The following is a 115,343-nucleotide window of genomic DNA, read 5'->3' as shown; positions in this document are numbered from 1 at the left end:
GCGTCCAGGATCGCAAACGACTCGTCGCGGTCGGCCGTCCAGCCGAAGACGTTGCCGCCGAGGGCGACGGGGGAGACGGAGAGCGTCCCGCCGAGCGCGCGACGGGCGGGGGAGAGCTGCGTGGTCAAGGTGATTCCCTTCCGCGGCCTCCGCGATGTCGGTGGCCGCACCTACAATCAACGAGTCATGACGCTACTGCCACCTGTCTTCGATCCCTCTGAAAACGACCTCCTCGACGGACTCAATCCGCAACAGAAGGAAGCCGTCACCTATCGCGGCCCCGCGCTGCTCATCGTGGCGGGCGCGGGCTCCGGCAAGACGCGGGTGCTCACCCACCGCATCGCCGGTCTCATCGCCTCCCGCGAGGCCTGGCCGAGCCAGATCCTCGCGATCACCTTCACCAACAAGGCCGCCGCCGAGATGCGCGAGCGCATCCAGCACATCGTGGGCGGTGCAGCGGATGGCATGTGGATCTCCACGTTCCACTCCGCCTGCGTGCGCATCCTGCGCCGAGAGGCCGACAAGTTCGGCTTCACGACGAGCTTCACGATCTACGACTCGGCCGACTCGAAGGCCCTCATCAAGCGCATCGTGAAGGCCCTCGAGGCCGACGTGCTCGGCTTCACCGTCTCGAGCGTGCAGTCGCGCATCTCGAAGCTGAAGAACGAGCTCACCGACGTCGACGGCTTCGCCCGTCAGGCCAATATGAGCGACCCGCGCGACGCGATGTTCCTCGACATCTACCGGCAGTACACCCAGTCGCTGCGTCGCGCCAACGCCTTCGACTTCGACGACCTCATCTCGCAGACGGTGTGGATGCTGCGCGCCTTCCCCGACGTCGCGGCCCAGTACCAGCGCCGGTTCCGCCACGTGCTGGTCGACGAGTACCAAGACACGAACCACGCCCAGTACTCGCTCATCCGGGAGCTCACGCGCTCGGTGGAGCCGCAGCACGTGCCGCACGACACCCGCATGGAACTCGACGCGAACGGCGGCATCCCTGGGGCCTCGCTCACGGTCGTCGGCGACTCCGACCAGTCGATCTACGCCTTCCGCGGCGCGGACATCCGCAACATCAGCGAGTTCGAGCGCGACTTCTCCGACGCGAAGGTGGTGCTGCTCGAGCAGAACTACCGCTCGACGCAGAATATCCTCTCGGCCGCCAACGCGGTCATCCGCAACAACTTCGACCGCGTCGACAAGAAGCTCTGGTCCGACGGAGGCGAGGGTGCGAAGATCGTCGGCTTCACTGGCTTCTCCGCCCACGACGAGGCCCAGTTCGTCGCGGATGAGATCCACAAGCTCCGCGACGCCGGCCAGAGCTACAACGACATGGCCGTCTTCTACCGCACCAACGCGCAGACGCGCGCGCTCGAGGAGATCTTCATCCGCTCCGCCGTGCCCTACCGCCTCGTCGGCGGCACGAAGTTCTACGAGCGCGCCGAGATCAAGGACCTCATCGCGTACCTGACGGCCCTCGTCAACCCGGCCGACGAGATGTCAACGAGGCGCATCCTGAACTCCCCGAAGCGGTCGATCGGGCCGGCGACGGAGACCGCGATCTGGGACTTCGCGAACCGGTACGACATCACGTTCCGCGACGCCATGCGCCGCGCGGGCGAGCTCGGACTGGGGCCGAAGGTCACGGGCGCGATCGCGCAGCTCGCCAAGCTGCTCGACGACGCGACCGCCGGCCTCGACATCGACGCGCCGACCGGACGCAAGACGGTGAGCCAGACGCTGAAGACCATCGTCAAGGGCACCGGCTACCTCGAGAAGCTCCTGCAGACGGGGAACCCCCAAGACGAAGCCAGGGCCGAGAACGTCGAGGAGCTCATCTCGGTGGCCGCCGAGTTCGACAAGAACAACGCGGGTGGCTCCGTCATCGACTTCCTCACCGACGTCGCGCTCGTCGCGGCTGCCGATGACCTCATCGACGAATCCGGGGCCGTCGTGCTCATGACGCTCCATACCGCGAAGGGGCTCGAGTACGACTCGGTCTTCATCACGGGAGTCGAGGAGGAGCTGCTGCCCCACCGCATCGCCGCAGACGAGCCAGGCGGTCCCGCCGAGGAGCGACGCCTCTTCTACGTCGGCATCACTCGTGCGCGCAAGCGACTGCACCTGTCCCTCGCCATGATGCGCTCGCAGTTCGGCGAGACGGCAGCCGCGCTGCCGAGCCGCTACCTGCAGGAGATTCCGTCCGAGCTCATCGAATGGAGGGTCTCGCCGGGCTCCGCCGCTGGCAGGGGCGGATACGAGCAGCGATCGGTGACCTCCGCCCGCAAGCCGCTCGGCAGCGAGGGCTACGGGACAGCGGGCGGCTACGGGCGCAGCGCCGCCGACGCCGGCAGCGCGGGCTTCTCCAGCGCCGTGCGGTTCCGCGACTCCGACGCGGGCCGCGAGACCGCGCCCAAGGCCAAGCCGAAGCAGAAGTGGATCAACGAGGTCACGGGACAGATGCGCGACAACAGCGGCATGGAGCTCGTCGCCGGTGACCGCATCACGCACGTCGATTTCGGTGAGGGCACCGTGCGCGCGATCCTCGGCAGCGAGGCGAAGCGAATCGCTGAGGTCGACTTCGACAGCGCCGGCCGCAAGAAGCTGCTCGTGAAACTCGCTCCGATCGAGAAGCTGGGCAACTGAGGCCCCCGCTGGCACTAGGCTGGACGACGGACGTGTTTTGCCGGGCGGCGGGCACACACTGCCTGCCGGCGATGCGGTCCGCTCTGCAAATTCTGAAGGCTCGAGCGCGAGAATCCGAAGGCTCGGGCGAACGAACGCGACGACGCGTCGCGGATGGGATGAAACGTGGATCTCTTTGAGTACCAGGCGCGAGATGTATTCGACGCCCACGGTGTTCCAGTTCTCCAGGGACTCGTGGCCTACACGCCCGAGGAGGCGAAGGCCGCAGCCGAGAAGATCGGCGGCGTCACCGTCGTCAAGGCACAGGTCAAGGTCGGAGGCCGCGGCAAGGCTGGCGGCGTCAAGCTCGCCAAGACCCCAGACGAGGCGTTCACCGCAGCCGAGGCCATCCTGGGCCTCGACATCAAGGGCCACATCGTCGAGAAGGTCATGATCGCGCAGGGCGCGGACATCGACCAGGAGTTCTACTTCTCCGTGCTCCTCGACCGCGCCAACCGCTCGTACCTCGCCATGGCGAGCGTCGAGGGTGGCATGGAGATCGAGCAGCTCGCCGTCGAGAAGCCAGAAGCGCTCGCACGCGTGGCCGTCGACCCGATCCGTGGCATCGACGCAGCCAAGGCCGAGGAGATCGCGCGCGCCGCGAACTTCCCGGAAGAGCTCGTCGCCAAGGTCGCCGACGTCTTCGTCAAGCTCTACGAGGTGTACAACCAGGAAGACGCGACGCTCGTCGAGGTCAACCCGCTTGTCCTCACCAAGGGCGGCGACATCGTCGCTCTCGACGGCAAGGTCACGATCGACGAGAACGCCGAGTTCCGTCACGCCGACCACGTCGCACTCGCTGAGGCAGCAGGCGGACTCGACCCGCTCGAGGTCAAGGCGAAGGCCCACGACCTCAACTACGTGAAGCTCGACGGCTCCGTCGGCATCATCGGAAACGGCGCTGGCCTCGTCATGTCGACGCTCGACGTCGTCGCTGGCGCAGGCGAGAAGCACGGCGGACAGAAGCCCGCCAACTTCCTCGACATCGGAGGCGGAGCATCCGCTGAGGTCATGGCCGCCGGTCTCGACGTCATCCTCGGCGACGAGCAGGTCAAGTCGGTCTTCGTGAACGTCTTCGGCGGCATCACCTCCTGCGACGCCGTCGCCAACGGCATCGTCGGCGCGCTCAACACGCTCGGCGACTCGGCTACGAAGCAGATCGTCGTCCGGATCGACGGCAACAACGTCGAAGAGGGTCGTCGCATCCTCGCCGAGGCGAACCACCCCCTCGTGACCGTCGTCGCCACCATGGACGAGGCAGCCGACAAGGCCGCCGAACTCGCCGCCCGCGCCTGAGTCGCCCGAAGAAAAGCAGAGAAGGAACAACAATGTCGATCTTCCTCGACGAGAACTCCAAGATCATCGTTCAGGGCATCACCGGCTCTGAGGGCTCGAAGCACGCGACGCGCATGCTCGAGGCCGGCTCCAACATCGTCGGAGGCACCAACCCCCGCAAGGCCGGGCAGACGCTCGAGCTCGCGGGCAAGGAACTCCCGATCTTCGGCACCGTGAAGGAGGCCATCGAGGCCACCGGCGCGAACGTCACCGTCATCTTCGTGCCGCCGGCCTTCGCCAAGGACGCCATCATCGAAGCTATCGACGCCGAGATCCCGCTTGCCGTCGCGATCACCGAGGGCATCCCGGTCAAGGACTCCTCCGAAGCCTGGTCGCACGCGCAGAGCGTCGGCAAGACGCGCCTCATCGGCCCGAACTGCCCAGGCATCATCTCCCCGGAGAAGTCGCTCGCCGGCATCACGCCCGCGAACATCACGGGCGCCGGCCCCATCGGCCTCGTCTCCAAGTCGGGCACGCTCACGTACCAGATGATGTACGAGCTCCGCGACCTCGGCATCTCGACCGCGATCGGCATCGGCGGCGACCCCGTCATCGGCACGACGCACATCGACGCCCTCGAGGCGTTCGAGGCCGACCCCGACACGAAGGCGATCGTCATGATCGGCGAGATCGGCGGAGACGCCGAAGAGCGTGCCGCCGAGTACATCAAGGCGCACGTGACGAAGCCCGTCGTGGGCTACGTCGCCGGCTTCACCGCCCCTGAAGGCAAGACCATGGGACACGCGGGCGCGATCGTCACCGGGTCCGCTGGCACCGCGCAGGCCAAGAAGGAGGCCCTCGAGGCTGCAGGCGTGCGCGTCGGCACGACGCCCACCGAGACCGCCAACCTCCTCCGCGAGGTCTACGCAGCGCTCTAGCGAGCAGCCGCAGAGCACGGCTCTGCACACGACGAAGTGGGCTGCAGCCCCGTGGAGACACGGGCTGCAGCCCATTCGTCTCACCGCCGCGATGATCCCCCTCTCGCGGCGAGCACTTGAACCTGGCACCGCCGAGCGGTCGCCGTACCGAGATCTGAGACAGGATGCCCGTGACTCGACCCGAGTCGGCCCCAGCACGACCGAACGGTCACCCCGGCGCGCAGTCGGGCTCGAAGCCCGGAGGGCGTCCCGCGGCCCACTCCGGTGGTCACCCGGGCGGTCGCCCTGGCGGCCATCCGGCTGCCGCCGTGCCGCTCGACGCGCGCGTCGTCGGTGCGACCCCGAGGGGGAGGATCGCGGCGCCCCTGGCACTCGGCTGGCTGCAGGCTCTGGCTCTGGCGGGAGTCCTGCTGCTCGTCGGAGGAGCACTCGACGGCATCCTCGCGGGGGAGGCGCCGGACGCGAGCAGCGTCATCCTCATGGGCGCGCTGGTCGTGGCGGCCGCCGCTGCCGCCTCGGTCTCCACGGTCCTGGTCCAGCGCAGCAAGAACTCGACCGAACGCGCGCTGCGCCGGCTTCTCGTCGGCCAGCTCTTCGCCGTCGGGCCGCTGGCCCTTGGCCGGGAACGCACGGGCTCCCTCGTCAGCACGGCCACCGCCTCGATCGACCGGGCATCCGCCTATCGGGCTGGATTCCTCGGGCCGATCATCGCCTCGCTGACGACGCCGCTCCTCGTGCTGGCGGTCATCGCCGTCGCCATCGACCCGCTCACCGCTGGCCTCCTGCTGCTGCTCGTGCCGCTCATCCCGCTCATCATCATCGGGGTCCAGCGCGCGTTCCGGTCCTCGACGGGCGCATACAGGCGAAGCGCGGGTCAGCTCTCGGCGGCTTTCCTCAGCGCCATCCAAGGCCTCACGACCCTGACCCTGAACCGTGCCGCCTCGCGGACGGGTGAGGAGCTGCGCGAGCGAGGCGAGCAGAACAGGCGCCGGGTCATGCGGCTGCTCGCCGGCAACCAGGTCCTCATCCTCGCGGTCGACGCCGTCTTCTCGCTCGCCATGATCACGGGCGCGGCTGGCCTTGCCGTCTGGCGACTCGAGGACGGAGCCATCACGCCGGGTCAGGCCGCAGCCCTGGTGCTGCTCTCGACCCTGCTGACGGGGCCCGTCGACATCGTCGGCCAGTTCTTCTACATCGGCATGACGGGACGCAACGCGGAGCGGGAGCTGAGCGCCGCGATCGCCGCCCGGCCCGTGCCCGACAGTGCGACACCGGCTCCCGCAAGACAAGGTCGGGAGGCTGCGCTCGAGCTGCGCGGCGTCACCGCCGGCTACGAGCGAGGGCAAGCGGTGCTTTCGGACTACTCGCTGCGCATCGAGCCTGGGGAGCGGGTCGTCATCACCGGTCCGAGCGGTTCGGGCAAGTCGACGCTCCTGACCCTGGCCCAAGGGCTGCTCGCACCTCGCGAGGGGACCGTGCTGGTCGGGGGCGAGCCGGCCGGCAGCTCGCCGGCGCGTGCCGCGCTCGCCGTCGTCGAGCAGACCACGTTCCTCTTCACCGGCACGATCGCAGACAACCTCAGGGTGGCGAAGCCCAACGCCAGCGACGACGAGCTGTGGGCAGCCCTCGCCTCGGCGGAACTCAGCGAAGACCTCGAGCGCTCCCCGGACGGCCTCGCGACGCAGGTCGGCGAGAGCGGCCTCTCGATCTCGGGCGGGCAGGCGCAGCGCGTCGCCATCGCGCGGGCGTTCCTGCGCGACGCGAGCGTGCTGATCCTCGATGAGCCGACCGCCCAGGTCGATCTGCGCTCCGAGCGCCTCATCACGCGTGCGCTCGCGAAGCTGGCGGAGGGGCGAACGGTGGTCATGGTCTCGCACCGGCCGACCAGCATCCTGGCCGCCGACAGGGTTGTCACCCTCGAGGCGACAGCGCCGAGTCGCTCGGCGGACGCCGACGGTTCCCGCTCGGAGCCGCCGCAGCACCCTGGCCACCCACACGGAAGGGGAGCGCGACGATGACCGCCGCATCCACCGCGCTCGACACGCGCCGGCCCACCAGGCCGCAGCTCGTCGCTTGGCTGCTCCGCCAGACGGCGCCGCTGCTCTGGCCGCTGGCCCTCGCCACCGTGCTGCGGATCGTCGGCCAGCTCGCTGGCATCGCCATCCTGGTCGTCGCGATGCTCGGCGTCTCGGGGACGCTGCCGCTCGCTGGCACGATCTGGACGATGGTCGCGCTCGCGCTCGGCAAGGCAGTTCTTCGCTACCTCGAGCAGTTCAGCGGCCACTTCGTGGCCTTTGCTGCCCTCGCGCGTCTCAGGAACCTGTTCTACGCCAGGCTCGCGCCGCAGGCTCCCGCCGCGACCGAGGGCGCGGGCAGCGGCGAGCTGAGCGAACGCGGCACGCGTGACATCGACCGAGTCGAGGTGTTCTTCGCGCACACGGCACCGCCGGCGATCTCGGCCGTGGCGGTCCCCGTTGCCTCGCTGATCTGGCTCGGCACCACCCAGGGCGCAGCGCTGGCCCTCGCCATCGCTCCGTTCGTCGCCGTGGTCGTGCTGGCCATCCCCCTGATCGGGGGCCGAGCAGGCTGGCGCGCCTCGCAGGAGACCGTCGCGGCGAAGGGCGTCGTCGCCCAGCACGTCAGCGACTCCGTCCAGGGCGTGCGGGAAGTGCTCGCCTTCGAGCACGCCGAGGCTCGCCTCGCGGACATGGATGCGCGCGGCGAGTCGGGGGCTCGCGCGTCCACGTTCGCCTCCCGCGTCGCCGCGCTCCGCGGTGGACTCGTCGTGCTGCTCCAGTGGGGCTCCGTTGTCGCGGTGCTGCTCGTCGGTGGAGCCGGCATCGTGACCGGGGGCCTCGGCTACGGGCAGCTGCTCGTCGCGCTCGCGGTCGCGGTCGGGCTCTTCGTGCCGACCCGTGCCGTCGAGAGCTTCGTGACCGACCTCAACGCGTCGTTCGCGAGCGCTGCTCGCCTCTACGAGGTCATCGAGCGGGCGCCCCTCGTGACGGATGCGCTCGCCGACGATGCGCCCACAGCCCAGCAGACTCGAACCGACCTCGATGAAGTCCAGCCGCTTCCGGTTGCGCTCGCCTTCGAGGGCGTGACGTTCACGTATCCCGGCACGCGCGGCTCGACCTCGGCTGCACCGCGGACGGTGCTCGATCGGGTGTCCTTCGAGCTGCGCGCGGGCGAGCACCTCACTGTGGTGGGGCCGTCCGGCAGCGGCAAGTCGACGATCGCGTCGCTCGCCCTCCGCTTCTGGGACCCGGACCTCGGGTCGGTGTCGCTGGCCGGCAGCCGTCCCGGCGCTCCGCAACCCCTGCAGCGCATCCCGCTCGACGAGCTGCGCACCCGGATCGCACTCGTGCCGCAGCGTCCGTACCTGAGTGACGGCACGGTGGGGCAGAACGTGGCGCTCGCCCGACCGGATGCGAGTGACGAGGAGATCTTCCTGGCGCTGCGCGTCGCCGCCCTCGACGAGTGGGTGCGCGAGCAGCCGAAGGGGCTTGGCACTCCGGTGCGGGAGCGCGGCGGTGGCCTGTCTGGCGGGCAGCGTCAGCGAGTCGCGATCGCGCGCGCCGTGCTGGCGAACCCGGAGGTGCTTGTGCTCGACGAGGCGACGAGCGCGCTCGACGGTGCTACTGAGCGCACCGTCCGCGCACGCCTCGCGGAGTGGGTCGGGCAGCGCAGCATCCTCGAGATCAGCCACCGGCTCGACGCGCTCGACGACACCGATCGGGTCATCGTGCTCGACGCAGGTCGGGTCGTGGAGGAGGGGGCGCCTGACGGCCTCCGTGTCGCGGGAGGCCCGTTCCAGCAGCTCCTGGAGCGCTGACCTCCACGCCGCCGCCGCAAGGGGCGGGAAGCACCTGCTTGCTGTCAGCGCGAGGGCGCGGGCCGTCGACCTCGGCGGTCAGTCGGAACGGCCCGTGTCCGTTCGGCCCGTGTTCGTGCCACCGTGCTGGCGCAGCTCGAGCTCGACGAACGCGCCGATCATTGCGCGATAGCTCGCTTCGACGACCGCGGGGGAGCTCCCACCCTGTTCCGCCAGGGCCCGCACTTTCGCGATGACCTGCTCGACGCGCGCTGGAGCGCGCACCGCGCCAGCGTCCTGACCGCGTTTGGCGACCGCCGCGCGCTCGACCCAGCGCTGCCGCTCGCCGATGAGCTCCACGATTCGGGCGTCGAGCGCATCGATGGCGCGTCGGATGTCTGTCATCTCGTGCGGGCCTGTTGATCCAGTCATTCCGGCAGGTTAGCGGCTATCGTCGGGGTGCTATGCCTCGCCCGATCACGTACCTGTACTCGGCCGTCGACGCGCTCGTCGCGGCTGCGGTCGGCCTCGGCGTTCCGCTGATCGCCGTCGTCGCGGTGCAGCTGGCGACGACGGGCTTCGGCAGCGACTTCGCCGCTGGCTTCGAGTATGCGGCGGCCATCTGGGCGCTCTCGCTCGGTGGCTTCGTGGGGGCGGTGCTCGACCCGAGCTCGGGACTTCTGCCTGCCGGGAGCGAGGCGGTGACCTTCACACTGCGGGTCATGCCCTTGGGCCTCACGCTCATCACGGTGTGGCTGGCTCACGTGACCGGGGTTCGCGTGCGTGCAGCCTCCGATCTCATCTGGCCCGGCCTCCTTCTCACCGGGGCGGTGTTCGGCGCCGCCGCCGCCGGGGTCTCGCTCGCGGCGAGCGGCCGTGGCCTGGACATCGGGGTCTGGCAGACCGCCATCGTGGGTACGGTCGTCTTCCTGGGCGCCGCGTTCGTCGGGGCGCGCGGATGGCAGGTCGCACCGTTCGGCTCGGTCCTCTCGAACCTCGAGGAGCGCACACGGGCGTCCGTGTCCCAGGGGCTGCGAGCGGCCGGCCTGATGGTCACCGGCATCCTCGGTGCTGGGGCGGTGCTGCTGCTCATCGCGGTCCTTCTGGGGCTCGCAAGCATCCTGGCGCTCTTCCAGTCACTCCCGCTCGATGTGACGAGCGCGATCGTGGTGGGTCTCAGCCAGCTGGTGATCGCCGTGAACGGCATCGTCTGGTCGGCGGCGTGGATGCTCGGCTCGGGGTTCGCGATCGGCACCGGTTCGCAGGTCACCCCCGTCGAGACGCTGGTGGGTCCCATGCCCGTCCTCCCGCTTCTCGGCGCTATCCCGGCCTCTCCGCCGGTGCTCGCCGTCTCGATCATCGCCGTCCCCGTGCTGGTCGGGCTCGCTGCGATGGTGGGGGTGCGGATGCACGCCCCGGCCGGTGCAGCCCGTGGCGTGTGGGCTCGCGTCTCGGTCGCGGTGGCGGCCGCGGCGCTCGCAGCCATCGCGATCGGGGTCCTCGCCCTTGCTGCTGGCGGCTCGGCTGGCCCCGGTCGCCTCGCGGAGATCGGTCCCTTTCCCTTGCTCACCGGCGCGAGCGCGTTCGGCACGCTTGTCCTCGGCGCCCTCGTCGGGGCGCTCGTGCCGCTCTCTGCTGAGCAGCTCGAGAACGACGACGAGATCGACGAAGACGAAGTCGACACCGAGGAAGCCGGCAAGGGCGACCGTGACGGACGAGGGAAGCGCAGCCGCGCATCCACTGGAACGCCCGTTTCGACTCCGACGGGACGTGACCAGCGGAGCAGGCCGCAGCCACGCGACAAGGAGAGCACGCCACCGGCGCGCGCAAGCGCTCCTGCCTCCAAGAGCCGCTCTCGACGTGATGGCACTGACGAGCGCACCTGGGTCGCGGATGCCGTCTCGAAGCGCTTCGAGGATCCGGGTGAGGTCGAGAAGAAGCCCGGAACCGCGCTCGAGGTGCGCTCCGACGATCAGCCGGCGGAGCGGCAGACGTCCGAGATCCGCCGGGCGAAGCGGCTCAAGGTCGAGAACCCGCGCTACGACGACGAGCCGGACATCTACGCCGACATCGACCTCGACGACTGAGCGGGTCCGACCCGGGAGCCCCGACCGTGCGCAGCGATTAGACTGACCCGGTGCTCAAGGTAGTCGTCCTCATCTCCGGCGCGGGTTCGAACCTGCAGGCGCTGCTCGAGACACTCCGGACCTCCGCCGATTCCGCGTCGCCCATCGGCGCCGAGATCGTGGCGATCGGAGCCGACCGGCCTGCAGCAGGCCTCGCGCTCGCGCAGGACTTCGGCATCCCGTCGTTCGTGGTGCGACCGAAGGACTTCGCCGACCGGGCGGCCTGGGGCGCAGAGCTGCTCGCGCAGATCCAGAGCTTCGAGCCGGACCTCACGCTGCTCTCCGGCTTCATGCGGCTCGTGCCGCCCGCCATGGTGGATGCGCTGGCCCCGCGTCTCCTGAACACCCACCCCGCGTACCTGCCCGAGTTCCCAGGCGCCCACGCCGTGCGCGACGCGCTCGAAGCCGGCGTGTCAGAGACGGGCGCCTCCATCATCATCGTCGACAACGGCGTCGACACCGGTCCGATCGTCGATCGCGTCCGCATCCCCGTACTCCCCGGTGACACCGAGGAGCTGCTCCACGGCCGCATCAAGGTCGCGGAGCGCCGTCTGCTGGAAGACACCGTCAGAGGCGTGGCCTCCGGCGAAATCGCACTCGAGGAAAGAGCCAACGCATGAGCACTCCCGCTTCACACGAATCGCTGACCACCCTCGAGCGGATCGAGCCCAAGCGCGCGCTCGTGTCCGTGAGCGACAAGAGCGGCCTGCTCGAGCTTGCTGCGGGACTGAAGGCAGCCGGGGTCGAGATCGTCTCCACCGGCTCGACCGCGAAGACCATCCGCGAGGCGGGCTTCGACGTCACGGATGTGCAGCAGGTGACCGGGTTCCCGGAGTCGCTGGATGGTCGCGTCAAGACGCTGCACCCCGGCGTGCACGCCGGGATCCTCGCCGACCGGCGGATCGCCGACCACCTCCGCCAGCTCGAGGAGCTCGGCATCGAGCCGTTCGAGCTCATCGTCGTGAACCTCTACCCCTTCGTCGAGACGGTCGCCTCCGGGGCGGATGCTCCGGCCATCATCGAGCAGATCGACATCGGCGGCCCCGCACTCGTGCGCGCCTCCGCAAAGAACTTCGCGAACGCCACGATCGTCACGTCTCCGAGCGACTACACCAGGGTTCTCGACGAGATCTCTGGCGGAGGTGTGACGCTGTCGACGCGTCGCGCACTCGCCGCCGCCGCGTTCCAGCACACGTCGAGCTACGACCAGGCCGTCGGCGCGTGGTTCGCTTCGCACATCCTGGAGGTCGAATCCGCAGGAACCGCGGAGCCCGCAGCTGGCTCGGCGTCCGACGCGCTCCCCGGCTCCTTCACGATCAAGGGAAGCCAGCTCGCAGTCCTTCGCTACGGCGAGAACTCGCACCAGGTCGCGGCCGTGTACGGGCGCGCCGACGGCCGGGGCATCGCGCAGGCCGAGCAGCTCCACGGCAAGGAGATGTCGTACAACAACTACGTCGACGCCGACGCGGCCCTCCGCGCGGCGTTCGACCACACCTCGCCGGCGGTCGCCATCATCAAGCACGCCAACCCCTGCGGCATCGCGATCGCGCCTGAAGGTCTCGCGCCGGCCGAGGCCATCGCCGAGGCCCACCGTCGTGCGCACGCCTGCGACCCGGTCAGCGCCTACGGCGGGGTCGTCGCCGCCAACCGCGAGGTCTCGCTCGAGATGGCGCAGACGCTCGCAAAGATCTTCACCGAAGTCGTCATCGCGCCGAGCTTCGCCCCAGAGGCGCTCGAGGTGCTGCGAGCGAAGAAGAACGTCCGCCTCCTCCAGCTTCCCGCGAACCCGACTCAAGAGGAGCGCGAGGTCCGCCAGATCTCCGGCGGGTTCCTCGTCCAGAGCGCAGACCGCTTCGAGCCGAACGTGTCGCTCATCGAGAGCTGGACTCTCGTATCCGGGGCCCCCGCCACCGGGCAGACCGTCGAGGACCTCGAGTTCGCGTGGCGAGCCTGCCGCGCCGTGAAGTCAAACGCGATCCTCCTCGCCGCTGACGGAGCCTCCGTCGGGGTCGGCATGGGGCAGGTCAACCGCGTCGACTCCTGCCACCTCGCCGTCTCGCGGGCGGGGGAGCGGGCCGCAGGGTCCGTCGCCGCGTCCGACGCGTTCTTCCCGTTCGCCGACGGCCTCGAAGTGCTGCTCGAGGCCGGCGTGAGCGCCGTCGTGCAGCCGGGCGGATCCATCCGCGACGAGGAAGTCATCGCGGCCGCCGAGAAGGCGGGCGTGACGATGTACTTCACGGGTGAGCGCCACTTCTTCCACTGATCCGCGCTGATCCGCGCGACCCGCGCGATCTGACCGCGCCCGCAATCGAGACCCACGAGAGCAGCAATTGAGCACCAAGAACTCCCAACCCGTCACCCGCGTCAGCGAGCTCGACGGCGGAACGCGCTTCAACGCGGCGCTCGTCGCGGCGATGGGCGTCGCGTTGGCGACACTCCTCACCTCGCTCGTCGTCATGAACGAGCGAGACCTCACGGGAGTCATCTCGCCGCTCACGACGCTCACCGACACGTTCGACTTCTACTCGCTGCCGGTGCTCCTCCTGCTGATCCTCGTCACGCTCGTCGGCTGGCTCGGGTGGCTCCGCAACTGGTGGATCGCCGCGATCGCCGGGTTCGTGCTCGCGCTCATCGCAGGAACGGTCGGCTACGTCGTCCGGCTCGCGACAGGCGGCGCTGAGTTCACCGGCGAGACGTGGTCCGCGATCTTCACGGAGTTTTTCGGGCTCAACTTCGTGTTCCTCGTCTCCGGCACCGTGTTCACGGCACTCATCGGGCCGACGCTGTTCCGCCGGCAGGTCGCCGAGATGCTCCGGGAGGTGTCGTCTCGCGTCGCGCACGCGGGGGAGCTCCGTCGGTTCGCGGAGTCGAACAGCAAGCTGGCGCTCGTGCGCATCCCCGCCGCGAACCCGCAGGATGCCCAGGTCACCTTCCAGGAGCGCGTGAGCGTCGATCGCAATCGCGCCAACGAGCAGTGGGAGTCGTACGTCGCGCTGCTGGACGAGCACGGCTGGGAGACCCGCGAGGTGCCAGCGGCTGAGACCATGCCGGACTCGGTCTTCACCGAGGACCAGGTCATCGTGCTCGGCCAGGTGGCGATCCTGGGTCGCAGCGGGGCGTCTTCCCGCCGCGCCGAGCTGCCTGGCGTTCGCGCTGCGCTCGCCGAGACCGAGTTCGTCACGATGGAGATCGAGGCCCCGGCGACCCTCGACGGGGGCGACGTGCTCCTCGCGGGCGACACCGTCTACGTCGGCGCGTCCACGCGCACGAACGCCGAGGGCATCCGCGCCCTGCGCGAGATCGCACTCGATCTCGGCTACCGCGTCGTCGCGGTGCCCATCACCGGGGCGCTGCACCTGAAGACGGTCGCGACCGCCCTGCCAGATGGCACCGTCCTCGCCTGGACTCCCGCGCTCGAGCAGCCCTCGCTGTTCGGCGGCTACATCGAGGCACCCGAGCTGCTCGGTGCGAGCATCCTGCCGCTGGATGCGGACACCGTGCTCGTCTCGGCTGCCGCACCGGCGACCGCGAAGCTCGTCAAGCGCCTCGGCTACAACGTCGTCACCCTCGACATCTCGGAGTTCGAGAAGCTCGAGGGCGGGGTCACCTGCCTGTCGGCTCGCGCCTACTAGACGCGACCGCATCCCCGGCTCCACCACGATCGCTGCCCGGCGTTTCACCCCCTCGCGGGATCGCGAGAGGGTGAAACGCCGGGCAGCGATTTGGGTCGAACGGCTTTACAGCGAGCCGGTTCCGTGCTGACTGAGCTCCCGCTCGCCGATCGTCTCTCCGTACTGGGTCTCGCCGGTGACGACGAACCCGAGGCTGCGGAAGAAGTCGCCAGGCCCGAGGTCGCCCTCTTCCCAGATGGTGGTCACCTTGTCGAAACCGCGACGCGCAGCCTCATCGAGGATCGCCGTCACCGCGAACGACCCGACACCACGGCGCTGGAAGTCGGCATCGACGTTCATGCGCATGATCGTGGCCCGGAACAGCTCGTCGGGAGCGTCCTCGTCGAAGTTCGCCATGATGAAGCCCACGACTCGACCATCGAGCACGACGACCCTCGGCCACGACGTCGACTGGCTGACGTAGGCCTCCGAGATGGAGTGCGAGACAGGCGCGACGAACGCCTCCTGGCCTGGTTTCAGTGTGAGCGTGTTGGCGGCGACGATGTTGTCGGCGGACAGCTCTTCGATATACAGCTCGCTCATGGATGCAGAGTAGCGCTCCGTCTGAGTAATCCTCCGAATGCGGCCCCGGTAAGCTGGAGGCAAACCGCGCTCAGAAGGAGAACTCTATGGCGAAGATCAAGGTCGAAGGAACGGTTGTCGAGCTCGACGGCGACGAGATGACCCGCATCATCTGGCAGAAGATCAAGGACACGCTCATCCACCCGTACCTCGACGTGAACCTCGAGTACTACGACCTGGGCATCGAGAAGCGCGACGAGACGGACGACCAGATCACGGTCGACGCGGCGCACGCGATCCAGAAGCACGGCGTCGGCATCAAGTGCGCGACGATCACCCCTGACGAGGCACGCGTCGAGGAGTTCGGCCTCAAGCAGATGTGGCGCTCCCCGAACGGCACGATCCGCAACATCCTGGGCGGCGTCATCTTCCGCGAGCCCATCATCATCTCGAACATCCCGCGCCTCGTGCCGGGCTGGAACAAGCCGATCATCGTCGGCCGCCACGCGTTCGGCGACCAGTACCGTGCCACCGACTTCCGCTTCGCGGGAGAGGGCAAGCTCACGGTCGAGTTCACGCCGGACGACGGCTCCGAGCCGCAGAAGTTCGAGGTGTTCCACTCGCCGGGCGACGGAATCGCGCAGGTGCAGTACAACCTCGACGCATCCATCACCGACTTCGCTCGCGCGTCGCTCAACTACGGCCTCACGCGCGGCTACCCCGTGTACCTGTCGACGAAGAACACCATCCTGAAGAAGTACGACGGTCGCTTCAAGGACATCTTCCAGGAGATCTTCGAGGCCGAGTTCAAGGAGAAGTTCGACGCAGCAGGCATCACCTACGAGCACCGCCTCATCGACGACATGGTCGCGGCGTCGCTCAAGTGGGAGGGCGGCTACGTCTGGGCCTGCAAGAACTACGACGGCGACGTCCAGTCCGACACCGTCGCGCAGGGCTTCGGCTCGCTCGGCCTCATGACGAGCGTCCTCACGACACCCGACGGCAAGGTCGTCGAGGCTGAGGCCGCGCACGGCACGGTCACGCGCCACTACCGCCAGCACCAGCAGGGCAAGCCCACGTCGACGAACCCGATCGCCTCGATCTACGCCTGGACGCGCGGCCTCGCGCACCGCGGCAAGCTCGACGGCAACCAGGAGCTCATCGACTTCACGCAGGCCCTCGAAGAGGTTGTCATCGAGACCGTCGAGTCGGGCAAGATGACGAAGGACCTCGCCGCGCTCGTCGGCGAGGGAACCCCCTTCCAGACGACCGACGACTTCATGAACTCGATCGCCGAGAACCTGGCAGCGCGGGTGTCCGCGTAAGCGACACCCGACCGCACACGAGGCTCTCGCCTCGGAAGCCCCGCATCCTGCCTCGGCAGCATGCGGGGCTTCTGCGTTGTCCGAATAGGGTGGAGACATGAGCACCGCGCCAGTCCGCATCACCGTCACGGGAGCAGCCGGGAATATCGGCTACTCGCTCCTCTTCCGCATCGCATCGGGCGCCATGCTCGGCGATGCTCCGGTCGCGCTCCGGCTCCTGGAGATCCCGCAGGCGGTCAAGGCAGCAGAGGGAACGGCTCTGGAGCTCGCCGACGGCGCCTTCCCGCTGCTGCGCTCAGTGGACGTCTTCGACGATGCGGATGCGGCCTTCGACGGCACGAGCATCGCCCTGCTCGTCGGGTCGATGCCGAGGCGCGAGGGCATGGACCGCGCCGACCTGCTCGAAGCGAACGGCGGCATCTTCGCGCCCCAGGGCCGCGCGATCGGAAAGCACGCCGCCGATGACGTCCGCGTGCTCGTCGTCGGCAACCCCGCCAACACCAACGCGGCGATCGCGCGTGCCGCAGCGCCGGACGTCCCGGCCGAGCGCTTCACGGCCATGATGCGCCTCGATCACAACCGTGCGATCGCCCAGCTCGCCGCGAAGGCCGGCGTCGGCGCCGGCGACGTGTCGCGCATCCACGTCTGGGGAAACCACTCGAACACGCAGGTACCGGACGTCGATCACGGCACGATCGATGGCGTCCCGATTCGTGAGCGCATCGCCGACGACGCCTGGATCGACGGCGAGTTCGTCACGACCGTTGCCACGAGGGGAGCCGCGATCATCGCGGCGCGAGGTGCGTCGTCGGCCGCTTCGGCGGCATCCGCCGCGGTCGACCACGTCCGTGACTGGGTACTCGGGACCCCCGAGGGCAACTGGACGACGGCCGCGCTCCCCTCGAAGGGCGACTACGGCATTCCCGAGGGCCTCGTCGCGGGTGTTCCGGTGACGTCCAGCGGCGGCGACTGGCAGGTCGTCGAGGGGCTCGAGCTCGGCGAGGTGACGCGAACGCGCCTCGCGGCGACGGTCGCAGACCTCGAAGCCGAACGCGATAGCGTTGTCGGTCTGGGATTCGTTCCGTCGACCTCCTGAAGTGAGAAGAGCTGCAATGACCAATGCCGAACCGGACATCCTCGCGCTCGAGGTGCTGATCCGCCGCGATGGCGTCGGCGAGATTCGGGAAGGCGACTCGGTCGAGCGCATCATCGCGGCCGACGCGGATGAGCTTCGGTCGGCGATCATGACGCGAGTCGTCGACCGCGCGACGCGCGAGGAGATCGTGATCGACTTGCGCACGATCGACATCGACGGTGTCTTCCCGCTCCGCGTCTCCCCGGACGGGAGCCTCATCGAGACAGGCGACGTCGGCGAGCTGGCGCCTGGCGAGGACGAGCTCACGGACCGACTCGCCCCCGGCGCGACGGCGACCGGGCCTTCGCCCGACGCTGCCGCTGAGGAGCGCCGAGAAGAGACGCCCGGAGCCAACAGCGACGGATTCCTCCCGCAGGGCAACGTGCATGAGACCGTGCGCATCCCGAGGGTCGAGATGATGCACCATGCACTCGACCAGGAGGCTGAGGTCGCGCAGCCAGCGCCGGTACCCGAAGCAGGGCTTCCCGCGACCGGGTCTGCGCCCGAGGGGACCGAGCAGCACGACGACGAAGCGGGCTCCCCGTCGAACGCGGAGACGCCCCCGGTCTGGTTCGAGGACCGGATCGACGAGGACGGCCTCGAGGACACGCAGCCGTGGCAGCCGAGATTCCCCCGGGATGCGCGTCAGATGCGGGAGCTCGAAGAGCTGGAACGCGCTGAGACGGGAGCGCGTGAGCTGGCTCGTCCAGGTACGGCACCAGAACCGGCGAACCCGGCCCCGGTCGCAGCATCCGCCACCGCAGGAGCGGTCGCCAGAGCCGCATCCGCATCCGCATCCGCATCCGCAACCGCGCCGGAACGCCGGAAGAGCGACACCTCGGCCCCGACGCTCGCCGACCTGCTCGCCGACAAGCAGGCAGCCCCGGAGGCCCCGGCGCAGCAGGGATGGCGCAGCGCCCTGCGCCTCGGAACGGGCGGACTCATCAAGCTCGGCCCAGGCGAGGCCGAGCGAGTCAAGCGCGACGAGATCCGCCGAGTGCAGCGGCAGTTCGACGGCTCGCGCACCGTCGTCGTCATGAACCCCAAGGGCGGCGCGCACAAGACCACCGCGACCCTCATGATCGCCGCCACGTTCGGCGAGATCCGCGGCGGCTACACGCTCGCCTGGGACAACAACGAGACCCGCGGCACCCTCGGGTGGCGCTCGCACGCCGGCAGCCACCGCAACACGGCCGTCGACTTCCTGCGGCAGCTGCCGAGGTTCGAGGTCTCTGGAGGCGCGACCATCGCCGACGTCGACCGATTCGTGCGACCGCAGGGTGACGCGCAGTTCGACGTGCTCGCATCCGACGACGACGCGGCCTCCGCGGCGATCATCGACGCAGAGGCGTTCTCGCGCATGCACCGCACCCTGAGCCGCTTCTACCGCGTCCTCGTCGTCGACACCGGCAACAACATGCGCGCCAGCAACTGGGAGGCGGCCCTCGACGTCGCCGACCAGCTCGTCATCGTCTCCACGGCCAGAGAGGACACCGCCGCGTCCGCAGCCTGGCTCGCGGACGGACTGCGCGAACGGGGCTTCGGGGAGAAGCTCGAGAATGCCGTCACGATCCTCTCCAGCCCCTCCGCGAAAGAGGACCAGGCGCTCAAGGAGCGTCTGCACCACCACTTCGAGCGGCTCACGCGGGCCGTCGTTGAGGTACCGTACGACCACGCCTTCGTCGGCGGCGGCGAGCTCAGCGTCTCGAGCCTCAAGCCGGCGACGCGAGATGCGTGGCGCACCGCGACCGCCGCCATCGCGGAACGCCTCTGACCGAACCCCAGACCTAGGAACCCAGTGCTCACGATCTCCCACACCTCCCGTGCTGCCAGCCCGGAAGAGATGGATGACATCCAGACCGGTCTCAACGACCGCTACGGCGTCGTCCTCTCATCCGGCGTCGAGTACCCGGGCAGGTACACGCGATGGGACATCGGATTCATAGATCCGCCGCTCATGATCGAGGGGCGCGGGTTCGCGTTGCGCATGCGCACGCTGAACGAGCGCGGGAATATCCCGCTGCGTGCATTCACCGCCGCCTTCGAGCGCCTCGACGGAGTCACCGTGCGAGTGCTCGCCGACGGCGAGGTCGAGATCGACGTGACCTCGCAGCGCGACGAGATCATCCCAGAGGAGCAGCGCACCCGCAGGCGGTCCAGCTTCAGCGTGCTGCGCGCCATCATCGAGACCATGCCGGACGACGTCCCGCACCTCGGCCTCTACGGCTCGTTCGGCTACGACCTCGTCCGGCAGATCGAGGCCCTCGAGGCGCCGAACGGCGGAGACCAGCGCGACCTCGTCGTCTTCCTGCCCGACTCCGTGCTCGCCGTCGACCGGCAGCGCGGCGACGCCACCAGGCACGACTTCGAGTTCTCCGACGGCACCACCTCGACCGAGGGGATGCCCCGCACTGAGGTGCTCAGCCCCTTCGTCTCGCCCGCAGCTTCCGCTCAGTCGTCCCGCGACCACGAGCCGGGGGAGTACGCGGCCCTCGTCGAGTCGGCCAAGGCCTCGTTCGCACGCGGCGATCTCTTCGAGGTCGTGCCAGGCCAGGCCTTCCGCCGTCCCGTGCGCACAAGCCCCGCCGACGTCTTCGCCTACCTGAAGCGCAACAACCCGGCCCCCTACGGGGCCCTTATGAACCTCGGCGGCCAGGAGTTCCTCGTGAGCGCCAGCCCAGAGATGTTCGTCCGGGTCGCCGGCAGCCGCGTCGAGACCGTGCCGATCTCGGGCACCATCGCCCGCGGGGCCGACGCGATCGAAGACGCCGACCGCATCCTGGAACTGCTCAACAGCGACAAGGACCGCTCGGAGCTCACGATGTGCACCGACGTCGACCGCAACGACAAGTCGCGCGTCTGCGAGCCCGAGTCGATCAAGATTATCGGCAGGCGGCAGGTCGAGCTGTACTCGAAGGTCATCCACACGGTCGACCACGTCGAGGGCAGGCTGCGGCCTGAGTTCGACGGACTTGACGCGTTCGCCACCCACATGTGGGCGGTCACCGTCACCGGAGCCCCGAAGATCTGGGCCATGCGGTTCATCGACGAGCACGAACGCAGCCCCCGCACCTGGTACGGCGGCGCCATCGGCGTGCTCCTCGCCAACGGCGACGTCAACACGGGCCTCACGATCCGCACCGCGATGATCCGCGACGGCATCGCCGAGGTTCGCGCGGGAGGCACCCTCCTCATGGACTCCACCCCTGCCGCCGAGGAGCTCGAGACGGAGATGAAGGCGTCCGCGCTCCTCGAGGCCCTTGACGCCTCCGCTGAGAGCGCCACCCCAGAGCCCGTCGCAGAGGCCGCGCCCGTGCGCTCCGGAGTCGGGCACCGCATCCTCTTCCTCGACCACGAGGACTCGTTCGTGCAGATGCTCGCCGGCTACATGCGCGAGACGGGCGCGGAGGTGCGCACGGTCCGCATCCCGAAGGGTGGCATCGAGCGTTCGGAGATGGCGCGCATCCTCGATGAGCAGCAGCCGTCGCTGGTCGTCATGTCGCCGGGGCCCGGCGCTCCGAGCGACTTCAAATCTGCAGAGCTGCTCGACGAGATCGTCGAACGCTCGCTGCCGGTCTTCGGCGTGTGCCTCGGCCAGCAGGCGATCGGGGAGTACTTCGGTGCGTCCCTCGGGCAGCTCGGGTACCCGCTGCACGGCCAGGAGCGTGAAGTCATCGTCACCAACCCAGGCTTCCTGGATGCGCTCCCCGAACGGTTCGTCACGGGCAGGTACCACTCGCTGCACATCGACCCCGCGACGATGCCCGAGAGCCTCGTGCTCGTCGCCTCCGACGACGACGGCATCCCGATGGCCATCCAGCACCGTGAGCTGCCGATCTTCGCCGTGCAGTTCCACCCGGAATCGCTCATGACCCTGCGCGATTCTGCCGGGAAGCGCATCATCGAAGCCGTCATGGAGCGCATCCCGGCCCGAGTCCCCGCCGCCTGAGGCGCGGCCTGGGCTGCCACCAGGGCTGGCCACTGCCCGAGCCTGAGTTGCTGGCTGTTGTGCGGCGGCGGGGCTCCTGGCCGACTTCCGTGACGAACGGCTCGATCAGGTGAGCTCGCGTGCGATCTGTGAGCTCTCATCACGCAAGCTGGCCAGAGCGAGTCAGCGCCGAGCGCCGAGCGCGGCCTGGAGTTCCTCGGAGCTCGCCAGATCGTGCGCGGTCACGCTGCCGTGCGGTCCAGCCGCTGCCGAGCGCTCGGCGAGTGCGACCGTGAGCTCGGCGGTGGCCGTCGACTGGTTGCGTCCGGATGCGCCCCGCCGTTCGCCCGTCCGCCTGTTGATCGCGGCGATTGCCCAGGTGTCGTCGCCGATGGCGGGCGCCGCGCTGACCAAACTGGAGAGCGGCGGAACGGCTCCGACCAGCGCGAGCGCCGCAGTGACGGGGCGCGAGCTCAACGCGAGGTAGCTCCGGACGGCGAATCCGCCGCGAACGCCGAGCAGGGTGTGGTCGGGGAAGTCGGCCCGCAGGTAGGTGCGGCGCTTCCCGTCGCCGCCGCGAAGCGTGCGCCGTTCCCGGAAGTTCATGATCACGCCGGCTTCCGGGCGGGAGACGACCGCGGAGCCGGCGAGCGACCGCGTCCAGGCGACGGCTGCGGCCCCATGCTTCTCGCCGGCACCGAGCATGACCGCAATGTCGATCGCGTCGCCGTCTTGCGCATCCAGCTCGCCGGCGAGGGTGGTGCTGAGGCCGGGCACGAGACCCGCACCGAGTACGACCGAGGCTCCGACCGTGTCGGCTGTGCGCCGGAGCGCCCTGAGGTAGGCACCGGTCGCCGAGATGTCGACGAGGGTTGCACCGTGGAGGTGACGAGCAACGGCCGAGTCCTCGACCCCTGACGCGTTGATGACGACGTCGTGCTCACTCGCGAGCGTCGCGAATGTCTCCAGCTCGCGCCGCAGGTCCACTCGCACAACGCCCGGGCGCGGTCGCCGCGCGGCCCGCGTCACCGCATGTCCGCGGGCTTCGAGGTGCTCAACGATGCTGGTGCCGACCGCGCCGCTCGCTCCGATGACAAGCGCCTTCACGCGGCAGGTTCGGCAGGTGGGGTCGCGATACCGCCGCCGGCCCTGCGGCCACGGCGGGCAACGAGGAGGTAGAGCCTCGTGAGCTGTGGGACGACGAGGTAGACGGCCAGCAGCACCACGATGGCGGTGAGGAGCGCGGTCGCCAGCAGGCCCGGCCAGGAGTTCGTGAAGGGGGTCAGGAGGGCACCGACGATCGAGACGAGCGGGAAGATCGCGAGCCAGGTGACGAAGGCTCGCTCGTGGACTGAGATGGGAGGCATGGATACTCCAAACGTTTGGTTGGAGTTGGAGCCTATGGCTGCTCGGTCCTAAAAGCAACTGTTTGGTTGGGGTTGGTACCATGGGACATGGCCTGGGACACGGAACGCACGAAGCAGCTCCTCCTCGATTCCGCGACGACCCACTTCAGCGAACGCGGCTGCTCCGGTGCCAGGGTCGACGCAATCGCGAAGGATGCGGGCGTCAACAAGGAACGCATCTACCAGTACTTCGGGGACAAGCAAGCGCTGTTCGGGAGCGTCCTCCAGCATGCTCTGCTGCGCATCTTCGACGCGGCCGAGCTCACGGGCGAGGGTCCGGAGGCGGTCGGCGCGTACGCTGCCGCCCTCTTCGACCGCTACGACGAGCATCCGGAACTTCCGCGGCTGCTGGCTTGGGAGGGGCTCGAGATCAAGGGTGGACTCGCGCTCGAGGAGCGCATTGCACGCTGCGCCGGCAAGGCTGCCGCCATTCGCTCGGCCTGTCCCGGAATGAGCGAGGCGGAGTCGCGGCACGTGCTGCTCAGCGTCGTCACGCTGGTGAATGGCTGGTGGACACTCGGTCAGCTTCGCGACATCATGCTCGACGGGGCATCAGAACATGCCGACCGCAGGTCGATACTGGCCGCTCAGGTCACCGCAGCAGCGGCCTCAGTCGCCTAGCCGCGTCGCCTTCGCCCCCCGCCGCGATCGTCACCCCGCGTTGCCGAAATCCGGCGACCGGGCGTGTCCAACATCAGTGCGAATTTCGACGTTCTGGGACTTTCAGGTGCTCCAGCGCCGGATATTGCACTCATCTTGGTCAGGCTTTGCGTTGGCGGGAGCCGGTAGCCAGGTGCGCGCCGCTCGCTAGCAGGGCGAGCAGCGCTGCCTCAACCTGTGGCCAGCGGAACATGACCTGCTCGTAGGTGAGTCGCAGCACGCGGTAGCCCATGGACTTCAGGACGAGGTCGCGTTCGCGGTCTGTTCGAAATCGGTCTTCGTCTGCGTGGAAAGCGCGGGAATCGCATTCGATGACCAGGCGCTCCCCGATGACGAGGTCGACGAACCCGACTCCCGAGATCCACACCTGCGGTCTCGGCGTGACCCCCCTGAGCTGAAACCACAGACGAACTCTGCTCTCCGTGCCGGACTGGCTGCGCCCGTCCACGAACTTGAGCTTCTTCATGGCGTGCGACGGAAGCCCTTCCGCCAGGAGCTTCAGCTCACCGTGGTCGATCATTTCGAGTTGGATCGCCGAGTCCGCGACGATGACGAGGTCTCTCACCGGCAAACACGTGAGGGCACAGCTCAGGGACAGCGCAACATCGTCGATCGCGCGCAGAGTCAGAGCCTCATCGCGTTTGCGGGCGCACCGATGCCAGATGACAGTTGGGTCGCCAGGTGAGGTGCGTGAGGTCGTCACGCCGCGGGCTCCCGCGGCGATTCTGGCGTGAAGGCTTCTGTTCTGTGGTGTCCAGACGCCATGCACGCGCAGGGCACTCAAGCAGGTGAGGCGAGCGCGGAGTCTCACGGCCCGAATCGCCTCCACCGACGCTCCTCTGGTCGAGTACCAGCCGGGGGCGGGGCGCTGGACTGAGCCGTCTCGGAGAAGCGATTCGAGCGAGCGGCGCGTATTGCCGCTCTCGTCCCATTCTTTCCTTGAGAAAACGCCGCCTGGCGGCGGTGTGAACGGCTGAGGCGGCAGCTTCTTCGGCATGCCCCCACTGAATCGCGCCAAACGTCTCCGCGACCGGAGGATGCTCTTCCTGTGGACAACGCCCTGTCCACGGGCAGCCGGTGCGGGAATCGCCTGACCAACATCAGTGCAATTTTTGCGGTATCCGGTGCTTTACGCGTCGATAGCGGCGATATTGCACCGATGTTGGACAGAGGTTGCTGACGGCCGCCAGCGAGGCCGCTCCGGAGCGCGAATCAGTGGAAGATGATCGTGCGCTGCCCGTCGAGGAGCACACGGTGCTCCGAGAACCACTTCACGGCCTGCGTGAGGGTGCGCGATTCCTCGTCCTGGCCGATGGCCATGAGCTCCTGGGGTGCTCGCGTGTGGTCGACGCGCACGACGTTCTGCTCGATGATCGGCCCCTCGTCGAGGTCGCTGGTCACGAAGTGAGCGGTGGCTCCGATGAGCTTCACGCCCCGCGCGTGCGCCTGCCGGTAGGGGTTCGCGCCCTTGAATCCGGGGAGGAACGAGTGGTGGATGTTGATGGCTCGGCCAGCGAGCTCCGCGCACAGCTCGGGGGAGAGGATCTGCATGTAGCGAGCGAGCACGACCAGCTCGATCTGCTGCTCCTCCACGACCTGCAGGATGCGCGCCTCGAATGCCGCCTTCTCGTCTGCTCCGGTGACGGGCAGGTACTCGAACGGCACCTCGTAGAACTCGGCGAGGCCCTTGAGAGCTTCGTTGTTGGCGAGCACAAGCGGCACGTCGATCTGCAGGTGGCCGGAGCGCTGGCGGAAGAGGAGGTCGTTGACGCAGTGACCGGCCTTGGTCGCGAGGACCAGGGTGCGGACGGGGCGGCCGGCGTTGTCGAGGGAGACCTCCGCGCTGAACCGCTCGGCGACGGGCTCGAGTCGCGCGAGGAGCTCCTCGCGGCTGGCGTCGGTGCGCACGTCCACGCGCATGAAGAAGCGACCAGTGTCGATCGAGGAGAACTGCTGGAGCTCCTCGATGTTGCCGGCGGAGTCGACTATGGCTCCCGTGACGGCGTGGACGATGCCTGGCTGGTCTGGGCAGTTGAGGGTGAGCACCCATCGAGTCGCTTCTGGAATCACGAGTTCAGGGTAGCCGTCTTGACGCCACCGTATAGAATCGGACGTGGTCGAGCGGATCGCTCGGCCCCCGGCGTGCCGGTATGCACGCAGTCGACTCCCTGACGAGGTCTTCCGCTCGTCCGGAGTGCGCCGTTCGGATCCTGCGAATGACTTCTCTTACTTCTTCTCCGTTGACGTCTGCCCCTAAGCTGCCGCTCGTCCCTCTCATCGCGCTCGCGTTCTCGACGTTCATCAGCGTCACGATCGAGATGCTCCCGACCGGGCTCCTCGAGCTCATGACGGTCGATCTTGGCGCGACTCGCGCGGAGATCGGCTGGCTGATGACCATCTTCGCGTTCACGGTCGTGTTGACGAGCACGCCGCTGACGGCACTCACGAAGCGTGTTCCGCGTCACGCCCTGCTGGTCGTGGTGCTCGCGGTGTTCGCGATCGGCTCGATCGCGTCGGCGTTCGCGCCAAGCTATGCGTGGCTCGTCGTGACGCGTGTCGTCACGGGCCTCGCGCACGGCGTGTTCTGGGCGGTCGTCGCCTCGTATATCTCGCTCATCGCTCCTAGGGAGCTGCTCACGCGCGCCGTCTCGATCACGCTCGGCGGCGGGGCGATCGCGTACGTCCTCGGCGTTCCGATCGGCACGGCGCTCGGTCAGGCGTTCGGCTGGCGCTTCGCGTTCGGCTCGCTTGCGGTCATCACGCTGCTCGTCGCGGTGCTCCTCTGGTTCCTGCTGCCTCGGGTGAATCACCTCGACGACTCGTTCTATACGCGGCCCATCGCGCTTCCGGATGACTCGGACGAGCCTGCGGTGCCGGTGAAGCGCATCCGCTTCGCGCAGCGTTCCCTGCTGACGGTGATCCTGCTGTGCGTCATCACGCTGATCACGATGACCGCGCAGTACGCGTTCTACTCGTACATCTCGCCATACTCGCTCGATGTGATCGGCTTCCCGGTCGAGACGCTGAGCCTCGTGCTCTTCGCGTACGGCATCGCGTCGGCGGGTGGCACTGCGCTGGCCGGTGTGGTGTTCACGGCGCGGCCGCGGGTGGGGCTGGCGACGGGCTACCTCCTGATGCTCGTCGCGGTGACCCTGCTGCTCTTCGCGCACGACACGACGGTCGCGCTCATCGCGCTGGTCATCTGGGGTCTCGGGATGGGGGTGCTGCCGCCACTGCTGCAGTCGCGCATCCTGAACGCAGCCCCGTCTCGTCACCGCGACCTGTCGAGCGCCCTGTACACGTCTGGCTTCAACTTCGGCATCGGCTCGGGCGCGCTGGTCGGCGGTCTGCTGCTGGATGCGGCAGGGCTCGTGGCGCTGCCCGTGTTCTTCATCGCGATGGTCGGCTTGGGGCTCGTGAGCGCCCTGGTGCTCGACGCGGTGCTGGCTAGGCGCCCGCCCCAGCAGTCGAGCTGAGTCCGGTCGAGCTGAGGTCGTCGGCGACCCGCTGCAGTCCGTCGCGGACGGCGGCGATGGTCGGCGATGCGGCGCTCGCCGTGCGGATGGATGTGAAGATCTCGCGTCGTGGGTCGCCGGTCAGCGGCAGGAAGCGCACGTTGGGGGCTGCGTGCGCCCAGGTGAGGTCGTTGAGGATGCCAACGGCGTGCCCGGTCTCGATGAAGCGCATCTGCGCCTGCAGGTCGGCGGTCTCGTAGCGGACGTCTGGCTCGAAGCCGGCGACGCGGCACTGCTGCTCGCCCCAGTGGCGCGACGCGGATCCTTGCGGTTCCATGACCCAGGCGAGTTCGCTGGTGTCGGCGAGCGTGGTCACGGGTGAGTCGACGGGCACGGCGAGACGGAGGGCGTCGTCGGTGAGGAGGCGCTTGTCGAGGCCGGGGTGGTGCGGGGCGGCGTGGCCCGGGTACTGCTCCGCGACGACGACGTCGAAGTCACCGGCGAAGGTGTCGAACAGCGCCGACTCGGGTTCGTGCTGGACCATCTCGATGCGGAGTCCTGGGTGCTCTTCGGCGAGCACGCGAAGCAGCGGCGGGATGAGGGTGAGCGCCGCGGATTGGAACACGGCGAGACGGACGGTGCCGACGGCGCTGGTGAAGGAGGCGAGCACTTCCTGCTCGGCGATCTCGAGCCGTTCGAGGATCTCTGCGGTGTGTCCGGCGAGGATCTCGGCCTGCTGGGTGAGCTGCACGCGCCGTCCGTGCTTGCGGAGGAGTTCGACGCCGAGCTCCGCTTCGAGGGCTGAGAGCTGCTGCGAGACGGCCGACGGCGAGAAGTTGAGGGCCTTGGCGACTTCGGCCAGGGTGCCCCGCAGTTGCACTTCGCGGAGGAGTCGGAGCTTGCGTACGTCGAGCATGATCAATCATCACACGTACTGATGAAAACGCGTCAATTTCCTTCACTTTACCTAACGGAAGTCCGGTGCTGATACTGGGTCACATGACCGCCACCGTGACGCCTGTCTTCCCCGCAGATTCCCTCACCGACCTCGCGCCGGAGGCAGTCGCACTCGTGCGCCGCTGGCTCACGGAGGCCGCCGAGATCCCGGTGGATGCATCCGCCGCTCAGCTCGCCGGAGTGCTTAAGGACCCGCGGGGGCTCGACTTCACGGTCGGCTTCGTCGACGGCGTCGTGCGCCCCGAGGATCTCAAGGTCGCAGCGCGCAAGCTCGGCTCGATCGCCGACGAGGTGCCCGGCTTCCTGCCCTGGTACATGAAGAGCGCCGTGCGCGTCGGAGGCGCCGTTGCGCCGATCCTCCCCGGCGTTGTCGTGCCGGTGGCCCGCAAGGTGCTCCGCGACATGGTCGGCCACCTCATCATCGACGCGACGGACGCGAAGCTGGGGCCGGCCATCGAGCAGATCCGGGGCAAGGGCGTGCGGCTCAACCTGAACCTGCTCGGCGAGGCCGTGCTGGGGAAGAAGGAGGCGGCCCGCCGCCTCGAGGGCACCACGAAGCTCCTCGCGCGCGACGACGTCGACTACGTCTCGATCAAGGTCTCCTCGACGACGGCACCGCATCAGCCGTGGGCGTTCGAGGAAGCCGTCGCCGACGTCGTCGAGGAGCTCACGCCCCTGTACCGCCTCGCCGTCGAGAGCCCGAACCGCAAGTTCATCAACCTCGACATGGAGGAGTACAAGGATCTCGAGATGACCATGGCGGTCTTCACGCGCATCCTGGACGCCCCTGAGTTCCTGAGCCTCGAGGCCGGCATCGTGCTGCAGGCCTACCTGCCAGACGCGCTGTCGGCGATGATGCGCCTGCAGGAGTGGTCGGCGGAGCGGGTCGCCCGCGGCGGCGCTCCCATCAAGGTGCGTCTCGTGAAGGGTGCCAACCTGCCGATGGAGCGTGTCGAGGCGTCGCTGCACGGCTGGCCCCTCGCGACCTGGGGGACGAAGCAGGACTCCGACACGAGCTACAAGCGCGTGATCGACTACGCCCTCACCCCTGAGCGGGTGAAGAACGTGCGCGTCGGCGTGGCGGGCCACAACCTCTTCGATGTCGCCTTCTCCTGGCTGCTCGCGAAGCGCCGTGGAGCGACGGACGGCATCGAGTACGAGATGCTGCTCGGCATGGCGCAGAGCCAGGCCGAGGTCGTCAAGCGCGAGGTCGGCGGGCTCCTCCTCTACGTGCCGGTTGTGCACCCGCAGGAGTTCGACGTGGCCATCGCGTATCTCATCCGCCGCCTCGAGGAGGGGGCGAGCCAGGACAACTTCATGTCGGCGGTGTTCGAGCTGGCCGACAACGAGGAGCTGTTCGAGCGCGAGTCGCAGCGGTTCGTCGCGTCCCTCGATGCGCTCGACCGCGTCGTCCCTCCCAGCAACCGATTGCAGGACCGGACTGCCGAGCCGGCGGCGCTGCCCGCCGACCGCTTCGAGGAGACGCCGGACACCGACCCGTCGCTCCCCGTGAACCAGGCCTGGGCGCGCGGCATCCGCGAGCGTGCGCAGGCGTCGACCCTCGGCGCGGAGACGATCGACGCCAACACGGTCGGCACGCTCGGCGAACTGGATGCACGGGTCACGCGTGCCGTCGCGGGCAGCCAGTCGTGGGGTGCGCTGTCCGGCGCGGAACGCGCGGAGGTGCTGCACCGGGCTGGTGACGCGCTGGAGCGTCGACGCGCGGACCTCATGGAGGTGGCCGCGTCGGAGGCCGGGAAGACGCTCGACCAGTCGGACCCCGAGATCTCGGAGGCGATCGACTTCGCCCATTACTATGCGGAGCTCGCACGCGGTCTCGACGCCGTCGACGGTGCGTCGTTCGTGCCGTCGAAGGTCATCGTCGTGACGCCGCCCTGGAACTTCCCCATCGCGATTCCCGCGGGGTCGACGCTCGCCGCGCTCGCGGCCGGCGCATCCGTCATCATCAAGCCCGCGCGGCCAGCTGCGCGCTGCGGCGCCGTCATGGTCGAGGCGCTCTGGGAGGCGGGGGTGCCGCGTGAGGTGCTGCAGTACGTGCAGTTCTCGGACCGTGAGCTGGGCAGCGAGCTCATCAAGAACCCCTCAGTTGATCGCGTCATCCTGACGGGCGGCATCGAGACCGCTGAGCTGTTCCGTTCGTTCCGCCCCGAGCTGCCGCTGCTCGCGGAGACGAGCGGCAAGAATGCCATCATCGTCACGCCGAGCGCCGACTACGACCTGGCTGCGAAGGACGTCGTCGCCTCGGCCTTCGGTCACGCTGGCCAGAAGTGCTCCGCATCGTCGCTCGTGGTGCTCGTCGGGCAGGCACAGCGCTCGCGGCGCTTCCGCGAGCAGCTCCTCGACGCGGTGCGCTCGCTCACGGTCGGCTACCCGTGGGATGCCGCATCGCAGATGGGGCCGATCATCACGCCGGCCTCCGGGAAGCTGCTCGATGGCCTCACGAATCTCGGGGCGGGGGAGCGGTGGGCGGTGGAGCCGAAGCAGCTCGATGACAGCGGCAAGCTCTGGAGCCCTGGAGTGCGGGTGGGCGTGGAGCGCGGTTCCGAGTTCCACCTCGTCGAGTACTTCGGCCCGATCCTCGGCATCATGACGGCTGACACGCTCGAGGAGGCGATCGAGATCGTCAACGAGGTCGATTATGGACTGACCTCGGGCATCCACTCGCTCGACCGCGGGGAGGTCGCGCAGTGGCTCGACACCATCCAGGCGGGCAACCTCTACGTCAACCGCGGCATCACGGGTGCCATCGTGCAGCGTCAGCCGTTCGGCGGCTGGAAGAAGTCGGTCGTCGGATGCACGACCAAGGCTGGCGGGCCGAACTACCTCGTCGGTCTCGGCACGTGGCGGCGTTCGGATTCCGCGGTGGCGGCTCCCATCGTCGACGCGGGCGCGCAGTCGCTGCTCGACGCGGCGAGGGCGGTCGCGAAGGCGCACCCGTCTGCGCTCTCCGACGCCGACACGGCGATGCTCGAGCGGGCGCTCGGCAGCGACGCGCACGCCTGGGCTGAGGAGTTCGGACGTGACCGCGACGTGCAGGCCCTGTACGCGGAGCGGAACGTCTTCCGGTACCTGACGTTCCCCGGCGAGATCGTCGTCCGGCTCTCCGAGGATGCCCGCGTCGTGGATCTCCTTCGGGTGATCTCGGCGGGTCTCGTCGCGAATGCCCGTCTGCGCGTGTCGACGGGGGTGGCTCTGCCGTCCTCCGCCAAGGCCGCGCTCGCGGGTGCTGGCGTTCCGATGCGCACCGAGACCGATGCCGAGTTCCTCGGCTCGGCTGGCACGATGCATGCCGGGCGGATGCGCATGATCGGCGGCGATCCCGTCGCGCTGGCGCGAGCCGTGAATGGTCGCGTCGACCTCGCGATCTATTCGGGAGAGGTGACCGAGGCCGGTCGCGTGGAAATGCTCCCGTTCCTGCGTGAGCAGGCGGTGTCGATTACTGCGCACCGTTTCGGAACACCGAATGGGCTCACGGAAGGGCTTCTCTCACGCTGAGCTGACGCCGCTGAATTCGCGTGCAGTTCGACCGTCGGGTAATTCTCGGTATCCTGGCGTGAAGAGCGGGCGGTTGTTTTCGGGGGTATTGAGTGCTTGAAAGTTCGAGGCAGGATCTCAGTGCTTGGATCGCGAGGATCGCGCACACGGGGGAGCCGTTCGCGCATTTCTCGACGGATGATCTCGTTTCCGGCGCGTTCAGGGAATTCCACGGGGAATCCGGGATCGCGGAATTCTTCGGCCTCTCGAAGCTCGGCAATTCGGCCGCAGCGGCGGCGTTCCACGCATACACCCTTGAAGCCTTCGTCGGTTCGGTGCATCTCTACGGAACGCTGCGCACGAGTTCCGGCGTCGAGCGCGGCGGGGAGGACTTCACTCGGGATGCCCATGAGAAGCTCATCGCGATAGGCCTGCTGCGGGGGTCGCTGAAATACCGGAATGGGAAGCACACGGGGGTGCTGGGGCCGGGAGACGTGCTTGTCGCGAACTCGACGCATCCGCTCGTCACCGCGAGCATCGGCGTCGTCGAGACGCTCGGCATGGCAGTCCCCATCGATGACATCTCGAAGGACTCGCGGGTCACGGGCGGCCAGTGGCCGGTGCGTCTGCCCGAGAGCGCGCTCACCTCCGCCTTCCTGGCGTTCGTCGGGCGCTATCTCGTCGAGGACGCCACCGCGGAGGGGAGCGGGCAGGTGTCGTCGGGGCTGGCCGAGCCCGTGCTCTACGACCTGCTCCGCTCCGCCCTCCTCCAGGTCGTGCCGGCGACGATGACGCCGGCCCAGCAGTCGATGCGCCTGCAGGCGGCCGTGCATGACCTCATCGAGAAGTACCACGTGCTCCAGGGCTTCGATGCGGACAGCATCGCGCGAGCGCTGCACATCAGCCGACGCAAGCTCTACCGGGACCTCGCGGAGCACGGCGATGGTGTCGCCGGGCTCATCGCAGCGCGCAGAGTGAGAACTGCCGCAGCGATCCTCCTCGAGCAGCCGGCCATGCCGCTCAGCGAGGTGGCGGCGGCGGCAGGATTCGGGGACGCGACGACGATGCGGCGGCATTTTCTCTCCAAACTCGGCGTGACACCCGCCGACTACCGCAGGGAGAACGTCTGACCGCGTAGCCTCATCCGTGCGACTCCCGCATGCACGGCGGCTCTCCGTCGAATGCGGAGAACCGCGATCAAGGATTCCCCGCCGCCGATCAAAGGATGCCTCGTGGCTTCGTCGATTCACCGCCCCGCGCTGGTCACCGCCAAGATCGGGCTCGGTCTGCTCGCCTTCTCGTCCATCGTGTCGGAGATAGCGACGATCATCGAACGCGGAACCTGGGTGCCTGATCAGTTCTTCGCCTACTTCACGATCGAGACGAATATCCTCGTGGTCCTCTCGCTGCTGATCAGCGGCGTCGCGACCGCGGCGAATGCGCAGGGCGCGCGAATCAACGCCTTCCGGGCGGCGGTCGCGGTCTACATCCTCATCGTCGGCATCGGGTTCTCACTGCTGCTCTCCGGCCTGAGCGACGTCGATTTCACGGCCGTGCCGTGGAACAACACCGTGCTGCACTACGTCATGCCCGTCGTCATGCTCATCGACCTCCTCATCGACCGGCCGACCAAGCGCATCCGCTTCGCCCCCGCGCTCATCTGGCTCATCTTCCCCGCCGGATACGCGGCGTTCTCCCTCATCCGCGGCAACCTCACCGGCTGGTACCCCTACCCGTTCCTGAACCCGACGAACCAGGGCTATGCGCCCGTCGTGCTGACGATCATCGGCCTGGTCGCCCTCGGCCTGGCGCTGACCTGGCTCGTGACACTGCTCTCGCGAAGGTCAGCCAAGTCGCGGTAGACTCGTCTCGGCCGCGACTGGCGTTCAGGTGGGTCACCACCAGGGAGCGGCTCTTCGGGTTCTCGAGCCGTTCGCCTGGGCTCGCCGGTTCACGACCACATGTTCGCCGTGCCATCCGGTTTCCTGAAGGAGTCTTCGTGACCGATACGTTCAACGCCCCGCTGAGTGAAGTAGACCCTGAGATCGCTGCGGTTCTCGAGCAGGAGCTCGACCGCCAGCGCTCCACGCTCGAGATGATCGCCAGCGAGAACTTCGTTCCGCGCGCCGTCCTCGAGGCGACTGGCAGCGTTCTCACCAACAAGTACGCCGAGGGCTACCCCGGGCGTCGCTACTACGGCGGCTGCGAAGTCGTCGACGTGGCAGAGAACCTCGCCATCGAGCGTGCGAAGTCGCTGTTCGGTGCGGCGTTCGCGAACGTGCAGCCGCACTCGGGTGCGACGGCCAACGCGGCCGTCATGCACGCCCTCGCCCGTCCCGGCGACACGCTGCTCGGCCTGTCCCTCGACCATGGCGGACACCTCACGCACGGCATGAAGATCAACTTCTCCGGCCGCCTCTACAACATCGTCGCTTACGGCGTCGACGCAGAGTCCTCGCAGATCGACATGGAGCAGGTGCGCGAGCTCGCACTCGAGCACAAGCCCAAGGTCATCGTCGCCGGCTGGTCGGCGTACCCCCGTCAGCTCGACTTCGCGAAGTTCCGCGAGATCGCTGACGAGGTCGGCGCCTACCTGTGGGTCGACATGGCGCACTTCGCCGGGCTCGTCGCCGCCGGCCTGCACCCGAACCCGGTTCCCCACGCGCATGTCACATCCAGCACGGTGCACAAGACCATCGGCGGACCGCGCTCCGGCTTCATCCTGACGAACGACGCCGACCTGGCCAAGAAGATCAACACCGCCGTCTTCCCCGGCCAGCAGGGCGGCCCGCTCATGCACGTCATCGCCGGCAAGGCGACCGCGTTCAAGCTCGCTGCGAGCGATGACTTCAAGGACCGCCAGGAGCGCACGCTGCGCGGCGCGAAGATCGTCGCCGACCGCCTCCAGCAGGCAGACGTCGCCGAGGCCGGCATCTCGGTCCGCTCGGGCGGAACCGACGTGCACCTCATCCTCGTCGACCTCCGCAACGCGGAGATCGACGGCAAGCAGGCAGAGGACCTCCTGCACGAGGTCGGCGTCACCGTCAACCGCAACGCGGTCCCCAACGACCCTCGCCCGCCTCTGGTCACGTCGGGTCTGCGGATCGGCACGCCCGCTCTCGCGACGCGTGGCTTCGGCGATGCCGAGTTCACCGAGGTCGCCGACGTCATCGCCCTGGCGCTCCTCCCCGACGCCGACGTGCCTGCTCTGCGCGCCCGCACCAAGGCGCTCGCCGACGCGTTCCCGCTCTACCCGGGCCTCGGCGAAGCATGACGGCTGCCTCACTCGACGGAAAGAAGGCCGCGGCCGAGATCAAGGCCGAGCTGCGGGATCGCGTAGCCGCGCTCGCGGGGCGAGGCGTCGTTCCCGGGCTCGGCACGATTCTCGTCGGAGAAGACCCCGGGTCGAAGTGGTACGTCGCGGGCAAGCACCGCGACTGCGCTGAGGTCGGCATCGAGTCGATTCGCGTCGACCTTCCGACCGAGACCACGCAGGAGGAGCTCGAAGCGGAGATCGACCGCCTCAACGCCGATCCCGCGTGCACGGGCTACATCGTGCAGCTGCCGCTGCCGAAGCACATCGACCAGGACCGCGTCATCGAGCGCATCGACCCGTCGAAGGACGCGGACGGGCTGCATCCCACCAACCTGGGACGTCTGGTGCTGAACGCCAACGACCCGATCACGACGCCGCTGCCCTGCACGCCCCGCGGCGTGATCGAGCTGCTCCGCCGCAACGACATCTCGCTCAACGGCAAGCACGTGCTCGTCATCGGCCGTGGCGTGACGGTCGGCCGCTCGATCGGTCCGCTCCTCACACGACGCGAGAACAACGCGACGGTCACGCTCACCCACACGGGCACGCCCGACATCGGCGTGCTGGCACGTGAGGCTGACGTCATCGTGTCGGCTGCCGGTGTCGCCGGCATCGTGCGCCCCGAGTGGGTCAAGTCGGGCGCCGCGGTCCTCGACGTCGGCGTCAGCCGCATCGAAGACCCGGAGACGGGCAAGTCCAGAGTCGCGGGCGACGTCGACCCGGGAGTCTGGGACGTGGCCGCCTGGGTATCGCCGAACCCCGGCGGTGTCGGACCGATGACGCGGGCGCTGCTCCTCGAGAACGTCGTCGAGCAGGCCGAGCGCCTGAACCCGGCGGTCTAACAACCGTTTTCGTGCCAAGGGTGCGGGCAGTTCATCGAACTGCCCGCACCCTTCTGCGTGCCAACTGCTCTGCGTGCCGGTTGTCCTGCTGACCGCAGCCCGCAACCGCGAAACGACGCGTGCTTCTCTTCACAGTCGCGGACGGCTACCTGTGTGCATTCGGTCGCGACCTGGAGCTCAGTCGTGCGGCTGAGCTTGGCGTTGCGCCGCGAACGAGGAGGCCAGCTGCTCGATGCGATCGGCGATGATGACGTTGCCGTACTCGGGGGACGATGCGATGGTGCCGTCGGCCGCCAGCAGTATGGCCGCGGGGGTCGCGCTGGCCCCGAAGAACTCCGTGGCAGCTTTCGCGCCGAAGTAGGTGAAGGGCAGAGCGCTCGGGTAGTTCTCCGTCATGGATGAGCGACTCGACGAGGTGACGACGATGATCTGCGCGTCGCCACCGAGTTGCCGCGACCAGTCGCCGACCTGGCTGAGCACGGGTCCGCAGGAGCCGCAGCTGACGCTGGCGAAGATGAGGATCGTCGTCTTCTGGGGGACGACGACGAGGTTGTAGAGCAGCTCCGGCGCCCCGTCCCCGGAGACGAGTTCAAGGGTGTGGGGGATGGCGTCCCGTGCGGTTGGGTCGGAGATGAGGTCGGGACCCTCGACGAGTTCGAAGTCCTGCCCAGCCGTCGCGTCGCGAGTCGTCGTCGGCGCGGATACGGATGGCTTCACGAGAGCGGCGACGATGCCGACGAGCGCGACGGCTGCAGTCGCGGTGAGCCACAGCCAGTCGTCGGCCGAGAAGAACGCGAGCTGGGTCGGTACTCCGAGCGCCATGCCCGGGAGGAATATCGCGAGGAGCGCTGCGAGCGTGAGACCCGCGTTCCGCCAGATCGTCATCTGGCTGACCGGCGCGGTGCTGAGCGCTCCGAAGCAGTTGCAGTCGACGGCCTGTCGCTTGGCGACGCTGCGTGCGACCACGGCCAGGTAGGTCGCCATGAGGGCGGCGGCGAGGGTGGCGACGATCAGGTAGGCCGGTCCGCTGAGGAGCAGCAGTGCGGCTCCGAGGATGATCTCTCCCACCGGCAAGGTGACTGCGGCCCACGGCTTCCGGAGCGGGGCGGGGACGCCGAACGCGACGAAGGACTGCAAGGTGCGGGAGCGCTGGGGGAGCTTCAGTGCGCCGCTTGCGATGAGGACGCAGGCGATCAGCGCGGGGAAGATCACGAAGGTAGGAAGCACTCGTTCATTATCGCCCGCGGGCGGCGCCTCGCCTCATCGAGCTTGGCCGGTGGCGCAGGCCGTCGAAATCGACGCATGCGCCTGAATTCCCCCGATGTGATGCGCGGCTTCGCGATCTTCGCCATGATCATCGCCCACACGGTCGTGTTCTTGGACGCCCGTGAACCGCGGGCGCTGCAGGTGCTCTTCCAGTTCCTGAACGACGCCGCGTCGCCGTTGTTCGCGTTGGTCATCGGCGTGACGGCCGGCTACCAGTTGCGGGATGCGGCGCGGTGGGAGTCGCGACGGAAGAGCTTCTTCGCGCTCTCGTGGGTCATCAAGGCGATCGTGCTCATCTTCGTGGGGCTGCTGCTGAGCATCAACTTCTCCGGCGTGCTCATCGTCTTGGATTGCCTGGGCATCATGATGCTCGTGGCGACGCCGTTCCTCTTCTTGCCGGCGGCCTGGTCGGCCGGGGCTGCGCTGCTCTTCCTCGCGCTGGCGCCCCTCGTGAACGAGGCAGCCCGGGCCTGGGCGCTGACGCCCGCGTTCGCGCCGTCGTCGATGTTCGACCCGACCGCGCTCCTGCTCAACTGGACGGTCCTCGGGTCGGCGGACCGCCTCACGAATCTGCTGCCGATGCTGCTGATCGGATTCCTCCTGGCCCGCTGGCAGCTCGGCAACCGAAGCCGAACGGCGTGGGCGTTCGGTGGCGGGGCGGTGCTCCTCGGTGTGTCGCTGCTCGTCCGACGGTGGGAGGAGATGGCGACCGGAGCCACCCTGTCCGGTTCCTACGGCGACGAGGCCCGCGATCTCGGGCTCGCGCTGCTCGCCTACGCGGGTATCCAGCTCCTCGGAGATTTCTCGGGCGAGCGGATGCGCACCTGGTTCGCTCGCCTGACGAGGCCGCTGGCCGACATGGGCACCATGGCGTTCACGGTCTACTGCCTGCACGTGCTCATCCTCACGGCGATCTGGTCGCAGCTGCTCCTTCGTGAAGAGAACTGGCTCGCGGGCCCCGGGCTCGTCTATCGGCAACCGCAGGGCCTGCTCACGATGGTGGCCATCGTGGTCGTGTGCATGCTGTTTGCGACCCTTTGGCGGCGCTACCTCGGGGTCGGGCCGCTCGAGCGGGCCATCGGGGTGCTCTCGCTCAGGCATCCCCCGGGAACATTGCTTGCAGTTCCTTCCTCCGCGACCAGGCGAGTCGAACCAGTTCTTCGAGTACCTCGAGATTGAGCGACGAGAACCGCCCCACCCAGATGCAGTCTCTGCCGAGCTTCGTCTTGCCGAGCTGTTCGAGGAGCTCCTCCGGGGCCCACGTCTGGAGTCCGTAGATCGACATCGATGCTTTGCGCGGGGCGAAGCCGAGGATCATCGCCTCGCCGGAGTGGCCGCTCTCGTACGTGTAGCGATAGCTGCCGTAGCCGATCATCGTCGGGCCCCACACGACTGCCTCCTCGCCCGTGACCCGATCCATGATCTCCTTCAGAACGCGCGCATCCTCGCGGCGCCCCGAAGGTTCTGCCTGATCGATGAGGAGATCGGGGGACACGTCCGACGGCTTCGTCTTCGCTTCTACCATGACGAGAGTATGACCCCCGCCGCCGACAAGATGGGCCGCTTGAGCAGAGGTGAGGTCAGGTTTCGCGATAGGATTTCCCACGGTCGCCGCACGCCAGGTGACTGTGGGGCCTGTAGCTCAGTTGGCAGAGCATCGGACTTTTAATCCGCGGGTCGTGGGTTCGAGCCCCACCGGGCCCACCCAGTAGTCGATGTTCAAACTTGCGACGTCCGCAGGTTTTACATCCTCCCCCGCGCGCACGCTGGCCTGATAGGCCAGCGCTGCCGCGTGGAGACTCGGATCGAGCAGCGCATCGAACGGCTCGCCGTGCTCAGCCCTCACAATGTCGGCGTTCTCGATCTCGTAGACGTGGATGCGCTCGAAGAACGCTTGGTTGCAGATGCGTCGGAGTGAGTCGTCAATGCTCATGTAGATCGCGTGCATGTCACCGGCCAGAGCGAGGCAGTCTTCGAGGTGCGCCTTGGCCTGGTCGTACTCGATCTGCCCCGCGTCGATCTGCGCGTCGAGGAACACAAGCCGCCTCGCGATACGGTCCTGCTCCTGACATCGCCTCCGTCCTCCACCACCGCCTCGCCCGCGCGACCGCGAGGCCGGTGGAGTCTGGGCGTACCCGCAAGGCGCCTCGTCTGATCGCCGGACTCATCCCCGAAGCGGCGGGGCCGATGAGCGCGGAGATGCGGAAGGCCCTCGCGGAGCGGCGTGAGTTGATACAGAAGCGTGCCGAAGCCGTCTTCGATCAGGCCATCGCCGAACGGCAGGAATGGGTGCTCGCGCTCGGAGACACACCCGCCGAACCGAGAGCCGCGGCAGCGTGGAAACGGCAAGCGCGAACGGTCGCCGCGTATCGCGACCGTTACGGCATCACCATGCGCACGCCGCTCGGCTCCGCGCCCGATAGCGATGCGCAGAAGATAGACGCGGCACGAGCGAAAGCCGCTCTCGCGAGGCTCCGCGACCTGGCCAGCAGCGACGGTCAGAATGAGCCGTCGCGTACGGCGCGGCGTGAAGGTGCGAGCCGGGGCCTGTGACCGGTTGCCCTTCCGAATGTCGCCGGCGCGTCGTACCCTGGTGATGAGGCGGATTTCTCCTTGATATGACGCTCCTCGGGGCAGGCCGCAAGGCCACTCACACACGCACCGCCTCAGACGATCCGTCGTGCATGTGAGAGGAAACCCCATCATGATCCGCCAGCTCTGGACCCTCAGCGTCCACACCCGCGCATTCCTGCGCCGCTACATGCCCACCAACATCCTCCTCGACGCCATCCGCACCCGCCGAGGACTCAAATGGGGCATACCCGCGATGCTCCTCGCCGTGCCCTATCTACTCGCCGCGAGCACCTTCACCACCCTCATCGCAGACGGCGGACCCGGATGGCTCAACCTCCTCGTCCTCCTCTGCCTGTGGAACACGATGAAGTTCATCATCATGGGACCCGTCAGCATGTCGTTGCTGGTGCGCGTTCGTCTTCTGGAAGCCATCGAACGCAGCCGCGCCAGGCGTTTGGTCTCGACCACTCAGGAGGAGACAGCGAGCGTCAAGTGATGTACGTCATCCTCACGTAGAAGCGCGCATCCATCCGATTCCGGGAGCGAGCGGCAGCGCACGGTTAGGTCGGCGGTGTCTGGGAGGATTAGGTGGTGGCCAAGAAGAAGTCGAATCAATCGAAGCGTGGGAAGCGAGGACAGCAGACGCGCCGCTCACGCGCTGTCTCTCCCTTAGCGGCCACTACGGTGCTTGCCGAACCGGATGATTCAGCTCGCCTCATTGATGAATGGAGCGGAACGAGAAGCGGAGCTTGGGCGAGCAGAGGTTTTGATTTCCAGCACACGGTCGCGGCTTGGCTTGCTGCTCGACTGATCGCTAGCGATCTTGAAGCCGAAGCACTCGTTCCTGAGGGGCTCGAAGATATCACGATTGAGTCCGAAGCCCCGCGGCACGTTCAGGTGAAATCGAGAGGTGAGCACTTGGGCGTATTCCCTGCGGGGAAGGCAAGTGTTGATGTCGTTGACGCCTGGCTCCGTCACCGTAAACGTGACGGTGATTTGGACAGTCTCACCGTCGTTTTCGAGCGTGGCGTTGAAGGAGAAACCGACCTTGGGGAGTTTGATAAACCGCTCCGCGAGTCGCTCGGACAGAATTCGAGACTGAGAGAGAGTATCGCTGCCGCAGCGAAAAAGCGCGGCCTCGGTGAGAGCGACATTCACGAGCTGTTTGATCGCACAGCTGTATTCGGAGCCTCCTGGTCTTATCTGGATGAGAGCAGCAGAACGTTGCTGGGAGCGACTTTTCAAAAATTACGGCCATCAGTCCTTGACTACCTGGCACGTGAACTCCGCACCATCACGGCCGAGACAGCCCGATCCAACGCGCCAGTCGATTACGCCAACAGGCAGTCTCTCGACCGAAATGAGCTAGTAAATCGGAGCCAGAACTTCATAGAACAAGTTGACCTCGATGCGCTCGAAGCGGCGATCACCCGCGGCCTCTGTTCGCCTGTTTCGCTCACCGAAGAGCTTCACGATGATCGCTTCTATGAGGGTGTAGCGACACAGCCAGGACATGTTGCGGCAGGCCTAGTCGTGCCCCGCTCCGACCTCATCGGTGAAGCGGTAACTGGAATACAGGAGACCACATCCGTTATCTTGACCGGACCATCTGGTGTGGGCAAGAGCGCTCTGCTGTGGTCAATCCCGCATGCCCTCCCGGGCGTCTTGTGGTTTCGCGTGAACCGGTTGTCCTCCCAAGACGTCCCTGAGGTACTGAGGCTGTGTCGTTCGTACCGGGTTTCCGATGCGAACCCCATCGGTCTCCTCATCGACGCCGCTGGCGCAGCGCAATTCAGTGGATGGTCTCAGCTACGTGAGGAAGCCGCTGCGATACCAGGCCTTTTCGTCATTTCGACTGCCCGGCACGAAGACCTCATCTCGCTTGGAGACCTATCGGGCTGTGCCACAATCACCGTGGCGTTGGACGAGCCCGCCGCCGAGGCGATCTTCGAGGGTCTGCATGACCGAAACGCAACAGACTCGCCCCACTGGAGAGAAGCGTTCGAACAGTCCGGAGGGCTCACCCTCGAGTTCACGCACTTGCTCACTCGTGGAGAACGACTAAGCGCTGTGGTCGGTGACCAGGTGCGCCGTCGCATCTCTGAACAGAGAAACGTCGAACTCGACCTGTTGAGCCTTTCCGCGACTGCGGACCGCTGGTCGGCCACGCTACCCGTCAACAAAATCGCGGAAGCCTGCGGAGTGACTCAGCTCGAACTCCGGGAACCGCTCGCTCGCTTGGCGGAAGAGCATCTGCTGGTCGAGCGCAACGGAACGATATCCGGAGTGCATCAACTGCGATCGACCGCCATTTCCCGCGCTATCCACAACCAACCGCCTCCAACTCTTGACCACACGATCAGTCGTCTCCTCCCTGTTCTCGCACCTGAACAAGTCAGGCGGTTCGTCCCCAATGCGCTTAGGGACGAGCCAGAACTGGACCATCTGATTCACGACTCCGCCCTACGCGAATCCAGCGACCTCATGAAGCTGGCCGCGTATCTGCGAGGGCTGCGCCTCTACGACTTCTACGAACGGGCGGTTAAGTGGACTGACATAGCCGTACGACACGGCGTCCCTCCCGCGAATCAACCTGTTGCTCAGCTCTGTGCCATTACCGGCACTGTTCTTCTTGACTTTTTTCCAGAGGAGTTCAACCACGCCGTCGCGGACATGGCCGCATCGCCCGAATCTTCGCGAGGATCAGCGCTGATCGCAGCGATCGGTGCTCGGCGACTCGCCGAAGTGTTTGTCGCAGCAGACGATGTCGACCTCGCGAATGAGCTACTGTTCGAGTTCCAAGGTAGCTCGGTTGACTTCACCGCCGATTTTCAGTCCGCGCTTCGGAACTCCAGTCCTCTCAGCGATGCGATTCAACGCGCGTCGATCACACAAGTCGCAAACATCCTGACGACGGCGAACGCCCTAGATCCCGACCTCGCTAGGTCCCTTATCCACTCATCCGGTGGAGAGTCCGCGATCGGTGCCAAGATCAGGGATAGTGACCCGTGGATAGTCGATCTCCGCATCGATGAATCCGGCGGTGAAGCGGTCGCCTACGCTCGTGTCCTTCATGCCTCCGATGCCATTCATGGCGATCCGCACGATCGAGTGATCGCGCTCGGACGACTCCTCCTGCGTTGCTTTCCCAGAACCACGCACGTTGACGTCAAGTTGGTACTTCCCGGAGGTCACGACTACCAAATAGGCGAGTATCATTTTGGTTCCACTAATCTCCGCCGAGAGTACGACCACTCTGAACTAACGGTGGCTTGGAATCAAGAACGCATGCGAGTGACCAACGCGGTCCTCGGGGTTACCGATACAGAACGTCTCTCAGCCGCACTTCCCCTCATCGAGTCCGCCTCCCGACTTACACGCGTAGTCGGAAACGCATTCACTGCTGCGGATGTGCGAGGCATCGACACCAATCAGCTTACGGAGCAAATCAACACTCTTGGCGAAGACGCCAACCAGATCGGTCCGCGCCTCAACGGACGTCCCCAGGTGCTTGACGTCAATGGGGATCAAGGGCCTGCATCCTTGACCGCAGATCCGCTCTCGGGCCTCCTGACGGACCTCACCGGCAATGTGTTCCCGCGACTCACGAAGCTGGACAACCCCGCGGCGCTCGCAGCGCACCTCAGCGACCATGTGATCGCGAAGTCACTCCACCGCGCACAGGAAGAGCCGTGGCATCTGCTGGGCTACGACACGTTCCCGGACAGCCTTAGATCGCTGGAAACCGATCTACATCGGCTCCTCGCTGTCGTTGCCGCGCTTGCCGCAGACTCATCTGCGAACGTGGCTCTCGTGCGTGCGGCGCGCGCCGGACGGCGCGAGGGCGCACTCGGCAGAGCAGCCGATGCTGCCCGAAGCCTTACAAGGCGGAGGCTACAAGCTCGGAAATCTGAACTGGAACAAGTCGGTACGGGCACCGGTTGGCAGTTCCGTGTCCACATGCCCAAGAGCGACCGATATCAACTTGTCCCGGAGCGACTGATAGCTCTCGACGTACCGTCGCTTGTGACCTGGGGCAACGCGCTTGAAGAGATTGTTGGTGCTCTCCAGATGGCAGGACGGCCTGGAGAGAAGTTCGTGCTTGTCCCGATCCGTAAAGGAAGGCCGGTCGAATCGCTCACCATGTCACTGATCGCTTCGTTGTTGCCAACTGGGACGCTTGGACCTTGGGCAGCCGATCTTCCCCAACCGCACGACATCCCCCTGACCGAGGCGCTCGACGCGACGGTCGCTTCGGTTCAGGTCGCGTCAGGGGTCTTGGCGCTTCCTGAATTGCAGCGAGCACACAGCGCTGTTGTCCAGGTTCTGGACGATGCGAAACAAGGAATCGCTCGATCAAGGGGGATTCTTACGCGAGCACCAGAAGACGCGGTAACCGAGCAGATCGACCTGTTCTTGGACGCCCTTGAAACGGAGCTGACGGGTGAGGAGTCTGGCGATTCCGTTGGCGGCAACATCGCTAGCCAGATGTTCCGGATGGCGACGCAGGGCGAGCAGACGGAACTCACGATCGCTTTGGGCGCGGTGCGCCTCATGGCATTGGAATGGGATATCGATCCCCATGCTGCCCCACAACTATTTGAACTGCCCTAATCCGAGGCAGAACGACCGACGTTGATGCTCAACGATGCGCAAATCCGCTCCGCATCCCGAGAAGCGTCTAGCGACGAGGACGGCGACCCTTTGGGCGAATCTGCCCGCCCTGATTGAGTACCGCCTGGCGCACCGCCTCGTCGCTGACGCCCATCGGCGCGGCAACCTGCGCGAGCGTCATCCCGTTCTCGTATAGTGATGACGCCAGTTTGCTTTCCTTCGCATCAAGGCCCGCGACTCGCACCGCTGCACCCGCGCGACGAACCAACGTCGAGATGGTGCCGCGATGCGCACCGTACTTCGTAGCGATCGTCCGAACCGGCGTCCCCGCCACATAGTCCGCGACCATCTCAGCCCGCCGCTCGGGGTCAATCGTGTTTGAGACTTCGCCGGATTTTTCGCGACCAAACCCCGCATATCGCGCCGTTCCGGGGCCCGGCTGCGCGGCCCACGCTCCTCAGAGCCCTTGAGAACGCGGCGAATCAGCGATTTCAGCGCCGGGCGGCTGTTTGAGAATCGCTTGGGAAGGTCCACATCGTTAGACCTAAACAACGATGTTCAAACCAGCGGGCGGATCTGTCCGCAGGGTGCTAAGTACGTCGCCACGGCCCTCTGTGACTTGCTGCATCGCAGTGGCCCGAGGTGACGTGTACACGCATTTAATGCGTGTATCATCTCCACATGCGATATCCAGTGCTGGCCGCTCTTTTGCGCACTGCCCGTGAGGCGAAGGGGCTGGACCAGGCCGCCGTGGCGCGGCACGTCGGGCTGCGACAGCAAGCGGTTAGCACTTGGGAACGAGGAGGATCACGTCCGCGGGTGAATCAGCTACCGCAGCTCTGCTCACTGCTTGAGCTCGACATTGTTGCCGTTCGAGTTGCTGGCGAGTACGAAGATGCGAGCATCATCCCCAGCCAGCCGCGCCTTCGCCTGCTGCCCTTCGCACAACTAAGCGACGACGCGTTCGAGGCATTTGTCCGCGACTTGTATCGCGGACTGCATCCCGACTGGGAGGTTACCCGGAACGGATCGACCGGATACAAGCAATACGGCGTTGACGTCTTCGCGACCGGAGATGGGCAACGGGTAGGCATTCAGTGCAAACACGAGAAAGTGTTTGGCCCGGCGGATGTCCAAGCTGCGATCGACGCGGTAATGCGCGAGGCTCGGATCAACTCGGGACTTATCGCGCTGAGTCGGCCTACCGCAACACCAAATGCGCGGCTCAAGGTAGCAGACCACCCCGGATGGGCGCTGTGGGACGGCGAGGATATTGCGGCCCATGTTAGAGACCTCCCCGCTGAGAAGCAGCTCGTTCTCATCGACGCGTATTTCCCGAGACTGCGTGAAGAGTTTCTTGGTGTCGCGGCACCGTCGCCCTGGCTAAAGGTGGACGAGTATGAGCCTGCCCTTGCGGGAAGGCTCGGATATGATCGCCGATTCGATCTAGTAGGTCGCGACGACGAGATCGATCGGCTGACGCGACTGATCGCTGACCATCAGCCAACCGTGTTCGTGGTTGGACGGGGAGGCATCGGCAAGACACGCCTCCTCGTCGAGCTTGCGCGCACCGAGTCTGACCGTGAGATCCGCTTCGCGTCGCGTGGTCCGATCACTCCCGACATGTTCGAGATGCTCCCGAGCGGGGCTCCCGTCATCGTGCTTGACGATGCACTGAGCTTGGACACGAATGTCATGAGTCTTGTGTCAGGCATTCGCAACGCTCGACCCGACGCCAACATCGTCTTCTCGGTGCGACCCAAGGCCGAGCCCGAGCTGCTAACGGCGCTGTCGATGACGCCGCTGACCGCGAAGGAGGTGAGGGTCAGCGTCACGGAGTTGTCGATTCCGGAAGCCGAGAAGCTGGCCCGCGTTGCGCTCGGAGAGGCCGGCTCTGATCAGGTCGTTGAGTTGCTCGGACGGGCTGGCTACGACTGTCCTCTTATCATTGTGGTCGGCGCGCATCTTATCCGAGAGGGCCACCTCCGTTCGGATGCACTGGCAGGGAACCCCCAGCTTCGAGAAGAGGTCCTAGTTCACTTTGCCGATGTCGTGACCCGCGGTACGAACGGTGAGGCTCGCCGAGCTGTCCTCGATGCGATCGCCACCGTGCAACCTGCACGACTAGATCAGTCCGACTTTCTCGACGCGCTCACCGTGCTGAGCGGGCAATCTGAACGTGTTGTCCTGCAGTCCGTCGATGACCTAGAAGACATTGGAGTCATCATGCGACGTGGGCAGTCGGTCCGCGTTGTGCCAGATTTGCTCAGCGAAGCGATACTCGAACGCGCACTCATCTCTCGGTCAGGCCTCGACACGAAGTGGTCGATGCAAGTCGCGCAGTTCGTTCGTGACGATGCGCTAACGAATGCCATTCGAAATATCAGTTTGATTGATTGGTATCGAAGGGGGATGTCTGAATCACAGCTCGCGGACTCGCTCTGGGAGAGGTTGACCCAGTCTGTACTACAACTCAGCAATACCGGCCGCAAGAGCCTAGTGCACGGCGTCGAAGCGGTTGCCGCTGTGTACCCGGATCGAGCCATGCACCTCGCGCAGTTGATCGTTGATAACCCGGCGCCAGACGAGGACGATCCCCTTTCTCGCCTATGGGGTGGTGAGGGATATGTCACCGCAACGTCGACAAATCGAGAGCTTACTGGGCTCATTCGTAACGCCTCCTACCACCCTGATCACCTCGAACACGCCATGGAACTTCTGTTGACCATCAGCCAGGGCGATGCACGGCCAGAGAACCAGAACCCTGAGCACGCCTTCCGGGTGCTGCGCGAACTAGGCGAGTTCCAGCAACACCGGCACCTGCGTCTGAATGAACAGTATGTCGAGATCGTTGGCAAGTGGCTGGAAAATGAAAGTTCTACGACCCACCGACCAAAGCTGTTATCTCTGCTCAAACCCGCGCTCGCTGACGAAGTAACATTCACGCGCTCGAAAGGTCCGTCGATCGAGTTGTCTCGTCGGTCCATCAATATGGACGTCGTTGCTACGCTCCGCCTTCGAGTCATCGAGCTCGCCGCAGGGCAACTCAGGTCTGATTCCGCAACGGCGCTGGGCGCAGTTTCAGTGCTCGAAGAAGTCATTCGCTCCGCGGGCCGCGATGAGGAGATGACGACTGAGCTAGAGACAGCGTTTGAACTTCTCGGAGACGTTATCTCAGACCCCTCGATCCCACCGAGCGTGCGACTATCCGCCTACCGTGCACTCAAGTGGCAAGCGAAGTATGGCCACGGTGCGCGGAAGGGCGCCGCCCGGGAGACTCGCCGTCGTCTCGTTGTCGACACGGACTACCAGGTCACGCGCCTTCTGCGTGCGGGGTGGGCAGTCGACGAAGACGACGATGACGACGACGACTCGGGACAACCAGCAAGCCGGTACGAGAGGTCGCTTGAGGTGTCCCAACTCATGATTGACAGTGTTGTAGCTGAGTGGTCAATCTCCTACGATGATCAGCAAGTCCTGGATCGAGTGCATGAGCTGATGCGAAGCGAGCATGCGGCTTCCGGTAGCTTTCTGGCCCCGGATCACCTTCTACTCCGACTCTTTGAAACACGACCAGGTGTAGCTCAAGCAGCGCTCACTGACATTACAGTCGGCGATGACGCTGTGATGGCCACCCAGCGGGTCGCGATGATTACCCTGTTCGCCAAGGACGACCCGCTCGCCGGTCGCGCTGCACGTGCACTCGCAGACATGGATCAGCGAGGCGCTCACCTAGTTGCGGCAGCGGTAACGAGTGTTCGCGGCGAAGCAATCGGGGGTCAACGTGAGCAGATTCTCCGCGACCTCGCCGCACGTAATGACCTCGTTCTTTCCACTCAGCTACTGAGCGCCGCGCGTTGGTGGGAGCCTCAAGACCACAGCCTCGTATTGGACTTGTTGCGCTCGGCGCCCGTCGATCTCGATTCGAGCCTCGCCGAGGCCGTAGCCGAACTACTTGTCGACGGACGCATCGTGGAATGGTCTGGCTTGGTGGACGCAGACAGGGATGCTCTTCTCGATCGTTTCGTCCGAACTCCTTCACTGGATGGCTACGACTTTGCACGACTGCTCAACACGGAGATCCGGATGGATGCATCACGCGGCATGCGGTTTCTTATGGACCGGCTGGAAATGGAGGAAAGTGCGGACAGCGGGTACCAAGCGCTCCCGCATTCATGGGGCGAGCCACTCGCATTTCGCGAGTCCGGCTTCTTCTCAAAAGCACTCAGCGAACTGGTCGAATGGCTCTTGGAAACTGACAGCTGGAAGCGCGCCTCGCTCGGCTCGGCTCTGTTCGAGCAGATCGCGGGTCGGCTCGATGCTGAAGCGCTCATGGTATTGCTGGATCTGATCCGTTCCGAAGACAGTGCACGGATTCGACTCGCGGCGGACCTTTTGCAGCATGCGCATCGGCACTTCGTCTTGGAGCACCCAGACTTCGTTGATGCAGCCTTGGCAGCCGTCGGAAATGTGGACGAGGGTACGGCGCGAGCGCTTATCCGAGGTCTGCACGGCCCTGCGGTTTACGGCACGCGCTCACGCACAATCGGCGTCGACGATCCTGACGAGATCGCCCTTCGCGACGGGGCTCAGGCCCTCGCGCAACGGCACCCCATGAACTCGCGTGTTCGTTCGTTCTACGAGGATGTGAGTCGACTGGCTGCTGACAGAATCGAAGAGGAGCGTGTTGATGACAAGTCGCTCTGGGAACCACGACGGTGGTAACTCGGCAGCAGGCGACTCCTCGAGCGACGTCAAGCAGAACGATTCGGACGACGGCCCCGAGGCCGAATCTGACCGCCCTCGTCCAGCACTGCCTGGCGCACCGCATCATCACCGATGCCCAGGTGCCGAGCGGTCTGTGCGAGCGTCATCCCGCTCTTGTAGAGGGATGACGCTCGCACACTTTGATCGGCATCCAGGCCCGCTGCTCGAACGGCTACGCCCGCCCGTCGAACGACCATCGGGATCGTGCTGCGGTGCACACCGTACTTCTCGCCTATCGCCTTAACCGGCAACCCAGCTTCGTAGTCCGCGACCAGCTCAGCTCGCTTCGACGGGCGCAATCTTGTTTGAGACTGAGCTCGATTTTTCGCCACCCGACCACGCGAATCGCTCCTCTCAAGCTCCCGTGAACGAGGGTGCCGCGCGTGAGGCCCCCTGAGGACACGGCGAATCAGCGTTGCGAGCGCGGGACGGCTGTTTGAGAATCGCCCAGGAAGGCCCACCCTTCTCCCTGCTGGTCAGCGCTCGAACACAACGGCGCGTCGTCGTCCGTCTCACCGATGAGATACGCGACGGAATACACCGTGCAGACCTTCCAGCGCGACGCGGATCCCGCAACGAGAGCTGCCGTGTCCGTGCTGCAAACGATCCGCCCAGAACGCGTGGAGCAGCTGCGCGACTTGATCCGGTACGAGCACGTCGCGCCGGGAGCTGATCACCAGCACCTTTCCACAGCAAAACTCCTGGAATCGATCAAGGAGGAAATCGACGGGAACACCTTCACGTCCCCCAGCCAGCGTCCTCAAACGCCCACCTTCGGGGACCACCACGGTCACCTCGACAACGATGAGCGGGACGAGTACTGGGAACGAGCTGCAGTCGACTACGCGCGTGACGTGTTCCGCGCCGACGCCTACGCGCGCAGCACGGCCAGACCCAACGACATCCACGCGACAGCAAGCATGCCGCGTCCAGCATCGTCCGCGGCCGCCACCGGCCCAGGCCTCTGAGAGAGACGCGCATGATCATCAAAGCCAACGCCGTCGTCGAACGCACAGTTCGCAGCCACTTCACCGACGGCCCTGGCGTCGACGGATTCGACCAGGTCGAGGACCAGGACACGTTTTTGCATCACGTCGCGTGGAGCGCGACCCGCGAGATGCGGGCGCATGCCGTCGAGTACGTTGCGCGCAGAGGTCAGACGGGAGATCTCACGGATGTGAAGCGCGGCGCGGGACGCCGCGCACTGCGCCTCGCAGTTCCCATCTGGCTCGAGTCGCGATACCCGAGGCACGACCCGTCACGAAAAGCGCTCCCTGTGCAGCTTCGGCAGTCGGTGCGCGAAGGTGGCATGCCCACTGAGCAACTGCTGCATCTGCGCCACGAGCTCCGCATCGAGCAATTCACGCACGGCGAGCGGACCCTGCACACTCTGCCACCCGCCAACCCAGCACGGCCGTGCCCCGGGGCCCACTCGATCGGCAGGCGCGAGAAGCAGGCATTCGTGCTCACAGACTTCGACTTTGAGTACCAAGCGGAGCTGCTCAGCGTGCGGTTCCTACGCCAACTCGACACGTATCAGTGCTCGGACCTCGACGGGCTCGTCCGCTTCTCGAGCGGCCGCGACCACCCCGAGGGAACACCCTGGTCGGCCTACGCGCATGTGATGCAGGAGGAACGCGCGCGAGGAGGATTCGCGGCCTACCTTGTCTCTCGGGTGCCGGAAGTCGCACCCGTCACCGCCACCATGAGAGCCCTGTCGCAAGAGTTCCGTGCGTACGCGCACAAGACCAGCATTTCGCGGCTCGCGCTGGTCCAGAACAACGATCTCATCGAGCGGCGAGAAGCATCTCAGCAGGAAACGCTGCGCAACGCGCGGGGGGTACGGGATGCTCCAGTTCGAGCTGAACATGCCAGCGCGTGGCATCGCCATGGGAAACAGGCTGCTACGTCAGGACGAGGCCGAATCGGACCGCCTCCGTGATGTGCTCCGTGCGCCGTTTGCGCGGGCCGCGGAGCTGTACCGAGCGACGCGACCTCTCGACCTCGACAAGCTGGCCCAGGCGTCGAGGGGAATCCGCTTCACGAACGATGTGCGGACCCAGGCAGTCGCGCCGCTCCCTGAGCAGGCGGGACCGTCCATGTAGACGTTGTGCGCGCGCACGTGCCGGTGGCGCGTTCGCAAGTGCTGTCGCACAACCACACGCGGCCCCGGAACCATCATGGTTTCGGGGCCGCGTTGTCGTCGGGTCGCGCCTGCTGGAAGCGTGCTGTGTTGATCCACGTTGGTTGCATACAACATGCTCGCTCGCTGCGTCGATGCTCCGCGTTCAGAGACTACGCTTTGGAATCAGCCGAACGTAGAGCCGCCCCAGAGATACGCTGCAGCCTCGAGTCGTGTCACGTAGGCGCTGTGTGCTGTCGTCATCACGTCCACCCCCAGTGGGATGGCCGCAACGATTCCGAGCGGGATTATTCGTCCGTTTGCAGGGTCGTAGGCAGCAACTGGACCACCGCTATCGCCCTTGATGAACTTCCCAGGCTGTGCCCAGAAGCGCTGAATCTGGCAGTACTGAGTGCCGTCGTAGGTGAGGCAACCACCAGCCATGCCTACGTAGCTGAGCGTGGCCTGGCCACTCTTTGATCCGGAAACGAGCACTTGGTTGCCCAGCTGAATGGAGTTTGCAGGGTAGAGACCGTATGCCGGGAGCGCGCTACTGGTCAGGACACCGCCCATCCATACGTTGCGCGAGTAGCTACTTCCTTTGATCACCATTGCGTCAACCTTGGCTGACTTGAGTGAGCTCGTGGTGGTACCCATATAGCCACCTGCGCCGTCAGCGTGGTCGATTACACCTTGCGAGCAATGAGCCGCGGTGACGGTGCCAGTGGTGTTCACGCGGAACGCATTGGAGCAGGCTTCCGTCCTGTTGCCGCCGTTCCATGGTGCAGAGTCGTTGTAGCGTCCAGCAGCCTCGACACCCTCACCTTCGGTTTCGACTCGGACCAGTTTCCCGAACTGTTCGGCATGACGCGTGACGATTTCAACGTCGCTCTTGCCCACCAGTACTTGCAGCTGGCCGGTGGGAGGATCTGGCAACAGTGCCAGGTTGAGGGGTTTCCCTGCGGAGTTCGTCAGTTTGAAGAACGAATCCTGCGTCTGGCAGACCTGGTTGACACTTAAGGCCGTTTTGTTCTCGACGCGTATCTCGATGCCTTCTTTGTCCAAGATGTCGAGTGCCTCACGAAGCTTGGAGTCGTTCCGAGACAGCGCCTCAAGGGTGCTTTCTGGAGCGATCTTCCAGTCCTGAGTTGCGACGAGGACTCCGGTACGTTGAGTTGGGTCGCTTGGATCTGCGTACAGATCCATGAACTCGTTAGGGTGAGCACGCAGAGCCTGCGCGCGAACGGTGAGGAACGCGGCATCAACCTCTGAATATTCGTCGTACGGCAGCGAACTGTCCTCATAACCGATGCCACCAGCCGGGTAGACAGCCGAGCGGAAGAGGCACTCTCCCTGGGCGTCCAGGCCCTCAACGAGCTTGAGGTTCGTGGAGTCCATCGGTTCGACAGCATCGTAGCTGGTTTTTGAATCCTCCTCCGGCGCTGCCACAGCTGGAAGCGCTGGAAGCCCGATGAGCAACAGGCCCGCCACTCCGGATATCGCCAGCGTTAGGGTGGAAATCCCCATTGGATTTCTTCTATTCATATTGTCCCCTGTCAGGTTCCCTAGCTGTGGCCCTTGCCACCACTTTTCTGAACTTACAGACAGGTTCGCGCAAATGGCAAGCAAAATGTTAGCGAAGATTCAGTCGATCTGACTCAGGAAGACAACCTGATCTGGCGAGCAGATCTCCGGTAGTCCGATCAATTCCTCGCGGGTACTCCCAGAAGCGAACCCGCCGGTACCGTCGACGAGATCACCCTCGGAGAACACCCTCCCGTCGGGAAGCTCGACCCCTGCCTGATCCGACGTGAGATGAGTCTCGTACGGGAAGCGGGCGACGTAGAAATTCGACCCTGCTCCGCTCTCAACCGCCAGGCCCCAGCAGCCAGAGTCATCTCGGGTGAGAGTTCCCTTCGGGTTGGCCAAGGCGCTGAATTCTTCCTCTTCGGGTGAAGCCCAGAGGCCTGCCACAGATTCGGATGATTCGTTACCCGCCCCAGGTGAGCAGGCGCTCGTGAGCACGATCAGAGCGGACCCGAGCAGTGGAACGGCGAATTTGCGCACGATTCGTTTGTACCAGACTTTTTACATGAGGAGAAGTGATCCCTGGATACCTGGACAAAGGGGGAATTTCGCGCACCCTCACTGCCTGAGATGATGCTTTTTGTCGGCTGGGGCCTGGATCGAACGCATCCGCGTCGGACGTGTGGCGCGCCCGACGAGGCTCCGGGCGGGCTCTGATGTCATGACGGGGGTCTGAACGTCCGACATAGGCTCGGTCCTCAACACATGGGCTGTTGCCGTCGTTCGTAGACATCACCATGGCCGTGCCGCAGTACTGGTCGGCAAACGGTGGCGAGCCAGCTGGCCGCAGCGCGGTGCTGCTCACCGGGGCCCTCTGACTCGCTGCGTTGCTGATGTTCGGGTGCGGCCGGGATGCGGCGTCCGGCAGCGTTGCCGCAGCGAACAGGATCGTCGGCACAGCCCGCGCGCCTGCCTTGAGCACGGTTCGCCGGTTCGGAGCGCATGATTTCTGCCAGGACGTGTCTTGTGGAAACGGATCCTGCGTTTGTGCTGAGGGCCGATCAGAGCGATGGGCCAACGGCACTGCGCTCGTGAGGCTCGCGTGTTGCACTTCCGAGCTGATGGGCGTGCACATCGACAGGGCGTCGCTTTCGATCGCGACGCGCGTGACTCACGCGTTCCTCGTGCTCTCGACCCGCGACATCGGGTGCAAGGAGCTGTGTCCGTGTGACACGCTCGGCCTGGATCGCGTCGAGCCTGCGCAAATCCGGCACGGAGACCTTAAACGCTTCGCGTTCGAGCCCGCGTGCTTCATTCATCTGGACCTGGAGCGCTTCGATGTCCGCAACTTGTGCCCCCCCGTCGCGGCGCGGGTCCGAGTTTGCGTCGTTGCGGGCCTGGCGGAGCTGCCGCAGCTCGCCTTCGAGGCGGTCGGAAGTGTCCTTGATGGCCTGCAGCTCGGCGTGCGTGGGCGCGGGGAGGATCTGCGCCTCGGCAGCGTCGAGGTCGAGGACATGCCCCGCGGGTCGCTGCTGCCAATGTGTGGGCGCGAACACGCCTTCGCGTGCCGAGATTCGTAGTTCACGATGCAGCGCCCGGTAGTTGTCGTGCAGGCTGGCTTCGAGGTCTCCGCGGCGCAGCGACTCCACGAGCTGCCGCTCCGCGGCCGCGTCGTCGCTCGCGACGAGGAACGCCTCGTTGACGTGCTTCCCGCGGGTGAGCCCAACGTAGAGGCCGGCGGCGTCGACGCCGGGGCCGACGATGGCGCCGTGCACGGTTTCGCCCTGGATGCCATGAATCGTGGACGCGTAGGCGAGGGCGAGCTTGTCGGCCGCGTTGACCATGGTCGTGAGCCCCTTCTGGTCGACGGACTCGAGGAGCAGCTTCCCGGTCGGCGTCTTTTTCCGGACGGTCCAGACCTGGCGGTTCTCAACGTTCTGTTCGCTGTCGTTCTGCCTGGTCTGCACGACGTCGCCCGCGTAGATGACCGACCCGTCCCTAGTGCTGGCCAGCACCTTGCCAGTCACCTGTCCGCGGACAATGCGCTGTTCTTGGATGAGGTCGTTGAGGGTGACCGTTTCCTCGTTCGTGGCCACGCACAGAGCGGCCCGGTCCTTGTGTCCGGCCAGCTCCAGGTAACGGTCACGCATGGCCGCATGTAGCTCGGTCATGGTGGCCGCTGTCCGGACGTGGCCACCGGTCACGAGCTCGTGCGCCACGGTGTCCGGATCCTCGCCGGACCGCATCCGCAGCGTCAGGTTCGCGTAGGCCGTGTCCGTCTCGCCCTCTTCGGTACGGAAGCGGTGCACGGATTCGAGATCGACGTGAGTGTCGGCGTAGCGCTGGCCGAGCGCCATCGCTCCCGTGTGGCCGACGGGGTTCACCTGGGCGGGATCACCGGTGAGCGCGATTCCGGCGCCCGTCTCGGCAGTCACCAGGAGCAGCGCGTGCATGGTGTGCAGGTCGACCATGCCCGCCTCGTCCACGACGATGCGCGTCTTCCGATCAACCACGGCCTTGTCCTTCGGCCCACGGTAAACATGGCCGTCCTTGGACACCGGGTCTTTCTGGCCGATGGCCAGGCGCTGCCAGACTGGCCGTCCCGTGTCCTTGTCCGGGCTCCATCGGAACCCGTACTGGAAGAGCAGCGCGTGCAGGCTGGTCGCGTCCGCGCCGGTTTCGCGTGCCGCCACGGACGACGCTTTCTTCGTCGGCGCGACGATGAGCACCTTTCGGCCCTGGCCGGACAGTGACGCTCTGGCCACTTTCAACATGGTCGTCTTGCCCGCCCCCGCGGGGCCGATGACCGTGACCTGGCGCGAGGAGCCCGCGATCGCGCAGGCCGCCTTCGTCTGCTGCTCGTCCAGGCCGTACTCCCCGCCAACCTTCGGGTTGCTGGCCAGCTTCTCGATGACGTCCGTGGCCACGTTCTTCCCGCGCTTCGCTTGCGCCTTCATGCCCTCGTCGACGTCGCGCTTCAGGGTGGCCGTCTCGGACAGCATGTACCGGCCAACCCCACCCGGCACGTCTATGGTGTCCGTGGCCAGGTCGATGAGGTGGCGGCCGCGTGCCCGGTCGAGCGCAGCGTCCACGGTGGACGCGAGCACGTCGCGGTCGCCGGTGGCCACCACTCGAGCCACCGCGCGGACCGCGCCCGCGCGCAGCGTGAAGTCCGAGAACCGGCCGCTGGAAGAGGTTGACCGGGAGTCGGCGTCCGCGATGGCCAGCCTGGCCACGCGGTCAATGTCCGACGCGGATACGCGGACAGCCCGGTCGGTGACCGGGGGAGTGACCGGCTTGCGCAGCTTCAGCAGGGCTGGGTCGAGGTCGGTGAGCTCGCGGCGGACGCTCTCCGCCCAGTCCTCCTCGGACAGCATGTCCGGCTTCTCAGGCCGTCCGACCGCCCACGCGCGCCGGTCAATGGCCATCTGGTCATTGACCGTCGGCTCCTGTCCGGGGTGGTCAGCCTGCCACTCCGACAAGAAGCGGGCCTTGGCCGCGAGCGTGGCTACCCATTCCGTGTCCGTGACCGCGGCCAGCTGGCCTTCCGCGTTGACCAACGTCTGGAAGCGCAGCATTGTCCGGGAGCCGAGGTTTGACCAGCGGCCATCCTGGCCGAGGACACGGGCGTTGAGCCACAAGTGGGTGTGGGCGTGGGGGTCGAGGGAGCGTGACCGGGCGTGCTTGAGCTCGACGACCTCGATCTACGCGAGGTCCATGCTGATGCGGCCTTGTGCGTCGCGGCGAGCATTGAGCTCGGTGCGCCACATCTCGATGCTGCGATCGCGGATCCGCTCCTGCAGGGCGTCGAACGCGGCCGCGATCTCCGGGTCCAGCATTGAGGCGAGCGATAGCGTTTTGGGTGCGTTCACGGTCGCATCGAAGAGGAGATCCGCGTCGGGCCCCTGCATTTGGTAGCCGCGATGCACCCCGGTGGTTGGGTCGCTGCCCGCGACCCAGGCTTTCAGCTGCTCCACGCCGAGCTTATCGACGGCGATTCCCGCCTCGGTGGCGGTGAAGCGGGCCACGGTCGATCCGGCGTGCCTTACATCGTTTCTCTCTTCGTGTCCGTCACTCTCCCTTCCTCCGTTTCCCTTGTCCTCTCCACTCATCTCTCCTTCAGCCCGTCTTTCCTCGTTCTCTCTCCTCACCTTCAGTCGTTCGTTGCTCTTACTCCCTGGGTCCTCTCCACGTGACTCTGACGATTCATGTCTCGACGTGAATCGAGGCGGTTCAGGCGTCGTTGACGCGTTCCGGCCGAGTTGACGCATGGGAGGGGAGGGAAGAGCACACGGCTCGCCCTCCGGGAATGCCCAGCGCCGCCCCGGGAACACCGCCGGGCGCGGTAACGCGGCCCGGCGAGGAGAGGTCAGTCATGACACGCACGAACCGCACCGCAGCGAACCAGCTCCGCAAGCTCGACCAGCAGTGGGCAGCCGAAGATCACCAGGCGGTCGTCGCCTGGTTCATGGGAAACCCGGACATGGCCGCACGGGAACTTCCCGAGCTTGAGGAACTCGTGACCGCGGCCACCGAGTCCGGACACCCACCAGCAGCCGCACTCCTGGGCCTGGCCGTGCTCGTCACGGACACCACGATCCGAATCGCGGACGCGGCCACTCTCGACCCGGTAACCGGTCGACTCGATCGTGCCGCCGTCGAGGGGTACCTGGCCGCTCTCGACCTCTGGATCGGACCGCCTTTGGACAAGGCTGACCGCAAGTCGGCCAGACGGACACGGGACATGTTCGGCAACGAAATTGGCCGCGCGCACCACATCGAACGCTGAACGGCCATGCTGGCCGGAGCGCGATTGTCCCCGTGACCGGTCAGCGAGAGCGGCCACCCGGTGTGCGCGGCTGTCCGGACACGTGAAGAGCAGTGGACATGGCCGGTCGCACGCCCCAGGGCTTGTGATCGGCCATCGGCCGGCGCCTGCTGTGCGCTCTTCGCGGTTGGCCGCGTTCCGAGAGGTACTGCCTGATCATGGTGTCATCGGCGATGTCCTTCTACGCGGGCCTTCCGTACAGCCGCGTGAAACCCGCGCTCGCACTGGACGTGCTGACGCCACCGAGCAACGACGGTAGCGTCCTGCGGCCAGTCGCGATCTTCTTCCACGGCGGAGGATGGCACGAAGGCGACCACGGCGCAGGCATGCATCCATGGCTGAACCCGCTGCTCACGGCGCGCGGATGCGTGGCCATCTCGGTGACCTACCGCCTGACTACGCGTGCGCAGTGGCCGGCGCAGTATGAGGACGCCCACGACGCTCCGAAGTGGGTCCTCGAGCACATCGAGCAGTTCGGAGGAGACCCCAGGCGCGTCGGCGTCTGGGTCTTCTCCGCCGGAGCACACATCGCAGCACACTGGCATTTCGCGAGCCCGTATCTGTCAACGCCGCATCCTTGGCTGTGTGTCCCGCGGATCTCAGACGGTCAGTGGTTGATGAAGCCAACGAGGTGACCGGGCTGCTTGGAAACTCACCAAGCAGGGAAGCTCTGGACGACGTCAGCCCGATCACTTGGATCACAACACACGCACCGCCAGTCCTCATCGTGCACGGAACCGACGACCAGATCGTCGAGTTCGCTCAAGGAACCGCGCTCCAAGACGCGCTCAGGGACGCGAACGTGCCCGTCGCCTTCCGAGAGATCGCGAACGCACGCCACGAGTGGGCCGACACACCTCCGAGCATGGACAGCGACTCTGACCTGAATTTCGGAACCATGACCGCGGACTTCTTCGACCGGGTGCTCTAGGGAGTCCCCTCATCGCGGGGGCCTTAGGCGCACGAGCCATCGGTTGGTATGCCCAGCTCCAACCGAGTCACCTGAGGCGGATGACCTCTGTCGGGCCGAGGGTCGTCAGATGGGCGATTACCCGGCCACGCACCGTAGATGAGGTCGCAGCGAGCAGGGAGGTGGCGTGCCTGTTGCTCAAGACCCACGCGACCCGTGCTCCGGACTTCACAACGTTCGATGTCTGGATAGCCGCTTTGCCCTTCGCTACCCACTTTTTCGGATAGATATCCCCGGGGAGTTCGGAGCCCAGATGCGGTTATGTGACGGTCTGGAACACGGTTTGTGCCCAAGATGCCCACAGCGAAGAGAAGGTCTGCTACGTTCGAACCGCGGGGATTTCAAGTTCACTTCGCGCGATGCAATGTGTCAAATAAGTGCTCAGTGCGGACTGGGCTTGCCGGAGGAGAAGCATGTACAAGAAGGTTGCTGCATTCGTGGCAGCTCTCGCTGTAGCGTCTGGCATTGCGGTAGCAGTTGCGCCGGCCTCATCTGCCGCCATTGTCGGTCCCTGCGAGCGCGGCGTCCACTGCTTCTGGGAGCACGCAAACTGGGGCGGTGCCGGCGTGAAGTCCGGCTCGAACGGCGCCTACGGTGAGCTTAAGTACCTCTACCAGCCGGTGAGTGGATGGATCTGGCATGACGAGATCTCATCGGTGCACAACAGCTTCCGAAGCACAAGCGTTGCCTACTTCGAGGACGAGCTCGGCTATGGGCGCAAGTTCATCTACGGGCCTACGGGTGCCCACTACTATCTGCAGCTGGCCAACGTGGGCCTGAGCGGGAGCGAGGTCTGGAACGACCGTATCGATAGCATCTACCCTCAGTAACTGAGATGCTGGGAATGTCTAGGAAGAACATTGCTTTGGGTTTCGTGAGTGCAGCTCTACTCCTTGTGGTCACAACGGGATGCACCAGCAGTCCTGACGAAGTCAGCGTGCCGACCGACATTGACATCTCGAAGTTCAGTGCGGTAAAAGCCGAGCTAAACCCTGCCACTGAACAGATCGTCATGCCGATCGATAAGTACTTTCTCGCCGATGATGAAATTCAGCGCGTGGGGGTGGCGAACGCGATGCTGATTGCCAGCTGTATGGAGGAAGCCGGGTTCAAATTCCACACGCCCGAAAAACAGGAGGCCAGCCAACCTAGCCCGGATCGGGTCTACGGCATCTGGAACCGCGAGGCCGCTGAAGTGTATGGCTACACGATTCCGAAACTAGCCAACTCTGCGTCGGTGGACCTTGAGGCGCTGAACTCTGCGGAGGCAGAGCTATCCAGCGGTTGGGACCCGGCCTTCGAAAGTTGCGCCGCCACGACAGAGCTACTGCCGCTGCTGGGGAAGGACTATATGGACGACTCTGCGCAGGAGATCACGGGGCCGGCTACGAAGATCGCCAGCGACGCCTACGTCCTGGCCTCGGCTACAGACGCTTGGGCAAGTGCGCACGCGGATTGGTCTGCGTGCCTCAGCGAAAGCGGACTGAAGCCTCCAACGGAAGTCACTGACGTCCTCCCCGAGGTCCCCGAGGCGCTTGAAGAGCAGATCCGCGCAGCCGTGACCGATGTGGACTGCAAGGAAGAAACGAACTACATCCACCGGGTTGCGGACCTAGAGGCCCGATATCAGGCGGCGCTGATTGAGGGGCAAACGACCGCGCTCAACGGCGTCAGTGAGCGCGTCGCGGACATTCGTGTTCGCGTGGACGAGATCATCAATCAGTGACTCGAACTCGCAAATCAGTGAATGCGGAGCTACCCTTCGTCCCTCACAGGCGGAGGGTAGCGGCGTTCCTCGTCACGGTCGTGCTCGTCGGTGTTGCGGGCGTTGTCCTCGGAAGCACGCTCGCAAGCCAGACTTCGACGGTCCAATCGGCAGTCGAGTTAAATCCGGTGGTCACTGCCGAGCTCGAGAATCGTGCCATCTCCTCAGACATTGAGATTCAGGCTGCGGTCACGGCTGGGTCCACTGTGGAAGTCAAGCCCGTCGTCCAAGGGGGCGCCGATTCGCTCCCGCTGGTCACCAAGTCGTCCCTCACAGCCGGATCGCTAGTCTCCAACGGTGAGCTCCTGCTTGAAATCATGGGCAGGCCTCTGGTTGTCCTCGGCGGCGGTTCGCCGCTGTATCGTTCCCTGGGCATCGGGGACACGGGCAACGACGTTGAGGCCTTCGAATCGGCGCTTTCCAGAGCTGGATATGGTGGCTTCGACATCGATTCCGAGTTCACCGAAGCGACGCTCGAAGCAGCGTCTGAGCTTTGGGAGGCGCGAGGCTACGACCTCCCCGAGAGGGCTTCCGCGACGTCGCTCGGGCCGAGCTACACTTCGTCGGCGGATAGCGCGGGGGCGACACCTGCCCCACCCGCAACGCAGGCCCCTCCGGCGGTGCCCTCTTCTCAACCGTATGTGAGCATCACCGAGATCGTGCAGATTCCGGCTGATACAGCAACAGTCGCGTCGATTCTTCCTCTCGCTGCTTCCATTGGTTCAGACACGCCCGTGGCGGCGCTGCAGGTGGGGGCAAACACGGTTCGAGGGCGTGCCTCCGTGACCGATGCTGACGCGCTTCCGATCGGAACATCGGTTCTCCTCCGCGCCGCGGGGAAGGAAGCTGCGACTTCGGTGGTGACCGAGGTCAGCGATTTCATTGCCGCCTCGACGGATGCGAACGAGACTGCGCCTCAGGCGTCAGGCCGGGACATTACGGCCAGTGTTCCTGCGGACTGGGCCGAAGGGCTCCCGATCGGTACTGCGGTCACTCTGTCGATAGCTGGAGCAGAGCAGCTCTCGCTGGCGGTTCCGGTAACGGCAGTCCGAGACGCAGGTGCTGCCCCGTACCTCCTCGTGCAGTCCCAGGAAACGGACGCAGGACCCCGTCGGGTGGACGTTGCGCTCGGGCGAAGTTCAGATGGTTGGGTTGAACTCCTCGATTCAGGCGGCCTCAGTACAGGCGACGTCGTCTTGGTCACGCCATGAGCGTTCCCATCATCGAGCTCCGAGCAGTGGGTAGACGATTCGACGACACCGAAGCGCTCTCGTCCGTAGACCTCCAGATCTTCAGTGGAGAGTTCCTAGCAATCGTTGGACCCTCCGGCGCTGGTAAATCCAGCCTGTTGAACGTCCTTGGTCTCCTTGACCGACCCTCATCCGGCGTCTACCTCCTAGACGGTCAAGATGTCGCCGAGATTCCCGAGAGGCAGCGAGATTCGCTCAGGGGAGACACCTTCGGCTTCGTGTTCCAGGACTCGTTCGTGCTCCCGTGTGAGAGCGTGATGCGCAACACTGCTCTCGGGCTCAGGATTCGAGGTGACGACAAAGCGACACAGGCAACGGAATCGGCAGCCTCTCTTGAGAGGCTTGGTATTCGACGCCTGGGCTCCAAGCGAGCGGGTGAACTTTCCGGTGGGGAACGGCAGCGTGTAGCGATCGCCCGAGCAATCGCCACCAGTCCACGCGTTCTTCTGGCTGATGAGCCGACAGGCAACCTTGACTCGGAGAACTCCGCCGCAGTTGTTGCCTACCTTCGTGAGCTCTCCACTGGTGGCACCACCGTCATTGTCATCACCCACTCGCACGAGGTCGCGGCGCAGGCAGACCGCACAGTGGTGATACGTGACGGAACAATCACACAAACGACCGACTCGGATTCGGCCGCTTCGCTGCGCGATCTTGCAACTCCTCCCGCGGTCCGCCCGTTGACCTCCTCCGTGCCTTCTGGCGGAGCTCACAGGCGTCGTCTCCTCGAAACGCTCTCAGACGCTGTCACATCGCTGGCGGTTGCGCCGAGGCGTTCTGGCCTTCTACTGGCGGCCTTCGTTCTCTCTATGGGAGGACTGGTCGCCGCCGTCAACATCGGCGCGACTTCATCAGCTCAGATATCGCAGCGACTTTCAGCCGCCGCGCTCGATGAAGTCGTCGTCCTTCCAGAGGTCTCTGCGATTCAAAGTCCTCATGCCGAACTGGCGCACGCAGCCGAGACCATCAGCTCGCTCGAAGCGACAGTGGGCGTGGGGCAACGCGTTGAACTCTCTGGTGCGGGAGCGTCAACGAACAGGCCGCTCTACGGGGCGCCCGCCTTGCAACTGGACGGCCCCACGATTGCAGTCGATGCCTCATTGCTCAACCTCGGAGGGGCGAGCGTGTGGCCTGCGACGGCTCTCGAGCAGATGGATGCCGAGGATGGGATCGTCACAGCGGTGCTTGGAGCGGATGCGGCGGAAGAGCTCGGAGTGCCCATCGGTCGAGTTGGCGATCAGATCAGTGTGGCGGGGCAAGAAGTGACGGTGGTAGGTCATCTGCGGTCCGCGGGCCGTGACCCGGCGCTGTCTCAAGCCGTGCTTGTTTCAGCAGCAGATCTCGTCGTTCCCCAGGACTCGACACTAAAGCTCGTTGTGCGAACGCTGCCCGGTGCGCCAGCAGTCCTATCCGAGGTCATTCCACTTGCCCTCGACACCGCAAATCCAGATTCCGTGCGCATCGAGACCGTGGCTGATTTGCGCGCGCTCCAACTCGGGGTGGATACCGACTTAGCGCTGAACCTGGCGGTTATCTCTGGCGTGGTCTTGGTCCTGACGTGCCTCACGACCTCGGTGTCGATCCTCTTGAGCGTGTCTGCCCGCACTCATGAGATCGCCCTGCGGAGAGCGCTAGGCGCGAGCCGTGGACAAATACAGTCCCTGTTCGTTCTCGAGGGTGCCACGACCGGGATTATTGGTGGTCTCTGCGGGGTCTCCGTAGGCCTCGCGGCCACGACACTGGTCTGCGCAATGCAGGGATGGACCCCTCAGTTTGTGTTTGCGACGGTCTGGATCGGAATCGCTGGCGGGCTTCTCGTAGGCGTTGTCGCCGCCCTGGTTCCTGCGCGCCGCGCCTCACGCATCGAGCCAGCCGTTGCCCTGCGAGCTCGCTGACCTCCTGACACGACCGAGCCAGGGCAACTACCGCCTCCGGCAACCAGATCGCGGGTCACCGATAGTCGAGCGGAATTCCCTGCTCCGAGCGGCAAGCAGGACGGCGCTATTCCCGTCCAAGGTATCGAAACGGATACGACGTTGACTGCCATCTCTGGTGAAACGTCCACAGTGATCCCACTCGACGCTGCTGAGCCTGTCGTTGTGGGAGCAACCATCGACGGTGCAAGCATCGAAGCGGAGATCGTCCTCCCTGAAAGACTCTCTCTCCAAGACGCGTCGGTTTCGGACAACGGCACCGTCGTGTTCCCTGCTGTCGAAGAAGGCAAAGACGCTGAACTCGGGGCATCGCTCGCAGTCCAGGCTCTCGAAAACGGCAGCACGCGAGTCCAGACGATCATTCCCGACCCAAGCTCGGACCACGAGTACTCCTACGCAATGAATGGCTACCAAGCGGTCGTCGACGAAGAAGGTAACGCATCGTTCATTGGTGGCGGCGAAGAGGCGCTGCTCATTCCAGTTGAGGCAGCCTGGGCAGTGGATGCCGGTGGACTCGCGGTAGACACGCACTACATTGAACGCGACAGTGTGCTCGTGCAGATCATCGAACCTTCGGCTGAGACTGTGTACCCAATTGTTGCTGATCCGACGTGGGGGTGGCGCAATGCTGCATACGGCATGACGCTATCGCGATCTGAAGTCAATGCGGCAACGAGCTATTCGGGTGCCCTTGGTGTTTGTTCAGCGATGGCCAGCGCCTTTAAAATCAAGGGTGTTGCGATCGCCTGCGGTGGGTATGCCGGGTACCTAAGTATCCAGGCTGCGACCGCGAACCGCCAGAACCCTAAAGGTTGCCTGCATGCCGTGGTGGCACCAGCCCCAGGGGCTCTGCTCCACGTTCGTGGCTAGCCCCCTCATGACTTACGTGTTGTAAGCTCGAAAAGTCACAAACGATTGGATGCCGATGAATGATCTTCTTGCTAACGGTGTTGGCTTCTACGGAGCTATCCTGGTGCTCGCAATCGGTATCGGGGTCATGGTGGAATTTGAGGAACGCGTTTCAAGGATCGCGTTCGCCGCCGTAACTCTCGTCGTGGTTCTGTTGTACTTCATGATCGACTACGATGCTCCGTTTGTGATTCCAATATTCCTTGTCGTAGCCAACGGAACTGCATTCGGTAAATCCCTGTACAGCTACCGGGATAGTCCACTCTTGGAAGGGGAGACTCGGTTGCGCAAGATTCTCATTTCGATTGCTCACTCGTCGCGCGTACGGTCAGCAGCGCTAGACCGCAGGAATCTTGCGTCTAGCTGAGCTCGCTCTGATGACCCTCCGGCTGCAACTTTGAGTTGCTGGCCGGAGGGTTTTTCTTTCGTTCTCCTTGGGTGTGTCAGGCCCCGAGGGGAGTGCACCACCTGCTCTCCGACGGTCAGGCTGTTGGGCCGCTGATCTCCCGGGAGCTGGCATGGCCGGCGACGTGGATCGGCGGACTGATCGTTGGCCTCACGAACATGGTCCTCAATCTGGGCAGAGCGGCTCTTGGTTGCCACTGGTTCCGCTCACCGCCGCCCTGCTGGGCCTGGGGGTCTGGAGTCTGCGGATGGGAACGAAGCAGTAGCGACCCACGCGATGCCGACCGCCTTGCGTATCGGCGGCTACGCGAACTGGGTTTCGCGCGGTTGTCAAGGGTTTCGGTGGATATATATAGCTAGCTAAACTAGCTATATGACTTCGGAGACAATCGATCGCACGGCAGCGGTAGCACCGACACCTCCTGCGCCTGAGGACTACTGGGCGTCGTACGAGCGCCGCGTGATGCCGCGTGAGCTCCTGGCGCTTGGTGCCGTAGGCATCACAATGAGCATCGGGATCGCCGTTGCTGTCGCTGCTTTCTTCTGACGCCCAGCAGCAGCTCGACACAAGAGTGCTCGCGCACCACCCACAAACGCGAGGTGGCGCCCGCCCGAGGACGTCAGGGCGCTGCCGTTCTCCGCGATGACACATAGGCCACATCCGGGGTGAGCCCGGACGTCTAGCTATCTCCCTGCCGCGGAAATATATGGTTTGGCCCAGCAAGTCCCGACCATCGGCGCGGGATCTTCACGGCGTCGTGGGCACGGAGGCTTCTCAGAATGAATGCGGAACTCGACATTGCTCTGTCTGGCGACCGTGCGGGCGAGTGGCTGGAAGCTCATGGGGTGCAGCCGATAGCACTCGGCGAGGATTTCCGGCTCTTCGCGGATCTCATCTCCAGTCCCAGCATCAGCGTCACCCGCATCTGGCACACGCCCATGGAAGTCCGGGTTCGCCCGACGCACGAGACCGGCCTTGATCGCGTCTATCTGAGCTTCATGATGCGTGGAACCCTCAGCGTCACCGAAGAAGAAGCAGCAGAGTCGCCGCAGACTGCAACACCTCCGATCTTCATCCACGACACGGCGCTTCCCGCCGGTATCCGCACCGTAGAGGAATCGAGCAGGTTCGTCTTCGGTATCCGACGATCCAAGATCGAGGCTGTTCTGGGGGCGGACATCTCCGACGGCCGCCCACGCATCCCGGACGCGAGCCTGCGACGCGTTGCTCTCGCTGCCGCTGCAGCTTCTTTCGACGGCCAGCCGGAGGAAGAGACACTTCCCTTTCTGGCCTGGCGAAACGCGATCGAGACTCTGGTTATCGCCGCACTTCGGTCGACGATGCACGCTCCGGGCCCGTCGGGGGCGCTCCTGCAGCGTGCACAGCAGCTCATCCTCGACCACGCGAGCGACCCCGATTTCTCGGTCACCGAGCTCGCCGACCGGGTGGGAATCTCCACTTCGCACCTGCACCGCGTCTTTCGCGCCATCGACACGACTCCGGCGACGGCCCTGCGCGAAAGGCGCCTCAGCCTTGCTCGTGACCTCATGCCTGCTCAAGCAACCCCTCAGGATCTGAAGGCGATCGCACTTCAGGTTGGCTTCAGAAACCTGCGCATGCTCCAGTACGCGAGGCGGATGTACGCACACGAGACTGCCGTGGCTGGCCGATAGAAGTGCTCTTGCTCCCTGGCCGCGAAGTCGCAGGGGACTGCCGGGGCGGTTTCGAATCCCGTCGTTTGCATGCGAATTCGTCCGCGCCGTTCGGGTCCGGTCCACTGCTCTCGTCTCCGAGAAGTTGGAGCGACCCTCCGAGGTGAGAGAGCCGTTGCCCCACGCGCCCGGCCGATGAGATGGGGACTCCCCATCTCATCGGCAAGCGGACGGGGAAGCCAGATTTGACCCTTCTCGGGGTTGCTCCGGTGCGGCCGTCGGGGAACGGATCAGGCGTCGACGACGATGGCCGTGACGATCGGCTCGCGGCGATGGCGGCGCAGGAGCCACTGCGAGACCGCCCGCGTGATCAGCTTTTCGAGCCCCTCCGGGGTCAAGCGAGCGCCGTTGGAGCGGGCCTTCGTGATCGCCGCGGAGATAGTGTTCCGGGCGTTGCTCTGCCAGCCGGGCTCTTCCACGAATCCCGAGGCGAAGAACTCGAGCTCTTCGACGAGTTCCTGCGTGCGCTCGTCGTAGATCGCGAGAATCGTGAGCGCGCCTTCTTCCGCAAGTATCCGTCGATCATCGAGTGCGGCGTCGGTCGCGACGCCCATGGTGGTGCCGTCGACGAAGATGTGGGGTGCCGGAATCCGGCCGCTGACGCTCGTCACGCCCCGTCGGAGATCGACGGAAACCCCATCCTCGATGATGTGGACGCGGTCCCGCGGGATCCCGGTCCGAACGGCGATCTCAGCGTTGGCCGTGAGGTGACGCCACTCGCCATGCACAGGCAGGACCGCGGTTGGCGAGAGGATGTTGTAGCAGTAGGCGAGCTCCCCGGCGCTGGCGTGTCCGGACACGTGCACCTTCGCATTGCCTTTGTGCACGACCGTCGCGCCCCACCGGATGAGCGCGTTGATGACACCGTAGATGGCGTTCTCGTTGCCCGGGATCAGCGAGCTCGCGAGCAGAATCGTGTCGCCTTCACCGACTGTGATGATGTGCTCGCGGCGCGCCATGCGCGAGAGTGCCGCCATGGGCTCACCCTGCGAGCCAGTGCACACGAGGACAGCTTGCTGGGCGGGCAGCTTCTCCAGGCGCTTGAGGTCCACGACGATGCCCGCCGGCACCTTGAGGTACCCGAGACGCCCCGCGATCTCCATGTTGCGCACCATGGAACGCCCAACGAACGCGACCTTGCGGCCGTGCCGTTCCGCGGCATCCAGAATCTGCTGAATGCGATGGATGTGGCTCGCGAAACTCGAGACGACGATGCGCTTCGGCGCGTTCCGGAACACCTCGTCGATGGCCGGCGCGAGATCCCGTTCGGATGTCGTGAAACCCGGAACGTCAGCGTTCGTGGAGTCGACGAGGAACAGATCGACCCCCTCGTCGGCGAGGCGCGCGAATCCACCGAGGTCAGTGAGCCGGTTGTCGAGCGGGAACTGGTCCATCTTGAAGTCACCCGTGTGGAGAACAAGGCCAGCTTCCGTGCGCACCGCGACGGCAAGACCATCCGGAATGGAGTGGTTCACGGCGAAGAACTCCAGATCGAATGGGCCCATCTTGACGCGATCGTTGGCCGCCACCTGAGATGTCGGGGGCTTGATGCCGTGCTCGGCCAGCTTCGCAGTGATGAGAGCCAATGTGAGCTGCGATCCCACGATCGGGATATCCGCGCGCTCCTTCAGCAGGTACGGGACACCGCCGATGTGGTCCTCGTGGCCGTGCGTGAGCACGATCGCCACGACATCGCTCAGTCGATCGCGGATCGCGGCGAAGTCCGGGAGGATGACGTCGATGCCCGGCTGGCTCTCCTCGGGGAACAGCACGCCGCAGTCGATGATGAGGAGCTTGCCGCGGTATTCGAAGACCGTCATGTTCCGGCCGATCTCCCCGAGGCCTCCGAGTGGGGTGATCCGCATCGCGTCGCCGGGGAGGCGCTTCGGCGCTGAGAGTTCGAGGTTGTGCTTCGAAGTGTTCTTCATGGGTACTTTCTGTGGAGTCTGAGCGGACGGACCCCAGTTCGGGTCCGCACGCAATGTGGAGGTAGAGCGAAGTCAATTGCTGCCGAGCGCCAGGCGCGATCAACGCCAGGCAGATTCGACCTGGAGGAGAAACGTTGGCGCTCCGGCCGCTTCGTCGCTGGCGAAGATAGCTCTGCGGCAGGCGTGAACGCCGGTCGACCTCCGTGCTCACTGCGAAGAATCTGTGCGGCACAGCTGGGCGACTGAAGCGTTGCTGTTCTCTACAGCCTAAGCGCGACTGCTGAGACGGCGAGTACAGGAGGGGCAGCTGCCAGAAGTCACGGAAGGGGCGCGCCTCGCAGACCGCTGCGACCACCGGACTACGAGCTACGAGCGACGACAGCTTGCCGCCTGGCGCGTGTATGGCGAACTGACTGGTGGTAGTCCAGCTCCTTGAGTAGCGCGGTCGCGGCCGCAGCGCACGCCGTTCGTGCCGTGTGTGCCGCGACCGTCGCCGGAAACCCTTGTTGTGGCCGCACCTTCCCCTGCGAACCCAGCGAAACTCTGTGTCGTTCCGTTATCAAGCAGTCTGGGTGGTGGAGTCGTCGAATGTCGGCCCCAGCCCGGACGACAGCCCGGTGCACCGGCTCTGGCTAGGACTGATCAGAATGAGGTCCCCTAGGAGTTGGAGGGAAGGGTGTCAGCATAGGTACGCGCTGGTTCTCTGACTGGGTTTGGACCGTGCTAATGTGCTCTTGATAGTGGATCCAAGAATAACTTCAAGGGGGGCAATTGTCATTGAAAGTGAAGATTTCCTCGGCGACGGTGGCGCTCGGGCTTCTGGTTGCAGCGGCGCTCGCCGGAGCGGCGCCGGCGAACGCGGCTGACAATCGCAACCAGTGCGAGCAGGGCAAGCCCTGCTTCTTCATCACTGCCGATTTTGCGTCGGCGCCGTGGGCCATTAGCCCCTGGCCTACACAGCCGGACATCAGCCTCGATGCGCACCCACTCAACAACCAGGTCTCGAGCATCAACATGCGAACCGGTCGGTCTATGACCATCTGGGATTCGTGGAATGGGACGGGGCCATCGGCCACCGTCGCCGGATGGAACGCGCTCGGGAATCTCGCCTACGTGGGGTGGAACGACCGCATCTCGTCCTTGAAGACCATATGAGAACGCTCACCGCAATCTGCGTGGCACCTCTCCTCGTGCTCACGCTGGCCTCCTGTGCCGGCCCGTCTCCCGCTGCGCTGCCAACCGAGTCGACCCTGCCATCGGTGAGCCTTGTGGGCTACGAAGATGTGTCGGTCCTCGTAGATGAGAGCACCGGGCAGTTCGTCTTCCCGATTGACGCCTACCTGATGGACACGGACGCGTTGAGATCTGTTGACTACGCCAACGACATTCTCGTCCAACAGTGCGTCACCGCCGCAGGCGGATCGTACGTGGCCACTGAACCGGAGCAGCCAGGCGCTCAACCTGCCGACCGACGATACGGACTCTGGGATGTTGCCGAAGCCGCGCAGTACGGCTACGCGCTGAACGTCGGTGAAGTCTCCCTCGCTGACCCGAACGAGTCGGCGGGGCAGGACCCGACCGAGGCCGATGCCCGCATCCTCGATGGGTGCGTGGCTGAGATCGACTTCCTCCCCTCAGTCGGACGTGGTTCCCTCGCATCCCGAGACCAGGATCCCGAGTTCTACCTCGCGGCCAACCTCATGAACACCGCGTACGCGCTGGCCACAGCCGATGAACGGTGGACGGCGATCGATCAGGAGTGGGAGCAGTGTCTGATCGACGCGGGGCTCGAGACCGTGCACGACCAGGAGAGTGTTCCGGTCAGCCCCGTCGTACCTGATGACCCCGAATTGTCGTTGCGGACGGCCGTGGCCGAGGCCGAGTGCAGCGTCTCGGTCAATCGCGTCCAGGTATTGGGCGATGTGGAGTCGCAATACCAGGCTGCTCTGATCGACCAGCAGCAGGCGGCCCTCGACGAGTCACTCGCTGAGCAGAAGGCGGTTGTCGACGAGGCCGCTTCGATCATCACGGGAAAGTAGCGTGAGGCGGACGCGCGCTCTGGGCCGTTTGTGTCTCTGAATTGGACGTCGATGATCCTATGAGTTCGAACATCAGACAGGCCGCTCGGAGCAGCGAGAACGAAGGTCCTGAGCAGGAGGGGCGCGTCACGCTTCCCAGGGTCGCCCGTTCCCGTGTTGCCATCGTGTTCGCGCTGGCTGTCGCTCTTGTGGGAGCGGGCGGGTTCGTGGCTGGCTCGCTCATCCCGCGCTCTCAAGCCTCGCAGGCGTTCGACGACGCGACACCGGCAACCGTCATCGCACCGGTTGAGACACGCGTGGTCACCGAACGTGTTTCTGTGCAGGCGCAGGTCTCGCCAGGTGCGAAGACCGAGGTCGTCATCTCAGACACCACCACTGCCAATGAAATCCCGTACGTGACGCAAGCCGGACCCAGCGCAGGAGAAGAGATCGCAAGTGGGGCCTTGCTCGTCGCGGTAGCGGGGCGCCCGCAGATCGCTCTGCAGGTGATCTCCCCGTTGTACCGCGACCTGACCGTGGGCGACGAAGGCAGCGATGTGTTCGCCTTCGAAAGCGCGCTTGCACAGACCATCGGCGGCGACTTCGACGTCGACACAACCTTCACTGCCAACACCATGGACGCGGCAGACTCCCTCTGGGATCGCCTGGGGTACGAACTCCCCACAGCTGCTCAGAGTCAGCAGCCACTGGATGCGACCGCGGCTGCAACGCCGCTCCCGACCGCCTCTGCTGCGCCTGTGGGGCCCGTAACAGCGCCCTACGTCGACGTCCACGAAATCGTTCAATTGTCTGGCCCGACTGCGAACGTGGTCGCCAACGCGAAGCTTGGCGATCTGGCAAAGGCGGATGCGCCGGTCGCGACGATCGTCGGCCCCAATGCTCACATCGGCGGGCGAGTGACTGTGGTCAACGAGAGCTTGCTCACCGTCGGTGCGGAAGTGATGCTCACGGCCCCGGGTGTCGCGGATGAGATCGGCACTGTCCAGATGCTCGGGGACTTCGAACTCCCCACCGAAGGCGACGAGGACGAGACAGCAGCGACCACAGCCGGGCGAGACTTCGACGTGACGCTGCCTGAGTCCTGGAAATCCCTGCCCGCCGGCACCCCTGTGCAAGTCTCACCGACCAGCGAGGGGACGCCCGTGTTAGCGGTTCCGCTCGTCGCTATCCGTGGGGCAGCGACAGACCCGCACGTCATCGTCGAAGAATCCCAGTCTTTCCCGCCGGGAGCAACGGTGGCCGTGAAGGTCTTGGATACCGGTGATGGCTGGGTGCAGATCAACGAGGACGCAGGTTTGGTCGGCGGCGACCGCCTTCGGCTGGCGCCGTGAGTCAGCCGATCCTCGAGGTGAGCGGTGTCTCGAAGTCGTACGAGCATGGCAAGCAGACGGTCCTTGCGGACATCAGTCTGACCGTCCACGCCGGCGAATTCGTGGCTGTCCTCGGTCAATCCGGTGCGGGAAAGACGACCCTTCTCAACTTGCTCGGGCTGCTCGACGAACCCGATAGCGGCAGCCTGCGAATTGACGGTCTCGAGACGATGGGAATACCCGAGCGACAGCGCGACGCGCTGCGGGCCGAGAAGCTCGGGTTCGTCTTTCAGGACTCGTTCGTGCTGCCGAGTGAGACCGTTGCGCGCAACGTTGCCCTGCCCTTGCGGATGAACAGGATCGTCCACACCGATCAGGTAGCGACGGTCGTCGAGTCACTCAGGCACTTCGGGCTCCTGGAGAAGGCGGATCAGGTGGCTGGAAGCCTGAGCGGGGGCGAACGGCAGCGTGTCGCCTTCGCGCGCGCAATTGCGAGTGCCCCGGTGGTGCTCCTGGCAGACGAGCCCACGGGCAACCTTGACTCGGCGAACACGCACCGCGTCATGCAGCTCCTGAAGGACCTGAACGAGCAAGGCACGACTATTGTCCTCATCACGCACTCGGAGGAGGTCGCCGCGGCCGCGGGGCGCCGAATTCGGATCATCGACGGCGAACTCCACGAGGACTCGGCAGCGTCGCACGAAGAGGCTCCCGTCTCTGCACCGAGCGCCGCGGAATCTGTCGTCGAGGAGACCCTTCCCGCCGCCACCGCGCCACAACGCCGAAGGCCCGCAGGTCGTTGGCATCTTGCAGAGGCACTCACCGCTCTGCTCCTGAGCCCGGTGCGATCCGCCACCATCCTCGCAGCATTTCTCATCGCAGTCGGCGGACTCGTGGTTGCCGTGAACCTGACGAGCTCGGCGGCAGACCAGGTCTCATCAACACTCTCGGCGGCTGCGCTCGACGAAGTCATCGTCAGGCTCGACGGTCCGGAAGCTGCATCGGAGGCAGCCGCGCAGATCTCCCAGATCGAAGGCGTCATCGGAGCAAGCTCGATCACTCAGACGGCCAGCAACGATGTCGACGTCACCCGACCCGTAGGCGGCACCGTCATTCCTCTGGCAGCCGACATTCGGTCAGTCGACGGTGCGTATCTGGGCATCAACGGCATCTCTGTGTGGCCTGCCCAGGCTGCAGAGCTCCTCACCGCACGACAGGGCACGCCAACCGTGATTCTCGGCCGTGAAATCGCGACCGAATGGGGTATCCCGGATGGGCGCGTCGGCGACATGGTGACCATCGCCGACCAGCGTGCCGTCATCGTGGGGTTCATCACCGGCGCCGACCGAGACCCGACACTGGCACGTGCGGTCCTGGTCTCGCAGGGGGAATTCACTTCGCCGATCGGAAGTACCTACTCGGTTCTGGTCCGGACTGAGCCCGGGCTGCCAGCGAGAATCGCCGAAGCCATCCCGCTTACCGTGGCTCCAGGCAACCCGGAGTCCGTCCGCGTGCAAACAGTCGCAGATCTGCGGGATCTCGCTCAAGGGGTGAACAGTGACCTTGCCTCCAACGTCCTGGTCATCTCTGCGGTGCTCCTCGTCCTGGTCTGTCTGACGTGCTCGATCTCGATGTTCCTCACAGTCCTGGCTCGCACCCGAGAGATCGCACTTCGCAGAGCCGTCGGCGCTACGCGCCGAGATATCCGAATCCTGTTCCTCGCTGAGGGCTTCCTTCTCGGACTTTCAGGCGGCTTAGCCGGTGCCTCGCTCGGGATCGCGGCGACGACGGTGGCCTGTCTGCTGCTCCGGTGGGCTCCCACCTTCGATCCGTTGGGCGCACTCGTCGCGGTTCTCGTTGGAACGACTGCAGGTGCGCTCTCTTCCGTCATCCCGGCCCGTCGAGCCGCCCTGATCGAGCCCGCGAGGGCGCTCAGAACCGTGTGAACGTTGGGGCGACTCCCTACTTTTCGACGTCGCTGCGGGAGCTCAGGGCGAGCCGTTCGACCAGGGTCTCAGGGAGGGGCTTGCTCGCCGGGAACGTAATGCCGGTCTTGCTGGCCTTCAGCCCGAGTGCCGCGATGTCGTCGGCGTGGGCGGTGAGAGCGCCGGGGGAGAGGTAGAGACCGCATTGCCTCGTAAAGGCGGCGTAGCTGGCGATGATGGAACCCTCTATCCGAAACCCTGGCATGTCGTATTCGATGACCTCCTGCGCATCCGGCAGAGCCTTCGCCAACTGTGCGCGCAGTGTGGTGAGCAACGTACGGAACTGCTCCGGCGCCGCGGCAATGTACTCGTCGTGGTTCGAGACCGTCATCTCACAAGTCTTCGACAATCCGTTGCCGTCTCGCAACCACGAAGCACCGGTGGATATCCCGCGTGGTGGCTTCGTGTTCACCGCTGCGCATCGGCTCGAAATCGATGATGACCGGATCGGAGTAAGGGCTTCGCTTTCCGTGCCTCAAGCCCCCAAGGACTTGCAGCGTCTCCATCGGGCGATCCTTGGATCAATCCAGCAGATTGGCCTTGCGCGCTGCTGCGAGCGCATCTTCACGATTCGTCACGCCGAGCTTGCGATAGATCGAACGGACGTGCGTGCGCACAGTGGCGAGCGTCACGAAGAGCGCAGTGGCGATGCTCGCGTACCGAGGGGTGCGGGCCAGCTCCAGGAGCACGTCGTGCTCGCGGCGCGTGAGACGGGGGGCTCTGGGGTCCGCTCTCTGAACCTCACCGGTTTCGCCGGGTTCGGCGAGAGAGGCGACGAACAGGCGCGTGCGCTCGTCACCGTGTGCAGTTGCCAGGCGGAGCAAGCGCGACCCAGCGTGCGGCATCAACGCTCGGAGGGGCAACGTCAAACCGTCGCGCGTCATGCTCGTGACCCCGCTGGTGAACGCGCGTGCGGCTGACGGCCCCTCGTCGAGCGCATCGTGAGCGACTGCTTGCAGCAAGGAGCGCGCAGCGCGCTCGCGGGGTGTACGTGCCTCCGCCAGGTCTGTACCAAGTGCTGCAAGCGCCCGGTGCGGATCGCCTCGAAGCAGCGCCAGGTGTGCGTGCAGGGCCTGCGTCGTGAAGGACATGGCATGCCGGGGTATCTGATCGAGGTGCGTCTCTGCGGAGCGCACGTCCCCGCTGGCGGCGGTGAGCATCACCAGGGTCTGAGCGAGGTGTGCGGCGACGAACTGGTTGACGGTCCGCTGACGACCGATCTGCACACGCATCGTGCGCACGAACTCGAGACCGGCATGAGCTTGACCGGCGCCGATGTAGGACCAGGCCTCTGCTCGCAAGAGGAGGTGAACGTTCTCGATGGTCTCGTAGTGTTCACGCAGTGGAGCCAACCGCGCCCGAGCATCCACAGGCCTTCCGGCTTCGAGATGCAGGTAGGCCTCCGCGAGACGAGCGGGGGACCCCGAGTAGTTGTTGTGTCGCGCCTCCTGCCCGGGAATGAGTGCGAGTTCGGCCAGTGCGTGCTCGGCTTCGCTCATCTCACCGGCAAGGGCATGAGCTCCAGCGCGTAACGAGAGCGCGAAGTAGCGGGAGTGCCGATGGGGCTGATTCAAGCGCGCAGTGCTCGATCCGCTCATCAGCACGTTGAGCGCTCCCGTCGTCTCTCCGCCGAACAGCAGCGTCGCAGACACCTGCGTGACGACATATGGAATGAGGTTCGCGATCTCGGCCCGGCTCTCCGTCGGAAGCTCCTCGAGCTGCGTCGCGAGTCGTTGCGCCACCCTGCTCGCACGGTCCGACCGCCCGTGGGTGATACGCGCGGCCACCATCTCCAAGAGAGAGAACACGATCTTCTGATCCGGAGTGGCGCTCCGACGTCGTATCGATATCCCGAGCATCGCGATGCCGAACATCTCTCGGGCCTTCCACTGATGGTCCTTCTGGCCGAAGTACTGCAGGGCAAGAGCGGCCGCCAAGATCGGCCAACGCAGCAGGGTAGAACGGTGCGCGGTCCCGAAGAGCTTCGGCACAAGGCCCTGATGCACCACGAACAGCTCGAACCAGTAGTCCGTGATCACGGCACTGCTCAGCGCATGGTCCTCGATGTCGGCGGCCGCGATGAGCGCTTCCACGGGATACTCGTGCTTCCACGCCCAATCCGCGAAGGACCTGCGCGTGCGGATGTAGAGATCACGGTCCTGGGCCTGCGCACGCTCACGCAGGGCATCGAGGGCCAGCCGTGTGAGCCGGAACTCGAGACCGGCCCTTCCCAAGGCAGAGCTGCCGAGCCCCATCGTCTCGGCCCAGTCGATGGCCTCGACCGGAACATCGAGTGCCGCGGCGAGTGGACGCGTGATGAACTCGGTGGCACTGAACGTCGTGAGCGCGTCGAGAAGTCCACGCGTCCGGAGATCAGAGTCTGCCAGGACCTGGAGCCGCTTCTGCAGCCAGACGCGAGGCGAGGAGATATCCCTCTGCTCAGCCACATCCGAACCCGCGAGCCGAACGAGAATGGGAACGCGTGCGCTCGCCGTTTCCACTTCTTTCCACGCGTCGGCAGTGGCGGCGCCATATGCGGATCGGAGGGCCTCGGCCCCCTCCTCAGCGGTGAAGAGGAGCTCGTGCGCCTCGACAACGGTGACATCGACGCGGACACGCGCATCGGCCGACTCCAGAACACTCACAGTGCGCGTCGCGAGCACGAAGCGAACGAATCGGTACCGCTCCGAAATGGCCAGGAGGTCTGCCAGCACCAGCTCATCGTGGAGTTCCTCAGCACTGTCCACGACCAGACAGACAGGCTCACCCACGCTGCGAAGCGCAGACACCAGATGATCCAGATACGCCCCTTCCGGGAGAAACGTCTCAGACAGCACGCTCGCCGCGTGAGAGGGTTCGAGGCCCAACCCCTCAGAGATCGCAGTCAGCGCGTCGCGCCAGATCGCTGTCTGGGTGCCTGACTCACCGGATGCGTCGACCCAGAACGTGAGCGCCCTGCTTTGGGCCCACTCGGCCAGAAGAGCGGTCTTGCCATATCCAGCAGGGGCCCTCAGGACGGTGACCGCATCACCGGCTTCGATCCGTTCGGTGAGGCGTGCACGGTACACGTGACCCCGCCCCAGGCGGGGCATACGACGGCTGGGCACGCTCCCGTTTCTCCTCATCCTGCACAGGTCACCTCAAGTGGTGGCACCGAGTGCTTCCGGCCAATATCCCCGCAATCATATTTGCCCGGATCACTTCCCCGGGGACAACGTCGATTAGAGGGTCGAACATGAGATTCGAGAGGATGCTGGACTGCGCGGCGCTCAGCGCTCGGCGCGAAGGTCTCGGCGCGAAGGTCTCGCTCCTACAGCCCTGCGTTGTGCAGCTGCGCGCGCAACCGGCGCACGAGGGCACCGATACCGACGTAGGCGCCGACTCGGAGCACGAGGATGAGTGCGATCAGCGCGGGAGAGGACACTTCAGGAGACAGCACGGCGAGCGAGAGAACACCGATGGTCAGTCCTCCAGCAGCGCACGCCGTCATCCACACCGCCACCGGCGGCAGAGCGCGGGCGTTGATGCGCGGCGGTCTGGGTGAGCGTCGTCGTGCGCCGAAGAGCACGAGTTCGATGGCCAACGCCGGGACAGTGAGTGCCACGATGAGAAGCGGACCGAGCGGTGTCGCTATCAGCAACGCCGCGGTGAAGAATGCCACGAAGGTTGCACTGCCGAACCTCGGAACCAGGAGAGCCGCCAGCATGGGAGTAGCCATGGTGAAAGAAGCGACCACCGCATACGCCGGCGGTGAGACAGGTGCGAGCACCGTCGTCAGCGGTGAGATCACGAGCGCGATCACGGCTCCGAGCGCCGCGAGAGCACCAAGCCGCATCAGGGTGGAGCTGCCACCGGACCTGGGAGACGCGGCAGGCCGTTCCGTCTGTGTGGTTCGGCCCACTGCTTCTCCCTGATCGACGTGATGTCCCTGAACTGAGAGTAGGTGACGTGAAGACTCGAGACTGGCACTCAGAACCCGAGGATCACTCCCGTGGACGTCACCGAAGCGTTCGACTGCCATCCGGACGGCCAGCCGACTCGCGTTCCCACGTCGGGCGCGGGAACGCAAGTCGGGTGGGCCTACCCCGCGGTGACGACCAGGGTGCCGGTCCGGGATGCGACGTTGTTCGCCGGATCCGAGTCCTGAGACGTGAGACCCGTCGCAGAGAGCGTGCCGCCGCGGGTGCCGAGCTCGGCAGAACCGGCGCCAGGCGTGACGGTGAGGGGCACCACATACGTTTCGCCGTACGGCAGGGGTGCGGAGAACGTGAAGATGTACCCATTGATGAGCCCACTGTCTTCATCAGCGAGGGCCGAACGCGTGAGGCCGGCGGGCAGTGCGGAGTTGGCCGGCACGCGCACCTGGACAACCGTCGCATCGAACGTGAAGATGACCTGCACCCCCTGCGGAACAGCCCCGCCTGATTCATCGAGGCTGCTGAGCACGAGCGTGGTCGGGAACCCAGTGCCCACTGCGCGACGCGTCCCCGAGACCTGGGTATCGAAGCCCTGCTCGCCAGAGAACGAGGGGGACAGGTCCCAGAGCGCCTGTGAGGCTGCAGCGAACGGGCTCGTGACAGCGAGCGCGATCACTGGGGCAGTCCACGCGGTGGCCGCGAGCACTCGCCGTCGAGAGAGGGGGGCTTGGGTGGACTGATGCGCGAGGGGGGTGGCACTCATGGTTCTCCGTTTACTGGGGGAGGGGGACTCGAACGAAGCTATGCATCCACCCAGCACGGATCGATCAGTCGTCGCATCTCATATCCAAGTTTCAGATCGTGAGTTGCCGCGCATCTGGACGGGAGTTATCAGCAACGCGAACGAAGCGAGCTGTGGCCAAAAAGTCGCACGCTGGTGTGCGAGCTCCGTGGCGTCACTATGTTTGTGAGCTGCCAGTCACTTCCTCGGAAGTGAGATGTTGAACCGAAGGAACATGATAACGATGTCACCAGTCGAGCGCAGGGCTCTGCCCAAGGGGTCTGCGTGGATGGTGCCTGCACTCGCTGTGTCCGTTGCCGTACCGCTCGCAACCGAGTCGACGACAGCTTTCGACGGTGCATTCAGCTGCAGCAACGGGCCACCCGCATCGCTTGAAGTTGCCCATCCGACCGTTCCGGTCGACCCGGGCACGACGTGCTTCGTGTGGCTCGCATCAGTGCGCACGCGCATCTCGGCTTTCTTCGCGATCTCGGTGCGAAGGCCATGGCCCCAACCGGACCGACTCACACGTCTTTCCGATCACAGATGCGCTCGCGGAAGACGCCGCGAATACCTGAAACGGCAGCAAGTCAGGACCCGTCTTCGACGTTTCGGGCGCTGCGCAGAGGGGAACGCCTCGAGCACGGTTGGCCTTCAGCCGTCTCGACTCAAAGAAGTGCGCGGAGCGCCTTAGCGTCGCAAGCGATCGGACGCCTCCACCGCAGGGGAGCAGCCCAAGGGGTGAGCCCAGGCCGCGTCTCGCGGCTGGCCTGGCCAGCCACCTCGTGGGCACATTCACCAACCAAGTCCGCGAGTCATGCACGTCATTGATCGGTCGGGCGATGTTCACGTCGTGCGGAAGGAAGAGCTTCCAACCACTAGCTGGTTGTGTGCTCCTCCACGTACGACCGCAGATCTCGTGACTACACGCGAGCTGCAGCTGAAGCGATTGAGGTAACACAGATATGGGTGATCGCTCATATTTCTCGGAAATTCACGGCTGGCAAGCATTGCCCGGCTTGCGAGGGTACGAGAATACGTTCAAGGGGGTACTGCCCGACGACGCGTTCGAGTCTTCGGGGGTCTTCGTTCGTGATCATTACGAACCGGCTCACGCGGAAGTGCAGCTCCTTCGCTTCAACAACTTCCTCGTGGCGAGGCTGCGAACGCGTCCGGTTGTCCTGGAATGGCCTCGCACGCGTCTCCCCGCGCGGCGGCGATTCGCGTTCATTCTCGTCAATCAAGGCGAAGTCGCATTCGAAGGTGACAGCCTGAAGGGCACGCCAAGTGCCACGGGCGTTGGCATGGCACTCCCGGGGCATGAGCCACTCACGATCGAGGTGGTCGGTGTCACGGAGATGATCGTCTTCACGTTCGACCAGGACGAGATCTCGCCGTTGCAGGCGAACCGGGTTCCCGGCGTCACAGACGTCTCCAGCTCACCGCTCTACACTGCGACCTCGCACTTCCTGAGCAAGCTGCTCAGCCAGTCGCCCGACGCAGACCAGATGACGGCGAACTCCATTCGCGAACTGCTTCGCTCCTTCGCCCGCGCACTTGTCATGGAGTCGACTCGCGAGAATATCGAAGCACCAGATGATCTTTTCGGGCGCGTCAAGGAGCTGGTCGATTCACGATTCTCGAACCTCGACTTCGGGCCCTCGGAAATCGCGAGGGAGCTCGGCGTTTCGACGAGGTCGCTGCAGCGAGCCGCGGAGAAGCACGGAGCTAGCGTCGCCAAGATGCTGCGAACAGCACGGGCACAGCGGGCCCAGCACCTGATGCTCACTCGGCCGCATCTCACTCTCGATGTGGTCAGCAAGATGAGCGGATTCAACTCGGTCGGATCCATGCGTCGTGCCCTGCTCAGTACTCGCGGGATGACTCCGAAAGATGTCCGAGCTTCCTCGGGGACTGACATCAGGAGATCCCCGACAAGTCCATCTTCGGACTACATCCTCTAGTGCGTTTGCCAACCTCGAGCCGCCACGACCAGTTCATCGTTTCCTCGTCGGAGTAAGGCCCGGATCATTCACTTGAGCTCGGAGCCGCTGTGGGTAGTCGCCGTCGGGCAAGCGTCTCCGGGCCGGTGTGATGGTGGGTGCCGATCGGTGCCGCCCGGCCCAACGCTTGCGTTCCTCCCCGCCGCCGAGAACGGTTGCTGGCTCCTTGCTCCGCGTGGCAACGAAGCAAGGAGCCGGCTGGAGAAGCTACTGCCAGCTGATCGTGACCACGCCCGGCAAGCCGTAACCGCTTGAGGTTGCCGGTCCGGAACTGATGGTCGAGGTGAGCACGGCGGCGCCAGTGGTGCCGCCAACGTAGTTGGAGCCTGCGCCGCCGCCGCCGCCCGCTCCGGCCGGCCCCTGCGGGGAACTGGGGCCGTAATAGATGGCGCCGCCGCCACCGCCGCCGAAGTAACCGCCGCCGCCGCCACCGCCTGAGGCCCCGTCTCCGGTGCCGTAAGCGTCGCCGCCAGCAGAACCGTTGCCTGGGTTCCCTGTGCCGAATCGGGTGGGGCTTCCTCCTGAGGGTGTTCCTCCGGCGCCACCGGCGGTGGCAGTGCCTGCTCCTCCTCCTTCAGCACCGGCCCCGCCTCCACGTGTTCCGCGTGTGCCGGCTGCTGGTGGATTGCCTCCATTGCCGCCAGCGCCGCCAGTTGCCGTCTGCGCGCCCGAGGCTATTTCAGCTCCGGCTCCTCCGCCACCACCGGCGACGACGACGGGGCGCCCACTCAGCACAATCGCTGAGCTCCCGCCGCCGTTCCCGCCATCGTTGTTCGGGTCTCCTGTGCGTGCCCCGCCGTAGGATCCGACGCTCCAACCGCCAGTACGGTCGCCCCTGACGCTGCCCCGCGGTGCGCCTCCACCTCCGGCTACGAGGGTGAGCGTGGTGGCTACACCACCGAGGTTCAGCGTTCCGGTGATGACCGCACCTGCGCCACCGGCCGATGCCGCAGGCCCTCCAGCACCGCCCCGAATGGTGTACGTGACGTTGCGGGCCCCCGCGGGAATGTTGACCGTCAGGCGACCCGCAGAATCGGCTGTTGCGTTGACGGTCGCCGTTCCAGGGGTCCCGGATGCAGAGCTAACTGGTACAGCAACAGCGCCCAGAATGATAGGTGCCGACCATGCAGCTCCTGCGAGCAGCTTGCGGCGATCAAGCCCTGTGCTCTCGGCATTCTTCTCGTTGTCCATATCAATATTCTTTCTTCGTCTTTGCTCGTCGTCGTTCGACTGCCGGAAGAATCACCGGATCGTGTACAAGGTGTCGTGACGAGAACTTTCTGGTTTGTTGGGGGTCAAACGTCGCGAGTGCACCTCGCGGGATTCCGAGGCTCACGCCTTCGGCGGCATGCTTAATCTGTTGGGAATGAATCACGGAGATATTGCATGTCGGCATCAAACTAGACTTTTGTCCGGTTGTGGCACCTCGACTGTCGCCGCTTGCAACAATGCTGTCGCGTTCTGGCACGATCGAGCTTCTGCGGTTCGCGCAGTGGAGTAGGTCTTGCTGCCCGCTGGATATGGGATAACCCGTGAGGGAGCCGTCTACTTCGCTTTGGTGCATCGTGCCTCGGGGCTCGATGGTGCGGTGAAGCCTTTCGGGCACGCGGCGGAGTTTAAGACCAATCGGCTCAGCGTAGGCGACACGAAGAAGTCAGTGTCGTTTTCTAGAAATGCGCGGCGCGGTGACCCCAGATCACCGCGCCGCGCCGTGGGGCGCCGTGCATGCCATCCCCCGATAGCGCAGTCATAGCGCCCACGTCGCTCACTTTAGGAGCAAGATTTCGCCAACCGGAGGGATTGGCGGCAGCTAGATGGAACATGTCGCGTTTCGCGACCTTTCCTTGCTCCCAAGGGAGGCGCCAGAGGGTGAACCGTCAGCTTCCTCGGAGTATGAGTACACTTGCCGGTCTCCAGCTTCATCGAGCTCCCGGCGGCATCTTCCGCTGAGGCGCACGTGGGGAAACTGAGCGGACTTCGCGCCGAGAGCGGGTTCTGCGACTCCCCAGACCACGAGCCGGGAGCGTGCCGTCGAGGAGGGGCAGCGGTCCGCGGTGCTTGCTGATGGCGGATTTCTCTTGGCAGATTCGGCCCCTAGGGTTGATTCGAACGATCGGAGCGGCAATGGACTCTGCACATGTTGTGGGTCTTGAGAATCACGAGGCACTGCAGTGGCTGCAAGAGCAGGGCTGGGATGTTCGGATTGATGGAGCAGAAGTTCGTGTCCATGCAGACGTCATCGGAACTCGCACATTCACGTTGGGACGCATCTGGCAATCCGCCACGAGGCTGGAGCCCGATGCCGACTCGTATAACCCCGACCTCGTCTATGTGAATTTTGTTTTGACCGGTCATCTCATGATCCAGAGCGCTGAGGGACGATCAAGACGAGTCACCGCGCCGCACTTCTACACGCATTCAGCGCGTCGACCAGTGAGCGTTTCGTCGACGGAGCCCCATTCTTGTCTCTTCATCGCGATACCCAGGGATCAGCTGATTGAGCTCCCGTGGGTCGAGGGTCAGGCACCGGGGCCGTTCAAGACAACCAGTTCCTTCCGCAAGGTCTTCATCGCGGCCGCGAGTGCTTCGCTGAGTACACAGATCCAGGAGCGGCAGGTTGGTTTCAACTTCTGGAGGCGTGGAATCCAAGAGCTTCTGCTTGCTGCACTCGCGGAGACGAGAGTTCAGGAGGAAGTCGAGAAAAGCTCACCGCGCGAACTGCACCTCGCTCGTGCCTACCAGCTGATCGAGGAGAACTACCGGGATCCGAATTTCTCGACCCGAGAGCTGGCACGCAGTCTGAGTGTCTCTGTTTCACAGTTGCACCGCATCTTCGCCGCAGAGGGCCGAGCCGCCGGAGCGACTATTCGGAGCATGCGAGCAGCGCGGGCCCGAGCTCTTCTGAAGGTGAGCGAGAAATCGGGATCCGAACTTCTCGTCATCGCGCAGGAGAGCGGATTCCGGTCGGTGCGAACGATGCGTCGTCTGCTGAAGGACGACGTCACAGAGGGCCCGTCCGCCTAGGACTGAGGCCCGACGGGACAAGGCATTTGCACCTCGTCGTGTCGAACCGTCAGCTCGTGGTCTCGCCCAGCTGGTCGGTGCACTTCGGCGCGGGTACCGGCCCGTACACGTTCGTGTGGGCCACCGCGGGCGAGAACACCACCTACAACGACATGGACCCCGTCGACACCACGCTGGTGCGGTGAGGAGAGCGAGCCCTGCCGTCGGATGAGGGCAGGGCTCGCTGCCCTGGTGAGAAGGGATCGACGTGTCGCTCTCGCCTGATCGTCTAGGTTTATCCGGATGATGATGATGTCGAGGTGGGCAGCGAGTGTGCTCCTCGTGTCGGTTCTCGCGGGGATCCTCGCGGCAGTGTTCGCCGCCATGCGGTCCGACTGGGCGACTGGGCTCGCAACGCTCATCGCGCTCGCGGCCGCCTGGGCCTCGATCTGGCTAGTGCTGCGCGAGCATGCGCGCGACCGTGCGCGGCTCGAGGAGGTCACCGAGCTCAGCACGAGGCGGGCGGACCAGGCATCGGTGCTGAGCCACGAGCTCCGCACGCCGCTCGCAGTCATTCAGGGGGCCGGGGAGCTCCTCGCGGAGGAGAAGGCCGGCCCGCTCACCGAGAAGCAGTCCGTGTTCGTGCATCGCATCGTCGACAACGCCGTGCGGATGCACAACTTCTCGGAGCAACTGCTCACGAGGGCCCGCCTCGAGGCCGGCCTCGTGTCGATCGAGCGCTCTCGGGTCGACCTCAGAGTGCTGTTCCGGGGCGTCGTCGAGGAGCTGTCGGAGATCTCCGATGTCACGGTCGTGCTGGATGCCCCTGGCGCCCCGGTCAGCGCGTTTGTCGACCCGCAGCTCACGAGGCAGGTCATCACGAACCTCGTGAACAACGCGGCGAGGAGCGAGTCGGCGGGCGGTCGCGTGGAAGTGCGTATCGTTCCTGGGGACGACGAGGTCATGATCTCGGTCAGCGACGGAGGGACGGGGATGACGGAGACGCAGCGGGAACGCCTGTTCAGCCGGTTCTCGAGCGGCCGCCCGCTCGGCAACGGCACCGGCATCGGGCTCTTCATCTCGCAGCAGTTCGTGGAGCTGCAGGGTGGCCGCATCCACGTCGACACGATCTCGGGAAAAGGGACGACGATGATGTTCACGCTGCCGCTCGCGGACCCAGCCGTCGCGAGGCGTCGACGATGACCGCGCCGCACAGCCTCGCGTTCGTCGTCGACGATGAACCGGCGATGCTCGACATCGTCACGTTCGCGCTGGAGACGCAGGGGTTCACGACGGAGTCGTTCCGCTCGGCGGAGACCGCGTGGACGGCCCTCGAACGCTCACGCCCGGACCTCGTTGTGCTCGACATCATGCTGCCCGGCATCTCGGGCATCTCGCTGTGCCAGCGCATCAAGTCCCGCTGGGACTTGCCGGTGATCCTCGTGACCGCGAAGGGCGAGGTCTCCGACCGGATCGCGGGGCTGGAGGCGGAGGCCGACGACTACGTCGCGAAGCCGTTCCACCCGCGCGAGCTGGCACTCAGGGCGCAGCGCCTCGTGCGGCGCCCGGAGTCGTCGCGTGCCGTCGTGACCTCGGGGGTCCGACTCGAGCTTGACCCCGCGAGCCACGATGTCATCGTCGCCGCGGAGCGGGTCTCGCTCACCAATACCGAGTACAAGCTCCTCGCCGCCCTCATGGCGCACCCGAACTCACCGCTCGACTTCTCCCAGCTTCTCCTCATGTGCTGGGGCGAGTACGACCGCCACGGGGATAGGGAGATGATCAAGGCCGCGGTCTATCGGATGCGCCACAAGCTCGAGGCGGCCGTCACGGGAAGCTCGGCGGCGATCGAGAGCGTGCGGGGCACCGGCTACCTGCTCCGCGCCGACCGCACCTGAGCCTCGTCCGTCACCAGGGTGCCCGCCCAACTCGGTGACAGAGCTGTCACCGAACATCACCGAGCTGTCACGGGCGCGCCCGCATCCCGCTCGTAGCGTTGGCAACGTCGAGCACAGCTCACTGATGCTCGGCAGTTCGAAGACCAGGACAAAGGAGTTCTCCCGCATGCAACGCACACTGCTTCCCTTCGCGGTCGCGGCAACAGCCGCCACCGCTCTTCTCGCCGGTTGCTCGGCGGGTGCGGGTACCGAGGCGGGCGCCTCGAGCGAACCGGTCACGTTCATCTGCACCCCGCAGGAGGACTGGTGCCAGGTCATCGCCGCCGAGTTCACGGCGGCCTCCGGCATCCCGGCGAACTATGTGCGGCTGAGCGGCGGCGAGGCCGTCGCACGCCTCAGCGCGACAGGAGACACCCCGGAGTTCGACGCCTGGTTCGGTGGCGGCGCCGAGGGGCATCTCGCGGCCGACGAGTCCGGCTTCCTCGAGCCGTACACCTCACCGAACGCCGAGCAGATCCCGGCGGAGTACAAGGACGCGGATGGGCGCTGGACCGGTGTCTACGTCGGCGCGCTGAGTTTCTGCTCGAACACCGACGTGCTCGAGGAGATCGGTGCCGAGGCGCCGACCTCCTGGGCGGACCTGCTCGACCCGAAGTTCAAGGGCAACATCGCCATGGCGCACCCCGGCACCTCCGGCACGGCCTACCAGGCGCTCTGGACCGAGGTCGAGCTCAACGACGGCGACCAGGATGCGGCCATCGGCTTCTTCGGCAAGCTGCACTCCAACATCCTCCAGTACTCGAAGAGCGGCAGCGCGCCGGGCCAGATGGCAGGCCGCGGTGAGGTCGCCACCGGCGTGATCTTCGCCCAGGACTGCCAGAAGTTCGTGAACGAGGGCTTCACGAACCTCGAGACGACCTTCCCCTCCGAGGGCACCGGCTACGAGGTCGGGGCCGTCTCGCTCATCAAGAACGCGAAGAACCCAGAAGGCGCCAAGGCGTTCATCGACTGGACCCTCACGGCAGAGGCGCAGGACCTCGCCGCGACTGTCGGAAGCTACAGTGTGCCGACGAACCCGGACGCGGTCATCACGGAGGACATGGTCGACTTCGACACCGTGAAGCTCGTGCACGCCGACATCGACGCCGCGGGTCAGGCGCGCAACGAGCTCACGGGACGGTTCGACTCGGAGGTGGCGCCTGCTCCCAAGGAGTAGAAGCGCGGACGAACAATGACCTCAACACTCGAAGCAGTCGCTGGCGGCACCACGCCGCCAGCGGCCCCCGCCCCCGCACGAGGACGCGGCTCGCGCTCGGCACCGCGGTCACGAGCCCGCGCCGACCGCAGCGTCGTGATCCTCGGCACGGCCGTCGCCGTCATCCTCCTGCTCCTCATCGGCTACCCGGTGATGAGCCTCCTCTCCGCAGCGTTCGCCCCGGATGGGCTCGCGGTGCTCGCGAGCATCGTGACCGACCCCGTCAACCATCGGATCGTGCTCAACACACTGGTCCTCGGCCTCATCGTCGGGGTCCTGGGCACCATCATCGGGTTCCTGTTCGCGTTCGCCCAGGTCCGCATCGCGTTCCGCGGCAAACGAGCGCTGCACCTGCTCGCGATGGTCCCGATCGTGGCGCCCCCGTTCGCCGTCGCCACCGCCGTCATCACGCTCTTCGGCCGCAACGGCGCGATCAGCAACGGCATCTTCGGCATCAAGGGCGACATCTACGGGCTCTCCGGCCTGGTGCTCGTCCTCGCCCTGTCCTTCTTCCCCGTCGCCTACATGAACTTCAAGGGCATGCTCGAGTCACTCGACCCGAGCCTCGACGAGGCCGCAGCTGGCCTCGGGGCGAGCAAGCTCAAGGTGTTCTTCTCCGTCACCATCCCTATGCTCGTCCCCGGCTTCGCCGGGTCCTTCCTCCTGCTGTTCGTGGAGTCCATCGCCGACCTCGCCAACCCGCTGGTGCTCGGCGGCGACTACACGGTCCTCGCGAGCCGGGCCTACCTCGCCGTCACCGGCGACTACAACACGAGCGCGGGCGCTGCCTACTCGCTCACGATCCTCGTGCCAGCCCTCCTCGTGTTCCTCGTGCAGCGCTACTGGGTCTCGAAGCGCAGCGTCGTGACCGTGACGGGCAAGCCGACGGGACGATCCGAGCAGATCACCGCTCCGAGCATCCGGGTGCCCATCCTCCTGCTCGTCGGCTCGATCAGCGCGCTCATCGTCACGATCTACGTGACCGTCCTGACCGGCGGCTTCATGAAGGTGCCAGGGGTCAACAACGAGTTCACGCTCGACCACTTCAGATTCGTGCTCACCGGCATCGGCTCGAAGGCCATGATCGACACGGCCACCCTGGCCCTCATCGCGGCCCCGATCGCCGGCGTGCTCGGGATGCTCATCGCCTGGCTCGTCGTCCGGAAGCTGCGTCGCACCTCCGGGCTGCTCGACTTCGTCGGCATGCTGGGGCTGGCCGTACCCGGCACCGTCCTCGGCATCGGCTACGCGCTCAGCTACATCACGCCTACCACGATCTTCGGCGTGCAGATCCTCCCGGCCCTCGCCGGTGGAAGCGCGGCGTTCTCCGGCGGCATCGCGATCGTGATGGTCTACATCACCCGCTCGCTGCCATCAGGCCAGCGCTCGGGCATCGCGGCGCTCAACCAGATCCATCCCGCCATCGAGGAAGCCTCCACGTCGCTCGGCGCCGGGTCGGGGACGACGTTCCGCAAGGTGACGCTGCCGCTCATCCAGTCGGCCCTCCTCACCGGCCTGACCTTCGCGTTCGCGCGGTCCATGACAACGCTGTCGCCCATCGTGTTCCTCACCACCCCAGGCATCAAGATCATGACCTCGCAGATCCTCGCCGAGGTCGACTCGGGGCGCTTCGGGAACGCGTTCGCGTACTGCACGGTGCTCATCCTCATCGTGCTGACGCTCATCCTCATCATCAACTTCCTCGTCCGAAAGGTGATCTTCCGTGGTCGCACACACCGTCGTTGACTCCGTCGATGGCCTCGCCGAGGCTGTCGGCATCGACCCCGAGGCCGCACTCGGCCGCATCACCCTCCGCAAGCTGACGAAGCGATACGGAGCCAAGGCCGACGACCCGCTGGCCGTGGACTCCGTCGATCTCGAGATCGAACCTGGCGAGTTCATCACCCTCCTCGGCCCCTCCGGCTGCGGCAAGACCTCGACCCTGCGGATGATCGCCGGGTTCGAGGAGCCGACCTCGGGGGAGCTCGAGCTCGACGGGGCCGACATGATCCGTGTCGCCCCGAACCAGCGGCCCATGTCGATGGTCTTCCAGTCGTACGCGCTCTTCCCGCACCTGTCCGTGCGCGAGAACGTCTCGTACGGGCTGAAGCTCAAGAAGATGCCGGCGGCGCGGATGCGCGAGGAGGTCGACACCGTCCTGACGATCATGAACCTCATGAACTTCGCCGACCGGGCGCCCCACCAGCTGTCCGGCGGTCAGCAGCAGCGCGTCGCCCTCGCCCGTGCGCTGGTCATGCGGCCGAAGGTGCTGCTCTTCGACGAGCCCCTCTCGAACCTCGACGCAAAGCTGCGCGTCCTGATGCGCAACGAGATCCGCCGCCTGCAGCGTCGACTCGGCATCACGAGCATCTTCGTCACCCACGACCAGGACGAGGCGATGACGCTCTCCGACCGCATCGTCGTCATGAACCGCGGCCGGATCGAGCAGGTCGATGTCCCGGACACCGTGTACCGGCGCCCGGAGTCGGTGTTCGTCGCCGACTTCATCGGCCGCGCGACGTTCCTCGACGCCACCCTCCTCGCCGAGCCGGCGAATGGGCGGGCCCGGGTCGTGGCGCTCGGCCGGGAGTTCGAGACGGACTGCCAGGACGGCGTCACGATCGACACGGAGGTGCTCCTCATGATCAGGCCGGAGTCGGTGCGACTCTCCGGTCGAGTGGAAGCAGCGGAGGTCCACGGCGACGTCGGACGGGTCCTCACGACCATCTTCCACGGGGACAGCGTCGAGTACGAGATCGAGACCGACACGGGGACGATCGTGGCGCAGGTCTCGGACCCATCCGTCGAGGACATCCTGCGCCCCATGGACTGCGTTCGCGTTGGCATCGCCCCGGAACGCGGATGGCTGCTGCCCAAGACGGGCGACGAAGGCGACGACACGGCGGCTCACTAGGCGCCTGCGCGCTGAGGTCTCGGGCCACTGCCTTCTCTCGAAGGCGGTGGCCCGAATGGTGCGGCGGGGTACCCCCGGGGCGCCGCAGGTCAGCGTCGGCGCGCGGCTCGGACGCCGTTCAGGATGACGAGCAGCTCCGCGGCTTCGTGCACGAGCACGACTCCGGCGAGGCCAAGCACACCGAACAGCGCGAGTGGGAACAGGACCACGATGATCGCGAGTGCAAGCGCAATGTTGACGGTCATGATGCGGCGTCCGCGTCTGGCGTGTGCGAACGCGCTCGGAAGCAGCCTGAGGTCGCTTCCCGTGAAGGCGATGTCCGCGGACTCGATCGCCGCGGCGGACCCATGGGTCCCCATGGCGATCCCAACGGTTGCCGTGGCGAGCGCCGGGGCGTCGTTGATGCCGTCGCCGACCATCGCAGTCGGCGTCTGGGATGCCAGCCGCTCGATGACGCGGGCCTTGTCCGCCGGAAGCTGCTCGGCGTGCACCTCGGCGATCCCCGCCTGCGATGCGAGCGCCTGCGCGGTCTGCGAGTTGTCGCCGGTCAGCATGAGGGAGCGGATGCCGAGCCGGGAGAGCTGATCGATGGCGTCCGCAGCATCCGGGCGCAGCTCGTCGCGGACGCCGATCAGGCCCGCGATGCTGCCATCGACCTCCACCACGACGACCGTCATGCCCTGACCTGCCAGCGTCTCGGCCGCGACCTCCACGCCGAGCGGCGGGAGCCACCTCGTGTTGCCCACTCGCACGGCCGCGCCATCCACCTGGCCGGCTATGCCGAGCCCCGCGAGTTCTTCGACGTCGGCGGCGACGAAGGGAGCCTCACCCGCCGCAGTGATGGCGCTGGCGAGCGGATGCCCGCTGACGGCCTCGAGGGCAGCGGCGAGGTCGACGACCCCTTGCCCGGTCCAAGCGGCCGCCGGAACGACGTCGACCACGCGCGGGTCGTTCATGGTCAGCGTGCCCGTCTTGTCGAACGCGACCGTTCGGATCGTTCCGAACTGCTCGAACGCAGCACCGGATGTGATGACCACGCCGAGCTTCGAGGCGGAGCCGATCGCGCTGATCACGGTCACCGGGACGGCGATCGCGAGGGCGCAGGGCGAGGCCGCGACGAGCACGACCAGGGCGCGCTCGGTCCAGAGCGCCGGATCTCCGACGAGGAACCCGAACGCCACGATGAGCAGCGCCAGCACGAGCACCGTCGGCACGAGCGGGCGGGCGATGCGGTCCGCCAACCGCGCGCGGTTCCCCTTCTTGGCGTGGGCTTGCCGGACCAGTTCGACGATCTGGGTCAGCGAGTTGTCTCGGCCATCGGCCGTGGCCTCGATGCGCAGAGCGCCGGAGATGGTGATGGTCCCGGCCGCGATCGCGTCTCCCGGCTCGAGCTGCACGGGGATGGACTCGCCCGTGACCGCCGACGTGTCGACGTTCGATCGCCCCTCCCGCACGATGCCATCCGTGGCCGCACGGTCACCGGCGCCGAGCTGCAGCACATCTCCGCGACGCACCTCGCTGGCCGGAACGGTCGCGGTGCCGCCGCCGCGGACCACGATCGCCGTCTCCGGGAGCAGCGCGAGGAGCGCGCGCAGCCCATCCTTCGCCCGCGACATCGCGCGTCCCTCGAGCGTCTCCGCGAGGGAGAAGAGGAACGCCAGTGCTGCGGCCTCGCCCACGTGCCCGAGCAGAACGGCGCCGAGGGCCGCGATCGTCATGAGCAGCCCGACCCCGAGGCGGCCCCGCGCGAGGCGACGGAGCGTGTCGGGGACGAAGGTGGACGCCCCGGCCAGCAGGGCGACGGCATGGAAGACGACCGCGGCGGCGGGCGCCCCGCCCCATTCGAACCCGTAGCCGACGATCAGCGCGACGCCCGACACTGCGGACGGAAGGAGCGCCCGATCCCGCCACCACGGCGCGGCGACGGGCGGTCCGCTCGCCGGCTCGGCTGCGGAGGCCAGTGAGGCCGCCGAAGCCAGCCGAGGTCCGCAGCAGGCATCCCCGTCATCGTCTCCGCATGCCGCAGTGACGACCGGCGACGAAGGGAGGCCGTCGAAGGCCGGTGGCTGCCCCGAGCGGAGCAGCAGTGGCCGAAGCTGGGCGCCTCCTCGCGGGGGTTCGGTCGGGCCGCAGCATTCCTCGCTCACGCGAGACCCGCCACTTCCGAGGCGCACGCCTCGCAGCTGTCGCAGTCGGACGCGCACGGGACGCCCTCGTCGACGGCCAGGACGGTCTCGATCAGCGTGCCGAGCGCGCGGGTGATGTGCGAGTCGGCGATCTCGTACCGCGTCTGCCGGCCCTCGGGGCTCGCGACGACGATGCCGCACCCCCGCAGGCAGGCGAGGTGGTTCGAGACGTTCGTGCGAGTGAGCCCCAGCGACTCGGAGAGGCGAGCGGGGTACCCGGGGCCGGAGAGCAGCGCGAGCAGGATCCTCGATCGGGTGGGATCCGCCATTGCCCGACCGAGCCTGTTCATCACGTCGAGCCTCGAAGCAAGAGTCAGCATGGAGTGACTATACAGCGAAGAGTGACCTGTCTGGCGGGTCAGGCTGCCTCCACCACCATGTTCGGGTCAGCGACCGGCCCACTCGCCGCGCACGTGCCCGATGTGCTGCGCCACCAGCTCCTGCATCCGCGCTCGGTCGCGGTCGAGCGCCGCCTCGATCATCTGGCCGTGCTCGAGCGTGGACGTGGTGAGCTGGCCGGCTTCGGCGAGCGGCAGGAGGTTGTGGAGGCGGCTGCGCTCGCGGGCACGCCGCACGATCTGGACGAGCTCCGGGTTGCCGTGGAGAGACAGGAACGAGGTGTGGAACTCGGTGTCGGCCGTCAGGTAGGCGACCATGTCGTTCGCCGCCTCAGCTCGCTGCATCGCCTCGACGAGGGGGCGGAGCGAGCGGATGCGCGCCGCGTCCTCGTTGCTGTGCCGCTCGGCGATGTCGCCCATGACCGGCACCTCGAGCAGCCGGCGCACCTCGGCGAGGTTGTCGAGCTCGGCGCGCGTGACCTCCGTCACGCGGAACCCCGTGTTCGGCAGCACCTCGACCATCCCATCGCGCGACAGCTCGAGCATCGCCTCCCGGACCGGGGTCGCCGAGGAGGCGAAGCGGGCAGCGAGCGCAGGCGCCGAGTAGACCTGGCCGGGGGCGAGCTCGCCGCCGATGAGCGCGGCCCGCAGCTCCGCGGCCACGCGCTGCCGCACGGAGTCGCGACGGCCCGGGCTGGGCTGCGCGCCGGCGGGGGTGCTCATCGGCGACGCTCGTCGGCGTCGGCGATCGCCCGTGCCAGCACGAGGTCCTCCCACGACATTCCGGCGCTCTTGAACACCACTGGTCGCCCCCCGAGCGGCCGGCGGTTGCCCTGCACGAGAGCCGCCATCGGGATCAGGTCCCGCGCGTCGAGGGCGCCCTCGCCGATGGCCATGATGACGTCGCCGCACTCGCGAAGCGCCGCCGCGACGTCCTCGACGACCACGTCGGCTCGGCCGAGCAACGCACCTGGCAGCTCGCGTGCATCCGGCGAATGCGAACCGACCGCCACGACCACGGCGTCGTCGCGCACGAGCTCGTCGGGGAAGAGCGGGGCCGAGGCTGTCGTCGTGCACAGGATGAGCCCAGCCGCGCGGGTTGCAGCCTCGGCCTCCTGGCTGCCCGCCGCGACCACGGCGTCGAAATCCTCGCTCGCGAGGACGCGCTCGGGGGAGCGGACCACCGACGTGACTCGGCCGATCTGCCGCGTGCCCTCGAGCACGGCCCTGACCGTGCGCACGTGTGCTCTCGCCTGGGGGCCGGCGCCATAGGCGACGACCTCCAGCGGGCCAGGGTCGCGCTCGAGCGCATCCCTGACCGCCGCCACGGAGACGGCCGAGGTGCGAACGTCGGTGAGGGCCGGCCCGTCGATGAGGGCGCGAGGCGTGAGCGTCTCCGCGTCGAACAGCACGTAGAGGCCCTGGATGCGGGCGCGTCCCCGCGCCGGGTTGTCCGGTGCGATCGTCAGCAGCTTGATGCCGGCGCTGTCCGCGGTCTCGGCCGGCATGAGGAGGAACTCGCCGTGCTCGAGCGACTCGAAGATGCGCGCGTGGTCGGTCTCGGGACGGAATCCGTCGGCGAGGGCGCGCCGGAGCGCATCCACAGCTGCCGTCGGGGAGAGGAGCGCCGCGACGTCATCGGCGCCGAGGTAGGGGATGCGCGCGCTCATCGCAGCACGAACCCGGGCGTCATCTCGTCACGAGGGTCGACCTCGAAGACGTGCTCGCCGGTCTTGTGCGCCATACCCGAGACCTGCGTCGTCGTCGCGCGGCGCCCGGCCTCGACGCCTTCCGCGACGACGCGGGCGAGGAAGCGGGAGTCGACGATGGAGTCGTGCACGAGCTCGGACCCGACGGGCAGCGCGCCCTGCTCGGTCAGCGTCGCGACCCGGGCGCACGTGCCGGAACCGCAGGGGGAGCGGTCGAGCTCACCGTCGGCGAACACCGTGGCGTTGCGCTGGCGGACGACGCCGTCGGCGCTGTGGTCGGAGAAGAGGATCGTGCCGTAGACCCCGCTCAGTCGTGCGTCGCTCGGATGCTGGGCGTGCGGTGAATCGTTCAGGAGCCACTTCACCTCCCGCCCGAACGCGATGATCTCGCTCACGTCCTCCGGCTCGATCGACAGCCCGATGGTGCTCGCGTCGACCTGCGCGTAGATGGCCCCGGCGAAGGTGAGGTCGGCGAGCACCGTGCCCCTGGATGTCGAGACGTGGACCTGCCGCGTGAGCACGTAGCCCGGAACGTTGATGAAGTCGGCCCCCGTGACGGTGCCATCTGGGTCGGTGTGGACCCTCGCGGTCACGCGCCCTGAGGGGACGTCGATGATGACGTCCGTCGTGCCGCTGGTCTCGGCGGCGACGAGGCCGCTCTCGATGGCCCACACGCCGAGCGCGATCGTGCCGTGCCCGCACGCCGTAGAGAACCCGTCCTTGTGCCAGAAGAGCACCCCGAGGTGGGCGCCGTCGTCGTTCGGCTCCACGATGAAGCCGCCGTACATGTCGGCGTGCCCGCGCGGCTCGAAGCAGAGCAGCTGGCGGACTCGGTCGACGGTGGGGGAGGCCATGGCGAAGACGCGCTTGCTGGCCACGTCTGTGCCCTCGATCGGGATCCCGAGCTCCGGCACGATGCGGAACGGCTCGCCGGCCGTGTGGTAGTCGATCGTCGCGTAGCGCTCGCGCATGAAGCCTCCAGAGAGATTGCAATTGCAATCACACTACGGCACGGCGCGCACGACCGACAGGGTGGGTGCAGACACGCGACTCGCGCAGCACTCGAACCCTGCCTAGAACATAGGTACGATGGCGGGGTCATGAACTCGTACCTGCTCCATGCCGACGCCGACTCCTTCTTCGCATCGGTCGCCCTGCGTGACCGGCCGGAGCTCGCAGCCAAGCCCGTCGCCGCCGTGGCGCACCTGTTCATCGCCAGCGCCAACTACCCGGCGCGGGAGTTCGGCATCCACGCCGGCATGCTCGTCACCGAGGCGCGCGAGCTGTGCCCACGCATCCTCCTCGTCGAGGCCTACCGCCAGGAGATCGAAGCGGTCGGGGATGCGCTCTACGCGCTCTTCGACTCGGTCGCGCGGGGCATAGAGCCGGGTTCGATCGAGGAAGCGTTCCTCGACGTCGGGGCTCGCACGATCGAGGAGGCGCAGAGTGTCGCCCGTGAGCTCCGTCGCCGCGCGGCGACCGAGCTGCGCATCCCCGTCAGCGTCGGCATCGGCCGCACGAAGCTCATGGCGAAGCTCGCCTCGAGAGCAGCGAAGCCCGACGGCGTGCACGTCATCGACGAGGCGCGCGAGCTGGAGCTGCGCACCGAGCTGCCCATCGGCGAGGTGTGGGGCATCGGGGCACGCACCGAGGCGCGGCTCATCAAGCTCGGCGTCGGTCGCATCGGCGACGTCGACGTCATCCCGCGCGACGAGCTGCTGCGGGTCTGCGGCACGGGAATGGCCAGGCGGCTGTGGCGCATCCGCGCCGGCACCGACGATGCGATGATCTCGCCCATCCGGCACCGCACGAGCCTCACCTCGGAATCGTCGACCTCGGGGTACGCGCGGGCCGACCGCACGCCGGAGGAGGTCGTCGAGGGCTGCGTCGAACGCGTCTGCCACCGCGCGACTCGAGCGGGTCTCAGCGCGACGGGCATCAAGCTCGAGCTGCGCCCCGTCGGGCTCGGCCCGGTCAGGGAGAAGTACCAGGGCATCGACTCGAGCGCGTCCTTCGACGTGTGGATGCCCGTGGCGAAGAAGCTGCTCGTCGACTCGAGCACGTCGGAGCTCGAGTCCGCGAGCGTGACGCTCACCGGGCTGGTTCCGGTCGAGATGGTGCAGCCGACGCTCTTCTGACGGTCCCGCCCCGCGGTTTCGCCTGTCGGTGCCCTGCCTCTACGCTGAACTGCAGATCGCGGGATGCGCGAGCGGACGAGACGAGGACCCCGACGATGAGCAGCACTCTCGAGCCGCGCGAGGGCATCCTCCGCCCCATCTCGGCGGGCGTGGTCTCGGCGCTCGTGGCGTTCACGAGCTCGTTCATCGTCGTGCTGACGGGCCTGACCGCCGTGGGCGCGAGTGCAGATCAGGCATCGAGCGGCCTCCTCGCCGTGAGCGTCACCATGGGCCTCGGGTGCATCCTGCTGGCGGGGTGGACTCGCCTGCCCATCACCGTCGCCTGGTCGACGCCGGGCGCGGCCCTGCTCGCGGCGACGGGAACCATCGATGGCGGCTGGCCGGTCGCGGTCGGCGCGTTCCTCATCACGGGACTCCTCATCGTCGTCACGGGGCTCATCCCGCAGCTCGGAGCGCTCGTCGCCCGCATTCCCGTCTCCGTCGCCCAGGCGATGCTCGCGGGCGTGCTCTTCCAGCTCTGCCTCGGCCCGATCACCGGCATGGCGGAGAACCCGCTCGCCGTCGCGCCCGTCGTCATCGCCTGGCTGCTCGCGCTGCGCTTCCTGCCTCGGTGGGCCGCGCCGATCGCGTTCCTCGTCGCGGCGATCGTCATCGGCGTGCACATCGTCGCCACCGGCGCCTCGATCCAGGCCGGCGACCTCGCCCCGCGCCTGGAGTTCACCGCTCCGGAGTTCTCGATCGCCGGCATGATCGGCATCGCGCTGCCCCTCTACCTCGTCACCATGGCGTCCCAGAACGTGCCGGGGGTGGCCGTCATGAAGGGCCTCGGCTTCGAGGTGCCGTGGCGGCGGTCGCTCATCGCGACCGGCATCGGCACCGTCGTCGGCGCCCCCGCCGGGGGCCACGCCATCAACCTCGCCGCCATCAGCGCGGCCCTCGCCGCGGGGCCGGAGGCGGGAGAGGACCGTTCACGCCGCTGGGTGGCGAGCGTCACCAACGGGGTCGTCGTCATCGTCCTCGGCGTGGCATCGGCAGCATTCGGAACGCTGGTGCTGCTCGCCCCGGCCGGCGTCATCGCGGCAGTGGCGGGGCTCGCGCTCATCGGCACGCTCGCCGGCTCGCTCAAGGCGGCGCTCGCCGAGACGGGCGAGCTCGTGCCTGCCGTCGTGACCTTCGCGACCGCCGCATCCGGCATCGCGATCGGTGGTGTCAGCGCCGCCTTCTGGGCACTGCTCGCGGGCCTCGTCGTGCGCTTCGTCGTCCGACCGCGCCGCCCATCCACCGAGAGCTGAGTTGTGGTCGTCTCGGGCGACGAATGACGACCACAACTCAGCTCTCGGTGGATGCGCGGCCCGAGGCGCAGTCCGCGCTCAATCGTTGCGGGGCGCCGTGATCCGAACGATCACGAGGTAGACGGCGAGGCAGACGACGGCGCCCACGATCGCCGAGGTCCAGTTCGGCAGCGAGAACGGGTCGCTTGTGCTGCTCCAGAACAGGACGCTGCTGAGCCAGCCCCCGAAGAGCGCGCCGAGCGCGCCGACGAAGAGCGGCGCGATCCAGTCGTCGCGCCTGCGGGTGGGCAGGAAGCGCTTGGCCAGCACCCCCAGGAGAAGGCCGATGGCGAGGAAGGCGAAGTAGCTCACGCGTGCTCCAGAGGTTTCGGGGGAGAGGACGAGGCTTCCAGCCTAAGAGCCCGCGGCCACAGCGCAGACCTCATCGCCGACGCCACCCACGATGAGGCCGCGCTCGCGGAACGCCTGCAGCCAGCCGACCATGGGCCACTCGCCCCAACGCTCGCGGAACACGTTCGCGTTGCGCGCGATGTCGGCGACGTGCTGCACGGGAGGCGAGGAGGTCGGATGCCACTGGTGGTAGGCGCGGGCGCCACCCACCCAGGCGAGCCCAACCCCGGCGTCTTCCGCGAGTCGCGCGAAGTCGGTGTCCTCCCCGCCGTACCCGTCGTACCCCTCGAAGAACCCGCCGATCCGCCGCCAGGTCGCTGCGGTCGTCGCGAACGACAGCGACCAGAACAGGTTCCTGTCCTCGCCACCGACCACCGCTCCTGGAGACGGGGCGGGGCGGGCCGGGTGCGGGGCATCCAGCAGCTCGATGCGCTCGCCGTCGTAGCCGGCAGGTCCCGGCTGCTCGAGGTAGGTGACCGGCCCGCTCAGCAGCGCCCCAGACCAGCGCGCATCCGCCGCAGCAGCACGATACGAGGCGACGAGCCCACGGCCAGGGATGCAGTCGACGTCGAGGAAGATCAGCAGCTCGGCGCCGCGTGCGAGGGCAACCCGGGCGCCCTCGTTGCGGGCGGCGGCGAGCGGCAGGGCGCTCGTGTCCGCCTCGACATCCATGACGATGCCGCTGAGGCGATCGGCGGCGGCGAGCCGTCCCAGCTCGGGATCGTCCATGGCCACCACGATCGTGTCGTCCGCGGGGTGGGACTGGCGGAGCAGGCCGGCCCGCAGCGCCCTGAGGTGCGAGTGCCTGCCGTGCGCGATCGTGATCACCGCGGTTCTCATCTGCTCGCCATCCGGTCGAGCAGGGCCGCGGCGCGCAGCGCGCCGGCCCCGTCGTTCCAGCTCGCCCAGTTGCGTCCGTCGAGACGTGCTGCCTCGTCGAGCAGCGCGGCCCAGTCGTCCCGCTCGAAGCTGTTCGTGACGATGACGGGCAGGCCGGGGGTGGCGGCGAGGACCCTGGCTGCGGCCGCCTGCTCGTCGTGCGGTCGATCCTGCGGGACGACGACGGCGGGAACCTGGGCGGCCGCGACGTCGGCGATCGCTCCCTGCCCCGCGTGCGTGAGGACAAGCGAGACTTCGCGGATACGCGGGCCGGGGTCGGCGACCCGGTTCCCGGGCGTCGTGCCGATCTCGTCCCATTCGACGCCGGGCGTCTGCCGCTTGGCCTCGCGGATCTGCGCGGAGCTCATACCGCCGCCGCCGCTTCCCGCGAGCACGAGGACTCGCGTGATGGGGCCGGGCCCGCGGCCCGTCGAGCGTTCGGCTGCGGAGATCGCGCCGACCGCGTGCAGGCGAGCCAGCACGCGAGCGGATGCGCCGGGCAGCATGCCCTCCGCGCTCGCCGGCCAGGCGGCGAGGACGGCATCCGACAGCCCGAACCCGAGGGTGTGCGGCGCGTCGGTGCGAACTCCTGGCAGTGCGACCGAGACCACGGGCACGCCGTGCAGGCGGGCGAGCGCCGCCACTTCCACCGACACGTCGGAGACGAAGAGCGTGGGTGCGGCGTCGGCGATCCAGGCCGAGATACGGGCCATGCGCCGCCGCATGCCCTCGTCGTCGACGGGGGCCCAGTGCAGGGCACCGTTCGCTGTGGGCTCGAGCGGCGAGACAGCGAGGTCGTCGCGCTCGAGCCGGATCCAGGGGCCGAGCCAGGCCTCGGGTTTCGGCAGCGTCGAGAGCCCCGTCACCGGGGTCGTGCACTCGCGTGCGATGGCGAGCGCACGTCGCGCGTGCCCGCCGCCTCGGTGGTGCACGTAGTAGCCGATGCTTCCCGTCTCGGACGAGCCTGTGTCGCTCATGCCGCTTCCTGCCTCTCAGTCTGTGCGCCGCCGAGCAGCGCCTCGTACTCGTCGACCATCCGCTCGAGGGAGCAGAAGGCGACCGCGCGCTCCCGCGCACCCTCGCGGGGCAGCCTCGCTGCCTCGAGCAGCGCGGCGGCGAGCGCCGGCACGTCGTCGCGGGCCGCGAGCCTGCCGCTGCGCTCGTCGATGATCTGCGGAAGCGCGCCCCGATCGAACGCGGCGACCGGCGTGCCGGCGGCGAGCGATTCGGCCGCGACGAGGCCGTACGGCTCGTCCCACCTCGGCGTCACGAGTGTCACGCTCGCCCGCCCGAGATGCTCGAAGAGGGTGGCCTGCTCGAGGTGCCCGAGGTACCGGATGCGCCCACCGAGTCGGGGGCGGATGCTGCGCTCGAAGTACTCGGGGTCGAAGATCGGCCCGGCGATGTCGAGGTCGACCTGCGCGAGCTCGGCGGCCGCGATCGCCAGATCCAGTCCCTTCTCCGGCACGATGCGACCGGACCAGAACGCGGCGCCGCCGCCCGGCCCAGGCAGGAGACGGTCGGTGTCGACGCCGTTGAGGATAACGGTGCTCTCGACGCTGTCGGCCCAGGCGTCCCGCATGTGCGAGCTGACGGCGATGAAGGTTCCCGTGGACCCGCTGATGCGGACGGCCGACTCGATCCACCCGATGGGCGGTGTGTGCAGCGTCGTGAAGAAGGGCACCCCGAGGAGGCCAGACATGGCGACGGGAAGGTGGTGGATGCTGACGTTGAGCACCGCGTCGAAGCGCGCCCTCGCGGTCTGCGTGAGGTCGAGCATGAGGGCCAGGTAGGCGTGGTGCTCGTGCATCCACTCCACGGGCATCGCGCCCACGTCCTGGCGTGCCGTCTCGCTCATCGTGAAGCTCTCGACGGACAGGTGCTCGACACCCAGGGCGGGGTCTGAGCCCGGGGCCGCGAAGAGCGTCACCTCGTGGCCGCGACGCTTGAGCGCCAGGATGAGGGCGTGGGTGTGCGACTCGAGCCCGCCGGCGAAGGGCTCGATGATGGGGAAGCGGGAGGGGCCGATGACACAGATTCTCAACTCGCCACACGCTCCAGGCTCAGAACGGACGTGTAGACGTCGTGGTGCGCGGCCGCGATCCGGTTGCGTTCGACGGCACGCGCTTCGGGGTCGGGGCGTCGGGTCTGCGCACGGGCTGCTGCGAGCACCGCGGCCTGCAGCGAGCCGACGTCGAGGGCCCCGGTGGGGTCTCGGTGGTACTCGAAGACGGGCCCCTGGTCGGCGAAGTAGCCCACATCGGGCGCGATGACGGCCGTGCCGAGGTCTCGGCACGCCTCCATCCAGCCGGAATGCGTGCCGAATCGGTAGGGGAGCACGGAGGCGTCGAGCGACGCCAGGTAGTGCCACAGCTCCGTGTCGCTCAGGTAGTCGTGGATGCGCAGCTGGATGCGCCCAGCGTCGGCGAGCTCGCGGAGCCGGGCCGAGAGCTCCGGCTCGAACTTCGCGCCGGTGGGGTCGAGGAGCTCGCGGTGCCCGTTGACGAGCACGTCGAGGGTCTCCTCCCGAGCGCTGAGGTCGACGAGCGCCTCGATGACGGGCAGCGGATCCAGGCTCGCGCGCAGGCTCTTCGCGTGCACGCCGACGCGGAACCGTCCGGCGGATGCGGCGCGCCCGTCGATGGCGGCCTTCGCTTCGTCCGGCCCCACGATGTGCGGGTGCGGTACGACGATCGGGCGGCGCCCCCAGCGGCGCTCGATCTCATCGGCGGCGCCTGCCGTGAGCGTGATGAGCCCATCCGCGGCCGGGATCAGGATGTCCAGGTGGGCGGTGTGCGCGTCCGGGGTGTCGTGGTGCGGGTTCGTGAGGTCGTGCACCGTGTAGACGAGCGGCTTGCCGTGCCTGAGCAGGGCCTCCACGATCGACCGGAGGGAGGCGGGGGAGAGGGCGTCGAAGCCGAAGTGCACGTGGAACACGTCGAACTCCGCGGCGTGCTCGTCGATCCAGTTCGAGTCGAGCATGACCGGTGGCCACCAGCGATCCGTGGCGGCTCGGCCGGACCCATCAGGGTGCGGGTCTGCAAGGCGGACCACCCGATGTGAGGAGGGCGCGGAGGAGACGGGAGCGAGGTGCCTGACGTAGACGTGTCCCGAGGGGACGCTCGCAACCCGGATGGCTCGGCTCGTGTCGCCGAGGAGTTCTGAAGTGCTGAGGGATGCCACTTATCCACATAACCAGGACAAGTGGAGGAGCGTGCGACTCTTGACAGTCCTCGGCCTCCGTGCATGCGTCGGCGGCTTCGTGCCGCTGACGGGTCAGTCGCCCGGGTACGGCTCCACGACCACGATGCCGACCCCGGGTCCGACCAGCAGATTCGCGGGCTCGAGGCGTCCCTCGCCGCGGTCGCCGCGCACCCAGAACCACTCGCCGGCGGCCACTCGGGCGAGGATGTCCTCGCGGAAGGCGTCGACGTCGGCGACGAGCTTCGAGAACGTCTCACCCTGGTAGAGCAGCTCGATCCTGGTTGACGTGCTCATGTTCATGAGGTCCTCTCTGCGGGTTCGGCGATGACGGCGAGGCCCGCCTGCGAGTTGGCGCCCTGCACGAGCGCCTCGACCCACGAGCGGTTGATGTGCACCTGCCTGCTGCCGAGGAACTTGAAGCGGATGGGCACGGCCGGGTGCATCCATACGGTGCTTCGACCGTCCCCGCCGGCGTTGTTGTCCTTCCAGCTGAAGAAGAACGACTCTCCGCGGCGCAGCTTCGTGCCGATCGCGAGCTGGAGGTGTGCCAGCAGGCGGTCCTCGAAGTCGACGGTGACCTCGGAGTTGTAGATGAACTTCCCCACGCTGGATCCTGCTTTCTTGTCACTGGCACATGGTGTGCGCCGTCCATTATCACTCGCAGAGCGCCGACCTGTGGCCAGGGCGCCCGATCAGAGTTCGTCGAGCCAATCCGGATGGGGCACGCGCGGGTCGTTCGAGGAGCCTTCCTCGACGAGCCCCTCTGGCGCGTAGCTCTTGTTCTCGAGCTCGGCGCGCAACTTCGTGAAGGTGGCGAGGGCCTGGCTGTCGTCGAACTCCGGGACCTCGGTGTCGACCGTCTCGGTGGCGATCTGGCTCGACGGACCGACGAGCACGGAGAGCATGTTCGAGGTGCCGTCCGCGTGCCGCACGGGGATCTCGACGATCCCGGCCTGGTGCACCTCGGCGAGTGCCGCCGCATATCCCACGAGCTCTCGCGCGATCTTCGTGCTCGTGAAGTAGACACCACCTGCGTAGTGAAGCTGATCCATCGTTCCCCCAGACGGTCGCGGGCGTGCGTAATTTTCTGAGTCTCCCAGCCCCACTTGGGTGTGCTCGGAGTATTGCATTCTGATTCGTTGTATGAAGCTGATTCCGGGCTTTGCCAAATCGAAACCTGGCGTTCATCGCTCCGCCGCTACGCTCAGTGAAGTTCCTATGTATCGGCAGTGCCTGATTGGAGTCCGTGATGTCTACCCCTCAGCTCGACGCCCCGCTCTACCCACCGCTCTACGGAGCCAGCTTCGGGCAGGCGGTGAAGCGCTTCTTCAAGAAGTACGCCGTCTTCTCCGGCCGCGCGAGCCGCAGCGAGTACTGGTGGTGGTGGCTCTTCGGCGTCATCGTCAACGCCGTGTTCTTCCTCATCGGCTCGCTCACCGGCACGACCTCGGTCGACACCACAGAAGGATTCTCGGCGGCGACCCTCGGCAACCCCGTTGTCACGGTCATCCAGTCGATCTGGGGCCTCGCGATCCTCGTCCCTGGCCTCGCCCTGCTCTTTCGCCGCCTGCACGACACGAACCGCTCCGGCTGGTGGTGGCTGATCCTGCTCGTGCCGCTGGCCGGTCCGATCATCATGCTCGTGTTCCTGATCGGCGACTCGCGTCCAGAGGGCGCACGGTTCGACACCCAGTAGCCTCCCGCTCCGCAGAGACACGAAACCGCCGCCCTCGTTCGAGGGCGGCGGTTTCGTCGTTCGAGGCGGGAGGCGTCAGATCAGCGTTCGGGGTTCACGGCCTCGGCCACGGCGCCGAACCGGCCGAGGAGCCCGGAGAACACGCGCAGCTCGTCCGGCGTCCAGTCGCGCAGCACGGCGTGCAGCCGGTGCCGGTTGCGGGCCCGCACCTCGGTGACCCGCTCGACCGCGAAGGCGGTTGGGGTGAGGATGCGCGCGCGACCGTCGTTCGGGTCCGCCCCGACGGTGAGCAGCTCGAACTCCTCGAGCATCCGAACCTGGCGGCTCATGACGCTCTTGTCGATCGCGAGCTGCTCGCCGAGGGTGCCGACGTGCGCGGTCTCGTGCTGCACGAGCGCCGAGAGGATCTTGTAGCCGATGGGCTGCAGCGAAGGATGCACGGCGACCGCGGACTCGCTCCACGTGGTGCGAACGCGCCGGTAGAACGTGCCGAGCTCCGACTCCACCGAGGCGATCGCCTCGGCGAAGTCGGCGTCGTCGGGTGACTCAGGCATGATGGCCATCCTAGGTGCGGTCTGCCTGCCGTCCCGAGTCCCCGAGGATCGGGATGGCGCCGGTGCGCGGGATGCCGACCATCGCCTCTGCGACCTCGACGAGGTCCTCGGAGGTCGACTCCGCGACCTTCTCGCGGGGCTGAGTCGACGCGTCCGCCTCGCTGCCGGACGGGGAGGTCTCCTCGCCCTTGGCTCGCTGCACGGCGTTCTGCGTGCCGAGCTGGGCGTTCGGCAGGAAGGAGACGGCGATGAGCGTGACGATCGCGAGCGGCAGAGCTGCCAGGAAGATCGCGCCGACCGACGTGCCGTAGGCGTCCTCGACGAGGACCCGCAGCCAGTCGGGCAGCGTCGCGAGCTGCGGGATGCTGCCACCCGCGAGCGACTGTGCGGCCGCGGCCTGCTGCTCCGGCGGCAGAGCGCGGACGCTCGTGGAGATCGTGTCTGCCACGACGGTTCCCAGGATCGAGCCCATGACGGACACGCCGATCGTGCCGCCCAGGCTGCGGAAGAAGGTGACGGCGCTCGTCGCGACGCCCATGTTCTTGACCTCTGCCTTGTTCTGGACGACGAGGACCAGGTTCTGCATGACCATGCCGACGCCGGCGCCGAGCGCGAACATCGAGACGCCCACGTACAGGTATGGCGTGTCGTAGTGGAGGCGACTCAGCAGGAAGAGCCCGACGACCATGAGCGCGCTGCCCGTGACGACGAACGCCTTCCACTTGCCGCGGCGGCTGATGAGGTTGCCCACGATGGTGGACGCGACGAGGAGACCCGCCATCATCGGGATCGTGAGGATGCCGGACTCGGTCGGTGTCGCACCGCGAGCGAGCTGCATGTACTGGCTCAGGAAGACGCTCGTGCCGAACATGGCGACGCCGACGGAGACGCTCGCGATGACGGCGAGCGTGAACGTGCGGTCGCGGAAGAGCGTGAGCGGGATGAGCGGCTCCTTGACGCGGAGCTCGACGAGGATGGCGATGACCAGGAGGAGGACGCCGCCGCCGACCATGAGGTACGAGGGCAGGGAGTTCCACTCGAACTGCGTGCCCGCGAGGGTTACCCAGATGAGGAGCAGGGACACACCGCTCGAGATGAGCACGATGCCGTAGTAGTCGATGCTGACCTTGCGCTTCTTAGGCTTCGGCAGGTGCAGGGTGACCTGCAGCAGGATGAGCGCGATCACCGCGAAGGGGAGGCCGACGAAGAAGTTCCAGCGCCACCCGAAGGCGTCGGTGATGACGCCGCCGAGGAGGGGGCCGCCGACGGTGGCCAGCGCCATGACTGCGCCGAAGAAGCCGGCGTAGCGGCCGCGCTCTCGGGGGCTGAGGATGTCCGCCATGACGATCTGGCTGAGCGCGCCGAGTCCGCCGGCACCGAGGCCCTGGAAGACGCGCATGGTGATGAGCATCGCGGGGTCCTGCGCGAAGCCGGCGATCGCCGAGCTCACGACGAAGATGACGAGGGCGATCTGCAGGAGGAGCTTGCGGTTCGTGAGGTCGGCGAGCTTGCCCCAGATCGGGGTGGAGACGGTGGTCGCGAGCAGGGTTGCCGTGACGACCCAGGTGAATGCGCTCTGGTCGCCCTTGAGGTCGCTGATGATGAGCGGCAGCGAGGTGCTCACGACGGTCGACGCGAGCATCGACACGAACATGCCGAGCATGAGGCCGGAGAGGGCCTGCAGCACCTGGCGGTGGCTCATTCCGGACTCGGTGAGCTCAGCGGCTGGCTTGGAGCTGGATCTGGGGTTCTTGCTGGACGACATCGACGCGGGGCCTCCTGGTAGTTGACAACGGTCAACCATACTCAGATGGTTGACCGTCGTCAACTACCAGAAAGGGCCCCGCGAACGGGGCCCTTTGCTGCATGCTCGAGACGCCGGAACGTGGCGTCTCGAGAGGTACTGCTAGTCGATCTTGCGCTTGAGGTTGTCGAGGCCCTCCTTGGCGGCGTCCTTGACGTCCTCGATCTTCTCCTTGAAGCCCGCCTTCGTCTGGTCGGAGCGGCCCTCAGCCTTCAGCGACTCGTCTCCGGTGACCGCGCCAGCGGCCTCCTTCGCGCGTCCGCCGAGGTCTTCTGACTTGTTCTGAATACGATCGTCGATTCCCATGGGGGGATGCTCTCAGGCGAACTTGGACGCCGCCTGTGGCGGAGCGGGGTTCAGGGTTGCGCGTGCCGATCCGCGGTGATCGACAGGGCCTCGAAGACCGCGGCGACCGCCTCATCGTCGCTCACGCCCAGCTCACGCGCCTCGACGGCGAACGCCCTCGCGGCCGCCGTCAGCCGCACATCCCCGTTCCTGCCGTCCGCGGTCACGAACGTGCCAGCGCGGCCGCGGCCGACGACGACGCCCTGCTCCTCGAGAGCTGTGTAGCACTTCGCCACCGTTCCTGGCGCGACGCCGAGGCTCTCCGCCAGTGCGCGCACCGGCGGCAGGCGTTCTCCGGGGAGCAGCTCGCCTCGCTCGACGGCGTCGATGATGGCCTCCCGCAGCTGCCGTCCGGGGGAGCTCGCAGCGTCGCCCCCGACGGATAGCGAAGCGAAGAAGTCCGCGGCGCTCACGAGCGCGGCCGCTTGCCTGGACTCGTGTTCTCGTCGACGGCGGTGTCTGAGCCGAGCGAGATCTCCTCGTCATCGTCAGGGTCGACGAGGTCGTCGAACATCGCGGCGCTCGCGGCGTTCGCCGCCAAGTCGTGCTTCTTCTCGCGCTGGGGGCCGAAGCCGAGCCACTTGCGCGTCGGGTAGTGGAGCTTCTCGCGCCGCCACCACAGCGTCGCGAGCACCAGTGCGGCGACGCTCGGCAGGAGCGCCAGCCACGCTCCGTAGGCGATCGGGTACTGGCCGTTCGCGGCATCCACGCGAAGGGCTGCGAAGGCGAACAGGAACAGGATCCCGAGCGTCGCGAAGGCCGCATAGAGCTGGAGGATCTTCGCGGAGATCACCGCGACGCCGGAGATGCGGAGGACCAGGACGACGACGAGCCCGAGCAGTGGCAGCGTCGGCACGAGGCCGAACAGGAAGGTGCCGAACCAGTTGTAGCCGAGCGCCTCATCCATCTGGCTCAGTCCCGTGCCGGCGACCAGGAGCTGCCAGCCGTTCAGGGTCGGCGCGATGCGGTTGAGGGGGATCTCGGAGTTCCACCACGGGAAGAACATCGTCACGACCAGCAGCACCGCCAGCACGCCGAAGGCGATCTGCTTCGGGCGGTAGGCCGGGTACGACGACATCGCCGCCGTGTCCTCGACCAGCGAATCGTCCTCGTGCGCAGTAGCCATGCCCCCAGCCTACGAGGCAGGTTCGCAATCGTGGCTCCGAACGCGCAGACTGGATGCGGCCCGCACGGGCCAGCCAGGCGCAGTCGGCGAGAGGGGCAGCATGACGCAACGACACCACAGGCCCGTCCGCGTGCCATCGCAGGCATTCGAGGCGCTCGTCGGCGCCGACGACCCAGCAGCGGTGAGCCGCGTCGCGCACGACACGGCGCGGGCGCTCCTGCAGCGAGCCCGGGGCGAGGGCGACCAGGCGGTCGTCGCGCGCCTCGTGGCCTACGCCGACGAGAACGGCATCGACGAGATCGCCGAGCTCTGGGCCGGTGCCACCTCGCGTTCCCTGCCAGGCGCGCTCTGGCGCCTCTACCTGCTGCGGCAGGCCGTGCGCGCCAATCCGGCCGAAGCAAGCTACCTCTTCCGTCGAGGCTACGAGGTCGACCGCTCTATCAGCTCCGTCGTCGCAGGTGCCGCCACCCCCACTGGGCCGGAAGAGGTTGTGGCCCTCGCCGACGTCATCCTGCACGGTGCCTTCTCCGGTGACTTCGCCATCGCCCTCGAGCGAGCTGCCGCGTTCTGCCGCGTCATGTCGCAGGGGGCCACGAGCCTCGCGAAGGACGAGGAGAGCGTCGTGCCAGCCAGAGCGCGCCAGTCGACGCGACGTGCCATCCGGTACCTGGAGATGGGCGACGACCTGCACGCCTCCGCGGGTCTCTGGCGCATCGACGCGCTCGACTGAACGACCGGCCGGGGAGCTCGTCGGGGCTAGGACCCTCAGCTCGGCGTGCCCGCCTGACGTTCTGCCCGGTTGCCCGAGCGGAGTCCGCGCGCGAGCTCGACGGCGGCAGCGGTGAGTCTCGTCACCTCGGACCAGTCCTGCTGGTCGACGGCCGACGGCGGGAGCATCCACGAGCCGCCCACGGCGAGCACCGCCGGGATGGCGAGGTAGTCAGCCAGGTTCGCGGCGTTCACACCGCCCGTGGGCACGAAGCTCACGTCGCCGAACGGCGCGGAGAGGGCGGCGATCGCCTTGGCGCCCCCATTCGTCTCTGCGGGGAAGAACTTCACCGTCTCGATGCCCAGTTCCAGGGCGGCCTGCACCTCGGTCGCGGAGGTGGCGCCAGGGAGGACCGGGATGTCGTGGGTCCTGCAGCGCTCGACGACGGCACGGCTCAGGCCGGGGGAGACGATGAACGAGGCTCCCGCATCCACGGCGATGTCGACCTGGGCTGGGGTGAGCACCGTTCCGGCGCCGACGAGCACTCCGCCGCGGGCGGCGATCGCGGCGATCGTGGAGGCCGCGGCGCTCGTCCGGAAGGTCACCTCCGCGACCGGGAGCCCGCCGTCGGCGAGTGCCTCCGCGATGCCGAGTCCCTCTGCGGTGGTCTTCGCGGAGACCACGGGAACGATCGAGTGCTCGGCGAGACGAGCAAGGATTTCGTGCAAGAGAACCTCCGTTGGCTGCCTTGTGTTCCCAAGTGGAACCCAATGATCATATTATTGGAGATCCTACCGAGAGTCGCCACCGCGCACGGCCCCGATCGGCAACGACGCCCACGAGTGGAGCAGAACCATGAAGATCCTCGCCCTCGAGTCCAGCACCACCTCAGCGAAGACGCTGGTCTTCGACTCCGACACCCAGGAGGTGCAGGTGCGGACTCGGCGATTCGAAGTCGACGGACCCGACCCCGCCGTCCGCGAAGCGGAGGGCATCTTCACCCAGCTCATCGCCCTCGCCCGCGAATCCGTCCGCGGGCACGACATCGACGCCCTCGTGCTGTCGAACACGTACCACGGCCTCGGGCTCGTGACCCAGGACCTCCAAGCGGCCACGCCCGTCTACGAGTGGCCCTTCACGGGCGCCCAAGGGCTCTGTGCCGAACTGCGCGGCGATGCAGAGCTCACCACCTGGTTCTACGAGCGCACGGGCTGCATGGTCAACGCCAGCTACCCCGCCTTCAAGCTCGCCTACCTGGCCCGCGAGGGCGTGGAGATCGCCGGGCGCAAGGTCATGGACCAGGGGAGCTTCAACTTCCTCAGGCTCACCGGCCTCCCGTGGACGAGCTACTCCCTCGCCTCGGGAACCGGCCTGCTCAACGTCCACACCTCCGACTGGGACCTCGAGATCCTCGAGACCCTCGGCGTGGCCGGCGTCGACTTCCCCGAACTGCACGACAGCGAGGAATCCGCCCCGCTGCTCGCCGACGTCGCGACCTACCTCGGCATCCGCCCCGGAATTCCCGTCCTCGTCCCCGGACCGGATGGCGGCCTCAGCCAGGTCGGCGACCTCGCCGGGCTCCCCGGCGACATGACGTTCTCCATGGGAACCAGCGGCGCCATGCGGTTCGCGACCCTCGAGCCGTCCCTCTCCCCGCGGCTCAGCACCTGGGCCTACCGCTCCCCGCTCGGCTGGCTCAGCGGCGCCGCCACAAGCGGATGCACGAACTGCGTCGACTGGGCGAAGGACAGGTTCTTCGGCTCGGACGCCCAGTTCTCCGAGATCGAACCCCAGCTCGTCCAGGGTCGGGACGAGCTGCCCACCTTCCTGCCCTTCCTCTACGGCGAACGGTGCCCGGGCTGGCAGGACCAGCGGCTCGGCGGGTTCGTCGGCCTCGAACCCCGGCACGGACGCGTCGACATGTACCAGGCGGTGCTTCAGGGAGTTGTGCTCTCGCTCTACCACTGCTTCCGCGAACTCACCGCGATCAACGGCATGCCGACCCGCGTCCTCCTCTCCGGCGGAGTCCTCTCCTCGCCGTTCTGGACCCAGATGACGGCAGACGCCTTCGGGGTCGAGATGGAGGTGTCGTCGCTGCAGCACAGTTCCGTGGTCGGCGCCGTTCGCCTCGGGCTCCGCGCCGCCGGACTCAGCGAGGACCAGCCGGCGTTCCGGAACGCGGAGACGCAGCGAGTCATCCCGAACCCCGCCATGCGGGACTACTACGATCGCGCCTTCGCCAAGTACCTCGACGCCTACGACCGCACGAGCACCGCACCGGACGCGCGTGCTGAGTCCCTCACCGGAGGCAACGCCTGATGCGCATCCTGATCACCCCCACCTCGCTGAGTCGTACCCCGGACGCCGAGGTGCTCGCCCCGCTGCGGGACATGGCCGACGAGCTGATCTTCAACACGCTCGGGCGCCCGCTCACCTCCGAAGAGCTTGCTGAAGCCCTTCCCGGGATCGACGGCGTCATCGCCGGCCTCGACACCTACGACGCGGCAGCGCTCGCGGGCGCCGACCGCCTCCGGGTGATCTCCAGGTACGGCGTCGGCGTCAACAACGTCGACCTGGAGGCCGCAGCGGGGAAGGGCATCCACGTCACCAGGACGCCCGGGGCCAACGCGTCCGCGGTCGCCGAGCTCGCGATCGGCCTCGCCTTCGCCGTCGCCAGAGAGATCCCCAGGCTGCACGCTGAGGTCGCAGATGGCGGTTGGCCGCGAGGCAGCGGCATCGAGCTCGGCGGGCGCACGTTCGGGGTCGTCGGCTTCGGCGCGATCGGCCGGATCGTCGCCGAACGAGCCCGCGGCATCGGGATGCACGTGCTCGCCTACGACCCCTTCGTTCCCGCCGCCGCCATCGCAGAGACCGGAGCTACGCCGGCCAGCCTCGACGAGCTCTTCCGAGCGGCCGACGTCGTCAGCCTGCACGTGCCGCTCCTCGAGAGCACCCGCCACGTCGCCGACGCCGCACGCATCGCGGCCATGAAGCGAGGGGCCATCCTGCTCAACACCTCGCGCGGTGGCCTCATCGACGAGGCGGCTGCCCGCGAGGCGCTCGACGCCGGTCACCTCTTCGGGGTCGGCCTCGACGCCTACGAGACGGAGCCGCCGCAGGACTCACCGCTGCTCGGCCACCCGAGGGTCGTCGCGACGCCGCACAGCGGGGCGCACACGGCCGAGGCGGTCGCCAGAATGGCGAGCGGGGCCATCCAGAACCTCGTCGAGGAGCTCTCCGGACGGCCCAGCGTGCATCGCGTCTAGGGTGTGTCGGGCGTCTCCGATTCGAGCTCGGGGGCCTCGCCGATGGCTGCGTCGTGGATGATGAGCACCTCGCCCAGGATCGTGTCGAGGTAGCCCTTCGAGTGCTTCTCGGCGGCGAGGGGGTCGCCGTCCGCGATCGCCTGCGCCGTGAGCACGTGGTTGTGCAGCGCGTCGTGCAGCGGCCTCGCCGGCGTGAGGCCCAGGTTCGCGCGGCCGGCGAGCACCTGGGCGATCGGCTCCTTGACGGCCGCGAGCAGCGCATTGCCGCTCGCATCCAGGATCAGGTCGTGGAACTCGATGTCTGCCTGCAGGTACTCGGGGGAGTCGCCGCGCTCGCTGGCGCCGAGTGCCTGCAGCTGCGCGGCGAGCTCGAGCAGGCGAGTCCGCTCGCGCTGCGAGGCCCGCGAGGCGGCGAGCTTCGCGGCGACCGGCTCGATCGCCGATCGGAGCTCGGTGAGCGCGACGAGCTGCTGGCTGCGGCTGTTCCCTCGAAGTCGCCAGCGGATGAGCGTCGTGTCGAGCGCGTTCCACTCGCGGGTGGGCTGGACGGTGATGCCGACCCGTCTCCGCGAGACGAGCAGTCCCATGGACTCCAGCACGCGGACGGCCTCGCGCACGACGGTGCGGGACACGGCGTAGTGCTCCTCGAGGGCCGCGAGGGTGAGGACCTGGCCGGCCTCGAGCTCGCCTCCCGCGATGCGGACGCCGAGGTCGTCGAGCACCGACCCGTGCACTGCCTGCGCCATGCGCACCTCTCTTCGCTCCCGCAACGATATAGATATGATCACAACTTGAAATAAGTATGATCATTGTGCGAGGCTCGAACCACACTGAGCGTCACCAGAACCCGCGTTCCGAATCATCGCAGATCGCGAACGGCCTCACCCTCACGGCACCGCTGCACGGTCGCACGGTCCGAATTCCAGACATCGACGGAGATCACCATGGAAGAAGAATGGACCCAGACACTGGGGACCGCACCGCTGCTCGGCATCGCAGCAGGAGCCATCGCGCTCATCCTGATCCTCATCATCCGCTTCAGGCTCCACGCGTTCCTGACCCTGGTGATCGTGTCGCTCCTCACGGCGCTCGTCGCCGGCGTCCCCGTCTCAGCAGTCGCGAGCACCCTCACCGGCGGCTTCGGCAGCACCCTCGCGACCGTCGCGCTCCTCATCGGCTTCGGCGCGATGCTCGGCCGCCTCATCGAGCACTCCGGAGGCGCCAAAGCCCTCGCTGACAAGCTCGTCGACGTCTTCGGCGAGAAGCGAGCCCCCTTCGCGCTCGGCATCGCCTCGCTCATCCTCGGCTTCCCGATGTTCTTCGACGCCGGCCTCATCATGATGCTGCCCATCGTCTTCGCCGTCGCACGCCGGGTCTCGGGCAACAACGTCCTCCTCTTCGGCATCCCCGCAGCGGCCGCCTTCTCGGTCATGCACGTGTTCCTCCCGCCGCACCCCGGCCCCGTCGCCGCCACCGAGCTCTACGAAGCCAACCTCGGCGTCGTCCTCCTGCTCGGCCTCATCATCGTGTTCCCGCTCTGGTACGTCTCCGGTTACCTGTGGGGCAAGTTCGTCGCCAAGCGCATCCAGCTCCCCGTCCCCGCGCTCTTCGGCGACCTCGACGAGGACCAGCCGAAGAACCCGCCGAAGGTCTCTACGATCATCCTGCTGCTCCTGCTGCCGATGGTCCTCATCTTCCTCAACACGGGCATCTCGGCCCTCGCCAGCGCCGGAGTCGTCGACGGCGACGCGATCTGGGCCCAGGCCGCGGTCCTCCTCGGCAACTCGCCCATCGCGCTCCTCATCGCGGTCGTCACGGCCAGCATCGTCCTCGGCACGCGCCGCGGCGAGAACGGCACCGCGCTCGAGAAGATCCTCGACTCCTCCCTCGGGCCGATCTGCTCCGTCATCCTCATCACCGGCGCCGGTGGAATGTTCGGCGGCGTCCTGCGCGCCTCCGGCATCGGCGACGCGCTCGCCGACACGCTCGGCGACCTCGGCCTCCCGCTCATCGTCGCGGCCTACGTCATCGCCGTCGTCCTCCGCGTCGCCCAGGGCTCCGCGACCGTCGCCCTCGTCACCGCGGCGGGCCTCATCGCCCCCGCAGTGGTCGTCGCCGACCTCAACGACTTCCAGGTCGCCTCTATCGTGCTCGCAACCGCAGCAGGCTCGGTCTTCGCCGGCCACGTCAACGACTCCGGCTTCTGGCTCGTCGGTCGCCTCATGGGCATGGACGTGAAGACGACGCTCAAGACCTGGACGGTGCAGCAGACCATCGAATCGGTCACGGCGTTCGCGTTCGTGCTCGTCGTCTACCTGGTCGCGTCGCTCTTCTGACCCTGACCCGGAACGCCCCGTCTGCGTGACACCACCTCACAGAGCAGGAACAGCATGGACCTCTTCACCCTCACGGGCAAGCTCGCCCTCATCACCGGATCGTCGCGCGGCCTCGGCCGCTCGCTCGCCACGGCGCTCGCCGACGCCGGCAGCACGATCATCCTCCACGGTCGAGACACCGAGGCGCTCACGACGGCCGCCGCCGAGCTCGAGGAGCGCACGGGACGCCCCGCGCACATCGTCTCCTTCGATGTCACCGACGCGGCCTCCGTCGAGGCCGGAATCGTGGCCCTCATCGCCGAGCACGGGGTGCCGGACATCCTCGTCAACAACGCCGGGCTCCAGCGGCGAGCGCCGTTCGCGGAGTTCAAGGTGGAGGACTGGGATGCGCTCGTCGCAGCCAACCTGAGCGGCGTGTTCTACGTCTCCAGGTTCCTGGCCCCCGCCATGATCGAGCGCGGCTCCGGCAAGATCGTCAACATCGGCTCGGTGCAGTCGCTCCTCGCCAGGCAGACGATCGCCCCGTACTCGGCCACGAAGGGCGGCGTCGCCCAGCTGACGAAGGGCATGGCGGCCGACCTCGCCAGGCACAACGTGCAGGTCAACGCCATCTCGCCCGGCTACTTCGCGACCGAGATGAACCGAGCCCTCGTCGAGGACGAGCAGTTCAACAGCTGGCTCATCAACCGCACCCCGGCGCAGCGCTGGGGCGCGTTCGAGGAGCTCGCGGGCACCCTGATCTACCTCAGCTCCGACGCCTCGAGCTTCGTGTCGGGGCAGAACATCTTCGTCGACGGCGGCATGACCGCGGTCGTCTGATCCCGGTCACCGCCGACCACCTCGCACCAGGACACGCAGGAGACACCATGCGCGCAGCGTTCATCGAAAGCAAGGAAGCACTCGACCTCGCCGAGGTCGACACCCCGGAGCCGGGGGAAGGGCAGGTCCGGATCCGCGTCGACTACGTCGGCATCTGCGGCTCCGACCTCCACTACTACTTCGAAGGCGCCAACGGCGCGTTCGTGGTGCGGGAGCCGCTGGTCCCAGGTCATGAGCTCTCCGGCAGGGTCGACCTGGATCCCCTCGACGAGTACGAGAACGGTGCCCCCGTCACCGTGCATCCCGCTACGTTCGGCACCCCGAGCCGCGGCCTCGAGGACTCGCCGCACCTCTGGCCAGGCGGCGCCTACCTGGGCAGCGCATCCACGGCCCCGCACACGCAGGGCGCGCTGAGCGAGTACCTGCTCGTCGACCGCGGCATGCTCCGCAGGCTCCCAGCGACGCTGCCGGTCCGACGCGCCGTGCTCGCCGAGCCCCTCGCCGTCGCTCTCCACGCCCTCACCAAGGCGGGAGACCTGACCGGCAAGCGAGTGCTCGTCACGGGGGCCGGCCCCATCGGCCTCCTCACCATCGCCGCAGCCCGCGTCAAGGGCGCAGCGCACATCAGCGCGACCGACGTGCTCGCCGGACCGCTCGCGCGCGCCTCCGCCATGGGAGCCGCCGAGGTGATCGACGTGAGCCGCGAGCAGGTGCCCGCCGACAGCTTCGACGTGGTCTTCGAATGCTCGGGCGTCGCCGTCTCCGTGTCGAGCGCGTTCGCGGCGGCCAAGCCGGCGGGAACCGTGGTGCAGGTGGGCATGGTCCCGAACGAGCCACGCCCCATCAACCTCGCTCCCTTCATCTCCAAGGAGCTGCGCGTCTTCGGCACGTTCCGCTTCAAGGACGAGATCGACGAGGCGATCGTCATCCTCGACGCGCATCCCGAGATCGAGCACGTCATCACGCACGAGGTGCATGCCGACGACACCGTCGCCGCCTTCGGCCTCGCTCGGAACTCGGAGGAGTCCGGCAAGGTCATCGTCGCTGTCTGGCCCGAGGGCTGAGCCGCCACGCCGCCTGTTCGCCGTCAGCCAACACGGTGCACAGCGGCCGTCGATCCCAGTAAACTCGACGACGCCGGGCCGCAGTAACCCCGGGCTCCAATATTCGCCGCTGCGAGCGGCCTTCCGCCGAGAGGCGTTCCTGCGGCCTGGCTTTTCTCATGCCTCGGCGGCCTCGCGGCCTCGCGGCCTCGCGGCCTCGCCGCCTCGCGGCCTCGCCGCCTCGGCCGCCTTCCGGTGTCCGGCCGCCTCCGGCCCCCGGCC

General features: G+C 66.6%; 98 protein-coding genes, 1 tRNA gene, 1 pseudogene and 1 riboswitch (1 of these 101 running past the window's edge). Of the genes and pseudogenes, 60 read left to right on the top strand and 40 right to left on the bottom strand.

Translation table 11 applies throughout. From position 1 onward, the window contains the following. Window positions 1-128: the beginning of an aldo/keto reductase gene (locus C5E10_RS11860; RefSeq protein ID WP_104331819.1), read on the bottom strand. Its footprint begins 829 nt before the window's first position; 128 of the gene's 957 nt are visible here — the first part of the coding sequence; it begins with the start codon at window positions 126-128; its stop codon lies beyond the left edge, outside the window. A gap of 58 nt (window positions 129-186) precedes the next feature. Between C5E10_RS11860 and C5E10_RS11855 the strand changes: the two genes are divergently transcribed. The 5 genes from C5E10_RS11855 to C5E10_RS11835 all read left to right on the top strand — a co-directional run bounded on the left by C5E10_RS11855 (window position 187) and on the right by C5E10_RS11835 (window position 8,733). Beyond that, window positions 187-2,646, top strand: coding sequence for an ATP-dependent helicase (locus C5E10_RS11855; protein ID WP_104331818.1), 2,460 nt, complete (start codon window positions 187-189; stop codon window positions 2,644-2,646). A gap of 165 nt (window positions 2,647-2,811) precedes the next feature. Then, window positions 2,812-3,981, top strand: a complete 1,170-nt coding sequence (gene sucC, locus C5E10_RS11850) for an ADP-forming succinate--CoA ligase subunit beta (protein WP_104242588.1) — start codon at window positions 2,812-2,814, stop codon at window positions 3,979-3,981. A gap of 32 nt (window positions 3,982-4,013) precedes the next feature. Then, complete coding sequence (sucD, locus tag C5E10_RS11845; RefSeq protein ID WP_068479974.1) at window positions 4,014-4,898, top strand: succinate--CoA ligase subunit alpha; 885 nt, start codon at window positions 4,014-4,016, stop codon at window positions 4,896-4,898. 170 nt (window positions 4,899-5,068) lie between these two features. Next, window positions 5,069-6,916, top strand: coding sequence for an ABC transporter ATP-binding protein/permease (locus C5E10_RS11840; RefSeq protein ID WP_181062747.1), 1,848 nt, complete (start codon window positions 5,069-5,071; stop codon window positions 6,914-6,916). Next, entirely contained in the window at window positions 6,913-8,733 is a 1,821-nt protein-coding gene (locus tag C5E10_RS11835; protein WP_104331816.1) for an ABC transporter ATP-binding protein, read from the top strand. Before C5E10_RS11840 ends, C5E10_RS11835 begins: the two co-directional genes overlap by 4 nt. Window positions 8,734-8,811: 78 nt before the next feature. Here the strand turns inward: C5E10_RS11835 and C5E10_RS11830 are convergent, their stop codons facing one another. Continuing rightward, a complete protein-coding gene (locus C5E10_RS11830; protein WP_104331815.1) occupies window positions 8,812-9,144 on the bottom strand; it encodes a chorismate mutase in 333 nt (110 codons plus the stop codon). A 32-nt stretch (window positions 9,145-9,176) separates the two neighbouring features. On the opposite strand from C5E10_RS11830, the gene C5E10_RS11825 reads away from it, so the two are divergent. From C5E10_RS11825 to C5E10_RS19425, 4 genes are all read left to right on the top strand, one after another. After that, window positions 9,177-10,799, top strand: a complete 1,623-nt coding sequence (locus C5E10_RS11825; RefSeq protein ID WP_104331814.1) for a DUF6350 family protein — start codon at window positions 9,177-9,179, stop codon at window positions 10,797-10,799. A gap of 50 nt (window positions 10,800-10,849) precedes the next feature. Continuing rightward, the gene (purN, locus tag C5E10_RS11820; protein WP_104331813.1) at window positions 10,850-11,458 is read left to right on the top strand and encodes a phosphoribosylglycinamide formyltransferase; all 609 of its coding nucleotides are present in this window, start codon (window positions 10,850-10,852) and stop codon (window positions 11,456-11,458) included. Continuing rightward, the gene (gene purH / locus C5E10_RS11815) at window positions 11,455-13,101 is read left to right on the top strand and encodes a bifunctional phosphoribosylaminoimidazolecarboxamide formyltransferase/IMP cyclohydrolase (protein ID WP_104331812.1); all 1,647 of its coding nucleotides are present in this window, start codon (window positions 11,455-11,457) and stop codon (window positions 13,099-13,101) included. The genes purN and purH overlap by 4 nt, the downstream gene beginning before the upstream one ends. Before the next feature lie 67 nt (window positions 13,102-13,168). Next, the gene (locus tag C5E10_RS19425; RefSeq protein WP_258071104.1) at window positions 13,169-14,470 is read left to right on the top strand and encodes a dimethylarginine dimethylaminohydrolase family protein; all 1,302 of its coding nucleotides are present in this window, start codon (window positions 13,169-13,171) and stop codon (window positions 14,468-14,470) included. 105 nt (window positions 14,471-14,575) lie between these two features. Here C5E10_RS19425 and C5E10_RS11805 read toward each other — a convergent pair whose 3' ends face one another. Next, the gene (locus C5E10_RS11805; protein WP_104331811.1) at window positions 14,576-15,052 is read right to left on the bottom strand and encodes a GNAT family N-acetyltransferase; all 477 of its coding nucleotides are present in this window, start codon (window positions 15,050-15,052) and stop codon (window positions 14,576-14,578) included. An 86-nt stretch (window positions 15,053-15,138) separates the two neighbouring features. Between C5E10_RS11805 and C5E10_RS11800 the strand changes: the two genes are divergently transcribed. The 4 genes from C5E10_RS11800 to C5E10_RS11785 all read left to right on the top strand — a co-directional run bounded on the left by C5E10_RS11800 (window position 15,139) and on the right by C5E10_RS11785 (window position 21,440). Beyond that, complete coding sequence (locus C5E10_RS11800; RefSeq protein WP_104242572.1) at window positions 15,139-16,356, top strand: NADP-dependent isocitrate dehydrogenase; 1,218 nt, start codon at window positions 15,139-15,141, stop codon at window positions 16,354-16,356. A 97-nt stretch (window positions 16,357-16,453) separates the two neighbouring features. Beyond that, window positions 16,454-17,452, top strand: a complete 999-nt coding sequence (locus tag C5E10_RS11795) for a malate dehydrogenase (protein ID WP_104331810.1) — start codon at window positions 16,454-16,456, stop codon at window positions 17,450-17,452. Between the two features lie 16 nt (window positions 17,453-17,468). Then, entirely contained in the window at window positions 17,469-19,265 is a 1,797-nt protein-coding gene (locus tag C5E10_RS11790; RefSeq protein ID WP_104331809.1) for a chromosome partitioning protein, read from the top strand. Window positions 19,266-19,289: 24 nt separating this feature from the next. Continuing rightward, window positions 19,290-21,440 carry an anthranilate synthase component I gene (locus tag C5E10_RS11785; RefSeq protein WP_258071103.1) on the top strand — a complete coding sequence of 717 codons (2,151 nt, stop codon included), beginning with the start codon at window positions 19,290-19,292 and terminating at the stop codon, window positions 21,438-21,440. A gap of 162 nt (window positions 21,441-21,602) precedes the next feature. Here the strand turns inward: C5E10_RS11785 and C5E10_RS11780 are convergent, their stop codons facing one another. After that, complete coding sequence (locus tag C5E10_RS11780) at window positions 21,603-22,526, bottom strand: NAD-dependent epimerase/dehydratase family protein (protein WP_104331808.1); 924 nt, start codon at window positions 22,524-22,526, stop codon at window positions 21,603-21,605. Then, a complete protein-coding gene (locus tag C5E10_RS11775; RefSeq protein WP_181062746.1) occupies window positions 22,523-22,786 on the bottom strand; it encodes a hypothetical protein in 264 nt (87 codons plus the stop codon). Before C5E10_RS11775 ends, C5E10_RS11780 begins: the two co-directional genes overlap by 4 nt. Window positions 22,787-22,873: 87 nt before the next feature. Here C5E10_RS11775 and C5E10_RS11770 point away from each other — a divergent pair, with 87 nt between their 5' ends. Then, window positions 22,874-23,446 (top strand): TetR/AcrR family transcriptional regulator, encoded by a 573-nt coding sequence (locus tag C5E10_RS11770; RefSeq protein WP_104331807.1) that lies wholly within the window; start codon window positions 22,874-22,876, stop codon window positions 23,444-23,446. Window positions 23,447-23,585: 139 nt separating this feature from the next. Here the strand turns inward: C5E10_RS11770 and C5E10_RS19180 are convergent, their stop codons facing one another. Next, window positions 23,586-24,050 (bottom strand): endonuclease domain-containing protein, encoded by a 465-nt coding sequence (locus tag C5E10_RS19180; protein WP_181062745.1) that lies wholly within the window; start codon window positions 24,048-24,050, stop codon window positions 23,586-23,588. Window positions 24,051-24,697: 647 nt separating this feature from the next. Further along, window positions 24,698-25,555, bottom strand: a complete 858-nt coding sequence (gene purU / locus C5E10_RS11760; protein ID WP_374953506.1) for a formyltetrahydrofolate deformylase — start codon at window positions 25,553-25,555, stop codon at window positions 24,698-24,700. A 170-nt stretch (window positions 25,556-25,725) separates the two neighbouring features. Here purU and C5E10_RS11755 point away from each other — a divergent pair, with 170 nt between their 5' ends. Further along, on the top strand, window positions 25,726-26,961 hold the full coding sequence (locus C5E10_RS11755; RefSeq protein WP_181062744.1) for an MFS transporter: 1,236 nt from the start codon (window positions 25,726-25,728) through the stop codon (window positions 26,959-26,961). Here C5E10_RS11755 and C5E10_RS11750 read toward each other — a convergent pair. Next, on the bottom strand, window positions 26,933-27,856 hold the full coding sequence (locus C5E10_RS11750) for a LysR family transcriptional regulator (RefSeq protein WP_104331891.1): 924 nt from the start codon (window positions 27,854-27,856) through the stop codon (window positions 26,933-26,935). The genes C5E10_RS11755 and C5E10_RS11750 overlap by 29 nt on opposite strands. 83 nt (window positions 27,857-27,939) lie before the next feature. Here C5E10_RS11750 and C5E10_RS11745 point away from each other — a divergent pair, with 83 nt between their 5' ends. From C5E10_RS11745 to C5E10_RS11725, 5 genes are all read left to right on the top strand, one after another. After that, entirely contained in the window at window positions 27,940-31,413 is a 3,474-nt protein-coding gene (locus C5E10_RS11745) for a bifunctional proline dehydrogenase/L-glutamate gamma-semialdehyde dehydrogenase (protein ID WP_104331804.1), read from the top strand. A 92-nt stretch (window positions 31,414-31,505) separates the two neighbouring features. After that, window positions 31,506-32,522, top strand: a complete 1,017-nt coding sequence (locus C5E10_RS11740; RefSeq protein ID WP_104331803.1) for an AraC family transcriptional regulator — start codon at window positions 31,506-31,508, stop codon at window positions 32,520-32,522. A gap of 102 nt (window positions 32,523-32,624) precedes the next feature. Next, window positions 32,625-33,254, top strand: a complete 630-nt coding sequence (locus C5E10_RS11735; protein WP_104331802.1) for a Pr6Pr family membrane protein — start codon at window positions 32,625-32,627, stop codon at window positions 33,252-33,254. A gap of 3 nt (window positions 33,255-33,257) precedes the next feature. After that, window positions 33,258-33,342, top strand: a riboswitch (ZMP/ZTP riboswitch). A 49-nt stretch (window positions 33,343-33,391) separates the two neighbouring features. Continuing rightward, window positions 33,392-34,666 carry a serine hydroxymethyltransferase gene (gene glyA, locus C5E10_RS11730; RefSeq protein WP_104331801.1) on the top strand — a complete coding sequence of 425 codons (1,275 nt, stop codon included), beginning with the start codon at window positions 33,392-33,394 and terminating at the stop codon, window positions 34,664-34,666. Beyond that, on the top strand, window positions 34,663-35,550 hold the full coding sequence (locus C5E10_RS11725; RefSeq protein WP_104331800.1) for a bifunctional methylenetetrahydrofolate dehydrogenase/methenyltetrahydrofolate cyclohydrolase: 888 nt from the start codon (window positions 34,663-34,665) through the stop codon (window positions 35,548-35,550). The genes glyA and C5E10_RS11725 overlap by 4 nt, the downstream gene beginning before the upstream one ends. A gap of 177 nt (window positions 35,551-35,727) precedes the next feature. Here C5E10_RS11725 and C5E10_RS11720 read toward each other — a convergent pair whose 3' ends face one another. After that, window positions 35,728-36,777 (bottom strand): MauE/DoxX family redox-associated membrane protein, encoded by a 1,050-nt coding sequence (locus C5E10_RS11720; RefSeq protein WP_104331799.1) that lies wholly within the window; start codon window positions 36,775-36,777, stop codon window positions 35,728-35,730. Window positions 36,778-36,852: 75 nt separating this feature from the next. Between C5E10_RS11720 and C5E10_RS11715 the strand changes: the two genes are divergently transcribed. Beyond that, entirely contained in the window at window positions 36,853-37,995 is a 1,143-nt protein-coding gene (locus C5E10_RS11715) for an acyltransferase family protein (RefSeq protein ID WP_104331798.1), read from the top strand. On the opposite strand, the gene C5E10_RS11710 is transcribed toward C5E10_RS11715, so the two are convergent. Next, window positions 37,910-38,341 carry a DUF1801 domain-containing protein gene (locus C5E10_RS11710; protein ID WP_104331797.1) on the bottom strand — a complete coding sequence of 144 codons (432 nt, stop codon included), beginning with the start codon at window positions 38,339-38,341 and terminating at the stop codon, window positions 37,910-37,912. The genes C5E10_RS11715 and C5E10_RS11710 overlap by 86 nt on opposite strands. Before the next feature lie 106 nt (window positions 38,342-38,447). Between C5E10_RS11710 and C5E10_RS11705 the strand changes: the two genes are divergently transcribed. The 4 genes from C5E10_RS11705 (at window position 38,448) to C5E10_RS18885 (ending at window position 44,004) form a co-directional block, all read left to right on the top strand. Further along, a tRNA-Lys gene (locus C5E10_RS11705) sits at window positions 38,448-38,520 on the top strand. 483 nt (window positions 38,521-39,003) lie between these two features. Then, a complete protein-coding gene (locus tag C5E10_RS11700; protein WP_104331796.1) occupies window positions 39,004-39,369 on the top strand; it encodes a hypothetical protein in 366 nt (121 codons plus the stop codon). Window positions 39,370-39,520: 151 nt separating this feature from the next. Next, entirely contained in the window at window positions 39,521-39,886 is a 366-nt protein-coding gene (locus C5E10_RS11695) for a sulfate permease (protein WP_104331795.1), read from the top strand. 95 nt (window positions 39,887-39,981) lie between these two features. Then, on the top strand, window positions 39,982-44,004 hold the full coding sequence (locus tag C5E10_RS18885) for an ATP-binding protein (RefSeq protein WP_146080256.1): 4,023 nt from the start codon (window positions 39,982-39,984) through the stop codon (window positions 44,002-44,004). Window positions 44,005-44,071: 67 nt separating this feature from the next. Here the strand turns inward: C5E10_RS18885 and C5E10_RS11665 are convergent, their stop codons facing one another. Then, the gene (locus C5E10_RS11665; RefSeq protein ID WP_104331789.1) at window positions 44,072-44,353 is read right to left on the bottom strand and encodes a hypothetical protein; all 282 of its coding nucleotides are present in this window, start codon (window positions 44,351-44,353) and stop codon (window positions 44,072-44,074) included. A gap of 332 nt (window positions 44,354-44,685) precedes the next feature. On the opposite strand from C5E10_RS11665, the gene C5E10_RS11660 reads away from it, so the two are divergent. From C5E10_RS11660 to C5E10_RS11650, 3 genes are all read left to right on the top strand, one after another. Next, the gene (locus tag C5E10_RS11660; protein ID WP_146080255.1) at window positions 44,686-48,729 is read left to right on the top strand and encodes a helix-turn-helix domain-containing protein; all 4,044 of its coding nucleotides are present in this window, start codon (window positions 44,686-44,688) and stop codon (window positions 48,727-48,729) included. Between the two features lie 629 nt (window positions 48,730-49,358). Beyond that, window positions 49,359-49,739 carry a hypothetical protein gene (locus tag C5E10_RS11655; RefSeq protein WP_146080254.1) on the top strand — a complete coding sequence of 127 codons (381 nt, stop codon included), beginning with the start codon at window positions 49,359-49,361 and terminating at the stop codon, window positions 49,737-49,739. An 11-nt stretch (window positions 49,740-49,750) separates the two neighbouring features. After that, complete coding sequence (locus C5E10_RS11650; protein WP_104331786.1) at window positions 49,751-50,713, top strand: hypothetical protein; 963 nt, start codon at window positions 49,751-49,753, stop codon at window positions 50,711-50,713. A gap of 366 nt (window positions 50,714-51,079) precedes the next feature. On the opposite strand, the gene C5E10_RS11645 is transcribed toward C5E10_RS11650, so the two are convergent. The 4 genes and pseudogenes from C5E10_RS11645 to C5E10_RS19565 all read right to left on the bottom strand — a co-directional run. Then, the gene (locus C5E10_RS11645; RefSeq protein WP_104331785.1) at window positions 51,080-52,420 is read right to left on the bottom strand and encodes a hypothetical protein; all 1,341 of its coding nucleotides are present in this window, start codon (window positions 52,418-52,420) and stop codon (window positions 51,080-51,082) included. Window positions 52,421-52,537: 117 nt separating this feature from the next. Beyond that, window positions 52,538-52,960, bottom strand: a complete 423-nt coding sequence (locus C5E10_RS11640; protein ID WP_146080253.1) for a hypothetical protein — start codon at window positions 52,958-52,960, stop codon at window positions 52,538-52,540. 521 nt (window positions 52,961-53,481) lie between these two features. Further along, on the bottom strand, window positions 53,482-55,377 hold the full coding sequence (locus tag C5E10_RS11635; RefSeq protein WP_374953510.1) for an ATP-dependent RecD-like DNA helicase: 1,896 nt from the start codon (window positions 55,375-55,377) through the stop codon (window positions 53,482-53,484). Window positions 55,378-55,980: 603 nt separating this feature from the next. Beyond that, a pseudogene (locus tag C5E10_RS19565) lies at window positions 55,981-56,532 on the bottom strand (relaxase domain-containing protein); the annotation flags it as partial. 263 nt (window positions 56,533-56,795) lie between these two features. Here C5E10_RS19565 and C5E10_RS11625 point away from each other — a divergent pair. The 11 genes from C5E10_RS11625 to C5E10_RS11585 all read left to right on the top strand — a co-directional run bounded on the left by C5E10_RS11625 (window position 56,796) and on the right by C5E10_RS11585 (window position 66,155). Further along, on the top strand, window positions 56,796-57,209 hold the full coding sequence (locus tag C5E10_RS11625) for a hypothetical protein (RefSeq protein WP_104331781.1): 414 nt from the start codon (window positions 56,796-56,798) through the stop codon (window positions 57,207-57,209). 212 nt (window positions 57,210-57,421) lie between these two features. Beyond that, entirely contained in the window at window positions 57,422-57,883 is a 462-nt protein-coding gene (locus C5E10_RS11620) for an alpha/beta hydrolase (RefSeq protein WP_181062743.1), read from the top strand. Next, on the top strand, window positions 57,832-58,179 hold the full coding sequence (locus tag C5E10_RS11615; protein ID WP_308471716.1) for a prolyl oligopeptidase family serine peptidase: 348 nt from the start codon (window positions 57,832-57,834) through the stop codon (window positions 58,177-58,179). Before C5E10_RS11620 ends, C5E10_RS11615 begins: the two co-directional genes overlap by 52 nt. Window positions 58,180-58,631: 452 nt before the next feature. Continuing rightward, window positions 58,632-59,048 carry a peptidase inhibitor family I36 protein gene (locus tag C5E10_RS11610; protein ID WP_104331778.1) on the top strand — a complete coding sequence of 139 codons (417 nt, stop codon included), beginning with the start codon at window positions 58,632-58,634 and terminating at the stop codon, window positions 59,046-59,048. 14 nt (window positions 59,049-59,062) lie between these two features. Next, the gene (locus C5E10_RS11605; protein ID WP_146080251.1) at window positions 59,063-59,944 is read left to right on the top strand and encodes a hypothetical protein; all 882 of its coding nucleotides are present in this window, start codon (window positions 59,063-59,065) and stop codon (window positions 59,942-59,944) included. Further along, window positions 59,941-61,194, top strand: coding sequence for a hypothetical protein (locus C5E10_RS11600; protein WP_146080250.1), 1,254 nt, complete (start codon window positions 59,941-59,943; stop codon window positions 61,192-61,194). The genes C5E10_RS11605 and C5E10_RS11600 overlap by 4 nt, the downstream gene beginning before the upstream one ends. Beyond that, a complete protein-coding gene (locus tag C5E10_RS11595; RefSeq protein WP_104331775.1) occupies window positions 61,191-63,128 on the top strand; it encodes an ATP-binding cassette domain-containing protein in 1,938 nt (645 codons plus the stop codon). The genes C5E10_RS11600 and C5E10_RS11595 overlap by 4 nt, the downstream gene beginning before the upstream one ends. A 204-nt stretch (window positions 63,129-63,332) precedes the next feature. Next, complete coding sequence (locus C5E10_RS18880; protein WP_146080249.1) at window positions 63,333-64,037, top strand: hypothetical protein; 705 nt, start codon at window positions 63,333-63,335, stop codon at window positions 64,035-64,037. 55 nt (window positions 64,038-64,092) lie between these two features. Continuing rightward, window positions 64,093-64,443, top strand: a complete 351-nt coding sequence (locus C5E10_RS11590; RefSeq protein WP_146080248.1) for a hypothetical protein — start codon at window positions 64,093-64,095, stop codon at window positions 64,441-64,443. 411 nt (window positions 64,444-64,854) lie between these two features. After that, window positions 64,855-65,028 (top strand): hypothetical protein, encoded by a 174-nt coding sequence (locus tag C5E10_RS19175; RefSeq protein ID WP_181062741.1) that lies wholly within the window; start codon window positions 64,855-64,857, stop codon window positions 65,026-65,028. Window positions 65,029-65,327: 299 nt separating this feature from the next. Further along, window positions 65,328-66,155, top strand: a complete 828-nt coding sequence (locus tag C5E10_RS11585) for an AraC family transcriptional regulator (protein WP_181062740.1) — start codon at window positions 65,328-65,330, stop codon at window positions 66,153-66,155. Window positions 66,156-66,424: 269 nt separating this feature from the next. Here the strand turns inward: C5E10_RS11585 and C5E10_RS11580 are convergent, their stop codons facing one another. Beyond that, window positions 66,425-68,122: a ribonuclease J gene (locus C5E10_RS11580; protein WP_104331772.1), complete on the bottom strand. Its 1,698-nt coding sequence runs from the start codon at window positions 68,120-68,122 to the stop codon at window positions 66,425-66,427. A gap of 771 nt (window positions 68,123-68,893) precedes the next feature. On the opposite strand from C5E10_RS11580, the gene C5E10_RS11575 reads away from it, so the two are divergent. From C5E10_RS11575 to C5E10_RS11560, 4 genes are read left to right on the top strand one after another with little or no spacing between them, the layout of a single operon-like run. Next, on the top strand, window positions 68,894-69,277 hold the full coding sequence (locus tag C5E10_RS11575; protein ID WP_146080247.1) for a peptidase inhibitor family I36 protein: 384 nt from the start codon (window positions 68,894-68,896) through the stop codon (window positions 69,275-69,277). A 20-nt stretch (window positions 69,278-69,297) separates the two neighbouring features. After that, window positions 69,298-70,161 carry a hypothetical protein gene (locus tag C5E10_RS11570; RefSeq protein WP_181062739.1) on the top strand — a complete coding sequence of 288 codons (864 nt, stop codon included), beginning with the start codon at window positions 69,298-69,300 and terminating at the stop codon, window positions 70,159-70,161. Window positions 70,162-70,220: 59 nt separating this feature from the next. After that, the gene (locus tag C5E10_RS11565; protein WP_104331769.1) at window positions 70,221-71,492 is read left to right on the top strand and encodes a hypothetical protein; all 1,272 of its coding nucleotides are present in this window, start codon (window positions 70,221-70,223) and stop codon (window positions 71,490-71,492) included. After that, complete coding sequence (locus tag C5E10_RS11560) at window positions 71,489-73,417, top strand: ATP-binding cassette domain-containing protein (RefSeq protein WP_104331768.1); 1,929 nt, start codon at window positions 71,489-71,491, stop codon at window positions 73,415-73,417. The genes C5E10_RS11565 and C5E10_RS11560 overlap by 4 nt, the downstream gene beginning before the upstream one ends. Before the next feature lie 16 nt (window positions 73,418-73,433). Here the strand turns inward: C5E10_RS11560 and C5E10_RS11555 are convergent, their stop codons facing one another. From C5E10_RS11555 to C5E10_RS11540, 4 genes are all read right to left on the bottom strand, one after another. Continuing rightward, a complete protein-coding gene (locus C5E10_RS11555) occupies window positions 73,434-73,787 on the bottom strand; it encodes an iron chaperone (RefSeq protein WP_104331767.1) in 354 nt (117 codons plus the stop codon). 190 nt (window positions 73,788-73,977) lie between these two features. Further along, window positions 73,978-76,203 carry a LuxR family transcriptional regulator gene (locus C5E10_RS11550; protein WP_181062738.1) on the bottom strand — a complete coding sequence of 742 codons (2,226 nt, stop codon included), beginning with the start codon at window positions 76,201-76,203 and terminating at the stop codon, window positions 73,978-73,980. Window positions 76,204-76,766: 563 nt separating this feature from the next. Further along, complete coding sequence (locus tag C5E10_RS11545) at window positions 76,767-77,258, bottom strand: ECF transporter S component (protein WP_146080245.1); 492 nt, start codon at window positions 77,256-77,258, stop codon at window positions 76,767-76,769. A gap of 278 nt (window positions 77,259-77,536) precedes the next feature. Continuing rightward, window positions 77,537-78,049, bottom strand: a complete 513-nt coding sequence (locus C5E10_RS11540; protein ID WP_146080244.1) for a hypothetical protein — start codon at window positions 78,047-78,049, stop codon at window positions 77,537-77,539. Window positions 78,050-79,119: 1,070 nt separating this feature from the next. Here C5E10_RS11540 and C5E10_RS11530 point away from each other — a divergent pair. From C5E10_RS11530 to C5E10_RS11500, 8 genes are all read left to right on the top strand, one after another. Further along, window positions 79,120-80,118 (top strand): helix-turn-helix domain-containing protein, encoded by a 999-nt coding sequence (locus tag C5E10_RS11530; RefSeq protein ID WP_104331762.1) that lies wholly within the window; start codon window positions 79,120-79,122, stop codon window positions 80,116-80,118. A gap of 2,163 nt (window positions 80,119-82,281) precedes the next feature. Next, a complete protein-coding gene (locus C5E10_RS18875; RefSeq protein ID WP_181062737.1) occupies window positions 82,282-83,181 on the top strand; it encodes a helix-turn-helix domain-containing protein in 900 nt (299 codons plus the stop codon). 38 nt (window positions 83,182-83,219) lie between these two features. After that, window positions 83,220-83,366, top strand: a complete 147-nt coding sequence (locus tag C5E10_RS19170) for a hypothetical protein (RefSeq protein WP_181062736.1) — start codon at window positions 83,220-83,222, stop codon at window positions 83,364-83,366. A 136-nt stretch (window positions 83,367-83,502) separates the two neighbouring features. Beyond that, complete coding sequence (locus C5E10_RS11520; RefSeq protein WP_181062735.1) at window positions 83,503-84,363, top strand: sensor histidine kinase KdpD; 861 nt, start codon at window positions 83,503-83,505, stop codon at window positions 84,361-84,363. Beyond that, window positions 84,360-85,058 carry a response regulator transcription factor gene (locus tag C5E10_RS11515; RefSeq protein ID WP_104331759.1) on the top strand — a complete coding sequence of 233 codons (699 nt, stop codon included), beginning with the start codon at window positions 84,360-84,362 and terminating at the stop codon, window positions 85,056-85,058. Before C5E10_RS11520 ends, C5E10_RS11515 begins: the two co-directional genes overlap by 4 nt. 166 nt (window positions 85,059-85,224) lie before the next feature. After that, window positions 85,225-86,274, top strand: a complete 1,050-nt coding sequence (locus C5E10_RS11510) for an ABC transporter substrate-binding protein (protein ID WP_104331758.1) — start codon at window positions 85,225-85,227, stop codon at window positions 86,272-86,274. 15 nt (window positions 86,275-86,289) lie between these two features. Beyond that, on the top strand, window positions 86,290-88,059 hold the full coding sequence (locus C5E10_RS11505; protein WP_104331757.1) for an iron ABC transporter permease: 1,770 nt from the start codon (window positions 86,290-86,292) through the stop codon (window positions 88,057-88,059). Further along, the gene (locus tag C5E10_RS11500) at window positions 88,037-89,227 is read left to right on the top strand and encodes an ABC transporter ATP-binding protein (protein WP_236558347.1); all 1,191 of its coding nucleotides are present in this window, start codon (window positions 88,037-88,039) and stop codon (window positions 89,225-89,227) included. Before C5E10_RS11505 ends, C5E10_RS11500 begins: the two co-directional genes overlap by 23 nt. A gap of 89 nt (window positions 89,228-89,316) precedes the next feature. Here the strand turns inward: C5E10_RS11500 and C5E10_RS11495 are convergent, their stop codons facing one another. The 5 genes from C5E10_RS11495 to C5E10_RS11475 form a co-directional block, all read right to left on the bottom strand. Next, on the bottom strand, window positions 89,317-91,188 hold the full coding sequence (locus C5E10_RS11495; protein ID WP_374953509.1) for a heavy metal translocating P-type ATPase: 1,872 nt from the start codon (window positions 91,186-91,188) through the stop codon (window positions 89,317-89,319). A gap of 182 nt (window positions 91,189-91,370) precedes the next feature. After that, window positions 91,371-91,733 (bottom strand): helix-turn-helix transcriptional regulator, encoded by a 363-nt coding sequence (locus C5E10_RS11490; protein WP_104331756.1) that lies wholly within the window; start codon window positions 91,731-91,733, stop codon window positions 91,371-91,373. A 66-nt stretch (window positions 91,734-91,799) separates the two neighbouring features. Next, window positions 91,800-92,474 (bottom strand): GntR family transcriptional regulator, encoded by a 675-nt coding sequence (locus C5E10_RS11485; RefSeq protein WP_104331755.1) that lies wholly within the window; start codon window positions 92,472-92,474, stop codon window positions 91,800-91,802. After that, the gene (locus C5E10_RS11480) at window positions 92,471-93,421 is read right to left on the bottom strand and encodes an ornithine cyclodeaminase family protein (RefSeq protein WP_104331754.1); all 951 of its coding nucleotides are present in this window, start codon (window positions 93,419-93,421) and stop codon (window positions 92,471-92,473) included. Before C5E10_RS11480 ends, C5E10_RS11485 begins: the two co-directional genes overlap by 4 nt. Then, complete coding sequence (locus C5E10_RS11475; RefSeq protein WP_104331753.1) at window positions 93,418-94,431, bottom strand: proline racemase family protein; 1,014 nt, start codon at window positions 94,429-94,431, stop codon at window positions 93,418-93,420. The genes C5E10_RS11480 and C5E10_RS11475 overlap by 4 nt, the downstream gene beginning before the upstream one ends. A gap of 129 nt (window positions 94,432-94,560) precedes the next feature. Between C5E10_RS11475 and C5E10_RS11470 the strand changes: the two genes are divergently transcribed. Next, entirely contained in the window at window positions 94,561-95,598 is a 1,038-nt protein-coding gene (locus C5E10_RS11470; RefSeq protein WP_104331752.1) for a DNA polymerase IV, read from the top strand. A gap of 95 nt (window positions 95,599-95,693) precedes the next feature. After that, window positions 95,694-96,890: a benzoate/H(+) symporter BenE family transporter gene (locus tag C5E10_RS11465; RefSeq protein WP_104331751.1), complete on the top strand. Its 1,197-nt coding sequence runs from the start codon at window positions 95,694-95,696 to the stop codon at window positions 96,888-96,890. A 78-nt stretch (window positions 96,891-96,968) separates the two neighbouring features. On the opposite strand, the gene C5E10_RS11460 is transcribed toward C5E10_RS11465, so the two are convergent. From C5E10_RS11460 to C5E10_RS11425, 8 genes are all read right to left on the bottom strand, one after another. Beyond that, window positions 96,969-97,241 carry a GlsB/YeaQ/YmgE family stress response membrane protein gene (locus C5E10_RS11460; RefSeq protein WP_104331750.1) on the bottom strand — a complete coding sequence of 91 codons (273 nt, stop codon included), beginning with the start codon at window positions 97,239-97,241 and terminating at the stop codon, window positions 96,969-96,971. A gap of 42 nt (window positions 97,242-97,283) precedes the next feature. Then, window positions 97,284-98,120 (bottom strand): glycosyltransferase family 2 protein, encoded by an 837-nt coding sequence (locus C5E10_RS11455; RefSeq protein WP_104331749.1) that lies wholly within the window; start codon window positions 98,118-98,120, stop codon window positions 97,284-97,286. Further along, window positions 98,117-99,136: a glycosyltransferase gene (locus tag C5E10_RS11450; RefSeq protein ID WP_104331748.1), complete on the bottom strand. Its 1,020-nt coding sequence runs from the start codon at window positions 99,134-99,136 to the stop codon at window positions 98,117-98,119. The genes C5E10_RS11455 and C5E10_RS11450 overlap by 4 nt, the downstream gene beginning before the upstream one ends. Then, the gene (locus C5E10_RS11445; RefSeq protein ID WP_104331747.1) at window positions 99,133-100,203 is read right to left on the bottom strand and encodes a glycosyltransferase; all 1,071 of its coding nucleotides are present in this window, start codon (window positions 100,201-100,203) and stop codon (window positions 99,133-99,135) included. Before C5E10_RS11445 ends, C5E10_RS11450 begins: the two co-directional genes overlap by 4 nt. Next, window positions 100,200-101,141 carry a glycosyltransferase gene (locus tag C5E10_RS11440; protein WP_374953505.1) on the bottom strand — a complete coding sequence of 314 codons (942 nt, stop codon included), beginning with the start codon at window positions 101,139-101,141 and terminating at the stop codon, window positions 100,200-100,202. Before C5E10_RS11440 ends, C5E10_RS11445 begins: the two co-directional genes overlap by 4 nt. 294 nt (window positions 101,142-101,435) lie before the next feature. Beyond that, window positions 101,436-101,657, bottom strand: a complete 222-nt coding sequence (locus C5E10_RS11435) for a hypothetical protein (RefSeq protein ID WP_104242346.1) — start codon at window positions 101,655-101,657, stop codon at window positions 101,436-101,438. 2 nt (window positions 101,658-101,659) lie between these two features. Then, complete coding sequence (locus C5E10_RS11430) at window positions 101,660-101,968, bottom strand: ATP-dependent DNA ligase (RefSeq protein WP_104242344.1); 309 nt, start codon at window positions 101,966-101,968, stop codon at window positions 101,660-101,662. Between the two features lie 87 nt (window positions 101,969-102,055). Then, window positions 102,056-102,415: a hypothetical protein gene (locus C5E10_RS11425; protein WP_104242342.1), complete on the bottom strand. Its 360-nt coding sequence runs from the start codon at window positions 102,413-102,415 to the stop codon at window positions 102,056-102,058. A gap of 197 nt (window positions 102,416-102,612) precedes the next feature. Between C5E10_RS11425 and C5E10_RS11420 the strand changes: the two genes are divergently transcribed. Further along, complete coding sequence (locus C5E10_RS11420; protein ID WP_104331746.1) at window positions 102,613-103,059, top strand: DUF805 domain-containing protein; 447 nt, start codon at window positions 102,613-102,615, stop codon at window positions 103,057-103,059. A gap of 80 nt (window positions 103,060-103,139) precedes the next feature. Here the strand turns inward: C5E10_RS11420 and C5E10_RS11415 are convergent, their stop codons facing one another. The 5 genes from C5E10_RS11415 to C5E10_RS11395 all read right to left on the bottom strand — a co-directional run bounded on the left by C5E10_RS11415 (window position 103,140) and on the right by C5E10_RS11395 (window position 106,888). After that, window positions 103,140-103,613: a MarR family winged helix-turn-helix transcriptional regulator gene (locus tag C5E10_RS11415; RefSeq protein ID WP_181057920.1), complete on the bottom strand. Its 474-nt coding sequence runs from the start codon at window positions 103,611-103,613 to the stop codon at window positions 103,140-103,142. A gap of 10 nt (window positions 103,614-103,623) precedes the next feature. Then, a complete protein-coding gene (locus C5E10_RS11410) occupies window positions 103,624-105,315 on the bottom strand; it encodes an MDR family MFS transporter (protein WP_104331887.1) in 1,692 nt (563 codons plus the stop codon). Between the two features lie 204 nt (window positions 105,316-105,519). Next, window positions 105,520-105,723, bottom strand: coding sequence for a CsbD family protein (locus tag C5E10_RS11405; protein WP_104242336.1), 204 nt, complete (start codon window positions 105,721-105,723; stop codon window positions 105,520-105,522). A 50-nt stretch (window positions 105,724-105,773) separates the two neighbouring features. Continuing rightward, window positions 105,774-106,175 (bottom strand): GntR family transcriptional regulator, encoded by a 402-nt coding sequence (locus C5E10_RS11400; RefSeq protein WP_104331745.1) that lies wholly within the window; start codon window positions 106,173-106,175, stop codon window positions 105,774-105,776. Beyond that, entirely contained in the window at window positions 106,172-106,888 is a 717-nt protein-coding gene (locus tag C5E10_RS11395; RefSeq protein WP_104331744.1) for a hypothetical protein, read from the bottom strand. The genes C5E10_RS11400 and C5E10_RS11395 overlap by 4 nt, the downstream gene beginning before the upstream one ends. 100 nt (window positions 106,889-106,988) lie before the next feature. On the opposite strand from C5E10_RS11395, the gene C5E10_RS11390 reads away from it, so the two are divergent. Further along, window positions 106,989-107,618, top strand: a complete 630-nt coding sequence (locus C5E10_RS11390; RefSeq protein WP_068495464.1) for a DNA-directed RNA polymerase subunit beta — start codon at window positions 106,989-106,991, stop codon at window positions 107,616-107,618. Window positions 107,619-107,653: 35 nt separating this feature from the next. Here C5E10_RS11390 and eda read toward each other — a convergent pair whose 3' ends face one another. Then, window positions 107,654-108,325: a bifunctional 4-hydroxy-2-oxoglutarate aldolase/2-dehydro-3-deoxy-phosphogluconate aldolase gene (gene eda / locus C5E10_RS11385; protein ID WP_104331743.1), complete on the bottom strand. Its 672-nt coding sequence runs from the start codon at window positions 108,323-108,325 to the stop codon at window positions 107,654-107,656. 127 nt (window positions 108,326-108,452) lie between these two features. On the opposite strand from eda, the gene C5E10_RS11380 reads away from it, so the two are divergent. Together C5E10_RS11380 and C5E10_RS11375 are read left to right on the top strand one after the other, a co-directional pair. Beyond that, a complete protein-coding gene (locus C5E10_RS11380) occupies window positions 108,453-109,916 on the top strand; it encodes a gluconokinase (protein WP_104331742.1) in 1,464 nt (487 codons plus the stop codon). Further along, a complete protein-coding gene (locus C5E10_RS11375) occupies window positions 109,916-110,863 on the top strand; it encodes a phosphoglycerate dehydrogenase (protein WP_104331741.1) in 948 nt (315 codons plus the stop codon). The genes C5E10_RS11380 and C5E10_RS11375 overlap by 1 nt, the downstream gene beginning before the upstream one ends. Here C5E10_RS11375 and C5E10_RS11370 read toward each other — a convergent pair. Further along, complete coding sequence (locus C5E10_RS11370) at window positions 110,860-111,609, bottom strand: FadR/GntR family transcriptional regulator (protein WP_104331740.1); 750 nt, start codon at window positions 111,607-111,609, stop codon at window positions 110,860-110,862. The two genes, C5E10_RS11375 and C5E10_RS11370, sit on opposite strands and share 4 nt — an antisense overlap. A 198-nt stretch (window positions 111,610-111,807) precedes the next feature. On the opposite strand from C5E10_RS11370, the gene C5E10_RS11365 reads away from it, so the two are divergent. From C5E10_RS11365 to C5E10_RS11355, 3 genes are read left to right on the top strand one after another with little or no spacing between them, the layout of a single operon-like run. Further along, window positions 111,808-113,199, top strand: coding sequence for a GntP family permease (locus tag C5E10_RS11365; protein ID WP_104331739.1), 1,392 nt, complete (start codon window positions 111,808-111,810; stop codon window positions 113,197-113,199). Window positions 113,200-113,253: 54 nt separating this feature from the next. Continuing rightward, window positions 113,254-114,018: an SDR family oxidoreductase gene (locus C5E10_RS11360; RefSeq protein WP_104331738.1), complete on the top strand. Its 765-nt coding sequence runs from the start codon at window positions 113,254-113,256 to the stop codon at window positions 114,016-114,018. A 47-nt stretch (window positions 114,019-114,065) separates the two neighbouring features. Further along, window positions 114,066-115,082 (top strand): zinc-binding dehydrogenase, encoded by a 1,017-nt coding sequence (locus C5E10_RS11355; RefSeq protein ID WP_104331737.1) that lies wholly within the window; start codon window positions 114,066-114,068, stop codon window positions 115,080-115,082. The last annotated feature ends 261 nt before the right edge of the window (window positions 115,083-115,343 follow it).

The sequence above is a fragment of the Pseudoclavibacter sp. RFBG4 genome, from assembly GCF_002931515.1.
Taxonomy (GTDB): Bacteria; Actinomycetota; Actinomycetes; order Actinomycetales; family Microbacteriaceae; genus Pseudoclavibacter.
The sequence above is the reverse complement of the archived record's forward strand: the minus strand, read 5'-3'. Positions and strand labels throughout refer to the sequence as shown.

Bases quoted from the DNA above. Each gene is read 5' to 3' on its own strand.
- C5E10_RS11855 (WP_104331818.1), top strand. From the start codon at position 187: ATGACGCTACTGCCACCTGTCTTCGATCCCTCTGAAAACGACCTCCTC.
- sucD (WP_068479974.1), top strand. From the start codon at position 4,014: ATGTCGATCTTCCTCGACGAGAACTCCAAGATCATCGTTCAGGGCATC.
- C5E10_RS11835 (WP_104331816.1), top strand. From the start codon at position 6,913: ATGACCGCCGCATCCACCGCGCTCGACACGCGCCGGCCCACCAGGCCG.
- C5E10_RS11830 (WP_104331815.1), bottom strand. From the start codon at position 9,144: ATGACTGGATCAACAGGCCCGCACGAGATGACAGACATCCGACGCGCC.
- C5E10_RS11825 (WP_104331814.1), top strand. From the start codon at position 9,177: ATGCCTCGCCCGATCACGTACCTGTACTCGGCCGTCGACGCGCTCGTC.
- purH (WP_104331812.1), top strand. From the start codon at position 11,455: ATGAGCACTCCCGCTTCACACGAATCGCTGACCACCCTCGAGCGGATC.
- C5E10_RS11805 (WP_104331811.1), bottom strand. From the start codon at position 15,052: ATGAGCGAGCTGTATATCGAAGAGCTGTCCGCCGACAACATCGTCGCC.
- C5E10_RS11800 (WP_104242572.1), top strand. From the start codon at position 15,139: ATGGCGAAGATCAAGGTCGAAGGAACGGTTGTCGAGCTCGACGGCGAC.
- C5E10_RS11795 (WP_104331810.1), top strand. From the start codon at position 16,454: ATGAGCACCGCGCCAGTCCGCATCACCGTCACGGGAGCAGCCGGGAAT.
- C5E10_RS11790 (WP_104331809.1), top strand. From the start codon at position 17,469: ATGACCAATGCCGAACCGGACATCCTCGCGCTCGAGGTGCTGATCCGC.
- C5E10_RS11775 (WP_181062746.1), bottom strand. From the start codon at position 22,786: ATGCCTCCCATCTCAGTCCACGAGCGAGCCTTCGTCACCTGGCTCGCG.
- C5E10_RS11770 (WP_104331807.1), top strand. From the start codon at position 22,874: ATGGCCTGGGACACGGAACGCACGAAGCAGCTCCTCCTCGATTCCGCG.
- C5E10_RS11750 (WP_104331891.1), bottom strand. From the start codon at position 27,856: ATGCTCGACGTACGCAAGCTCCGACTCCTCCGCGAAGTGCAACTGCGG.
- C5E10_RS11745 (WP_104331804.1), top strand. From the start codon at position 27,940: ATGACCGCCACCGTGACGCCTGTCTTCCCCGCAGATTCCCTCACCGAC.
- C5E10_RS11725 (WP_104331800.1), top strand. From the start codon at position 34,663: ATGACGGCTGCCTCACTCGACGGAAAGAAGGCCGCGGCCGAGATCAAG.
- C5E10_RS11715 (WP_104331798.1), top strand. From the start codon at position 36,853: ATGCGCCTGAATTCCCCCGATGTGATGCGCGGCTTCGCGATCTTCGCC.
- C5E10_RS11710 (WP_104331797.1), bottom strand. From the start codon at position 38,341: ATGGTAGAAGCGAAGACGAAGCCGTCGGACGTGTCCCCCGATCTCCTC.
- C5E10_RS11700 (WP_104331796.1), top strand. From the start codon at position 39,004: ATGAGCGCGGAGATGCGGAAGGCCCTCGCGGAGCGGCGTGAGTTGATA.
- C5E10_RS11695 (WP_104331795.1), top strand. From the start codon at position 39,521: ATGATCCGCCAGCTCTGGACCCTCAGCGTCCACACCCGCGCATTCCTG.
- C5E10_RS11665 (WP_104331789.1), bottom strand. From the start codon at position 44,353: ATGGTCGCGGACTATGTGGCGGGGACGCCGGTTCGGACGATCGCTACG.
- C5E10_RS11660 (WP_146080255.1), top strand. From the start codon at position 44,686: ATGCGATATCCAGTGCTGGCCGCTCTTTTGCGCACTGCCCGTGAGGCG.
- C5E10_RS11650 (WP_104331786.1), top strand. From the start codon at position 49,751: ATGATCATCAAAGCCAACGCCGTCGTCGAACGCACAGTTCGCAGCCAC.
- C5E10_RS11645 (WP_104331785.1), bottom strand. From the start codon at position 52,420: ATGGGGATTTCCACCCTAACGCTGGCGATATCCGGAGTGGCGGGCCTG.
- C5E10_RS11635 (WP_374953510.1), bottom strand. From the start codon at position 55,377: ATGAAGGCGCAAGCGAAGCGCGGGAAGAACGTGGCCACGGACGTCATC.
- C5E10_RS11625 (WP_104331781.1), top strand. From the start codon at position 56,796: ATGACACGCACGAACCGCACCGCAGCGAACCAGCTCCGCAAGCTCGAC.
- C5E10_RS11620 (WP_181062743.1), top strand. From the start codon at position 57,422: ATGTCCTTCTACGCGGGCCTTCCGTACAGCCGCGTGAAACCCGCGCTC.
- C5E10_RS11610 (WP_104331778.1), top strand. From the start codon at position 58,632: ATGTACAAGAAGGTTGCTGCATTCGTGGCAGCTCTCGCTGTAGCGTCT.
- C5E10_RS11605 (WP_146080251.1), top strand. From the start codon at position 59,063: ATGTCTAGGAAGAACATTGCTTTGGGTTTCGTGAGTGCAGCTCTACTC.
- C5E10_RS11595 (WP_104331775.1), top strand. From the start codon at position 61,191: ATGAGCGTTCCCATCATCGAGCTCCGAGCAGTGGGTAGACGATTCGAC.
- C5E10_RS11590 (WP_146080248.1), top strand. From the start codon at position 64,093: ATGAATGATCTTCTTGCTAACGGTGTTGGCTTCTACGGAGCTATCCTG.
- C5E10_RS19175 (WP_181062741.1), top strand. From the start codon at position 64,855: ATGACTTCGGAGACAATCGATCGCACGGCAGCGGTAGCACCGACACCT.
- C5E10_RS11580 (WP_104331772.1), bottom strand. From the start codon at position 68,122: ATGAAGAACACTTCGAAGCACAACCTCGAACTCTCAGCGCCGAAGCGC.
- C5E10_RS11565 (WP_104331769.1), top strand. From the start codon at position 70,221: ATGAGTTCGAACATCAGACAGGCCGCTCGGAGCAGCGAGAACGAAGGT.
- C5E10_RS11555 (WP_104331767.1), bottom strand. From the start codon at position 73,787: ATGACGGTCTCGAACCACGACGAGTACATTGCCGCGGCGCCGGAGCAG.
- C5E10_RS11530 (WP_104331762.1), top strand. From the start codon at position 79,120: ATGGGTGATCGCTCATATTTCTCGGAAATTCACGGCTGGCAAGCATTG.
- C5E10_RS18875 (WP_181062737.1), top strand. From the start codon at position 82,282: ATGGACTCTGCACATGTTGTGGGTCTTGAGAATCACGAGGCACTGCAG.
- C5E10_RS11515 (WP_104331759.1), top strand. From the start codon at position 84,360: ATGACCGCGCCGCACAGCCTCGCGTTCGTCGTCGACGATGAACCGGCG.
- C5E10_RS11510 (WP_104331758.1), top strand. From the start codon at position 85,225: ATGCAACGCACACTGCTTCCCTTCGCGGTCGCGGCAACAGCCGCCACC.
- C5E10_RS11505 (WP_104331757.1), top strand. From the start codon at position 86,290: ATGACCTCAACACTCGAAGCAGTCGCTGGCGGCACCACGCCGCCAGCG.
- C5E10_RS11490 (WP_104331756.1), bottom strand. From the start codon at position 91,733: ATGCTGACTCTTGCTTCGAGGCTCGACGTGATGAACAGGCTCGGTCGG.
- C5E10_RS11485 (WP_104331755.1), bottom strand. From the start codon at position 92,474: ATGAGCACCCCCGCCGGCGCGCAGCCCAGCCCGGGCCGTCGCGACTCC.
- C5E10_RS11480 (WP_104331754.1), bottom strand. From the start codon at position 93,421: ATGAGCGCGCGCATCCCCTACCTCGGCGCCGATGACGTCGCGGCGCTC.
- C5E10_RS11475 (WP_104331753.1), bottom strand. From the start codon at position 94,431: ATGCGCGAGCGCTACGCGACGATCGACTACCACACGGCCGGCGAGCCG.
- C5E10_RS11470 (WP_104331752.1), top strand. From the start codon at position 94,561: ATGAACTCGTACCTGCTCCATGCCGACGCCGACTCCTTCTTCGCATCG.
- C5E10_RS11465 (WP_104331751.1), top strand. From the start codon at position 95,694: ATGAGCAGCACTCTCGAGCCGCGCGAGGGCATCCTCCGCCCCATCTCG.
- C5E10_RS11455 (WP_104331749.1), bottom strand. From the start codon at position 98,120: ATGAGAACCGCGGTGATCACGATCGCGCACGGCAGGCACTCGCACCTC.
- C5E10_RS11450 (WP_104331748.1), bottom strand. From the start codon at position 99,136: ATGAGCGACACAGGCTCGTCCGAGACGGGAAGCATCGGCTACTACGTG.
- C5E10_RS11440 (WP_374953505.1), bottom strand. From the start codon at position 101,141: ATGCTCGACTCGAACTGGATCGACGAGCACGCCGCGGAGTTCGACGTG.
- C5E10_RS11435 (WP_104242346.1), bottom strand. From the start codon at position 101,657: ATGAGCACGTCAACCAGGATCGAGCTGCTCTACCAGGGTGAGACGTTC.
- C5E10_RS11425 (WP_104242342.1), bottom strand. From the start codon at position 102,415: ATGGATCAGCTTCACTACGCAGGTGGTGTCTACTTCACGAGCACGAAG.
- C5E10_RS11420 (WP_104331746.1), top strand. From the start codon at position 102,613: ATGTCTACCCCTCAGCTCGACGCCCCGCTCTACCCACCGCTCTACGGA.
- C5E10_RS11415 (WP_181057920.1), bottom strand. From the start codon at position 103,613: ATGCCTGAGTCACCCGACGACGCCGACTTCGCCGAGGCGATCGCCTCG.
- C5E10_RS11410 (WP_104331887.1), bottom strand. From the start codon at position 105,315: ATGAGCCACCGCCAGGTGCTGCAGGCCCTCTCCGGCCTCATGCTCGGC.
- C5E10_RS11405 (WP_104242336.1), bottom strand. From the start codon at position 105,723: ATGGGAATCGACGATCGTATTCAGAACAAGTCAGAAGACCTCGGCGGA.
- C5E10_RS11395 (WP_104331744.1), bottom strand. From the start codon at position 106,888: ATGGCTACTGCGCACGAGGACGATTCGCTGGTCGAGGACACGGCGGCG.
- C5E10_RS11390 (WP_068495464.1), top strand. From the start codon at position 106,989: ATGACGCAACGACACCACAGGCCCGTCCGCGTGCCATCGCAGGCATTC.
- C5E10_RS11380 (WP_104331742.1), top strand. From the start codon at position 108,453: ATGAAGATCCTCGCCCTCGAGTCCAGCACCACCTCAGCGAAGACGCTG.
- C5E10_RS11375 (WP_104331741.1), top strand. From the start codon at position 109,916: ATGCGCATCCTGATCACCCCCACCTCGCTGAGTCGTACCCCGGACGCC.
- C5E10_RS11370 (WP_104331740.1), bottom strand. From the start codon at position 111,609: ATGGCGCAGGCAGTGCACGGGTCGGTGCTCGACGACCTCGGCGTCCGC.
- C5E10_RS11365 (WP_104331739.1), top strand. From the start codon at position 111,808: ATGGAAGAAGAATGGACCCAGACACTGGGGACCGCACCGCTGCTCGGC.
- C5E10_RS11360 (WP_104331738.1), top strand. From the start codon at position 113,254: ATGGACCTCTTCACCCTCACGGGCAAGCTCGCCCTCATCACCGGATCG.
- C5E10_RS11355 (WP_104331737.1), top strand. From the start codon at position 114,066: ATGCGCGCAGCGTTCATCGAAAGCAAGGAAGCACTCGACCTCGCCGAG.